Annotated in this window: 99 protein-coding genes and 5 pseudogenes (2 of these 104 only partly in view); 51 read left to right on the forward strand and 53 right to left on the reverse strand. The window is 70.4% G+C overall.

The window, feature by feature from the left end; genetic code table 11:
- Positions 1-328: the 3' portion of a DUF3800 domain-containing protein gene (locus IH09_RS10340; RefSeq protein WP_052855841.1), read on the forward strand. 413 nt of this gene lie to the left of the window's left edge; only the last 328 of its 741 coding nucleotides appear in the window; its start codon lies beyond the left edge, outside the window; the stop codon is at positions 326-328.
- Between the two features lie 401 nt (positions 329-729).
- Here the strand turns inward: IH09_RS10340 and ychF are convergent, their stop codons facing one another.
- Positions 730-1,818, reverse strand: coding sequence for a redox-regulated ATPase YchF (ychF, locus tag IH09_RS10345; protein ID WP_052855842.1), 1,089 nt, complete (start codon positions 1,816-1,818; stop codon positions 730-732).
- A gap of 638 nt (positions 1,819-2,456) precedes the next feature.
- Between ychF and IH09_RS39750 the strand changes: the two are divergent.
- Positions 2,457-2,747: pseudogene (locus IH09_RS39750) on the forward strand (DUF6542 domain-containing protein); the annotation flags it as partial.
- Between the two features lie 61 nt (positions 2,748-2,808).
- On the opposite strand, the gene ppgK reads toward IH09_RS39750, so the two are convergent.
- On the reverse strand, positions 2,809-3,711 hold the full coding sequence (ppgK, locus tag IH09_RS10350; RefSeq protein ID WP_052855843.1) for a polyphosphate--glucose phosphotransferase: 903 nt from the start codon (positions 3,709-3,711) through the stop codon (positions 2,809-2,811).
- Positions 3,712-3,808: 97 nt separating this feature from the next.
- Positions 3,809-4,831: a 4-hydroxy-3-methylbut-2-enyl diphosphate reductase gene (locus IH09_RS10355; RefSeq protein WP_052855844.1), complete on the reverse strand. Its 1,023-nt coding sequence runs from the start codon at positions 4,829-4,831 to the stop codon at positions 3,809-3,811.
- Between the two features lie 92 nt (positions 4,832-4,923).
- Here IH09_RS10355 and IH09_RS10360 point away from each other — a divergent pair, with 92 nt between their 5' ends.
- From IH09_RS10360 to IH09_RS10375, 4 genes are all read left to right on the forward strand, one after another.
- Positions 4,924-6,420 carry an APC family permease gene (locus tag IH09_RS10360; RefSeq protein WP_052855845.1) on the forward strand — a complete coding sequence of 499 codons (1,497 nt, stop codon included), beginning with the start codon at positions 4,924-4,926 and terminating at the stop codon, positions 6,418-6,420.
- Positions 6,421-6,548: 128 nt separating this feature from the next.
- Positions 6,549-7,784: an exodeoxyribonuclease VII large subunit gene (xseA, locus tag IH09_RS10365; RefSeq protein ID WP_052855846.1), complete on the forward strand. Its 1,236-nt coding sequence runs from the start codon at positions 6,549-6,551 to the stop codon at positions 7,782-7,784.
- Between the two features lie 10 nt (positions 7,785-7,794).
- Positions 7,795-8,097 carry an exodeoxyribonuclease VII small subunit gene (locus tag IH09_RS10370; protein WP_052855847.1) on the forward strand — a complete coding sequence of 101 codons (303 nt, stop codon included), beginning with the start codon at positions 7,795-7,797 and terminating at the stop codon, positions 8,095-8,097.
- A 363-nt stretch (positions 8,098-8,460) separates the two neighbouring features.
- The gene (locus IH09_RS10375; RefSeq protein WP_052855848.1) at positions 8,461-9,054 is read left to right on the forward strand and encodes a malonic semialdehyde reductase; all 594 of its coding nucleotides are present in this window, start codon (positions 8,461-8,463) and stop codon (positions 9,052-9,054) included.
- 166 nt (positions 9,055-9,220) lie between these two features.
- Here IH09_RS10375 and IH09_RS10380 read toward each other — a convergent pair whose 3' ends face one another.
- Positions 9,221-9,784: a DUF4245 domain-containing protein gene (locus IH09_RS10380; protein ID WP_094791635.1), complete on the reverse strand. Its 564-nt coding sequence runs from the start codon at positions 9,782-9,784 to the stop codon at positions 9,221-9,223.
- A 213-nt stretch (positions 9,785-9,997) separates the two neighbouring features.
- Between IH09_RS10380 and glpX the strand changes: the two genes are divergently transcribed.
- The gene (gene glpX, locus IH09_RS10385; protein ID WP_052855850.1) at positions 9,998-11,029 is read left to right on the forward strand and encodes a class II fructose-bisphosphatase; all 1,032 of its coding nucleotides are present in this window, start codon (positions 9,998-10,000) and stop codon (positions 11,027-11,029) included.
- A gap of 177 nt (positions 11,030-11,206) precedes the next feature.
- Here the strand turns inward: glpX and IH09_RS10390 are convergent, their stop codons facing one another.
- Both IH09_RS10390 and IH09_RS10395 read right to left on the reverse strand, forming a co-directional pair.
- The gene (locus tag IH09_RS10390) at positions 11,207-11,566 is read right to left on the reverse strand and encodes a WhiB family transcriptional regulator (protein ID WP_052855851.1); all 360 of its coding nucleotides are present in this window, start codon (positions 11,564-11,566) and stop codon (positions 11,207-11,209) included.
- Between the two features lie 172 nt (positions 11,567-11,738).
- Entirely contained in the window at positions 11,739-12,647 is a 909-nt protein-coding gene (locus IH09_RS10395) for a DUF1707 SHOCT-like domain-containing protein (protein ID WP_052855852.1), read from the reverse strand.
- A gap of 169 nt (positions 12,648-12,816) precedes the next feature.
- On the opposite strand from IH09_RS10395, the gene IH09_RS10400 reads away from it, so the two are divergent.
- From IH09_RS10400 to IH09_RS10425, 6 genes and pseudogenes are all read left to right on the forward strand, one after another.
- Entirely contained in the window at positions 12,817-14,505 is a 1,689-nt protein-coding gene (locus IH09_RS10400) for a fumarate hydratase (RefSeq protein ID WP_052855853.1), read from the forward strand.
- 286 nt (positions 14,506-14,791) lie between these two features.
- Positions 14,792-16,222 carry a class II fumarate hydratase gene (locus IH09_RS10405; protein ID WP_052855854.1) on the forward strand — a complete coding sequence of 477 codons (1,431 nt, stop codon included), beginning with the start codon at positions 14,792-14,794 and terminating at the stop codon, positions 16,220-16,222.
- Between the two features lie 56 nt (positions 16,223-16,278).
- The gene (fomD, locus tag IH09_RS10410; RefSeq protein WP_240150864.1) at positions 16,279-17,067 is read left to right on the forward strand and encodes a cytidylyl-2-hydroxypropylphosphonate hydrolase; all 789 of its coding nucleotides are present in this window, start codon (positions 16,279-16,281) and stop codon (positions 17,065-17,067) included.
- Positions 17,068-17,343: 276 nt separating this feature from the next.
- On the forward strand, positions 17,344-18,027 hold the full coding sequence (locus IH09_RS10415) for a class I SAM-dependent DNA methyltransferase (protein WP_052855855.1): 684 nt from the start codon (positions 17,344-17,346) through the stop codon (positions 18,025-18,027).
- Positions 18,028-18,833: 806 nt separating this feature from the next.
- Positions 18,834-20,986 (forward strand): annotated as a pseudogene (locus IH09_RS36910) (SpoIIE family protein phosphatase).
- A 149-nt stretch (positions 20,987-21,135) separates the two neighbouring features.
- Positions 21,136-22,599 carry a catalase gene (locus IH09_RS10425; protein ID WP_052855856.1) on the forward strand — a complete coding sequence of 488 codons (1,464 nt, stop codon included), beginning with the start codon at positions 21,136-21,138 and terminating at the stop codon, positions 22,597-22,599.
- Between the two features lie 65 nt (positions 22,600-22,664).
- On the opposite strand, the gene IH09_RS10430 is transcribed toward IH09_RS10425, so the two are convergent.
- Entirely contained in the window at positions 22,665-24,956 is a 2,292-nt protein-coding gene (locus tag IH09_RS10430; RefSeq protein ID WP_052855857.1) for a transglycosylase domain-containing protein, read from the reverse strand.
- Between the two features lie 281 nt (positions 24,957-25,237).
- Between IH09_RS10430 and IH09_RS10435 the strand changes: the two genes are divergently transcribed.
- The 7 genes from IH09_RS10435 to IH09_RS10465 all read left to right on the forward strand — a co-directional run bounded on the left by IH09_RS10435 (position 25,238) and on the right by IH09_RS10465 (position 33,509).
- Entirely contained in the window at positions 25,238-26,209 is a 972-nt protein-coding gene (locus IH09_RS10435; RefSeq protein ID WP_052855858.1) for an SPFH domain-containing protein, read from the forward strand.
- Complete coding sequence (locus tag IH09_RS10440; protein WP_052855859.1) at positions 26,206-26,505, forward strand: hypothetical protein; 300 nt, start codon at positions 26,206-26,208, stop codon at positions 26,503-26,505. The genes IH09_RS10435 and IH09_RS10440 overlap by 4 nt, the downstream gene beginning before the upstream one ends.
- A gap of 152 nt (positions 26,506-26,657) precedes the next feature.
- On the forward strand, positions 26,658-27,344 hold the full coding sequence (locus IH09_RS10445; RefSeq protein WP_052855860.1) for an ABC transporter ATP-binding protein: 687 nt from the start codon (positions 26,658-26,660) through the stop codon (positions 27,342-27,344).
- The gene (locus IH09_RS10450; RefSeq protein ID WP_052855861.1) at positions 27,341-29,755 is read left to right on the forward strand and encodes an FtsX-like permease family protein; all 2,415 of its coding nucleotides are present in this window, start codon (positions 27,341-27,343) and stop codon (positions 29,753-29,755) included. Before IH09_RS10445 ends, IH09_RS10450 begins: the two co-directional genes overlap by 4 nt.
- Before the next feature lie 108 nt (positions 29,756-29,863).
- Positions 29,864-30,388 (forward strand): PadR family transcriptional regulator, encoded by a 525-nt coding sequence (locus IH09_RS10455; RefSeq protein ID WP_052855862.1) that lies wholly within the window; start codon positions 29,864-29,866, stop codon positions 30,386-30,388.
- The gene (locus IH09_RS10460; RefSeq protein ID WP_052855863.1) at positions 30,385-31,074 is read left to right on the forward strand and encodes an ABC transporter ATP-binding protein; all 690 of its coding nucleotides are present in this window, start codon (positions 30,385-30,387) and stop codon (positions 31,072-31,074) included. Before IH09_RS10455 ends, IH09_RS10460 begins: the two co-directional genes overlap by 4 nt.
- Positions 31,071-33,509, forward strand: a complete 2,439-nt coding sequence (locus tag IH09_RS10465; RefSeq protein WP_052855864.1) for an FtsX-like permease family protein — start codon at positions 31,071-31,073, stop codon at positions 33,507-33,509. Before IH09_RS10460 ends, IH09_RS10465 begins: the two co-directional genes overlap by 4 nt.
- Here the strand turns inward: IH09_RS10465 and IH09_RS10470 are convergent.
- Positions 33,495-34,496, reverse strand: coding sequence for a hydrogen peroxide-inducible genes activator (locus IH09_RS10470; protein ID WP_242641023.1), 1,002 nt, complete (start codon positions 34,494-34,496; stop codon positions 33,495-33,497). The two genes, IH09_RS10465 and IH09_RS10470, sit on opposite strands and share 15 nt — an antisense overlap.
- 683 nt (positions 34,497-35,179) lie before the next feature.
- Between IH09_RS10470 and IH09_RS38920 the strand changes: the two genes are divergently transcribed.
- Positions 35,180-35,878, forward strand: a complete 699-nt coding sequence (locus IH09_RS38920; RefSeq protein ID WP_190233251.1) for a hypothetical protein — start codon at positions 35,180-35,182, stop codon at positions 35,876-35,878.
- A gap of 72 nt (positions 35,879-35,950) precedes the next feature.
- Here IH09_RS38920 and IH09_RS10475 read toward each other — a convergent pair whose 3' ends face one another.
- Positions 35,951-36,142, reverse strand: coding sequence for an Lsr2 dimerization domain-containing protein (locus IH09_RS10475; RefSeq protein ID WP_110952194.1), 192 nt, complete (start codon positions 36,140-36,142; stop codon positions 35,951-35,953).
- A gap of 51 nt (positions 36,143-36,193) precedes the next feature.
- On the reverse strand, positions 36,194-37,537 hold the full coding sequence (locus tag IH09_RS10480) for a hypothetical protein (RefSeq protein ID WP_052855866.1): 1,344 nt from the start codon (positions 37,535-37,537) through the stop codon (positions 36,194-36,196).
- Between the two features lie 447 nt (positions 37,538-37,984).
- Here IH09_RS10480 and IH09_RS40825 point away from each other — a divergent pair, with 447 nt between their 5' ends.
- Complete coding sequence (locus IH09_RS40825) at positions 37,985-38,296, forward strand: DUF7848 domain-containing protein (protein WP_052855868.1); 312 nt, start codon at positions 37,985-37,987, stop codon at positions 38,294-38,296.
- Positions 38,297-39,120: 824 nt separating this feature from the next.
- Positions 39,121-39,441: a hypothetical protein gene (locus IH09_RS10495; RefSeq protein ID WP_052855869.1), complete on the forward strand. Its 321-nt coding sequence runs from the start codon at positions 39,121-39,123 to the stop codon at positions 39,439-39,441.
- A 98-nt stretch (positions 39,442-39,539) separates the two neighbouring features.
- On the opposite strand, the gene IH09_RS10500 is transcribed toward IH09_RS10495, so the two are convergent.
- The 3 genes from IH09_RS10500 to IH09_RS10510 all read right to left on the reverse strand — a co-directional run bounded on the left by IH09_RS10500 (position 39,540) and on the right by IH09_RS10510 (position 41,044).
- Positions 39,540-39,863 carry a histone-like nucleoid-structuring protein Lsr2 gene (locus tag IH09_RS10500; RefSeq protein ID WP_052855870.1) on the reverse strand — a complete coding sequence of 108 codons (324 nt, stop codon included), beginning with the start codon at positions 39,861-39,863 and terminating at the stop codon, positions 39,540-39,542.
- Between the two features lie 90 nt (positions 39,864-39,953).
- Positions 39,954-40,157, reverse strand: coding sequence for a DUF397 domain-containing protein (locus IH09_RS10505; RefSeq protein ID WP_318279421.1), 204 nt, complete (start codon positions 40,155-40,157; stop codon positions 39,954-39,956).
- A gap of 17 nt (positions 40,158-40,174) precedes the next feature.
- On the reverse strand, positions 40,175-41,044 hold the full coding sequence (locus tag IH09_RS10510; protein ID WP_110952195.1) for a helix-turn-helix domain-containing protein: 870 nt from the start codon (positions 41,042-41,044) through the stop codon (positions 40,175-40,177).
- 211 nt (positions 41,045-41,255) lie between these two features.
- Here IH09_RS10510 and IH09_RS36915 point away from each other — a divergent pair, with 211 nt between their 5' ends.
- From IH09_RS36915 to IH09_RS10545, 8 genes are all read left to right on the forward strand, one after another.
- The gene (locus IH09_RS36915) at positions 41,256-41,495 is read left to right on the forward strand and encodes a hypothetical protein (protein WP_318279422.1); all 240 of its coding nucleotides are present in this window, start codon (positions 41,256-41,258) and stop codon (positions 41,493-41,495) included.
- Positions 41,496-42,490: 995 nt separating this feature from the next.
- A complete protein-coding gene (locus IH09_RS38925) occupies positions 42,491-42,853 on the forward strand; it encodes a helix-turn-helix domain-containing protein (protein WP_190233252.1) in 363 nt (120 codons plus the stop codon).
- Positions 42,854-43,384: 531 nt separating this feature from the next.
- Complete coding sequence (locus IH09_RS10520) at positions 43,385-43,786, forward strand: hypothetical protein (RefSeq protein ID WP_052855873.1); 402 nt, start codon at positions 43,385-43,387, stop codon at positions 43,784-43,786.
- Positions 43,787-43,896: 110 nt separating this feature from the next.
- Complete coding sequence (locus IH09_RS10525; protein ID WP_205379899.1) at positions 43,897-44,400, forward strand: hypothetical protein; 504 nt, start codon at positions 43,897-43,899, stop codon at positions 44,398-44,400.
- Positions 44,401-44,429: 29 nt separating this feature from the next.
- Complete coding sequence (locus IH09_RS10530) at positions 44,430-45,287, forward strand: protein kinase domain-containing protein (protein ID WP_240150865.1); 858 nt, start codon at positions 44,430-44,432, stop codon at positions 45,285-45,287.
- On the forward strand, positions 45,284-45,757 hold the full coding sequence (locus IH09_RS10535) for a GNAT family N-acetyltransferase (RefSeq protein ID WP_052855876.1): 474 nt from the start codon (positions 45,284-45,286) through the stop codon (positions 45,755-45,757). The genes IH09_RS10530 and IH09_RS10535 overlap by 4 nt, the downstream gene beginning before the upstream one ends.
- A gap of 404 nt (positions 45,758-46,161) precedes the next feature.
- Entirely contained in the window at positions 46,162-46,716 is a 555-nt protein-coding gene (locus IH09_RS10540) for a peroxiredoxin (protein ID WP_052855877.1), read from the forward strand.
- 6 nt (positions 46,717-46,722) lie between these two features.
- A complete protein-coding gene (locus IH09_RS10545; RefSeq protein ID WP_052855878.1) occupies positions 46,723-47,256 on the forward strand; it encodes an alkyl hydroperoxide reductase in 534 nt (177 codons plus the stop codon).
- A gap of 221 nt (positions 47,257-47,477) precedes the next feature.
- Here the strand turns inward: IH09_RS10545 and IH09_RS10550 are convergent, their stop codons facing one another.
- The 4 genes from IH09_RS10550 to IH09_RS10565 form a co-directional block, all read right to left on the reverse strand.
- Positions 47,478-48,965, reverse strand: coding sequence for an AI-2E family transporter (locus IH09_RS10550; RefSeq protein ID WP_052855879.1), 1,488 nt, complete (start codon positions 48,963-48,965; stop codon positions 47,478-47,480).
- Positions 48,966-49,101: 136 nt separating this feature from the next.
- Positions 49,102-49,818, reverse strand: coding sequence for an aggregation-promoting factor C-terminal-like domain-containing protein (locus tag IH09_RS10555; protein ID WP_052855880.1), 717 nt, complete (start codon positions 49,816-49,818; stop codon positions 49,102-49,104).
- Between the two features lie 430 nt (positions 49,819-50,248).
- A complete protein-coding gene (locus IH09_RS10560) occupies positions 50,249-51,571 on the reverse strand; it encodes a PhoH family protein (RefSeq protein WP_052855881.1) in 1,323 nt (440 codons plus the stop codon).
- A gap of 439 nt (positions 51,572-52,010) precedes the next feature.
- Positions 52,011-52,808 carry an isoprenyl transferase gene (locus tag IH09_RS10565; protein WP_052855882.1) on the reverse strand — a complete coding sequence of 266 codons (798 nt, stop codon included), beginning with the start codon at positions 52,806-52,808 and terminating at the stop codon, positions 52,011-52,013.
- 122 nt (positions 52,809-52,930) lie between these two features.
- Between IH09_RS10565 and mgrA the strand changes: the two genes are divergently transcribed.
- Complete coding sequence (mgrA, locus tag IH09_RS10570) at positions 52,931-53,968, forward strand: L-glyceraldehyde 3-phosphate reductase (protein WP_052855883.1); 1,038 nt, start codon at positions 52,931-52,933, stop codon at positions 53,966-53,968.
- A gap of 409 nt (positions 53,969-54,377) precedes the next feature.
- Here mgrA and IH09_RS10575 read toward each other — a convergent pair whose 3' ends face one another.
- On the reverse strand, positions 54,378-55,109 hold the full coding sequence (locus IH09_RS10575) for a prepilin peptidase (RefSeq protein ID WP_052855884.1): 732 nt from the start codon (positions 55,107-55,109) through the stop codon (positions 54,378-54,380).
- Between the two features lie 98 nt (positions 55,110-55,207).
- Between IH09_RS10575 and IH09_RS10580 the strand changes: the two genes are divergently transcribed.
- Positions 55,208-55,567 carry a DUF192 domain-containing protein gene (locus tag IH09_RS10580; protein WP_052855885.1) on the forward strand — a complete coding sequence of 120 codons (360 nt, stop codon included), beginning with the start codon at positions 55,208-55,210 and terminating at the stop codon, positions 55,565-55,567.
- Positions 55,568-55,717: 150 nt separating this feature from the next.
- Here IH09_RS10580 and IH09_RS10585 read toward each other — a convergent pair whose 3' ends face one another.
- Positions 55,718-56,134: an ArsR/SmtB family transcription factor gene (locus IH09_RS10585; protein ID WP_190233253.1), complete on the reverse strand. Its 417-nt coding sequence runs from the start codon at positions 56,132-56,134 to the stop codon at positions 55,718-55,720.
- 171 nt (positions 56,135-56,305) lie between these two features.
- Between IH09_RS10585 and IH09_RS10590 the strand changes: the two genes are divergently transcribed.
- Positions 56,306-57,640: an MFS transporter gene (locus IH09_RS10590; RefSeq protein WP_052855886.1), complete on the forward strand. Its 1,335-nt coding sequence runs from the start codon at positions 56,306-56,308 to the stop codon at positions 57,638-57,640.
- 31 nt (positions 57,641-57,671) lie between these two features.
- Here the strand turns inward: IH09_RS10590 and IH09_RS10595 are convergent, their stop codons facing one another.
- Together IH09_RS10595 and IH09_RS10600 are read right to left on the reverse strand one after the other, a co-directional pair.
- A complete protein-coding gene (locus tag IH09_RS10595) occupies positions 57,672-59,156 on the reverse strand; it encodes a Cmx/CmrA family chloramphenicol efflux MFS transporter (RefSeq protein WP_110952197.1) in 1,485 nt (494 codons plus the stop codon).
- Between the two features lie 275 nt (positions 59,157-59,431).
- Positions 59,432-60,016: a TetR/AcrR family transcriptional regulator gene (locus IH09_RS10600; protein ID WP_052855887.1), complete on the reverse strand. Its 585-nt coding sequence runs from the start codon at positions 60,014-60,016 to the stop codon at positions 59,432-59,434.
- 210 nt (positions 60,017-60,226) lie between these two features.
- Between IH09_RS10600 and IH09_RS10605 the strand changes: the two genes are divergently transcribed.
- Entirely contained in the window at positions 60,227-60,991 is a 765-nt protein-coding gene (locus IH09_RS10605) for an esterase/lipase family protein (protein ID WP_110952198.1), read from the forward strand.
- A gap of 28 nt (positions 60,992-61,019) precedes the next feature.
- Here IH09_RS10605 and IH09_RS10610 read toward each other — a convergent pair whose 3' ends face one another.
- The 12 genes from IH09_RS10610 to IH09_RS10660 all read right to left on the reverse strand — a co-directional run bounded on the left by IH09_RS10610 (position 61,020) and on the right by IH09_RS10660 (position 71,404).
- On the reverse strand, positions 61,020-61,571 hold the full coding sequence (locus tag IH09_RS10610) for an OmpA family protein (RefSeq protein ID WP_094793117.1): 552 nt from the start codon (positions 61,569-61,571) through the stop codon (positions 61,020-61,022).
- Positions 61,572-61,720: 149 nt separating this feature from the next.
- Complete coding sequence (locus IH09_RS10615) at positions 61,721-62,308, reverse strand: hypothetical protein (protein WP_052855889.1); 588 nt, start codon at positions 62,306-62,308, stop codon at positions 61,721-61,723.
- A 199-nt stretch (positions 62,309-62,507) separates the two neighbouring features.
- Complete coding sequence (locus IH09_RS10620) at positions 62,508-63,245, reverse strand: pilus assembly protein TadG-related protein (RefSeq protein WP_052855890.1); 738 nt, start codon at positions 63,243-63,245, stop codon at positions 62,508-62,510.
- 14 nt (positions 63,246-63,259) lie between these two features.
- Positions 63,260-63,424, reverse strand: a complete 165-nt coding sequence (locus IH09_RS38930) for a membrane protein (protein WP_018089307.1) — start codon at positions 63,422-63,424, stop codon at positions 63,260-63,262.
- 516 nt (positions 63,425-63,940) lie between these two features.
- Positions 63,941-64,834, reverse strand: coding sequence for a DUF5936 domain-containing protein (locus tag IH09_RS10625; RefSeq protein ID WP_052855891.1), 894 nt, complete (start codon positions 64,832-64,834; stop codon positions 63,941-63,943).
- A 12-nt stretch (positions 64,835-64,846) separates the two neighbouring features.
- On the reverse strand, positions 64,847-65,794 hold the full coding sequence (locus IH09_RS10630) for a type II secretion system F family protein (RefSeq protein ID WP_052855892.1): 948 nt from the start codon (positions 65,792-65,794) through the stop codon (positions 64,847-64,849).
- A 28-nt stretch (positions 65,795-65,822) separates the two neighbouring features.
- Positions 65,823-67,160 (reverse strand): CpaF family protein, encoded by a 1,338-nt coding sequence (locus IH09_RS10635; RefSeq protein ID WP_052855893.1) that lies wholly within the window; start codon positions 67,158-67,160, stop codon positions 65,823-65,825.
- Entirely contained in the window at positions 67,157-67,678 is a 522-nt protein-coding gene (locus IH09_RS10640) for a TadE/TadG family type IV pilus assembly protein (RefSeq protein WP_052855894.1), read from the reverse strand. Before IH09_RS10640 ends, IH09_RS10635 begins: the two co-directional genes overlap by 4 nt.
- A 32-nt stretch (positions 67,679-67,710) precedes the next feature.
- Positions 67,711-68,103 (reverse strand): TadE/TadG family type IV pilus assembly protein, encoded by a 393-nt coding sequence (locus tag IH09_RS39755; RefSeq protein WP_052855895.1) that lies wholly within the window; start codon positions 68,101-68,103, stop codon positions 67,711-67,713.
- A 3-nt stretch (positions 68,104-68,106) separates the two neighbouring features.
- Positions 68,107-69,498, reverse strand: a complete 1,392-nt coding sequence (locus IH09_RS10650) for an AAA family ATPase (RefSeq protein ID WP_052855896.1) — start codon at positions 69,496-69,498, stop codon at positions 68,107-68,109.
- Positions 69,499-69,511: 13 nt separating this feature from the next.
- The gene (gene cpaB, locus IH09_RS10655) at positions 69,512-70,228 is read right to left on the reverse strand and encodes a Flp pilus assembly protein CpaB (protein WP_172450509.1); all 717 of its coding nucleotides are present in this window, start codon (positions 70,226-70,228) and stop codon (positions 69,512-69,514) included.
- A 69-nt stretch (positions 70,229-70,297) separates the two neighbouring features.
- On the reverse strand, positions 70,298-71,404 hold the full coding sequence (locus IH09_RS10660) for a hypothetical protein (protein WP_318279423.1): 1,107 nt from the start codon (positions 71,402-71,404) through the stop codon (positions 70,298-70,300).
- 343 nt (positions 71,405-71,747) lie between these two features.
- Here IH09_RS10660 and IH09_RS10665 point away from each other — a divergent pair, with 343 nt between their 5' ends.
- Complete coding sequence (locus tag IH09_RS10665) at positions 71,748-72,779, forward strand: chitinase (protein WP_052855897.1); 1,032 nt, start codon at positions 71,748-71,750, stop codon at positions 72,777-72,779.
- 105 nt (positions 72,780-72,884) lie between these two features.
- Here the strand turns inward: IH09_RS10665 and IH09_RS10670 are convergent, their stop codons facing one another.
- Together IH09_RS10670 and IH09_RS10675 are read right to left on the reverse strand one after the other, a co-directional pair.
- Positions 72,885-73,847, reverse strand: coding sequence for a S1 family peptidase (locus IH09_RS10670; RefSeq protein ID WP_052855898.1), 963 nt, complete (start codon positions 73,845-73,847; stop codon positions 72,885-72,887).
- A gap of 351 nt (positions 73,848-74,198) precedes the next feature.
- A complete protein-coding gene (locus tag IH09_RS10675) occupies positions 74,199-74,411 on the reverse strand; it encodes a DUF397 domain-containing protein (RefSeq protein ID WP_052855899.1) in 213 nt (70 codons plus the stop codon).
- An 88-nt stretch (positions 74,412-74,499) separates the two neighbouring features.
- Here IH09_RS10675 and IH09_RS38935 point away from each other — a divergent pair, with 88 nt between their 5' ends.
- A complete protein-coding gene (locus IH09_RS38935) occupies positions 74,500-74,733 on the forward strand; it encodes a hypothetical protein (protein WP_190233254.1) in 234 nt (77 codons plus the stop codon).
- Here IH09_RS38935 and IH09_RS36920 read toward each other — a convergent pair.
- From IH09_RS36920 to IH09_RS10715, 8 genes are all read right to left on the reverse strand, one after another.
- Positions 74,721-74,936, reverse strand: coding sequence for a peptide deformylase (locus IH09_RS36920; RefSeq protein ID WP_240150866.1), 216 nt, complete (start codon positions 74,934-74,936; stop codon positions 74,721-74,723). The two genes, IH09_RS38935 and IH09_RS36920, sit on opposite strands and share 13 nt — an antisense overlap.
- A gap of 419 nt (positions 74,937-75,355) precedes the next feature.
- Complete coding sequence (locus IH09_RS10685) at positions 75,356-76,399, reverse strand: serine hydrolase domain-containing protein (RefSeq protein WP_052855900.1); 1,044 nt, start codon at positions 76,397-76,399, stop codon at positions 75,356-75,358.
- Between the two features lie 94 nt (positions 76,400-76,493).
- Entirely contained in the window at positions 76,494-77,615 is a 1,122-nt protein-coding gene (locus tag IH09_RS10690) for a glycosyltransferase (RefSeq protein WP_052855901.1), read from the reverse strand.
- Positions 77,612-78,148: a dCTP deaminase domain-containing protein gene (locus tag IH09_RS10695; RefSeq protein WP_052855902.1), complete on the reverse strand. Its 537-nt coding sequence runs from the start codon at positions 78,146-78,148 to the stop codon at positions 77,612-77,614. Before IH09_RS10695 ends, IH09_RS10690 begins: the two co-directional genes overlap by 4 nt.
- Positions 78,145-78,684: a dCTP deaminase gene (gene dcd, locus IH09_RS10700; protein ID WP_052855903.1), complete on the reverse strand. Its 540-nt coding sequence runs from the start codon at positions 78,682-78,684 to the stop codon at positions 78,145-78,147. Before dcd ends, IH09_RS10695 begins: the two co-directional genes overlap by 4 nt.
- The gene (locus IH09_RS10705) at positions 78,684-79,916 is read right to left on the reverse strand and encodes a metallophosphoesterase (RefSeq protein WP_052855904.1); all 1,233 of its coding nucleotides are present in this window, start codon (positions 79,914-79,916) and stop codon (positions 78,684-78,686) included. The genes dcd and IH09_RS10705 overlap by 1 nt, the downstream gene beginning before the upstream one ends.
- Positions 79,913-81,196: a UDP-N-acetylglucosamine 1-carboxyvinyltransferase gene (locus tag IH09_RS10710; RefSeq protein ID WP_052855905.1), complete on the reverse strand. Its 1,284-nt coding sequence runs from the start codon at positions 81,194-81,196 to the stop codon at positions 79,913-79,915. The genes IH09_RS10705 and IH09_RS10710 overlap by 4 nt, the downstream gene beginning before the upstream one ends.
- A 39-nt stretch (positions 81,197-81,235) precedes the next feature.
- Positions 81,236-81,670 (reverse strand): ATP-binding protein, encoded by a 435-nt coding sequence (locus tag IH09_RS10715; protein WP_052855906.1) that lies wholly within the window; start codon positions 81,668-81,670, stop codon positions 81,236-81,238.
- A gap of 176 nt (positions 81,671-81,846) precedes the next feature.
- Between IH09_RS10715 and IH09_RS10720 the strand changes: the two genes are divergently transcribed.
- Together IH09_RS10720 and IH09_RS10725 are read left to right on the forward strand one after the other, a co-directional pair.
- A complete protein-coding gene (locus tag IH09_RS10720; RefSeq protein WP_110952199.1) occupies positions 81,847-83,118 on the forward strand; it encodes a helix-turn-helix domain-containing protein in 1,272 nt (423 codons plus the stop codon).
- Positions 83,115-83,672, forward strand: coding sequence for a flavoprotein (locus IH09_RS10725; RefSeq protein ID WP_052855907.1), 558 nt, complete (start codon positions 83,115-83,117; stop codon positions 83,670-83,672). Before IH09_RS10720 ends, IH09_RS10725 begins: the two co-directional genes overlap by 4 nt.
- A gap of 219 nt (positions 83,673-83,891) precedes the next feature.
- Here the strand turns inward: IH09_RS10725 and IH09_RS10730 are convergent, their stop codons facing one another.
- The 4 genes from IH09_RS10730 to IH09_RS10745 form a co-directional block, all read right to left on the reverse strand.
- Complete coding sequence (locus IH09_RS10730) at positions 83,892-85,364, reverse strand: GntP family permease (protein WP_052855908.1); 1,473 nt, start codon at positions 85,362-85,364, stop codon at positions 83,892-83,894.
- 143 nt (positions 85,365-85,507) lie between these two features.
- Positions 85,508-85,918 carry a RidA family protein gene (locus IH09_RS10735; protein ID WP_052855909.1) on the reverse strand — a complete coding sequence of 137 codons (411 nt, stop codon included), beginning with the start codon at positions 85,916-85,918 and terminating at the stop codon, positions 85,508-85,510.
- 4 nt (positions 85,919-85,922) lie between these two features.
- A complete protein-coding gene (locus tag IH09_RS10740) occupies positions 85,923-86,702 on the reverse strand; it encodes an IclR family transcriptional regulator (RefSeq protein ID WP_052855910.1) in 780 nt (259 codons plus the stop codon).
- Between the two features lie 73 nt (positions 86,703-86,775).
- Entirely contained in the window at positions 86,776-87,798 is a 1,023-nt protein-coding gene (locus IH09_RS10745; protein ID WP_052855948.1) for a sugar kinase, read from the reverse strand.
- Between the two features lie 319 nt (positions 87,799-88,117).
- Here IH09_RS10745 and IH09_RS10750 point away from each other — a divergent pair, with 319 nt between their 5' ends.
- Complete coding sequence (locus tag IH09_RS10750; RefSeq protein ID WP_052855911.1) at positions 88,118-89,398, forward strand: alanine racemase; 1,281 nt, start codon at positions 88,118-88,120, stop codon at positions 89,396-89,398.
- A gap of 108 nt (positions 89,399-89,506) precedes the next feature.
- Complete coding sequence (locus IH09_RS10755) at positions 89,507-91,141, forward strand: N-acyl-D-amino-acid deacylase family protein (RefSeq protein ID WP_052855912.1); 1,635 nt, start codon at positions 89,507-89,509, stop codon at positions 91,139-91,141.
- Positions 91,142-91,166: 25 nt separating this feature from the next.
- Here the strand turns inward: IH09_RS10755 and IH09_RS10760 are convergent, their stop codons facing one another.
- On the reverse strand, positions 91,167-93,368 hold the full coding sequence (locus IH09_RS10760) for a P-loop NTPase fold protein (protein ID WP_318279424.1): 2,202 nt from the start codon (positions 93,366-93,368) through the stop codon (positions 91,167-91,169).
- Between the two features lie 264 nt (positions 93,369-93,632).
- On the opposite strand from IH09_RS10760, the gene IH09_RS10765 reads away from it, so the two are divergent.
- Complete coding sequence (locus IH09_RS10765; protein ID WP_052855949.1) at positions 93,633-94,844, forward strand: pyridoxal phosphate-dependent aminotransferase; 1,212 nt, start codon at positions 93,633-93,635, stop codon at positions 94,842-94,844.
- 131 nt (positions 94,845-94,975) lie between these two features.
- Positions 94,976-95,392, forward strand: a complete 417-nt coding sequence (locus IH09_RS10770; protein ID WP_052855913.1) for an SCO4983 family protein — start codon at positions 94,976-94,978, stop codon at positions 95,390-95,392.
- 140 nt (positions 95,393-95,532) lie between these two features.
- Here the strand turns inward: IH09_RS10770 and IH09_RS10775 are convergent, their stop codons facing one another.
- Positions 95,533-97,404, reverse strand: a complete 1,872-nt coding sequence (locus IH09_RS10775) for a phosphoenolpyruvate carboxykinase (GTP) (protein ID WP_052855914.1) — start codon at positions 97,402-97,404, stop codon at positions 95,533-95,535.
- Positions 97,405-97,644: 240 nt separating this feature from the next.
- On the opposite strand from IH09_RS10775, the gene trhA reads away from it, so the two are divergent.
- Both trhA and IH09_RS10785 read left to right on the forward strand, forming a co-directional pair.
- Positions 97,645-98,370: a PAQR family membrane homeostasis protein TrhA gene (trhA, locus tag IH09_RS10780; protein ID WP_110952201.1), complete on the forward strand. Its 726-nt coding sequence runs from the start codon at positions 97,645-97,647 to the stop codon at positions 98,368-98,370.
- A gap of 455 nt (positions 98,371-98,825) precedes the next feature.
- Positions 98,826-99,461, forward strand: a complete 636-nt coding sequence (locus IH09_RS10785) for a TetR/AcrR family transcriptional regulator (RefSeq protein ID WP_052855915.1) — start codon at positions 98,826-98,828, stop codon at positions 99,459-99,461.
- Positions 99,462-99,476: 15 nt separating this feature from the next.
- Here the strand turns inward: IH09_RS10785 and IH09_RS10790 are convergent, their stop codons facing one another.
- The 3 genes and pseudogenes from IH09_RS10790 to IH09_RS10800 form a co-directional block, all read right to left on the reverse strand.
- Entirely contained in the window at positions 99,477-100,829 is a 1,353-nt protein-coding gene (locus IH09_RS10790; protein ID WP_052855916.1) for an amidase, read from the reverse strand.
- A 41-nt stretch (positions 100,830-100,870) separates the two neighbouring features.
- Positions 100,871-101,874, reverse strand: a pseudogene (locus IH09_RS10795) (zinc-binding dehydrogenase).
- 237 nt (positions 101,875-102,111) lie between these two features.
- Positions 102,112-104,171 (reverse strand): annotated as a pseudogene (locus IH09_RS10800) (thioredoxin domain-containing protein).
- A gap of 233 nt (positions 104,172-104,404) precedes the next feature.
- On the opposite strand from IH09_RS10800, the pseudogene IH09_RS39760 reads away from it, so the two are divergent.
- Positions 104,405-104,719 (forward strand): annotated as a pseudogene (locus IH09_RS39760) (hypothetical protein).
- A gap of 146 nt (positions 104,720-104,865) precedes the next feature.
- On the opposite strand, the gene IH09_RS10805 reads toward IH09_RS39760, so the two are convergent.
- Positions 104,866-108,858, reverse strand: coding sequence for a hypothetical protein (locus IH09_RS10805; protein ID WP_052855917.1), 3,993 nt, complete (start codon positions 108,856-108,858; stop codon positions 104,866-104,868).
- Positions 108,859-109,082: 224 nt separating this feature from the next.
- Between IH09_RS10805 and IH09_RS38940 the strand changes: the two genes are divergently transcribed.
- The 5 genes from IH09_RS38940 to cas5e form a co-directional block, all read left to right on the forward strand.
- The gene (locus IH09_RS38940) at positions 109,083-109,259 is read left to right on the forward strand and encodes a hypothetical protein (protein WP_190233256.1); all 177 of its coding nucleotides are present in this window, start codon (positions 109,083-109,085) and stop codon (positions 109,257-109,259) included.
- Positions 109,260-110,084: 825 nt separating this feature from the next.
- Positions 110,085-111,713 carry a type I-E CRISPR-associated protein Cse1/CasA gene (locus IH09_RS10810; protein WP_205379901.1) on the forward strand — a complete coding sequence of 543 codons (1,629 nt, stop codon included), beginning with the start codon at positions 110,085-110,087 and terminating at the stop codon, positions 111,711-111,713.
- Positions 111,710-112,270: a type I-E CRISPR-associated protein Cse2/CasB gene (gene casB / locus IH09_RS10815; RefSeq protein ID WP_052855918.1), complete on the forward strand. Its 561-nt coding sequence runs from the start codon at positions 111,710-111,712 to the stop codon at positions 112,268-112,270. Before IH09_RS10810 ends, casB begins: the two co-directional genes overlap by 4 nt.
- A 43-nt stretch (positions 112,271-112,313) precedes the next feature.
- Complete coding sequence (locus IH09_RS10820) at positions 112,314-113,666, forward strand: type I-E CRISPR-associated protein Cas7/Cse4/CasC (RefSeq protein ID WP_052855919.1); 1,353 nt, start codon at positions 112,314-112,316, stop codon at positions 113,664-113,666.
- Positions 113,663-114,196, forward strand: the 5' portion of a protein-coding gene (gene cas5e / locus IH09_RS10825) for a type I-E CRISPR-associated protein Cas5/CasD (protein WP_052855920.1). 366 nt of this gene lie beyond the right edge of the window; only the first 534 of its 900 coding nucleotides appear in the window; the start codon lies at positions 113,663-113,665; the stop codon falls past the right edge of the window. Before IH09_RS10820 ends, cas5e begins: the two co-directional genes overlap by 4 nt.

The raw sequence follows: 114,196 nt of genomic DNA on the forward strand, positions 1-114,196 counted from the left end.
GTGGACGCTGATCATCGCCGACGAGGTTGACGGGGCGACCGAGCACCAGCAGCACTTCCGCCTCTACCAGCGCGACGGCATCGATGGGATAGGGGGCAACCGCCTCCCGGAGATCGTCGACACAATCCACTTCGCCCCGTCCCGCGCGAGCCGCCTGCTCCAGGCCGCGGACCTCGTCGCCTACCTGTACCGCAGGCTTGCCTCCGGCCAGGACTCCAGCCCGCGGGCGCGGCAGACGAGTGAGCGACTGTGGTCATACGTGGCCGGTCGGGTGGTGCACGAAGAGTGTGAGCAGCATGGTCCAGGGGATGACCAGCAGGGCTCGTGATGCACAAAGGCCCCGCATACGCGGGGCCTGAGGCGAACCGGGCGTCGCTACTTGAAGACGTCCCTGCTGCGCAGGCTAGCACGGTCCACGGTCCGGCGGCAGTGTGCGTCTCCTCGGCTCTCGGGGTGTGCGGATCGGGACATATCGCGGCGCCCAACGCTAAGCGGACCAGGGACGGGAAGGCAGACGAGGCAAGCGCTACGCCGGCTCAATCTCAGCACCCGGCAACCCATCCACGCCCCAGCACAATCCCAGCACGGTACGGATGACCAAGGATGACGACAGGTGACAAGCGGTCAGCTATCCCAGCACGGGAAAACACAAAGGGCCCGACCACGAAAGGTCGGACCCCACCTGACCTGCATGTTTGCCAGATCAGAGAAGTGGTGTTACGTCAGCCGCTACACGTTGAACCGAAACTCCACCACATCCCCATCCTGCATCACATACTCCTTGCCCTCCATGCGGGCCTTGCCGGCCGAGCGGGCTTCGGCTACGGAGCCGGTTTCGACGAGGTCGGCGAAGGAGATGACCTCGGCCTTGATGAAGCCCTTCTGGAAGTCGGTGTGGATGACACCGGCCGCCTCGGGGGCGGTGGCGCCCTTCTTGATGGTCCAGGCGCGGGTTTCCTTGGGGCCGGCCGTCAGGTACGTCTGGAGGCCGAGGGTGTTGAAGCCGACGTGGGCGAGGGTGGCGAGGCCGGGCTCCTGCTGGCCGACGGACTGGAGGAGTTCGAGGGCCTCGTCGTCGTCGAGCTCGACGAGCTCGGACTCCAGCTTGGCGTTGAGGAAGATCGCCTCGGCGGGGGCCACCAGCGCGCGCTGTTCGGTCTTGAAGTCCTCGTCGGCCAGCTCGTCCTCGTCGACGTTGAAGACGTAGAGGAACGGCTTGGTGGTGAGCAGGTGCAGGTCGTGGAGGAGTTCGCCCTGCTCGGTGTCCTTGGTGATACCGGCGGAGAACAGCGTGCGGCCCTCCTCCAGGATGGCCTTGACCGCCTCGACGGCCTTGACCTGGACCGCCTTGTCCTTCTGGATCCGGGACTCCTTGACCAGGCGCGGCAGCACCTTCTCGATGGTCTGGAGGTCGGCGAGGATCAGCTCGGTGTTGATGGTCTCGATGTCGTCCTTGGGCGAGACCTTGCCGTCGACGTGGACGACGTTCTCGTCCTTGAAGGCGCGGATGACCTGGCAGATCGCGTCCGACTCGCGGATGTTCGCGAGGAACTTGTTGCCCAGGCCCTCGCCCTCGGATGCGCCGCGGACGATGCCCGCGATGTCGACGAAGTCGACGGTCGCCGGGAGGAGCTTCTGCGAACCGAAGATCCCGGCGAGGGTGGCCAGACGCGGGTCCGGGACGCCGACGACGCCGACGTTCGGCTCGATGGTGGCGAACGGGTAGTTGGCCGCCAGCACGTCGTTCTTGGTCAGGGCATTGAACAGGGTCGACTTGCCGACATTGGGCAGACCGACGATTCCGATCGTGAGCGACACGGTGGCGACTTCCCGGAGCGAGGAGGTGGAGGGCGAAGGGTCGGCTCCCTGAGGGGCCGATCCACCAGTCTACGGGGCGGCCGGGTTCGGCCGCTCAGCCCGGGGCCGTACACCGAACGGAGGGCCCGGCTGGCGAAACCGCGTGTCTCATGACCTATTAATCCCACTTAGCGGCCTACCGTTGGCGAGTGGAGCAACACGAAGCGCGCACACATCAGCACAGCCCGCCGCGGCGCGACCGGCCGGGCGCGGGCCAGGAAGCCCGGCTGCCCCGCCCCGCGGAGGCCGCCGTCTCCGATCCCGACAGCGACTACTGGTCCGCGATGGAGGCCGCCGGGCTGACATCGGCCCCCGCCCCGGCGCGGGCCGCCACCCGCACGCCCGCCCGGCCGGCCCGTCCCGCCCGCCCCGCCGTACGCATCCCCGAGCGCCCCGCACCACCACCGGCGCGGGAGAAAGCGCCGGAGCGGGAGCGGGAACGGGAGGAGCCTGCGGACGGCCGGGCGGCGGAGGGACCGTACGTTCCCGGGCCGGAGCCGGACGAGGATCCGTACGCCGAGACCGACGGCGCCGAGACCTCGACCGTCTACGGGCGGCGGCGCGGCCTGCTGGCGCCGCTCGGTGCCCTGCTGCGCCGGATGCCCGCGCCGAAGCTCACCGGTTTCGGCTGCTGGCTGCTGGCCACCCTCGCGCTGTTCGCGTTCGGCTGTCTGGACACGCTGTTCCTCGGCGGCTCGCAGACCGCGTACGGCGTCTTCTTCATGCTGGTCGGCGTGGGCGCGGCGCTGTGGGTGCGGCCGTACGACCTGATCACCGCGCCGGTCTCGCTGCCCATCGCGTTCGCCGTGGGAACGCTGCCGATCCAGCGCGGTTCCGGCGGGTTCGGCGGGATGCTGATCGGGGTCTTCACCGTCCTCGCGCTGAACGCGGGCTGGCTCTACGCGGGCACGCTGGTCTGCGCGCTGCTGACGCTCGTCCGCAAGACGGTGCTCATCGTCCGGCGTCGGGCCAGCCGACCGGCGAGTCGACCGCAGGGCCGGCGCCCCGGGCAGGGCCGGAGCCGGCCGGGCGAGCGGACTGCGGACCGGGAGCCGCGGCAGGCGGAGCCGGGGAGCCGTCCGCGGCAGCCGGCCCGGCAGTCCGAGCGGCCTGCGCAGCCATCGCGGCGCCCACGATCCCCGCACTGTTCTGAAGCTGCGCCGGCACGATCTCGGCCCTGATGCCCTCCAACAGCGGGAGGAACTTCTCCGCCTTGCGGCTCACCCCGCCACCGATCACGAACAGTTCGGGCGAGAAGAGCATCTCCACATGGGCGAGGTATCTCTGGACGCGGTGCGCCCAGTGCTGCCAGTCCAGCTCCTCGTCCTCCTTGGCCTTGGTCGAGGCGCGCTTCTCGGCGTCGTGGCCGTGCAGCTCCAGGTGGCCCAGCTCGGTGTTGGGGACCAGCCGGCCGTCGCGGAAGACGGCGCTGCCGATGCCGGTGCCGAAGGTGAGGACGATGACCGTGCCGGTGCGGCCGCGGCCCGCGCCGAAGCTCATCTCGGCCAGGCCGGCCGCGTCCGCGTCGTTGAGCAGCGTCACCGGACAGCCGCCGGATTCGCCGCCCAGGCGGCCGGTGAGCAGGGCGGCGGCGTCCGTGCCGATCCAGCCGGGGTCGACGTTGGCGGCCGTACGGGTCGTGCCGCCGGTGACCACGCCGGGGAAGGTCGCGCCGACCGGCCCCGACCACTCGAAGTGGTCCACGACCTGCTTCACACAGTCCGCGACCGCCTCCGGGGTGGCCGGGTGCGGGGTCAGCACCTTGTAGCGGTCGTCGGCGAGATCGCCGCGCTCCAGATCCACCGGGGCACCCTTGATGCCCGATCCGCCGATGTCCACGCCGAAGACCCTCATGGGAAAAGGCTAGGCGCGGAGCGGGCCGATCGCCCCCGGGATCACCCCGACGCGCCCCTGGACCGACCCTGAGGCGGCCCGGGGACCGCCCGCCGGCTCAGCCCTCGACGGCCGACCTGGCCTCGGCGCGCAGGTCGCGGCGGAGCTCCTTGGGGAGCGAGAAGGTGATGGACTCCTCGGCGGCGGTGATGGTCTCGACGTCGTCGTAGCCGCGCTGGGCGAGCCAGTCCAGGACGCCGCTGACGAGGATCTCCGGGACCGAGGCGCCGGAGGTGACGCCGACCGTGGTCACGCCCGCCAGCCAGCTCTCGTCGATCTCCTCGGCGTAGTCGACCAAATGGGCGTCGCGCGCGCCCGCGCCGAGGGCGACCTCGACCAGCCGGACGGAGTTCGAGGAGTTCTTGGAGCCGACGACGATGACGAGGTCGGCCTCGGCGCCCATCTGCTTGACGGCCACCTGGCGGTTCTGGGTGGCGTAGCAGATGTCGTCGCTGGGCGGTGAGAGGAGATTGGGGAAGCGGCCCTTGAGGGCGTCGACGGTCTCCATGGTCTCGTCGACGGAGAGCGTGGTCTGGGAGAGCCAGACGACCTTGTCCGGGTCGCGGACCTCGACGTCCGCCACGTCCTTGGGACCGTCCACGATGGTGATGTGCTCGGGGGCCTCGCCGCTGGTGCCGACGACCTCTTCGTGGCCCTCGTGGCCGATGAGGAGGATGTCGTAGTCGTCCTTGGCGAACCGGACGGCTTCCTTGTGGACCTTGGTGACCAGCGGGCAGGTGGCGTCGATGGTGGCGAGCTTGCCGCGCTCGGCCTCGTCGTGGACGACCGGGGCGACGCCGTGTGCCGAGAAGATGACGATGTTGCCCTCGGGCACCTCCGCCGTCTCCTCGACGAAGATCGCGCCCTTCTTCTCCAGGGTCTTCACGACGTACTTGTTGTGCACGATTTCGTGGCGTACGTAGACCGGCGCGCCGTACTGCTCAAGGGCTTTCTCGACGGCGATCACGGCTCGGTCCACGCCCGCGCAGTAGCCACGAGGGGCGGCGAGCAGGACCCGGCGGGCGGCATCGCGGCGCGGCGCGTCCGCGCTCGGGGTGGCGGCGGGCGACGGGCTGGCCATAGCACTCATGCGCCCCATCGTACGGCCGTACACCGACAGCCGGAGCGCGCACCGGTGACCCAGACTGGGGGCGGACGCACCAAGGAGGCACGATGCCGGGCACGATCGGCGACAGCGGCGGCGACGAGACGGGCGGCGGGGGTGCGCGTACCGGCAGCAGCGGCGCCGGCGGCTCACTGCGGCGGACGCTGACCTTCCGGGATCTGATCGTCTACGGACTGCTGTTCATCGCCCCGATGGCACCGGTCGGTATTTTCGGCACGCTGCAAGCCAAGTCGCACGGCGCCATCGCCCTCGTCTACCTGATCGCGACGGTCGCGATGGCCTTCACCGCCTATTCGTACGCGCAGATGGTGCGGGTCGCCCCGCAGGCCGGGTCGGTCTACACCTACGCCCGGGTGGGGCTGGGCGAGGGCGCGGGGTTCGTCGCCGGCTGGATGGCGATGCTGGACTATCTGCTGATCGCGGCGGTGGCGTATCTGTTCTCCGGGATCGCCATGCACGCCCTGGTGCCGTCCGTGGACCAGTGGGTGTGGACGGCGATCGCAGTGGTCGTCACCACGCTGCTGAACCTGTGGGGCGTCCGGACCGCGGCGATCGTCGGGTTCGCGGTGCTGGCCATGGAGATCGCGGTACTGGCGGTGTTCGTGGTGGCGGCGGTCGTCGAACTGATCGCCCATGGTGCGCAGCGCGGCTGGGCCGTTCCGCTGACCGGCGAGGGCGGCTTCTCGGTCGACGCGGTGCTCGCCGCGGTGTCGGTGGCGGTGCTGTCGTATCTGGGTTTCGACGCGATCGCGTCGTTCGCGGAGGAGGCGAAGGGCGCGCCGGGCGACGGGGACGGCGCGGGCGAAAAAGGCGGGAAGGGCGATAAGAGGGGCAAGGGCACTGGGGGCCGCGGTCTGCGCGGGTCGGACCGGGTGGCCCGTGCGGTGCTCACGTGTCTGGCGGTGGCCGGTGTGCTGTTCGTCGTGCAGACCTATCTGGCGGCGCTGCTGGCACCGATGAGCGCGGCGGAGCTGGCGGCGCGGCCGGCGGAGCAGGGCGCCGCGTTCTACGCGACCGTCGACTCGGCCGTGGGCGGCTGGCTGCACGACCTGGTGGCGGTGAGCAAGGCGATCGGCGCGGCCTTCGCGGCGCTGGCTGGGCAGGCCGCGGCGGGCCGGCTGCTGTTCGCGATGGCGCGCGACCGGCGGCTGCCGGGGGCGATGTCGAAGGTGGACGCGGGGAGCGGGGTGCCGCGCCGGGCGCTGCTGGGCGCGGCCGTGGTGACGCTGGTGGCGGCGGTGTGGGCGGCCCGCAGGCCGGACGGTCTGGACCATCTGTCGTCGGTCGTCAACGTCGGGGCGCTGACCGCGTTCGGCCTGCTGCACGCGTCGGTGATCGGCTGGTTCCGCGTCCGCAAGCGGGCCGAGGTGCCGAGCGTGCTGCGGCATGTGGTGGTGCCGTTGCTGGGGCTCGCGGTGGTGATCGCGGTGATCGTCGAGGCGTCCGGGACGGCACAGGTCGTGGGTGGGATCTGGCTGGCGGTGGGGCTGGTGGTGCTCGCGGTGCAGTACGGGACGGGCCGGCGGGCGGCGGCGCGGGGCTGACGGCCGGGCGGCCGGGGGCGGCACAGGAGCCGGGCACAGGTACGGGGCCGGTACGGGGCGGGGCCGGGCGCGCCCCGTCGGCCGCGGGCGGCGGGGCGCTGTCGGTGCCCGCCGCTACGCTCCCTCGTATGGCTGTCACTACGTCCCCGCAGACGCCGATCCCGGTCGGCGAGGTGTCCCGGCTCATCGGCGGATGGATCGACCGGCTCGGCGCGGTATGGGTCGAGGGGCAGATCACCCAGCTCTCCCGGCGCCCCGGCGCGGGCGTGGTCTTCCTGACGCTGCGCGATCCGTCGCACGACATCTCGCTGAGCGTGACGTGCTACCGCCAGGTCTTCGACAAGGTCGCCGACGTGGTGAGCGAGGGCGCCCGGGTGGTGGTGCACGCCAAACCGGAGTGGTACGCCCCGCGCGGCCAGCTGTCGCTGCGGGCCGCCGAGATCAAACCGGTCGGGGTGGGTGAACTGCTCGCGCGGCTGGAGCAGTTGAAGAAGTCGCTGGCGGCCGAGGGGCTGTTCGCGGCGGACCGCAAGAAGCCGCTGCCGTTCCTGCCGCAGCTGATCGGGCTGGTCTGCGGCCGGGCCAGCGCCGCCGAGCGCGATGTGCTGGAGAACGCCCGGCTGCGCTGGCCCGCCGTCCGCTTCGCGGTGCGCAATGTGCCGGTGCAGGGGGTGCATGCGGTGCCGCAGGTGATCGAGGCGGTCAAGGAGCTGGACGGGCTGCCCGAGGTGGACGTGATCATCGTGGCGCGGGGCGGCGGCAGCGTGGAGGACCTGCTGCCGTTCTCCGACGAGCGGCTCGTCCGGACGGTGGCCGCGGCGCGTACACCCGTCGTCTCCGCGATCGGCCACGAACCGGACACCCCGCTGCTGGACCTCGTCGCCGACCTGCGCGCGTCCACGCCCACCGACGCGGCGAAGAAGACCGTCCCGGATGTCGGCGAGGAGCTGGCCCGCATCCAGCAGTTGCGGGAGCGGGCGCTGCGGGCGGTGACCGGGTTCCTGGAGCGCGAGGAGCGGGGGCTCGCGGCGGCGCTGCACCGCCCGTCGATGGAGCGGCCGCAGCGCATGGTGGAGGACCGCGAGGAGCAGGTCGCGGCGCTGCTGGCGCGCGGCCGGCGGACCCTGGGGCATCTGCTGGACCGGGCGGATTCGGAGCTTTCGCACACGCTGGCGCGGGTGGTCGCGCTCTCCCCCAAGGCGACCCTGGAGCGCGGCTACGCGGTGCTCCAGAAGCCGGACGGGACGGCGGTGCGCGCACCGTCGGAGGTCGGCGCGGACGAAGAATTGCGGGCCCGGGTGGCGGAGGGCGAGTTCCGGGTGCGGGTGGCCGGCGTCCCGGGCGCTGTCACACCCCCCGCATAGGGTGGGGGACATGGCGAAGGCGAAGACGGACGACGCGGCGAAGGCGGAGCAGGGGGCGGCGGCCGGCGCGCGGGCCGAGGCGGCATCCGCGGAATCCCCCCTCGGCTACGAGCAGGCGCGGGACGAGCTGATCGAGGTCGTCCGCAGCCTGGAGGCGGGCGGCACGACCCTGGAGGAGTCGCTCGCGCTGTGGGAGCGCGGCGAGGAGCTGGCGAAGGTCTGCCGGCGCTGGCTGGACGGCGCGCGGGCCCGGCTGGACGCGGCGCTGGCGGAGTCGACGGGCGCGGCGGGGGAGGGCGGGGAGCGCGCGTAACGGCGGGCAGGGCGCGGAGCGGTCCCCGGCCGGGGACCGCCGGAGCGGCGTACGCGACCCCGGCGCGGCGATGGTGCACCACCGGGCGGCCACCTCACGCACACCCCACACGGGCGCTTCACGCATGCGCCCCTCCCCTGCATGCGTCCACCTCCCGCACGCGGGCACCTCACCGCTCCCTCCGCGCGCCCCTCACCTCCACGGCCACCCAAAGATGAATGGCATGTGAACACACTCACAGCTGGCGCCGTTTTAGTTGAAAGTTAATACATCTCCGCTACAGTGGTCCCGTGACGCCCCCCCCAGGCGCCGCCCGCAGGACCGAAAAGCCCCCTGAAACCCAGTTGAACCCGAGGTGCCCCCATGTCTCTCACCCTTGACGCCGCCGCTCAGGACCTCCTGTTCCGCGAGGCCCAGACCGCGAACACGTTCACGGACGAGCCGGTGACGGATGAGCAGATCCAGGCCATCTACGACCTGGTGAAGTACGCACCGACCGCCTTCAACCAGTCGCCGCTGCGCATCACCCTGATCCGCTCCGAGCAGTCCCGTCAGCGCCTGGTCAACCACGCCATGGGCGCCAACGGCCCGAAGACGCTGAGCGCGCCGCTGACCGTGCTGCTCTCCGTGGACCTCGACTTCCACGAGAAGCTGCCGACGCTCTTCCCGCACGCCCCCGGCGTCAAGGACGCGTTCTTCTCCGAGCTCGCCACCCGCGAGGCGGCCGGTTCCCTGAACGCCACGCTCCAGGCCGGCTACCTCATCCTCGGCATCCGCGCCGCCGGTCTGGCCGCCGGCCCGATGACCGGCTTCGACTTCGGCGGCATCGACAAGGACTTCTTCGGCGACGGCAAGCAGAAGTCGTTCCTGGTCATCAACATCGGCAAGCCGGGCGCCGACGCCTTCTTCCCGCGCTCGCCGCGCCTGGCCTTCGACGAGGCCGTCGCCACCGTCTGAGCCCCGCCCACCGGCCGTGCCCACCGGCCATGCCGAGGGCACGGCCACGGGCACCACGGACGACGAGGCCGCCGCACCCCTCCCGGGTGCGGCGGCCTCGTCGCGTTGTCGTACGGGATCCCCGTTGTCGTACGGGACCGGCACCGGCCCGTACGCCCCTCCCCCGTCAGCCCTTCTTCGCCTCCAGGGAGGCGGCCAGTTCCGCGAGCCTGCCGTACGGTGCGGTGCCGGTGACGACCGTGGTGACGCCCGGCTCCTCGCGGACCAGGGCGTTGTACTTCTCGCCCTTGTAGCGGTCCCACTTCGCGCCGCCGACGGCCTGCTTGCCCTCGGCCTTCTCCGCGCCCAGCGTGACGTCCTTGATGAACTTCGCCGCGGGCGCGTCGCTCTGCTCGATCGCCGCGTACTCCTGCTCCGGGTCCAGCATGCCCAGGTGCCAGGCGCCGCCCTTGCCGTCGTTGCTCGCCTTGTACGAGACGGACGTGGCGCGCCAGCTCTCGGGCAGCCCCTTGGGCACGGCGACCGGGTACGGCGCCGCGCGCCGGGCCGTCGCCACCTCGACCCGGTAGTCGACCGTCTGCACCGCCTTCTGCTCGGCGGACGGACTGTCGTTGTGCGGGATGAAGAAATAGACCGCCGCGACGACGACACCGATCGCCGCCAGCGACAGGATCATGTCCCGCACCGTTTGCTTGCCTCGCGTACCTGCCACGCACCTATCGTCCCCCATGCCCCCCGCGCACCGGACGGACCCCCCGGGCAGGTCCCCCGACTGCCCGGCCGATCGCACGCACACGGCTCCCACCAGGCCGTACGGGCCGGGGGCGGGCGGCCTTGACGCCGCTCATGCGTAGGGCCCCCTGCTCATTTTCGCGCGGTACCGATAAAGTCAGAGACAAAACCTCACCATTTCCGGCCGTCGCCGTACAGAAAGGTGCGCTCGATGACCGAGCATCATCTCCCGTCCCCCCTCGAGGTCAGCCCCGAGGCCCCCGACCGCAACCTCGCCCTGGAACTGGTCCGGGTGACCGAGGCCGGCGCCATGGCGTCGGGCCGCTGGGTCGGCCGGGGCGACAAGAACGGCGCGGACGGTGCGGCGGTCAAGGCCATGCGGGCCCTGATCCACACCGTGTCGATGAACGGCGTCGTGGTCATCGGGGAGGGCGAGAAGGACAACGCCCCGATGCTCTACAACGGCGAGCGGGTCGGCGACGGGACCGGCGCGGAGTGCGACGTGGCCGTGGACCCGGTCGACGGTACGACGCTGACCGCCAAGGGCATGGCCAACGCGGTCTCCGTGATGGCCGTCGCCGAGCGCGGCTCGATGTTCGACCCGTCCGCCGTCTTCTACATGGACAAGCTCGCCACCGGCCCCGAGGCCGCCGACTTCGTCGACATCACCGCCCCGGTCGCGGTGAACATCCGCCGCATCGCCAAGGCCAAGCGGTCCGCCGTCGAGGACGTCACCGTCGTCATCCTGGACCGGCCCCGCCACGACGGCCTGGTCAAGGAGGTCCGGGAGGCCGGCGCCCGGATCAAGTTCATCTCCGACGGCGATGTCGCGGGCGCGATCATGGCGGCCCGCGAGGGCACCGGCGTCGACCTGCTGCTGGGCATCGGCGGCACCCCGGAGGGCATCATCGCGGCCTGTGCGCTCAAGTGCCTGGGCGGCACCCTCCAGGCCCGGCTGTGGCCCAAGGACGACGCGGAGCGCCGGCGCGCCCTCGACGCCGGCCACGACCTCGACCGGGTCCTCCAGATCGACGATCTGGTCAGCGGCGACAACGTCTTCTTCGTCGCCACCGGTATCACCGACGGCGATCTGCTGCGCGGGGTGCGCTACCGCGCCGAGACCGCCACCACCCAGTCCCTGGTGATGCGCTCCAAGTCCGGCACGATCCGCCAGATCGACTCCGAGCATCGCCTCTCCAAGCTCCGCGCGTACAGCTCGGTGGACTTCGAGCGCCCCAGCTAGCCGGTACGGGCGCCGGGCCGGTGCGGACACGCACTCGGTACTCCGGCAGCGGCCGTTGCGTACACACACTTCGCCCCCGTCGGAGGATCTCCGGCGGGGGCGAAGTGCCGTACCGACCTGTCCGGTCCGTACGGTCGGCGGAACGACAGCGCGGGCGGCGTGGCGGCGGAGCCGCGGTCAGCCCGCTGCGGGCATATGGGCCGCGCGCTGGAGCTCGGCCTCCCGCCGCCGGCGACGGGCCAGCACGACCCGGCGCTCGGCCGCGGTCAGCCCGCCCCAGACGCCGTACGGCTCCGGCTGGAGGAGTGCGTGCTCCCGGCACTCGACCATCACCGGACAGCGGGCACAGACCCGTTTGGCGGCTTCCTCCCTGGCCAGGCGGGCGGCGGTCGGCTCCTTGGACGGGGCGAAGAACAGCCCGGCTTCATCCCGACGGCACACCGCCTCCGAATGCCAGGGGCCGGCCTCGGCGCGAGCGGGAACTCGCTGAGGCGGAACGACAGTGGCGTCCTGCCGGGGCTGATGCGGTAGCAGCACGGTCTACTCCTGACGACGGCTTCGGCGAGAAAATCACCCTTGTCCGTCTCGCTGCGCACGACTTTTCGCACCCCGCAGCCGTACGAGAGACGATGCACCAGCCCTACCCGCTGTACGCACGCTTATGCATACGGTGGCGATCGGGCAGCCGCCGCGCCGGCCGCCGCACCCCTCAGCGGTAGCGGTCGCGGCGCTCGCGCCGGGCGTCCCGCAGCCGATCGCGGAGGTCCCGGTGGTCGTCCCACACGGCGTGCCGCTCGCGCCGGGCGTCCCGCATCTGGTCGCGCAACTCGTCGCGGAGCTCCCGCCGGTCGTCCCGCAGCTGAGTGTGCCGCTCGCGCCGCTCCTCGCGCCACCGGTCGCGCAGATCGCGGATCCAGGCGCCGCGCCGGGGCTTGGCCTCGACGCTGCCCAGCACGGCGAAACCGTTGACCATCACCAGCGGGGCGTCGTCGTCCCCCGCCTCGTGCGTCTCGACCTCGAAGGAGCCCAGCACACCGGAGCCGTTGCTGCGCAGCGTGACGTTCTCCGGCACCCGGATCTCCACGCTGCCGAAGATGGAGGTGGCGTTGATCTGTATCTGCTGCTGCGGGAAGAGCGCCTCGGTCAGATCGATCTCCACACTGCCGAAGATCGCGACGGCGTTGATCCGCGCGGGCACCTGCCAGCGGCCCTTACGGGTCGAGGCGCTGAAGACCGCCACCAGATTCTGGTCCGGGCCCGTGGCGCCGCCGCCGGACGGGGCCGCCACGGGGGCGGACTGCGGACGGCTCGCCGTACCCGCCGCGGGCAGGTCGCGCACGACGGGCTCAAGCTCGCCCAGGGTCTTGGCGCGGTAGACCACGTCGATCCGCTCGGCGTGCTCCTCCGGATCCAGCCGGCCCTCCGCCAGCGCCTCGCGCAGGATCTCGGCGATCCGGTCGCGGTCGGCGTCGGAGGCGCGGAGGTCTCCCCCGGCCGCCCCCGGGGGCGCCGCCGCCTCGGCCACGGGCCGGACCGGATTCACCGGCTGCCCGTCCCGCTTGTCGAGGGGTACGGCCGGGGATGAGGAGTTCGACTTCCGATTGTCTGCGCTGTCCACCACCCCAGCCTAGCGAAACGCGATAGATCGCGACTAGGGGAACGGGAAAGTCCGGCTGTCCGCGAACTGAGCCTTACCTCACAGCGGCGGCCGTCCGCCAGGGTTCTACGCTGTTCTGGCGCTGCCGCAGCTGCCAGCCGAAGCCCCCGTCGAGTGAGGAACGCCCGTCATGCCCCCCGCCTCCCGCACCGCATTCGCCTATACCGATCTGCTCCCGGTAGGCCAGGACAACACCCCGTACCGCCTGGTCACTTCGGAGGGTGTGAGCACCTTCGAGGCCGACGGCCGTACGTTCCTCAAGGTCGAACCGGCGGCGCTGCGCAAGCTGGCCGCCGAGGCGATGCACGACATCTCGCACTATCTGCGCCCGGCCCACCTCGCCCAGCTCCGCAAGATCCTGGACGACCCCGAGGCCAGTGCCAACGACCGCTTCGTCGCGCTCGACCTGCTCAAGAACGCCAATATCGCGGCGGCCGGGGTGCTGCCGATGTGCCAGGACACCGGCACCGCGATCGTGATGGGCAAGCGCGGTCAGCAGGTGCTGACCGAGGGCGGTGACGAGGCGGCCCTCTCGCACGGCATCTACGACGCCTACACCGAGCTGAATCTGCGCTACTCGCAGATGGCCCCGCTGACCATGTGGGACGAGAAGAACACCGGCTCCAACCTGCCCGCCCAGATCGAGCTGTACGCGACCGACGGCGACGCCTACAAGTTCCTCTTCATGGCCAAGGGCGGCGGCAGCGCCAACAAGTCGTTCCTCTACCAGGAGACCAAGGCGGTCCTCAACGAGGGCGCCATGATGAAGTTCCTGGAGCAGAAGATCCGTTCGCTCGGCACGGCCGCCTGCCCGCCGTACCACCTGGCGATCGTCGTCGGCGGCACCAGCGCCGAGTACGCGATGAAGACCGCCAAGTACGCCTCCGCGCACTACCTGGACGAGCTGCCGGGCGAGGGCTCCCCCACCGGCCACGGCTTCCGGGACAAGGACCTGGAGCAGAAGGTCTTCGAGCTGACGCAGAAGATCGGCATCGGGGCGCAGTTCGGCGGCAAGTACTTCTGCCACGACGTCCGGGTCGTCCGGCTGCCCCGGCACGGCGCGTCCTGCCCGGTCGCCATCGCCGTCTCCTGCTCCGCGGACCGCCAGGCCGTCGCGAAGATCACCGCCGAGGGCGTCTTCCTGGAGCAGCTGGAGACCGACCCGGCGCGCTTCCTCCCGGAGACCACCGCCGAGGAGCTCACCAAGGGCGCGGGCCCCGACCTCGACGCCGTACGCATCGACCTCAACCGGCCGATGGACGACATCCTGGCCGAGCTGACCAGGCACCCGGTCAAGACCCGGCTCTCGCTGACCGGCACGCTGGTCGTCGCCCGCGACATCGCGCACGCGAAGATCAAGGAGCGGCTGGACGCGGGCGACGAGATGCCGCAGTACCTCAAGGACCACCCGGTCTACTACGCGGGCCCCGCCAAGACGCCCGAGGGCTACGCCTCCGGGTCCTTCGGCCCGACGACCGCGGGCCGGATGGACGCGTACGTCGAGCAGTTCCAGGCGGCCGGCGGCTCGAAGATCATGCTCGCCAAGGGCAACCGCTCCCAGCAGGTCACCGACGCCTGCGCCGCACACGGCGGCTTCTACCTCGGCTCCATCGGCGGCCCGGCCGCCCGCCTCGCCCAGGACTGCATCAAGAAGGTCGAGGTCCTGGAGTACGAGGAGCTCGGCATGGAGGCGGTCTGGCGCATCGAGGTCGAGGACTTCCCCGCCTTCATCGTCGTCGACGACAAGGGCAACGACTTCTTCCAGGACCCGGCACCGGCACCGACGTTCACGAGCATTCCGGTGCGACGGGGGGCGTAGCCCGCACGCCACACCCGCACACCACGCACGGCCGTCACCCGCCTGACTCGCGGGTGACGGCCGTTGCGGGTTCGGCGACTCCGCGTACCCCGTACTTTCGGCGCGGCAAGGGCCGGCGGCCCCGGCCGTACCCGGCTGAGCCAAAGAGACAAAGAACGTCGCATACTCCCCCGACGCGGTGCCGCAGCTGCGGCCGGAGCTGTTCCACCCCTGCCCGCGGATACGCCACCCAGGTCATCCGGCCGCCCCCGGGAACAGATCCCCCCTCCCAGGCACTCTCATAGACATGAGCGAACACAGCGATTCCGGTGACTTCGGTGGCTCGGACGGTTCGGACAGGTTCCGGATCGAGCACGACTCGATGGGGGAAGTGCGGGTGCCCGCGCACGCGAAGTGGCGGGCGCAGACGCAGCGGGCGGTGGAGAACTTTCCGGTGTCCGGGCAGCGGCTGGAGCGGGCGCATATCGAGGCGCTGGCGCGGATCAAGGCGGCGGCGGCGAAGGTGAACGCCGGGCTGGGGGTGCTGGACGCGGAGGTCGCGGGGGCGATCCAGGAGGCGGCCGGGGAGGTCGCGGAGGGGCGCTGGGACGAGCACTTTCCCGTCGACGTGTTCCAGACCGGGTCCGGTACGTCGTCCAACATGAACACCAATGAGGTCGTCGCGACGCTGGCGAGCGAGCGGCTGGGGCGGGAGGTGCACCCCAACGACCACGTCAACGCCAGTCAGTCCTCCAACGACGTCTTCCCGTCCTCGATCCATATCGCGGCGACGGCGGCGGTCACCCGGGATCTGATCCCGGCGCTGGAGCATCTGGCGGCCTCGCTGGAGCGGAAGGCCGCGGAGTTCGCGGAGGTCGTGAAGTCGGGGCGGACGCACCTGATGGACGCGACGCCGGTCACGCTGGGCCAGGAGTTCGGGGGGTACGCGGCACAGGTCCGCTACGGCGTCGAGCGGCTGCGGGCCTCGCTGCCGCGGCTGGCCGAACTCCCGCTGGGCGGCACGGCGGTGGGGACCGGTATCAACACCCCGCCCGGTTTCTCGGCCGCGGTGATCGCGGAGGTGGCGCGGGCGACCGGGCTGCCGCTGACCGAGGCCCGCAACCACTTCGAGGCGCAGGGCGCGCGGGACGGCATCGTGGAGACCAGCGGTCAGCTGCGGACCATCGCGGTCGGGCTGACGAAGATCGCCAACGATCTGCGGTGGATGGCCTCCGGCCCGCGCACCGGCCTCGCCGAGATCAGCCTGCCCGACCTCCAGCCCGGCTCGTCGATCATGCCGGGGAAGGTCAACCCGGTGATCCCGGAGGCCGTGCTGATGGTCGCGGCCCAGGTCACCGGCAACGACGCGACGGTGGCGACGGCGGGCGCGGCCGGCAATTTCGAGCTGAACGTGATGCTCCCGGTCATCGCCAGGAACGTACTGGAATCCGTCCGACTGCTCGCCAACGTCTCGCGGCTGCTGGCGGACCGCACGGTCGACGGCATCACCGCGCACGCCGAACGGGCCCGCGAGTACGCCGAATCGTCGCCGTCGGTGGTCACCCCGCTCAACAAGTACCTCGGGTACGAGGAGGCGGCGAAGGTCGCCAAGCGGTCGCTGGCCGAGCGGAAGACCATCCGTCAGGTGGTCATCGAGGGCGGCTATGTCGAGCGCGGACTGCTCAGCGAGGAACAGCTGGACCAAGCGCTGGATGTGCTGAGCATGACGCGTCCGTAACGCCCGGTGCGGTTCAGGTCACGGCGCGCGTCACCCCGCGCCCCTAAGATCTGTGCATGACAGCGGACATGGTGGATACGGCGGACGGCGGGGCGGTCGGTCCCCGCGGCACGGCCGGTACCCCGCGGCACGCGGTGTCCGGCGCCGCGGGGCGGCCGCGCTGGGCACCCGGGGAGCACATCCTGTGGCGCTACCGCGACAACGCCGCGGGTGACCGGATCCATATCTGTCGTCCGGTGACCGTGGTCCAGGACACCGAGGAGCTGCTCGCGGTGTGGATGGCGCCCGGCACCAGCTGCGTCAAGCCGGTGATCGCCGACGGGACGCCCGTCCACCGCGAGCCGCTGGCCACCCGCTACACCAGACCGCGGCGGACCGTCCGCGACCACTGGTTCGGCACCGGGGTGCTGAAACTGGCCCGGCCCGGCGATCCGTGGTCGGTGTGGCTGTTCTGGGAGCGCGGCTGGCGCTTCAAGAACTGGTACGTCAACTTGGAGGAGCCGCACCGCCGTTGGGCGGGCGGTGTCGATTCGCAGGACCACTTCCTCGATATCTGCGTCTATCCGGACCGGCACTGGGAGTGGCGCGACGAGGACGAGTTCGCGCAGGCGCAGCGGGACGGGCTGATGACGGCCGGGCAGGCCGCCGGGGTCCGGGCGGCCGGCCGCGCCGCGCTCGCGCGTATCGCGGCGTGGGAGGGCCCGTTCGGCGACGGCTGGGAGGGCTGGCGGCCCGATCCGGCCTGGCCGGTGCCCCCGCTCCCGGAGCACTGGGACCGGTTCCCGGGGACCGGGGATCACGCCACGGGAACGCGGGCGGACCGCGCGCCGGAGGGTTTGCGGTAGTGAGCGAGTGAAGTGCGGCAAAGGACGGTGAGTGAACCGGCGAACCGTGGAAAGGTGCGCTATGGGCAAAGCTGGTTCTCGCGCCGTGCGGAGCGGGGCCGGGGATGTCTTGGGCCGGGTCGGACGGCGTACCGTCGCCCTGATCCACAAGACACTCCCGATCCCCCTTGCTGCGCCGGGGGGCTTCAAACGTAGGATCGTCCTCCACAAGACTGCACAGGCGCAACTCCAGAACTGGAAACCGAACTTGACCGCGGTCGCAGGAGGGGCGAGGTCGTGAGCGCTGCAAGCTACGACGGATACGAGGGCCTGAACCGGTTAGCACTCGACCGGGCCGGCCAGGCCGAGGCGTTCGACGCGATCGGTGACCGGTACGACGAGGCGTTCCCGCACAAGGAGGGTCAGCTCGCCTCGGGCGAGTGGCTGGCCGGCGCGCTGCCGGCCGGCTCGCGCGTGCTGGACCTCGGATGCGGTACGGGTCAGCCGACCTCCCGTCAGCTGTCCGACGCCGGGCACCGGGTGGTGGGGGTCGATCTCTCCCCCACCATGGTCAAGCTGGCCCGGGACAACGCCCCGGACGCCGAGTTCCACCGGCTGGACATCGCCGATCTGCGCAATGGCAGACTCGGCGGCGCCGGCTCCTTCGACGGCATCACCGCGTTCTTCTCCCTGCTGATGCTGCCGCGTGCGGAGATTCCGTGCGCGCTGCGGATGCTGCATGATCTGCTGCGACCGGGCGGGCTGCTGGCCCTGTCGATGGTCGAGGCGGACGTGGACGACTTCACCATCCCGTTCCTGGGCAACTCGATCCGGGTATCGGGTTACCTGCGGGACGACCTGCGCCGGGTCGTGCGCGACGCGGGTTTCGACGTCATCGGGGAGGACTCGTATGCGTATGCCCCGGCGAGTACGGACGTACCACCCGAGATCCAGCTCTTTGTGCACCTGCGACGCGCTTGACACGCAGCGCGTCAGGCGCGCAGCCCCGGACGGATGGAATCCCACGCGTGACGGAGCACCCGACCTCCCACGAATCGCGGCAGCCGGCCCCGCCTGCCGCGCCCTCGGCGTCCCCTGCGCGGGGGCCGGCCGGGACGGCGGCGCCGCCGGGCACGGTCCCGGACCCGCGCAGCGCCCTCCAGCAGCCGGCCGCGCCCGGGTGCGCGCCGCTGCCCGGCACGGGGTTCGCCGTGTCCATGGATGACGGCGGCACCGGCGGCGGCCCGGCGGGCGGCGTGCCCGGCGGCGGGTACGGTCCGCAGGGCGCCGGCCGCGCGGGTTCGTCCGGGTGTGCCGGGGCGGCGCTCGCGGCGTCGGCGGGACCGTCCGACGGGCGGGCGGAGGATGAGCCGGTCGTGGGTCACGGCCCGGCGGAGCCCGATGCGGCGGATCAGCACGCCGCGGTGGAGCGTGATGCGGTGGCAGAGGATGTGGCGGGCCGTGCTGCGGCAGCTCGCGAGGAAGCGGAGCACGCCGCGGCGGACGGCGGCGGGACGGATCACAGCGCCGCGGGGCACGCCGCCGTGCGGCACGAGCCGTCCGGGCAGCATCCCGTACCGGCCGACGGTCCGTACGGCGCCCCGTACGCCGGTGGTGCGTACGGCGGCGGCCCCGACGGCCCCGATGCCGGTGTGCACGGCGCGGTGGCCGGGCAGGACGGGCCCGGTGGTGCGCGGGAGGTGCCGGTGACCGGCCGGCCGTCCGGCGCGCCGGACCAGGACCGGGACGGCGCGCCGGGTACGGCGGGCCAGGAGCGGGAGAGCGGTGTGGTGGCGGCCACCCGGGCCATCCGGGCGGCGACCGGGGCGCCGAGCGGCGAGGGCCGGGCGGCGTCCGGCCGCCGTACCGCCCGGCCCGCCGCACCCGGCGCGGTGGGCCGGGCGGAGGCGCCCGAACCGGGTGAGAATCCGCGTCCGGATCAGGATCCGGCGCCCGGCCAGGGCCCGCGCCCGGTCGGTGAGGGCGTCGGCCGCCCGCGCGAGGGCGGCCGGGACCGGTCCCGGCCGCGCGGTGAGCAGCCGTCCGGCCCCCGCGGCGAGCCGGGCGGACGCGGCGGCGGCGCGGGCCGGTCGGCCGGGGAGCCCACCGGGGCGCCCGTGCCCCCGCAGGCGGCCGGGGAGCGGTCCCCGGCGGGCGGGCCGGCCCGGTCGGCGCATCCGCCGCAGCCGGGCGAGAGCGGCGAGCTGGCGGCGGCCCGGCAGGCGGGCGGTGACCGGCTGCGGTTCATCGGGGCGGCGACCCGGCGGATCGCGCGCGGGATAGACCTCGACGAGATCGTCCTCGGTCTGTGCCGGGCGACGGTGCCGACGTTCGCCGACGCGATCCTGGTGTATCTGCGCGACCCGCTGCCGGTGGGCGACGAGCGGCCGACCGGCCCGGTGGTGCTGCGGCTGCGCCGTACCGACCGGATCCCGGAGGAGCCGGACACCAACGGTGTGCGGATGCCGGTGCTGCCCGCCCAGCCGGACCTGGGTCCCGCGATGGGCGGCAGCGCGGCCGAGCTGGCCGAGGTGCGGCCCGGCGGCCCGCTGGCGGAGGTACTGCGCGGGGTGCGGCCGCTGTTCGGGGAGGCGCAGGCCGCGCGGACGGCGCTGCCCGAGCTGCTGGGCGCGGACACCCGGCTGCCCGGCGGCCACCGGGTGGTCCTGGCGCCGTTGCGCGGGCGCCGGCGGGTGATCGGCGCGGCGGTGTTCCTGCGCACACCGGACCGTCCGGCGTTCGAGCCGGACGATCTGCTGGTGGCGGCGCAGCTGGCGACCCACACCGCACTGGGGGTGGACAAGGCGGTGCTCTACGGCCGCGAGGCGTACATCGCGGACGCGCTGCAGCGCACGATGCTGCCGGACTCGCTGCCGCAGCCGACCGGGGTGCGGCTGGCCAGCCGCTATCTGCCGGCCGCCGAGACGGCGCGGGTGGGCGGTGACTGGTACGACGCGATCCCGCGCCCGGCAGCCGGGTGGCGCTGGTGGTCGGCGATGTCATGGGGCATTCGATGACCTCCGCCGCGATCATGGGGCAGCTGCGGACGACGGCGCAGACGCTGGCAGGGCTGGACCTGCCGCCGCAGGAGGTGCTGCACCACCTCGACGAGCAGGCGCAGCGGCTGGGCTCGGACCGGATGGCGACCTGCCTCTACGCGGTCTACGACCCGGTCGCGCACCGGATCGTCATCGCGAACGCGGGGCATCCGCCGCCCGTCATGCTGCATCGGGGCGGCCGGGCGGAGGTGCTGCGGGTACCGGCGGGCGCGCCGATCGGGGTCGGCGGGGTGGATTTCGAGGCGGTGGAGCTGGACGCCCCGGCGGGTGCCACGCTCGTGCTCTACACCGACGGTCTGGTGGAGTCGCGGATCCGGGACGTGTGGACCGGTATCGAGCAGCTGCGGGAGCGGCTGACGGAGACGGCCCGGCTGACCGGTCCCAATCCGCCGCCGCTGGAGCCGCTCTGCGACGAGGTGCTGGACATGCTGGGTCCCGGCGACCGCGATGACGACATCGCGCTGCTCGCCGCCCGGTTCGACGGGATCGCGCCCAGCGATGTCGCGTACTGGTATCTGGACCCGAAGGCGCAGACGGCCGGGCAGGCCCGCCGGCTGGCCCGCCGGGCGCTGTCGCGCTGGGGTCTGGAGGAGCTGACCGATCAGCTGGAGCTGCTGGTCAGCGAGGTGGTGACGAACGCGGTGCGGTATGCGGAGCGGCCGATCACGCTGCGGCTGCTGCGGACCGATGTGCTGCGCTGCGAGGTCGGGGACGATGTGCCGCAGCTGCCGCGGCTGCGCCAGGCCCGGCCGTCCGACGAGGGCGGGCGGGGGCTGTACCTGGTCAACCGCATGACGCGGCGCTGGGGCGCGACCCGGCTGAGCATGGGCAAGGTCGTCTGGTTCGAGCTGTCGATGCCGCCGGGAGCCGGTCGCGGCTGACCGCCGCACCGCCTCGTCGTATGGGCCCCGTCCGTCATCGGATGGGGCCCATGCTGTTGCCGACGGACGGTCGGCATAGTTGACTGCATCATGGATATAAGGGACATAACGACCCCCACTCCAGTCGACCGGACGGGAGGCATCTCACCATGACCAGCCCCGCGCAGAACGTCCCGCGCACGACGAACAACGCCGGTATCCCGGTGGCGAGCGACGAGAACTCGCTGACGGTCGGGCCCGACGGCCCCATCCTGCTCCAGGACCATTACCTGATCGAGAAGATGGCCCACTTCAACCGCGAGCGGGTCCCCGAGCGGGTGGTGCACGCCAAGGGCAGCGGCGCGTACGGCATCTTCCAGGTCACCAACGACGTCAGCCAGTTCACCAAGGCGGACCTCTTCCAGCCGGGCAAGACCACCGAGATGCTGGCCCGCTTCTCGACCGTCGCGGGCGAGCAGGGCTCCCCCGACACCTGGCGCGACCCGCGCGGCTTCGCCTTGAAGTTCTATACCGAGCACGGCAATTACGACCTGGTGGGCAACAACACCCCGGTCTTCTTCGTCCGTGACCCGAGCAAGTTCCAGGACTTCATCCGCTCGCAGAAGCGCCGCCCGGAGAGCGGGATCCGCGACCACGACATGCAGTGGGACTTCTGGACGCTGTCGCCGGAGTCGGCGCACATGGTCACCTGGCTGATGGGCGACCGCGGCATTCCCAAGTCCTACCGCACCATGAACGGCTACGGCTCCCACACCTACATGTGGGTCAACGCCGGCGGCGAGAAGTTCTGGATCAAGTACCACTTCAAGACCGATCAGGGCATCGACTTCCTCACCCAGGAGGACGCGGACCGGATCGCCGGCGAGGACGGCGACTACCACCGCCGTGATCTGTACGAGGCCATCGAGGGCGGCAACGAACCGTCGTGGACGCTGTATGTGCAGGTCATGCCGTTCGCGGACGCCCCGGACTACCGGTTCAACCCGTTCGATCTGACCAAGGTGTGGCCGCACGGCGACTACCCGCTGATCGAGGTCGGCCGGATGACCCTCAACAAGAACCCGGACAACTACTTCGTCCACATCGAGCAGGCGGCGTTCGAACCGTCCAACCTGGTGCCGGGCATCGGCCCGTCCCCGGACAAGATGCTGCTGGGGCGGCTGTTCTCCTACCCGGACACCCACCGGTACCGCATCGGCCCGAACTACGCGCAGCTCCCGCCCAACCGGGCGCACGTCCCCGTCCACTCGTACGCGAAGGACGGCCCGATGCGGTTCGACCCGGCGCGCACGGGTGCGGTGTACGCCCCGAACTCGTACGGCGGGCCGGCCGCGGACACCGAGCGCTTCGGGGAGGCGGCGGGCTGGGCGAGCAGCGGCGAGATGGTGCACGAGGCGTACACGCTGCGCCGCGATGACGACGACTGGGGCCAGCCGGGCACGATGGTGCGCCAGGTCCTGGACGACGCGGCCCGGGACCGGCTGGTCTCCAATGTGGCCGGCCATCTCCGAGACGGTGTGAGCCGTCCGGTGCTGGAGCGCGCGTTCCAGTACTGGCGCAATGTCGACAAGGATCTGGGCGACCGGATCACCAAGAGCGTCAACGGCGGCTGAGCCACCGCGCACAGCACCGCGGCCCCCGCCTGGTGGCGGGGGCCGCGGTGTGGTGCGACGGGCCGTCAGTTCTGGTTGTTGCCGGCTCCCTGGTTACCGCCGCCGTTGCCGTTGCCGCCGCCGTTGCCGTTGCCGTTGCCGCCCGTGGCGTTGCCCCCGCCGTCCGGCGGCGGGGTGCTGCTGGAGGGCGGCGGGCTGCTCGGCGTCTGCTGCGGCGGACTGCTCGGCGTCTGCTGCGGCGGCTGGCTCGGCGGCAGCGAGGAATGCGACGGGGTCTGGCTCGGCGTCTGCTGCGGCGGGGTCGGGGGCGGCGACGGGGTGTTCCGCGGCGGCGGGGTGTTGGCCGGGGGCGCCCCGGCGCCGATGGCGGTTTCGAGGTCGAAGTCGGCGCTGCTGTCGCCGGTCGCGGCCTCGGTGTAGTCGGCCCAGATCTTGGCCGGGTAACCACCACCGTTGACGCGGCCGCCACCGCCGGTGCCCTTGAGCGTCACCTGGGCGCCCTGGGCGATCTTCCCCTCCGTCTTGGCGGCCTCACCGAACATGCCGACCGCGGTGACCAGCTTGGGCGTGTAGCCCACGAACCACGCCGACTTGTTGTCGTCCGAGGTGCCGGTCTTGCCCGCCGCCTTGTAGTCGGCGTTCTCCACGGCCTCCTTGGCCGTACCGTCGTTGACCACGCCCTTGAGGACCGAGGTCAGGGTGTCGGCGGTCTTGCGGCTGAGCACCCGGTCGCCGACCGGGTCCTTGAGCTTGTGCTCCGCCTCGGTGCCGTGCACGGCCTTGGTGACCAGCGCCGGGGTGATCTTCTTGCCGTGCGCGTCGAGCGTGGCGTAGGCCCCGGCCATCTGGAGCGGGCTGGCGCCCATGGTGCCCAGGGTCATGGCGGGCTTGACTTCCATCCTGCTGCCGTCCAGGCCCAGGCTGACCGCGGTCTTCTTGACCTCGTCCAGTCCGACGTCCTGGCCCATCTGCGCGAAGACGGCGTTGACGGAGTTGTTCGTCGCCTCCTGGACGGTGATGTCCCCGTAGGTGCGCTCGTCCTCGTTGGGCGGTGCGAAGGGGATGGTCCCGCCGACGACCGGGCGGCGGTTGCGGCCCGAGTACATCGTGTTCGGCGTGATCGTCGCGCCGTCCTGCGTCTGGGCCTGCTTCTCCAGCGCCGCGGCGAGGATCAGCGGCTTGAAGGTGGAGGCGGGCTGGTAGTCGGCGCGCGTCGCGTTGTTCACGTAGTGCTTGGTGTAGCCCGCACCGCCGTACATCGCCACGACGTGGCCGGTCTCGGGGTCCACCGAGGCGGCGCCGACCTGGGCGTCGGCGTCGACACTGCGCTTGTCGGGGTTGAGGTCGTCGGAGAGCTTGGTCTTGACGGCCTTCTCCAACTCCTTCTGCTTGTCCTGCTGGATGCCGAGGGTGATCGTCCAGCCGCCGGCCGCCAGCTGCTTCTCGTCGACGCCGTCGGCGATCAGCTCGTTCTTGGCCGCCTCGACGAGATAGCCGGTCTGGCCGCCCATACCGGGGAGCGGCTTGGGGGCCTGCGGCTTCTGGAAGGTCTGCTTGGCGCGGTCGGCCGGGGAGAGCCACTTCATCTCGACCATGTTGTCGAGCGTGTAGGCCCAGCGCTCCTGGACCAGCTTCTTACCGGCGTCGGTGGCCTGCGCCCAGTCGTACTGGCTCGGCGCCTGGAGGAGCGAGGCGAGGTAGGCGCCCTGCGAGACGGTGAGCTTGTCGACGTCCACGCCGTAGTACGCCTGGGCGGCGGCCTGGATGCCGTATGCGCCGCGGCCGTAGTAGCTGGTGTTGATGTAGCCGAGGAGGATGTCGTTCTTGTCGTACTTGTTGTCCACCTTGAGCGAGATGACGATTTCCTTGAGCTTGCGGGAAACCGTCTGCTCCTGGCTCAGGAAGTAGTTCTTGACGTACTGCTGGGTGATCGTCGAGCCGCCCTGCTTGCCCTTGCCCTGAAGGGTGTTCAGGACGCCGCGCAGGGTGCCCTTGAGGTCGACGCCGGAGTCGTCGTAGAAGGTCTTGTTCTCGGCGGCGACGAAGGTGTGCTGGACGGGCACGGGGATCCGGTCGAGCGAGACCTTCTCACGGTTGACCGCGCCGACCCGGGCCAGGACCTTGCCGTCGGCGTACTTGTAGACGTTGCTCTGCGCCTCGGCCTCTTTGTTGAACGAGGGTATGTCCACGTAGAGGTACAGGCCGACGAAGGCCAGGATGCCCAGCAGGCACACCCCGAGGAAGGTTCCGAGGATCTTCTTCCAGGTGAAGAACCGGCGTATGCCGCGCTTCTTCTGCTTCGCTCTGCCACGGCGGGTGCTCGCCTGCCGCGCCCGCCTCGCGTCCGCTCGGCCCATCGCTCCAGTAACTCCAGTCGTTCCGCCCCCAATAACTCAGCGGTCGAAGCTAACACCGCATCTGACACCAAATGCTCATCGATCACGGCTTTTCCCTACGTGACAAACAGCACCCGCCACCAGGGAACCGTCGGGCAGGGATTGCGCATCCTGTCCGCCGAGGAGCTAAAGTGTTATCACTTAGATAGGTCGAAGCTAGTAGAGCGAGGCCGGTGCACCACCATGCACCGCCGCCACCAGTCATCGCGTCCCCGGACGCGACACGAGAAACGGGGATCCCCATGTCCGACCAGACATCACCCGGCCGCAGCACCGGCCCCGGCGGCGAGCCCGCCGCCGACGGTCCCGACATGCCGGAGCCGCAGGTCCGCGAGGTGCCCGCGCACAGCATCCCGGGCGGTCTGGCCCTGCTGCTGACCGTGCTCGGGGTGTTCCTCGGGATCGCCATGATCGCCGTCGGCGGCGCGATCGGCTCGGGCGGCAACAACGCGGTGGCCGTACCGCTGATCATCGTCGGCATCCTGCTGCTGCTCGGCTCCCTCTTCTGCATGACCGGGGTGAAGATGGTCGCGCCCGGCGAAGCCCGGGTCATCCAGCTCTTCGGGCGCTACGCCGGCACGATCCGCACGGACGGCCTGCGCTGGGTCAACCCGCTGACCACCGCCACCAAGGTCTCCACCCGGGTGCGCAACCACGAGACCGCGGTACTGAAGGTCAACGACGCCTACGGCAACCCGATCGAACTGGCCTCCATCGTCGTCTGGAAGGTGGAGGACACCGCGCAGGCCCTCTTCGAGGTCGACGACTTCCTGGAGTTCGTCGCCACCCAGACCGAGGCGGCCGTCCGGCACATCGCGATCGAGTACCCCTACGACGCCCACGACGAAGAGGCCCTGTCGCTGCGCGGCAACGCCGAGGAGATCACCGAGAAGCTCGGCGTCGAGCTGACCGCCCGGGTCCAGGCCGCCGGCGTACGGATCATCGAGTCCCGCTTCAGCCACCTCGCCTACGCGCCCGAGATCGCCTCCGCGATGCTCCAGCGGCAGCAGGCCGGTGCGGTCGTGGCGGCCCGTCAGCAGATCGTCGAGGGCGCGGTCGGCATGGTCGAGCAGGCACTGGTGCGCATCAGCGAGCAGGGCATCGTCGAGCTGGACGAGGAGCGCAAGGCGGCCATGGTCGGCAATCTGATGGTGGTGCTCTGCGGTGACCGGGCCGCCCAGCCCGTCCTGAACACGGGCTCGCTCTACCAGTGAGTGCCGACACCCCCGAGGGGTCCGGTGCCGACGGCGACCGGACGCCCGCGCGACGGCCGCAGCAGCGCAAGCAGGTGCTGCTGCGGCTCGACCCGCTGATCCACGACGCGCTCGCCCGCTGGGCGGGGGAGGAACTGCGCAGCACCAACGCGCAGATCGAGTTCCTGCTGCGCCGGGCGCTCACGGACGCGCGGCGGCTGCCCCGGGGCGCGGGCGCGATCCCGCGCCGGGGCCGGCCCCCCAAGGAACCGGAGCCGCCGGCCGCGCCGGGGGCACCCGACGACCGGCACCCCTGACCCCTTCCGGGCCCCGACCGCTCGGGCGGGGCCTGCGGGACGAGCGCCCACCGCACTAGACACCCCGTCTATACACCGAAGGTATACACCTCATGTAGAGTGCGCGACGCGTCCGTTGGACGTTCCCTGTCCACACTCCCGGAGGCTCCCGGATGACCCCGCCCGGTTCCCTGCTAGAAGCCCGTACGCTGCATAAGTCGTACGGACCCACGCCCGCGCTGGACGGCGCGGACTTCACCATCCACCCCGGGGAGGTCGTCGCCGTCATGGGTCCCTCCGGCTCCGGCAAATCGACCCTGCTGCACTGCCTCGCCGGAATCATCCGGCCGGACTCCGGCACCGTCCGCTACGGGGAGCACAACCTGACGACCATGAACGACGCCCGGCGCAGCGCGCTGCGCCGCAGCGATTTCGGCTTCGTCTTCCAGTTCGGCCAGCTGGTCCCCGAACTGACCTGTGTCGAGAACGTCGCGCTGCCGCTGCGGCTGGCCGGCGCCAAGCGCGCGGCGGCGGAGGCCCGGTCCCTGGAGTGGATGGAGCGCCTGGAGGTGGCCGAGATCGGGGCCAAGCGGCCCGGTGAGGTCTCCGGCGGCCAGGGCCAGCGGATCGCCGTCGCCCGCGCGCTGGCCGGCGCACCCCGCGTCATCTTCGCCGACGAACCCACCGGCGCCCTCGACTCCCTCAACGGCGAACGCGTCATGGCCCTGCTGACCGAAGCGGCCCGCGACACCAACGCCGCCGTCGTCCTGGTCACCCACGAAGCCCGGGTCGCCGCCTACTCCGACCGCGAGATCGTCGTCCGCGACGGCGTGGCCCGGGAAATGGCGGGCACCGTATGACCATCCCCGACAACCGGACCGGGCGGCGGAACCCGGGCCCCGGAGGTGCCCCGGCCCTCACGCCCCCCACCGGCGCAGCCGTCTGGGCCCGCGACCTCTCGATGGGTATCCGCTTCGCGGCCGGCGGCGGCCGCGAGGGCTGGACCCGTACGCTGCTGACCGCCGTCGGCGTCGCCCTGGGGGTGATGCTGCTGCTGGTCGCGGCGTCCGTCCCGCACCTCACGAACAGCCGCGCGGAACGCTCCGAGGCCCGTTACCTCGCGCCGACGTCGCACGACCTCAAGCCCTCCCCGGAGACGATGCTGGCCGCCGGCGCCGGGACCGAGTTCCGCGGGGACCCGGTGGGCGGCAAACTGCTGCGCCCCGACGGCGCCCGGCCGCCGCTCCCGCCGGGCGTCGCCGCGCTGCCCGGCTACGGGGAGATGGTGGTCTCCCCCGCGCTGCAGAAGCTGCTCGAATCGCCCGACGGCAAGCTGCTGCGCGAGCGGCTGCCCGGCAAGATAACCGGCACCATCGCCCAGGCGGGCCTGCGGGGCCCCGGCGATCTCTACTACTACGCGGGCAGCGACACCCTGCGCGTATCGGACCCCGGTGTCCAGCGCATCGAGGGCTTCGGCGACCACCGGATCCCCGCGACGATGCCGCCCATCCTCCTCGCCATCGTCATCCTGGCCTGCGTTGTGCTGCTGATGCCGGTGGCCATCTTCATCGCCACCGCGGTCCGCTTCGGCAGTGAGAGCCGCGACCGGCGGCTGGCCGCACTGCGGCTGGTGGGCGCCGATATCCGGATGACCCACCGGATGGCGGCCGGGGAGGCGCTGTTCGGCTCGCTCTTCGGGCTGGTCCTGGGCGCCGTGCTGTACTTCGTCGCCCGGCAGGCCGCCGCCTCGGTCACCGTCTGGGACGTCAACGTCTTCGCCTCCGACATCACCCCGTCCCCGGCGCTCGCCGCGCTGGTCGTCGTCGCGGTGCCGCTCTCCGCCGTGGGCGTCACCCTCCTCGCGCTGCGCAGCGTGACCATCGAACCGCTCGGCGTCGTACGGCACAGCACCGCTCGCCGCCGGCGGGTGTGGTGGCGGGTGCCGCTGCCGATCGCCGGGGTGCTCGTACTGCTGCTGAACGGCAAGATCATGGGAGGACGGGGCACCGTCAATCCCGTCCTGCTCGCCGGTGGCGCGGCGCTGGTGCTGGTGGGCATCACCGTGCTGCTGCCGTGGCTGGTCGAAGCGGTCGTCGGACGGCTGCGCGGCGGCCCGGTCCCCTGGCAGCTCGCCACCCGCCGCCTCCAGCTGAACAGCGGCTCGGCCAGCCGCGCGGTCAGCGGCATCACCGTCGCGGTGGCCGGCGCCATCGCCCTGCAGCTCGCCTTCGCCGCCATTCAGGGCGACTACACGAAGGAGACCGGCCAGGACACCGAACGAGCCCAGATGAGTGTCGCGCTGCCCAGCCGGGACATCGCGACGACCCGGAAGATGATCGAGGACTTCCGGGCCACCACGGGCGTCCTCGGTGTCATCGCCGCCACCGAAACGTCGGTGGTGCGCCCCGGCCCGCCGCCCAACGGCGAGGAGTCCGTGCCGAACGCCAACCTGACCGTCGGCGACTGCCCGAGCCTGCGGGAGATGGCACAGCTGCCCTCGTGCAAGGACGGCGATGTCTTCATCGTCCGGGACGGCACCGACGACTCGTACCTGAAGCAGACCGCGCGGCCGGGTGCCAAGGTGCTCCTCAACTACGACTATTCGATCCAGAAGCCCTCGGGTCCGGCGCGGCTGTGGACCATCCCGAAGTCGGCCCGCGACGTCGCAGCGCGCAAGAACGCCATGGGCAGGGAGACCACCGGGATCTTCGCCACGCCCTCGTCGATCGACATGGCGCAGCTGACCGAGCCCGTCGCCCAAGCCTTCCTGCGGATCGATCCGGCGGTACCGGACGGCATCGAGCACGTCCGCAACACGGCAGCCCGCGTGGATCCGCTGATGCAGGTCGTGACGCTGCGGACCACCGAGCGCGACAAGACGTTCGCCAGCGTGCAGACGGGGCTGCTGGTCGCGTCCACGGCGACCCTGGTGCTGATCGCGGCCAGCCTGCTGGTCGCCACCCTGGAGCAGCTGCGCGAGCGCCGCCGGCTGCTGTCCGTACTGGTCGCCTTCGGCACCCGGCGCGCGACCCTGGGCTGGTCGGTCCTGTGGCAGACCGCGGTCCCGGTCTTCCTCGGGCTGGCGCTCGCGGTCGCCGGCGGCTGCGGGCTCGGGTTCGCGCTGCTGAAACTGATCGGCAAGTCCGCGATGGACTGGTCGGCGGTCTGGCCGCTGCCCGCGGCCGGCGCCGCGCTCGTCCTGCTGGTCACGCTGCTGAGCCTGCCGCCCCTGTGGCGCCTGATGCGGCCGGACGGGCTGCGGACGGAGTGACCCCGCCGCCCCGGGGACCGGTACCCACCGGTCCCCGGGGCCTCCTCTTGCACAGCTATACAGCGTGCGTATACACCAGGGATACACCCACGACGTAAGGTGGTCGTCATGTCAATCGGTCATACGCTGCTGGGCCTCCTGGAGTCCGGTCCCCGCCATGGCTACGACCTCAAGCGGGCCTTCGACGAGCACTTCGGCCACGACCGCCCGCTGCACTACGGCCAGGTCTACTCCACGATGTCCCGGCTGCTGAAGCACGGTCTGGTCGAGGTGGACGGCGTGGAGGCCGGTGCGGGCCCGGAGCGCAAGCGGTACGCCATCACCGACGCCGGTGTCACCGATGTCGCGCAGTGGCTGGCCCGTCCCGAGAAGCCCGAGCCCTACCTCCAGTCGACGCTCTACACCAAGGTCGTCCTCGCCCTGCTGACCGGCCGGAACGCCGCCGAACTGCTGGACACCCAGCGCACCGAGCATCTGCGGCTGATGCGCGGGCTGACCGAACGCAAGCGCGGCGGCGACCTCGCCGACCAGCTGATCTGCGACCACGCGCTGTTCCACCTCGAAGCGGATCTGCGCTGGCTCGAACTGACCGCGGCCCGGCTGGACCGGCTCGCGGAGGCGGTCCGTACATGACCCCGGACGGATCCCTGCTCTCCGCCGAGGGACTGCACAAGACCTACGGGGCCACGCCCGCGCTGGACGGCGCCGACTTCTCCATCCACCCCGGGGAGGTCGTCGCCGTCATGGGCCCCTCCGGCTCCGGCAAATCGACCCTGCTGCACTGCCTCGCCGGAATCATCCAGCCGGACTCGGGGACCGTCCGCTACGGCCCCCACACGCTCACCGGCCTCACCGACGTCCAGCGCAGCGCCCTGCGCCGCAGCGACTTCGGCTTCGTCTTCCAGTTCGGCCAGCTGGTCCCCGAACTGACCTGCCTGGAGAACGTCGCGCTGCCGCTGCGGCTGAACGGCGTCAAGCGCAAGGACGCCGAGCGGCAGGCCCGCACCTGGCTGGAGCGGCTGGAGGTCGAGACCGTGGGGGGCCAGCGGCCCGGTGAGGTCTCCGGCGGCCAGGGCCAGCGGGTCGCCGTCGCCCGCGCACTGGCCACCGCGCCCCGGGTCGTCTTCGCCGACGAACCCACCGGCGCCCTCGACTCCCTCAACGGCGAACGCGTCATGAGCCTGCTGACCGACGCCGCCCGCGACACCAACGCCGCCGTCGTCCTGGTCACCCACGAAGCCCGGGTCGCCGCCTACTCCGACCGCGAGATCGTCGTCCGCGACGGCAGAGTGAAGGACATGCTGGCGGGCTTGATATGAGCCTGCTCCGCTCGCCGGCCGGCCGGGCCGGGCGGCGCAGCGGCGACCGTGGGCACACCCCGCCCGCCCGCCGGGACCCGCCCGCGCCGCTGCCCGCGACCGCGCGCACCGGCCCCGTCGGCTGGGCCCACGACCTCCTCCTGGGGATGCGGTTCGCGGCCGGCGGCGGCCGCGAGGGCTGGATCCGTACGGCGCTGACCGCCGTCGGCGTCGCCCTGGGCGTGGCCGTCCTGTTGCTCGGCACGTCCGTGCCGACCCTGATGGACTCCTGGCACGGCCGGGAGAAGGCGCGGGAGAACCTCGGCCAGCTCCACCCGCCGGCCCCCGCCGACGACACCATCCTCTACGCCTCGACCAACACCGTCTTCCACGGCGAGCAGATCCGCGGCCGCCTGATACGGCCGGACGGCGCACATCCCCCCGTACCCCCCGGTATCGACCGGCTTCCCGGCCCCGGCCGGATGATGGTCTCCCCCGCCCTCAAGGAACTGCTGGACGCCCCCGGGAGCGCGCTGCTGCGCGCGCGGCTGGACTACGAGGTGGCCGGCGTCATCCGCGCCGAGGGCCTGCGCGGTCCGGCCGAACTCACCTACTACGCGGGCAGCGCCACCCTCAACTCGCCCCGCGCCTACCGCATCGACCACTTCGGCAAGGAGTACGAGCCGCGGCCGATGCAGGCGCCCACCGTGCTCCTCGTGGTGATGACGTGTGTGGCGCTGCTGATGCCCGTCATGGTCTTCCTCGGCACCTCCGTGCGGTACGGCAACGAGCGCCGCGAACGCCGGCTGGCCGCGCTCCGGCTGGTCGGCGCCGATGTCCCCACCACCCGCCGGATCGCCTCCGGCGAGGCGCTGTTCGGTTCGCTGCTGGGGCTGGCCGGGGGCGCCGGGCTGTTCCTGGGCGGCCGGCAGTTCGCGTCGGTGGTCACCCTCTGGGATGTGAACGTCTTTCCCGCGGACATCGCCCCGAGCCCGCTCGCCGCGGCACTGATCGCCGTACTGGTGCCCGCGGTCTCCGTTGTCGTCACGCTCTTCGCGCAGCGCGGTATCACGGTCGAACCGCTGGGCGTGGTCCGCCACCGGCCGCCCGTCCGGCGGCGGCTGTGGTGGCGGGTGCTGCTGCCCCTCGTGGGCGCGCTGCTGCTCGTCCCGATGTCCGCCGAGCAGGCGTGGACCGACACCCCGCTGAACACCCTCCGGCTCACGGCCGGCTCGGTACTGCTGCTGTTCGGTGTCACCGCGCTGCTGCCGTGGCTGGTCGACGCGGTGGTCGGGCGGCTGCGCGGCGGCCCGGTGCCCTGGCAGCTGGCCACCCGCCGCCTCCAGTTGAACAGCGGTTCGGCCACCCGTGCGGTCAGCGGCATCACCGTCGCACTGGCCGGCGCCATCGCGATACAGATGCTGCTGACCGGCATGAAGACCGGTTACGCCGACGCCTACGCCCAGTCGGCGCGGGAGCGGCCGGACGCCGGCATCATGGGCTCGGTCGACAGCTGGCAGCAGGCCGAGCGGGCGCTCACCGCGCTGCGGGCCACGCCCGGGGTGACGGACGTCCGCGGCACGGTCGACGCGTCCTTCGGCGAACTGGGCCACGCCCGGCCCGACGACCGCTTCGGGTCACTCGCCATCGGCAGCTGTGCCGAACTGCGCAAGCTGGCCGCACTGCCCTCCTGCCGGGACGGCGATGTCTTCCGCACCGGCTTCGACGCCAAGGGCAAGAACTTCACGCCCGGTATGGCCATCGATCTGAACCCCCAGTTCATGGCGGACCTCCCGGCGTCCCCGCGCCCCTGGAAGATCCCCCCGGACATCCCCACCGCCCGGCTGCTGTCACCCGGATTCGGTCCGGGCAACCACTCGTACGACCTCCTGGCCACCCCGTCCGCCATCGATCTGGCCCGGTTCGACCACCCCTTCATGGATCTTGAGGTCAACTACGACCACGCCGACCCGGACACCGTGGAGCGCATCCGCAACAGCGCGGCGCGGGTCGATCCGACGATGTACGAGCACTCCGAGGTCGACAATCCGCACGACGCGCAGATCTCCGGCGTCCGCGACGGCCTGTTCTTCGGCTCGGTGGTCGTCCTGCTGCTGATCGGCGCGGGCCTGGTCATCTCCACCGTCGAGCAGCTCCACGAGCGCCGTCGGCTGCTCTCCGCCCTCGACGCGATCGGCACCCGTCGGGCGACGCTCGGCTGGTCCGTGCTGTGGCAGACGGCGATCCCCGTCGCGCTCGGCCTGGGCCTGGCGCTGGGCTGCGGTCTCGCGCTGGGGTCGCTGCTGCTGGCGATGATCGACAGCGCGGTCATGGTGGACTGGGCGGTGGTGGTGGGGATGACCGGCGTCGGCGGCGTGGTGATCCTCTTCGTCACCGCCCTCTCGCTGCCGCCCCTGTGGCGCATGATGCGGCCGGAGGGCCTACGGACCGAGTAGCCGCCGGCGGCACGAGACGGCGGCGGACGGTCCGTCCACGATCCGCACGGGCAGATGCCGCAGCGCCACCCGCAGCGCGGCCGCGAACTCCTCGAACTCGCGCTGCCGCGCCGACCCGCCGCGCATCGCCAGCGCGATCCGCCGGGAGGGCACCGGATCCGCGAAGTACCCCGTCGTCAGCTGGTCGTTACGGCCGGTCTCCACCCGCAGCGCGGTGCACGGCAGCAGCGTCACCCCCAGCCCGCCGGCCACCAGCTGCACCAGCGTCGACAGCCCCGCCGCGCTGGTCGTCACCGGGGCACCCACCTCCCGCCCGGCCTCGCGGCAGATGTCCAGCGCCTGGTCGCGCAGGCAGTGCCCCTCGTCGAGCAGCAGCAGATCCAGCTCCTTGAGCGCCTGCCGCGGGATGTCGTCGCGCCCGCCCAGCCAGTGGTCCTTGGGCGCGACCAGCACGAAGTCCTCGTCGAAGAGCGGGAGTTCGGTGATCTGCGGTACGCCGAGCGGCACCGCGAGCAGCAGCAGATCGAGCCGCCCGTGCGCCAGCCCGTCCAGCAGCGACGGGGTCTGCTCCTCATGGACCTGGAGGTCCAGCTCCGGATAGGTCTCCTGCACCAGCCGCAGCACGGTCGGCAGCAGATACGGCGCCACGGTCGGTATCACCCCGAACCGCAGCACCCCGGTGAACGGCGCCCGCGCCGCCTCCGCCTCCTCCATCAGCTCGCCGACCGCCTCCAGCACCGTACGGGCCCGCGCCGCCACCCGCTCCCCGGCCGGCGAGAGCAGCACCTTGCGCGTCGTACGCTCCAGCAGCTGCACACCGAGCGCCTCCTCCAGCGCCGAGACCGCCCCCGACAACGCGGGCTGACTCATCCCGATCTCGGCCGCCGCCTCCCGGAAATGCAACTGCTCCGCCACCGCGACGAACGCCCGCAACTGCGCCAGACTCGGCTGCCGCGCCCGCCCTCCGGACCCCACTGGAGAAGCCACTGATAACCACCTTCGATCAACTTCCCCCAGTCTAGCGGGTTCCGCTATCAATAGGCCGGGGAGCCGCCGGTGGCGGAACTTGATCAACTTCCGACTGTTCGGCGATTTCGATATGGACAATTCCATGCGACCGTCCGATGCGGCCGTCCGATGCGGTCATTTCGATGCGACCATTTCGGCGTCTCCACCCCGATACGGCCATCCCGATGCCGCTATCTCAATGCGGCCCTTCGAGCGCACAGCAAGAAATTCCGGACGGCACAGAAATACGGCCATCACCCGCCGCGCACCACTGGAGCAGCGGGCCCCCTCCCGCCCCACGCCGCCATCACGCCATGAGCGGCATGAACGCCATGAACTGCACGAACGCCGGCCCGCACACGATCGGGTGAACCACCCTCCCACGGCCGGACCGCCGGCAATTCCGGCCCCTAGCGTGCCGACATGGCCTCCATCTGCCCCAATTGCCACACCGCGGAAGCGATCGCCGTCCTCGAAAACGGCGACGGGATCAGCCTGTTCCCCTGCCTCTTCTGCACCCGCTACCCCCGCCAGACACCCCACGGCGGCACACGGGAATGCAGCGCGCCGTGCGCCACATCCCATTGCACGGGCTGGATCACGGACGTCTACTACTTCCGGACCGAAATCGCCGAACACGTCGAACGGCACCCGTGCAAGGCGTGCGGCAGCCCGAAAACAAAAGAGCCAGAAAGCACCTCGCCGAGGCGGCGGCAATTCACACCCGACCCTCGAAGGTGACGGACCGCGGAGTGACGCGCGGCGCAAGCGATCATAAAGAAATCAAGGGGAGCACCCTGTCTCCTCAGTCGCAGGCGCGAGCCTCCATGCCGAGTGTGACTCTGCGGAACACCAGCGGCGACCCGGTTCTGGTCACTGATGCCGGCTTCCAATTCAGTTCAGCGGAAGAGCTGACGTGCACCTCCGGAGCGGGGGGTGCCCAGCTCAGGGCACAGTACAACATCAAGGTCCCCATCCAGCACAGCAAATCCTTCACCGTTAAACGGAAGATGAAATACACCGTGCCGCCGCATCGTCAAGAGCGTGTGGCTTTCAGTGTCGACCCCGAATACGAATGGGAGGGGCAGCTACCGTATATCTATACGTTCACTGTCGTGCTACACGCTGACAACGAGGTCCGCCTCGACGTGCCAGAATCGACCGTGATCATTACACCTGATGGACTCAAGGCATACCTCGAAAATGCGCGCACCGCAACAGAGGGATCAGGAATTACGGACCCCGGCTGCATCCGGAAAGAGGCAAAAGCTGTCCAGAAAGTTGTGGCCGAGGCGAAACGGCCGTCGCCAGAGCTTCGAGAATTCAGCGCCGAACTCACCCGCATCGCGCAACGGCTCTGATCTCGGCTGGATGGGCCGGCACGAGCAACTGACTACCAGTCATCGGGGCCTCCGCCCTGCCATTCGAAGTAGTCACTGGGCCTTCCCGGACTTGCGGTCGGCCTTCGTGAAGGGCGCCATGGCTTCAAGCAGCTGGTCGTAGCTGTCCGGGCCGAGGTCGATCTCGTAATTCACGCCGTCAAGCGCAATCGTGTGGGTGGCGGCCTCCGAGGACTCTTCACCCGTGAGGTCATCGGTGTAGATGGTGACGATCTTCTGTGCCATGCCAGGAATGGTATGCATCCCTGGCAGCACTAATTCCTTGATCGATTATGGCTATACCGCAACAGGTGACGGCAGGGCCTTGACTCGCTCTCGGAACTCACGCACCGCTGGCTCGCTCTTAAACTTCCCGAGCTTGCCGGAGAACTCAGTCAGGCGCTCCAGCGCCCGCCCGGACGTGACTCGCTGTTCGAGGAGTTCGGCCCCTTCGTTGGCCGCGGCGAGGGCCCCGTCCAAGTTCTTATCCTCCAGGTATGCCTCGGCCAACCGGCCGGCCCGGACTGCCCGGTCACGGGGAACCGAGGCGTCGACCGAGGCGACGAGGAAGTCCGCTGCCTGGTCCGCGTGGCCGGCCCAAAGCATGATCTTTCCCCGGGTGGAGTTGATTTGCGACTCCTCAAACCACGCTAGCCAGTCGGGGAGTTCCCCACTGGAGCGGTCCCAGAGCTGCGTGGAGCGGTGAAGAGCGGACGCCGCCTGGCGGTGGTTTCCCTGTTGCGCCAGCGCGGCGGCCAGGTGCAGGTGGAGGTACGCCCTGCTGTGCGTGGGGATCGTCGTTCCACTGCTGTCGATGGCGGTGTTGAGGAGCTGCGCCCGTTCCTTGTTGTAGCCGCCGTCCGAAGCATGCACGCCCATCTCGGCGAGGACGAAGGCGCCGAGATCGCTATCCCCTGCCGTCCGTGCGGCTCGGAGTGCCGCCACGTAGTACTGCTGGCCTTGGGAGTGAAGGCCCGAGTCGTAGGCCATCCAGCCGGTCAGGTAGGAGACCTGGGCGGCGAGTGAGTGCAGTTGCTCCCCGACGGCATCGGTATAGCGCGCCTGTTTGATCACGGTCGTGATGAGGGCGAGGTCGCTGCGCGCGTGGTCGAGAAGGCGCGCCCCGCCCATCTGGGCGTCCAGGCTTCGCAACGTGGTGACGCGCTGTTCGAGAGTCGAGACCATTTCGTCCGTGACGCGATCCCCATCCGCTGCTGCGGCGAAGGCCGATGGGGCGGTGGCCCAGCTCGCTGCAAGCGTGGAGAGTGCGGCACCCGTGATCGTGAGAAATCCCCTGCGGTCCATGTATGCACTCCTGACCAGATCATCCAGTGCATCAACGGTACCGGCCAGCGTCCACGGACGTCGGAGGCCGACTACCTCCCAGACTGGCAACCAGGTCGGCCACAGCTCCGGCCGCGCGAGTTCCTGGGGCACCCCGAGCAGGTCAGCCAGGACGTACTGCGCATCGTCGTCCGGCCTCTGCCCCTGCTCCCACTTCCACACTGTTGTGCGATTCGTGGCCAGCGGAACGCCGAGCGCACCCCCATGAGTCTGCATCAGGTCTGCGAACTCGACCTTGCCCCAGCCGCGAAGCTCAATAAGGTAAGTGAGCGGATGTGTCAACGGGATGTCAAGCACGGCTGTCCTCCGGTCCCCTGACAGGTGTTCGAAACCCTACTTGCGTACCCAGGTCCAACGACCGGTCAGTACGAAGAGAAACCCCCTAGAAACCTTCCGTGACAGCGGTGTTCGCCGCAACCCTCTTGCTGTGTCGGTTCGCGGCCTCGCTACAGGTGCGGGCCGCCCTTCGCCGGCATCCGCCACCTGAGCAAGGAGGAGGTCACCGTGAGCGCTAAGGCGTCGATCCAGCCGTCACGGGGTGACTACGTGCGGGACGCCGAGACGGGCATGGTCGGCGTAGTCATGGACTTCACGATGGGCCAGTACTGGGTGCGTCCGATCGGGGGCGGCCGAGAGTGGACCGCCCGCCCGGCGGATCTTTGCGAGATCACTCAGGCCGAACTACTGAGTGCACGGGTCGCTGCCGCCAACAGACAGCGGAAAGCGTGCGGGAGGGCTTGAACTGTGACTCGCGTATTCCGATTCGCCACGTGGACCATCAAGCCGGACCCGCTGGTTCGAGCCTCCTGGGAAGCTGAGTGCATCTCCGGCGAGAGCGAGGTCTGCGGAGCGGAGTCCAGGGCGCTCGAAACTCCGGAGGCCGTGGACAAGTGGATGTGCGCGCACACCGCGGCGACCGGACACACTCGGTTCATCCGCATGTCCACCGACTACCTCCTCACCGAGCCTCCGGAAGGGAGCCTGGCGGCCGACCGCACCGCCCTCTTCCGAAAGCCTCAGCTTGAAGTCGTTGGGGGTGACGACGATGCAGGGTGACGGCTTCTGGTGCGAGGTCTCAGCCACCCCCGGAGACCACACTTAGGCAGCCTCGTACGATGGAGTCACACAAACACAGCTTGCCTAGAACTGTGCCAGCCATCGCGTCGCGAGCCGATCCACGCCCCTCCGGGCATTCAATTATTCATCAAGCCAATCCACCATCAAGGAATTCACCCTTACGGGATTTCCCTTTCCGGCTTCATCAGCCTATCACCTCTCGGGTCATTCGAATCCCTCCACCTTCCGGCTTCGAATTTCGCCTTTCCCGCTTGACGATGACCTAACTATAACGCACCCCGGTCACACTTGACAAACCCCAAAGCGAAACAGCGGAAAGCCCAGAAGCAGGCACCAGGGGGGCCTGAAATTGCGGCCTAGACAATGACCCCAGCCAGCATTCAAAAGCCGTCGGAAGGGCACACAAACCCCTTCAACGCCCCATCTCCATAGACACCAAAAGGGGCGTACTCTGAATCAACACACCCCGGCCATCTACCCCACAACCCAACCCCATCTATTTATCTAACATCACTTACTAACGCCCACTAAAAGCCCATGCAATTAGACCAGGTAATTAGATAACACAACAATGAGCAAAAGCAGGAATTAAATAGGTGAAACGTTAGCGGGGTAATGGTTATCTATCTCAGTCGGAACCGCCAGCCGAGGCCCGTCCTCGCCCTATGTACGCATCTGGTGATCAGCAGTGACGGCGCATTTACTCAATTTCGCGACTGATCTTACTGATTTAGGCGGCAGATTGAGTTAAGTCGGGGGCCGCCGATCAGCCAACTCCTGAGCTTCAATGGGATGATGCCGCCATGGCTTACAAGGATCGGCAAGGGCTTCCCATCGATGTGGCAGAGTGGGCGAGGCTTCGGCGGGACACGGCGTACTGCGTTGTCGACCAGGACAAGGTCGACAACGTCATGGTCCGGACAGTGTGGGAGGGGATTGAGGACGTAGTCGGAGGAGCGATGTTCGCTACCGGAATTTCTCGTGACGCCGGGAAGACCTGGCGTACGCTGCGTGAGGACGCGTTGGCGGAAGACGGGGCCCTGGTGCAGCACAGCGAGGTAGTTCAGATGGTCCGTAGAGGCGAAGCGTCTGGTATCTCGGCTCCTGCGACTGGTGCTGAGTAGGAAGTCGCTCCCACTGTCTTTCGTGCGGATTCTTCTCCCCTATCGCTGAGAGGGCCCCTCGCAGGAAGGGCCCTCTCTTTTGCTGCCTGCTGACTTCCTCAGTGCGCCTTGGCGTATGCCTCACGGATGTCGGCAGGGACGCGACCGCGGTCGTTGACCTCGTAGCCGGCCTGCTTCGCCCAGGCCCTGATGGCTGCCGTGTCCTCACTGCTCGCCGAAGCGCTGCGCGGCTTGCGACCCTTGCCCTTCTTGCGGCCGGCCTTTGTGAAGGGCGCCACGGCTTCGAGCAGCTGATCGTAGCTGTCCGGGCCGAGGTCGATCTCGTACGTCACACCGTCGAGGGAGAGGGTGTGTGTTGCGGCCTCCGAGGTCTCTTCGCCTGTGAGGTCGTCTGTGTAGATGGTGATTACCTTCTGTGCCATGCGAGAAGTGTACGTACGCGCTTGAGCCCGTTTGCGCCTAGAACAAGGCCCCGTAGCCCGAGGGACTACGGGACCCTCGACGTTTGGCGATCAGGGGTGCAGCTCTCCGCCCTTGACGCTGGACATGAACGCGGACCAGGCGGCCGGGGCGATCACGATCACCGGCCCTTCCGGGTCCTTGCTGTCACGGACTGGGACACCGATGGATGCTTGGGCGACTTCGACGCAATTTCCGCCGCCATTGCTGTAGCTGCTCTTGCGCCAGGCGGCGCCCTCCAGCTCCGACGCGGACACGCGGGGAGGGTGAATCTTCATGCGGTGATCTCTCTCGATAGTTGGTGCAGGACCGCCGGGGTTTCGTGAGGTGGCAAAGCCGCCGCCACCATGGCATCAAACATCCGTGAGAACCGGCCCACTTCTTTGGGCTTGTCCGTTACGGCGACGGTGAACCACGCGGTATCTGTCTGGACTGTGGCGGGCAGGCCGTCACCAAGGATCATGATCTGAACGTCATGGAACGCAACGTAACTGTGTATCTGCGGAAGAACTTGCAGCGTCACGTTCTCCAAGGCAGCGAACTCAGTCAGTGCCGCATACTGTTCACGCATGACGTCCGGACCCCCGACCGGGTAGCGCAGGGCAGGCTGATACAGGACCGCCCAGAACTTAACCGGCTCGTCATCACGCGTCAGTGCCTCCTTTCGCTTCACGCGAAGTTGAACACTCTGATCCACAAACTCCGTCGTTGTCTCGTCGATGGGCTTGTGTAGTTCGTGTACTGCCTGTGCGTACGCCTTCGTCTGGAGCAGGCCCGGCACAGCCGTGGGGTGAAAGGCCCTGATCTCCCGTGCTGCTGACTCAACGCCGAGGAACCTCGGCATGCCTGACAGCAGGTTGGTTCCGGTACCGGTCCACCATTCGCGGCTTGACGCCTCTCGCTGAAGTGCGACCCATCGGCCGACCTGCTCTGCATCAGTGACGCCGTAGCGCTTCAACAGGTCTCGCAGGTGTCCAGCCTGGCGGAAGGACTTCCATCCGGTCTCGACGCGCTGAAGCGTGCTCTCGTCGAAGGGCAGGCCCTTCACCGCCTCTGCGATGGTCAGTCCTGCCTCCCTACGTAGCTGCCGAAGCTCGTGACCGAGGCTGATGCGCCTAGCAGTTGGCTGCGGTCTTGCGGCCATGTGCCCTCCATTCTGGCGTACGTGCGCGCCGTTGCCTGCCTTGTGTTCAGACTTGCATGCGTTGGGCGTGCTTCGGGAGCCATGTGCGTGCCCTGGCATGTGCCGTTTTTCCTGCTGAGGCAGATTCTCAGCAGATTCTGTTGCGCTCAACTCTGCCACGAGCCACGGTTGTTGCACCCGGTTAACGACCGAAGGGCGAAGGAGGCGTTCAGTGCCGGAAGACAGCCAGCTGCGCAGCTGTGAGGCGCCGGCCAAGGAGGCTGAAGCAGCGCGTGCCCAGTTGGAAGCGGCGCTTCGGAGCGTCGGCATCATTCTGCCGTCGCTCAGCACCGACACGGGAGAATGTGTCGGCCGAACGATTGCGCTTGTGGACCTCGGCCGATGCAACGTCGCAACCGCGCGCCGCCTGGTGAGTGCCTTGAGTGAGGTGTCGCAACATGGTGCCTCCTAAAGATCCGACGCCCGGCGGAGGTACGGCACGCATCCGAGCGCGTAGTCCCATGGCAGCGCCCCAACGGGAAACCACCTACGCTTCCGTGTTCTACAAAGCGGAGGACGTTCCCATCCGGTCCGTCGTCTTTGACCAGGACTTCAGCGTGCCCGCGGTCGCTATCGCCGTGCAGGGATCGCACATTCTTCTTGGGCGTCCCTCCGGATGGCGGTGGCGCCGAAAGTACGTGCGTCTCAGGCCGGCGACCGACCACGAAAAGCGGCAGTTCGCCGCGATACAGAAACTGCACAAACAGGCAAGCGCGCACGCAGAGCCGCGCTAGCCCTTAGTCACCTCACGGTCGGTCGATCGGAATCCTGGCTGTGAGGTCCCCTTCCCCGGGGAGAGGTATAGGGGAAGGGAGGCCGTTCGGCTGGCGGTCCGAAGATTGTCCAGCCGAACGGCACCGGAAAAAGAAGTGTCTATGGGGGGGGACAACGGGGAGAGCCGGAAACCCACATAGCGTTAGGCACTGCAATGGCAGGAAAACAGGAAAAAGAAAAGGGAAGCGCCAAAGACCTGAGCGACAAGCTGAAGGAAGAGAAACGAAGGACGGACCACAAGATCCGCACCGGGGACTGCAAATGGGGGTAGCGGGAAAGCGGCGACGCGCACGACCCCGTCCCACGGGATGGAAATTCACCAGCGATGACGCATTCTGGGGCGGTATTTTGCTCCTCATCTCATGGGGCAGTGTCATCCTCCTGGCCATATCGATCGTCACAGGCCGCCTCCATCGGTAGTCAAAGAAGTACCCCTCTGTTTCTCATCATCTCCCGCCCCGTGTGTTCAGCCCATGAAGCTGGGGCGGGCCGGTCGCCCCAGCCACATTCACTCCTAATACCCCACGGATGATGAAGGCGCGGCTGGGGCGGCCACCACCCCGGCCCCGCCTCCCCGGATTGGGCAGCCGGTCGGGTCGGGGCCGACCGACCATGCACAGAAATGACCGGCACATGAGTAAATATCGAACTCGGGCAGTGCATGCAGCGGCCAAAGAAGCTGCACTCGTCGATAAAGAAGACATCTTTAAGCGCTTCAGTAATGGCGAGTCGATAGGAGATCTTGAACACAGCCTGGGAGTAACCTATGCGTGGATCCGGAAATTACTGACTGACTACGGTTTCACCCTTCGAGGCGGAAGCAATCAGGCCGCAGGCGCCATATCCCGTGCGACCTGCTTGGATTGCTTCACGCTCTGGAAAAGGCTAGACGAAGCTGTGCAGGCCGTTGATATGGAAGCCATGCTGCGGGCATCTGAGGTGCTGTACCTGCACGCCAATACGCAACACCGTTCACCGCCCGACTTCCGGAAGTGACCGTGTGGGCAAGAAAGGCGCGACCGTGCGCCATCTGACACGAATTGCTGTCTTCACGTTCGCCGTTGCTCTGATCTTCATCGCAGCACGTACCCGCTAACGCACTACGAAAGGCGGCGGGAAAGGTCGCCCGGATGCATGAACGCATTAACGGAAAGCTGACGCACGGTTAACTCACATTCTCCGCCCCCTTGTCGGATGCCCTTTCGGTCATCGCTGCTGAGAGATCCCGCCAAGGGGGCGGGCACCACCCGGCCGGCTGTCGGTTGTGACGGTCAGCGGCCGACCGGACATTACCCAGCTATTATCGAAAGGAGGTACCCGATGGAAGAGGACATCGCAATCCCGACCTAGCGCACCATTGACCGGCCGCCCGAACCAGGCAAAGAATGGGGCAGGGAACGACACTTCGATCCCTAGCGGCGGGCCCAAGCCCTTTGTGGGGTAAATATCCGGCACGCTTTCCCCTGAGTGGCGTCAAAGCACTACCGCAATTTCGCGCCAGCACTCGAAACGATCGAGAGGAGCACGATGAGCACCATCGAGCGAGCAGAACTGGGGAAGTTCTTCGCGGTGAGCATCCGGCAGTTCAATGCCGGGCACAGCGCACCGGAGATGTTCTCCACCGCCATCGACGCCGAATGGCACCGGCTGATGGAGACTCCCGAGTACGCCGAGTTCAGCGACCGGCACGCCGGGCAGATTCTCGGCCACACGAGCAACTGCGGTGCCGGCCGCATCTCCTGGATCAGCGCGTACGAGGAGATGTACGGCAGCCTCCCGGAGATCTGGTTCACCGACACGGATGGCAAGGTCGACGAGCAGGCGCTCGCCCGCTACCGGGAGACCGGCGTCGTGGTCGCCGAATGGGACTGCTCCCCTGCCCCTGACGGTGACGCCGTACCGGAGCCGAAGACGGCCACCATCCGGTGACCAGCCCACGCACAAACGGAGCGTCCCGGCCCACCGCCGGGGCGCTCCGCCTCGTTGAGGGACGGACGACCGACCCGAAGAGCACGGACATCAGCGGCTACCTCCAGCTCATGACGACCCACTGCCCCTACCTTGCGCCATCGATGAAGCACGGGCTGACGGGGTGGACCGTCTACAAGGCAGTGGGTGATGTGGAAGCCGTGGAGGCCGAGGTGTTCCATGCCGGGGTGCAAGCAGCCGAATGGGTACGCCCGCTGGCAGCCCGTCCCCACGGCGCGCTCGTGTGCGAGAACATCGTCATCCTGGGCGCGGCCTCGCTGGCATGGCCGCACTGGGCGCTGAAGAACCTGTACGGGCCGGTGGGCCTGATGGTCGGAAAATTCACTGCCGGAGAGGAGAGAACGGACGGGGACGGCCGCAGTATTTTCGCGCCGCCCGTCTCGTTCCTCCCGGTACGCGTCGCCGTGCGGCCCCGCGATCCGCGGTTCCTCACCGCGACACCGGATCTGGCTGCCGCCGTGGCGGTCGCGGTCGACGATGGGCGGGATGTCTTCGGACAGCTCCCGCACGAGTGGAAGGCAGTGCGCGCATGGGCGCAGGAACTCCTGAAATGACGGCACCTCCCCAGGAAGCGACAGCCCACTTGGAGGAGCGCTTCGGCACCCCCCTCACCACTGACCTGATCAGCGACCGGCGCGGCTCCCTCGCCTGGAAGGTGACCACCCCGAGCATCTGCATGGCACTGAAAACCAACGCTCCGGATAGCGGCACCGCGCAGGACAAGGCCGCAGAAATCGCGCGGGAGGATGCCGTCCTCACGTGCCTCACCGAGCAGGGCGCCATCGCCCCCTCCTACAGGGTCGACGCAGGTCCGTGGGACAACGGATGGTGGCTTACCGTGCAGTGGGTCGATGGCAAACCCCTCTGGCGCGCTCTCACACAGGCCCGCCAGCACGACACTCCGCACGCTCGACGACTCCTGCTGAACGTGGCCCGTACGTGGGCTCAGCGTCTTGTTCCTCTCCACCAGGCCGGATGGGCACACGCAGACGTGCAACCCACCAACACCCTCATCGCAGAAGATCGAACGCACCTCATCGACTTCGCCCTGGCGTGTGGCCCGGACCAGGAGGCCGCACGTCCGCCCTACCGGGGAGCCCTCACCCACACCACCGCACCGGAAGTTGCGGATGCCCTTCTGTCCACCCCCGACGACACCCACGTTCAAGCACAGCCGCCGGCCGACATCTGGGGTCTGGCCGCGTCGCTCTTCTGGTGCTGGACCGGCCGCCGTCCAGTGGCATACGAAGACGAATCCGACAGGACGTCCAAACTCCAGGCCATCGCCAAAGGCCGGACACTCCCTCTCACCGCCCTTCGCCCCTGGCTCTTTCCCGCGCTTGAAGAACTGATCAACGCATCCATGGCTCCCGAACCGCAAGCACGCCCCTCCGCCGCCGAACTGGTCGCCGCGCTCACTCCCGCCGGGATCGCACGATGATCTCGATCCGTGAACTCACGATGGACGACGCCCCCGCCGTACAACGTATCTACAGCGGCGCATCAGTCCGCTTCACCCGCCAACTGGACCAGGCCGGCGCCACAGCTTGGATAGCCGAAGCTCTCGCCGCCGCCCATGCCGTGCCACGTGACCGCTGGTGCTTCGGCATCACAGTCACAGATGACCTGATCGGCGTGATCAAGATCCGATGCCGCACCAGGAAATACGCCACCGTCAGCTACATCCTCAGAGAAGACTCATGGGGCCGCGGCTACGCCACTCACGCCGTGGCCGAAGTCCTGCGATTTGCCTTCACCACCGCCGGCCTGGACGCCGTCGGCGCCCGGCATCACCCCGACAACCCCGCCTCCGGACGAGTCCTGCTCAAAAACGGCTTCGACTACAGGGGCAACACCCCCAACGGATACGCCCTGTACGAGATCCACAAGCCGTTTGGCGGAGGCTCCTGACCCTCTGACGAATAATCGAATGGTGCCGGTGTTTCCCCGTCTTCACCTTCTTTTACTCGGCGGTCCTGGGCAGGGGCAGACGGCCTGGCCCCGAACGCTACGGCCTGACGATCGACACCGAGGGGACTCACACCCTGTGGTTCGGCTCCCCCACAGGAACGTCCTGGCCTCTCGCCGCCCCCACTGACCATTCCCCGCAGGGCTAACGTTGCAAATGACCAGTGCGACGGCCCCGCAGACTCCGCCCGATTTTACTGATCTTAAGGCGCGACTGATAGCCATAACCAATCAACCCCAGCCCATCTGGCTATTTCCGTGATCAATGACTCCTGTGGCACTGTGTGAATCGTCCAACCCCCAAGGAAAGACCCCAAAAGGGACTTTCTGTGTCGCAAGGAGAGCACGTGCTCACTGTCGGTGACAAGTTCCCCGAGTTCGACCTGACCGCCTGCGTCTCGCTCGACTCCGGCAAGGAGTTCGAGCAGATCAACCACAAGACCTACGAGGGCAAGTGGAAGATCGTCTTCGCGTGGCCCAAGGACTTCACCTTCGTGTGCCCGACGGAGATCGCCGCCTTCGGCAAGCTGAACGAGGAGTTCGCCGACCGCGACGCGCAGATCCTCGGCTTCTCCGGTGACTCCGAGTTCGTGCACCACGCCTGGCGCAAGGACCACCCGGACCTGACCGACCTGCCCTTCCCGATGCTCGCCGACTCGAAGCACGAGCTCATGCGCGCCCTGGGCATCGAGGGCGAGGACGGCTTCGCGCAGCGCGCCGTCTTCATCGTCGACCAGAACAACGAGATCCAGTTCACCATGGTGACCGCCGGCTCCGTCGGCCGTAACCCCAAGGAGGTCCTGCGGGTGCTGGACGCCCTCCAGACCGACGAGCTGTGCCCCTGCAACTGGTCCAAGGGTGACGAGACCCTCGACCCGGTTGCGCTCCTGTCGGGCGAGTGACCCGGTATGGCTCTCGATGAACTGAAGTCCTCGATACCGGACTTCGCCAAGGACCTGAAGCTGAACCTCGGTTCGGTGATCGGCAACAGCGAGCTGCCCCAGCAGCAGCTCTGGGGCACCGTCCTGGCCTGCGCGATCGCCTCGCGCTCGCCGCGCGTCCTCAAGGAGCTGGAGCCGCAGGCCAAGGAGAACCTCTCCGCCGAGGCGTACGCAGCCGCCAAGTCGGCCGCCGCCATCATGGCGATGAACAACGTCTTCTACCGGACCCGCCATCTCCTCTCCGACCCGGAGTACGGGACGCTCCGTGCCGGTCTGCGGATGAACGTCATCGGCAACCCGGGCGTGGCGAAGGTCGACTTCGAGCTGTGGTCGCTGGCCGTCTCGGCCATCAACGGCTGCGGCCGGTGCCTGGACTCGCACGAGCAGGTGCTGCGCGCCGCCGGTGTGGACCGCGAGACGATCCAGGAGGCCGTCAAGATCGCGGCCGTCCTGGAGGCCGTCGGCGCCACCCTCGACGCCGAGGCCACGCTCGCCGAGTAGTCCGGACGGACCGAGCGGCCCGCACCGTTCGAGCGGCTCGCCCCGTGCCGGCGGCCCGAACGGTACAAGCGGCCCCGTCGATCCGGGGCAGGACCCAGAAAAAGCAGAACCCCGCAGACATCCCGTCTGCGGGGTTCTGTGCGTTTCCGGTGGCCACTTGACGGGGCGTACCGACGAGGCAACGGGCCGGCGGGGTCGCTCGCCCGCCGGCCCCGCCGCCTCTACTCCGGCGGTCGTTCTCCCCGTGTCGGACCCGTCCCGGGGCTCGGCGTGGGGGCGACCCCGATCGCCGTGGCACCGTGCGGCGCCGGCGTCATCCGCAGCGCCTGTTCCCGGGAGTAGGCGCGGAGGTAGCCGACGACGGTGTTGGTGACCGCCACCAGCGGCACCGCGACCACGGCGCCGCCGATCCCCGCCACCAGGCCGCCGGCCGCGACCGACAGGATGACCGCGAGCGGGTGGACGCGGACCGCGCGGCCCAGGATGAACGGTTGCAGCACGTGGCCTTCGAGCTGCTGGACCGCCAGAACGACCGCCAGCACCAGCAGCGCCGTGAACACGCCCTGGGTGACCAGCGAGACGACGCACGCCAGCGCGCCCGAGATCACCGCGCCGACCAGGGGGATGAAGGCGAACAGGAAGATGAAGACGGCGAGCGGGACGGCCAGCGGCACATCGAGGAAGTACAGCCCGATGCCGATGAAGATCGCGTCGATCATCGCCACTATCACCGTGCCGCGCACATAGGCGGTCAGCGTCCGCCACGCCCGCGGGCCCGCGCCCGCCAGGCCCTCGCGGGCCGCGCCCGGTACGAGCTTGAGCAGCCAGGTCCAGATGCGGCGGCCGTCGTAGAGCAGGAAGAGCGTGGTGAACATCGCGAGCAGGATGCCGGCGAGCACCTCGAAGACGACGGTGACGCCCTCCAGTCCGGCCGAGGTGATCGCCTCGGTATTGGCGCCGACCGCGTCCTGGAGGTTCTTGGCGATCCGGTTGATCTGATCCTCGGTCACATGGAACGGGCTGTCCAGCAGCCAGCCCTTCAGCTCGGTGATGCCCTCCTGGATACGGCTGGAGACCGAGTCGATGTTGTCCTGGACCTGCCACACCACGAACCAGCCGACCAGGCCCATGACGACGAACCCGGAGATGAACGTCAGCGCGGTGGCCAGTCCGCGCGGCACTCTGCGGCGCCGCAGCCAGGCCACGGTGGGCTGGAGCAGCGCGGTGATCAGCAGCGCCGCCACGAAGGCCAGCACGACGAGTTCGATACTGGTGATGACCTGCGCCAGCACCCACAGCGCCGCGGCCAGGACGAGCAGCCGCCAGCCGATCTCGGCGGCGACCCGTACGCCCCACGGCACCGCAGCGACCGGATCCGGGCGGGCCGACACGGCCGGCGCGTACGCGGGCGGCGCGGGCACCGACTCCGGCGGGCGCGCCTCCGCCGGCCCCTCCCCCGTCCCGGCCTCCTCAGCCGGATCCGGCCGGGCCTCGCCGGCCGGTCCGGCCGGCCGCTCCGCCCCGGAACCGCCGGGCACCGCCGGGCCACCGGTACCACCTGCGGCGTCCGCGTGCTCGGCACGCCTCAGCTCGTCCGGGTCTCCGGCCGCCGCCGCGGCTTCCGCACGGCGGCGCTGGTCCTCCAGCCGCTGCGCGAACCGCGTCAGACCGGCGCCGAGGCCACCGACCCACTGAGGCAATCTGGACATGTCTCTTCCTCTTCCCCTCCCGCATCACACAACTGTCGACACGACGTTACCCGTGCCGGATGCACGAAACCCCCGCCGCGGTCGCGGTCGGGGGTTTCGGAGGTGCGGTGGTCGCCGCGGTACTGGCCGGGCGGGCCTAGTACCAGTGGTTGGCCTGCCAGAACGACCAGGCGCCACAGGGGCTCTTGTACGACGAGTTCATGTAGTTCAGGCCCCACTTGATCTGCGTGGCCGGGTTCGTCTGCCAGTCCGCGCCCGCCGAGGACATCTTGTGGCCGGGCAGCGCCTGGACGAGGCCGTAGGCGCCCGAGGAGGCGTTGACGGCCTTGTAGTTCCAGGTCGACTCGTGGTTCACGATGTTGCTGAAGCACTGGAACTGGTCGGCCGGGACGATCTGGCGCGCCATGGCCTGCACCTCGGCGACGCTGTACGAGCCCTTGACGGTGAAGTCGCTCGCGCTCTGCGAGTCGGAGCTGGAGGCGGCGAGCTCCTTCTCCTTGCGCTCCTTGGCGTCCTTGGCGTCCTTCTCGGCCTTGGCCGCCTTCTCGTCCGCCGCGTCCTTCTTGTCCTGCGCGGTCTGGGCGGCGGCCTTGCGGGCCGACTCCTGCGCGGACTTGAGGGCGGCCGCGTCGGCCTGGGTGAACTGGACGTCCGCCTGCTGCGTCAGGGACGCCGTCTGTACCTGGGCCTGCTGGCCCGCGGGGATATCGGCGATGGTCGCATCGGCGGCGGTGGCCTCGGTGTTGGTGACCGAGCCCTGGGTGCCGCCTGCAGCGACGCCGACGACGGCGCCGACGGTGGTGACCGCGGTGGCGGAGGCCACGGCGAATCCCCGGACCGAGATCCGGCTCACACGTTTTCCTTCCAGCAACGGCCGCATAGGTGACCTCGCGGACGCAATCGTGCCCCTGGCGCTGGTCTCCCCTTGTTCCGGCCCCTGTTGAACAACAGGGAACGGCTGGTCACGGGAGGCACTGACCCGGTACGTCCCCCTCGGGGTCCGCGTGGTGCTCGGGCGGCATACGGCGACGCGCTATGAAGTTCGGGGTGTTCCTCACCCCCCGGAGTTCTCTCCGGGGGCCCCAGGAGTGCTGGGGATGCCGTATGCGGGGCCTGACAGGACCCAGACTCTGCCCGAACGAGACGCCGGGAATCAATTCTCCGTTGCGTGTGAAAGCTCACACCTCGCTTGTTCCCCTGGATTTTCGGATATCCGCGCACAGCACGGCGCCGCCCGGCTAGGCTGCTGCGCTTCGCCGGGCGGCGCGGTGTTCCACACGTGGTCAGATCCTGCCGTCCTCCAGCATTTCGGTCACCAGCGCCGCGATCGGCGACCGCTCCGAGCGGTTGAGCGTGACGTGGGCGAAGAGCGGATGGCCCTTGAGCTTCTCGACGACCGCGACCACGCCGTCGTACCGCCCGACCCGGAGGTTGTCGCGCTGCGCGACGTCATGCGTCAGCACGACCCGGGAGTTGGCGCCGATCCGGGACAGCACCGTGAGCAAAACGTTCCGCTCCAGCGACTGGGCCTCGTCCACGATGACGAACGCGTCGTGCAGCGAACGCCCCCGGATGTGGGTGAGCGGCAGCACCTCCAGCATGCCGCGCCCGACCACCTCCTCGATGACGTCCTTGGTGGTCACCGCGGACAGCGTGTCGAAGACGGCCTGCGCCCAGGGGCTCATCTTCTCCGCCTCGCTGCCCGGCAGATAGCCCAGCTCCTGCCCGCCGACGGCGTACAGCGGCCGGAAGACCATCACCTTGCGGTGCTGCTGACGCTCCAGTACCGCTTCCAGGCCCGCGCAGAGCGCCAGCGCCGACTTGCCCGTACCGGCCCGGCCGCCCATCGAGACGATCCCGACCTCCGGGTCGAGCAGCAGATCCAGCGCGATCCGCTGTTCGGCGCTGCGGCCGTGGATCCCGAACGCCTCCCGGTCGCCCCGCACCAGCCGCACCGCGCCCTCCGCGGTGATCCGGCCGAGCGCCTTGCCGCGCTCGGACTGGAGCACGAGTCCGGTGTGCACCGGGAGTTCGGCGGCCTCCGGTACGTGGGTGCTCTCGGCGGCGAAGAGATCGTCCACCTGCTCGGCGGTGACGGTCAGCTCGGCCATCCCCGTCCAGCCGGAGTCGGTGATGGCGAGTTCGGCGCGGTACTCCTCGGCCAGCAGCCCGACCGAGGACGCCTTGATGCGCAGCGGCAGATCCTTGGAGACGACCGTGACGTCATACCCCTCGGCCTGGAGGTTGCGGGCCACCGCGAGGATGCGTGAGTCGTTGTCACCGAGCCGGTAGCCGGCCGGCAGGATCACCGGGTCGGAGTGGTTCAGCTCCACTCTGAGCGTCCCGCCGAGCCCCCCGATGGGGATGGGGGCGTCCAGCCGCCCGAACTGCACCCGGTACTCGTCCAGAAGGCGCAGCGCCTGCCGCGCGAAGTAGCCGAGCTCGGGATGGTGCCTCTTCGCCTCCAGTTCCGTGACCACGACGACCGGCAGCACGACCTCGTGCTCGTCGAAGCGGGACATGGCGCCTGGATCCGCCAGCAGGACGCTGGTGTCGAGGACATAAGTGCGCCGGCCGTTCTCACGGCGCTTCTTGCTGTTCACCACGGGTGGACGAACCCCCTCGGATGAGGTCGGGGTGCGACGGCGTCGCGGGGGATGGGACCGGGTTCTGGCCACGCTGCACGGGCCGAACACCGGCCCTCCGCGTCGTCCGTGCGCTGCGCACGATCGTCCGAGATATGCAAAGGGCCTCCCGGGCGGACGACCCCGTGCCGTCCGCTGAGATACGGCGCCCGATGTCTTGTTTCCGGACGCCGACCTGCAAGGGATATTCCCGCGAAAGGCCGTACCCATGCCATGGCATATGACGCACGGCCGGTGAACCTTTGGTTACCGGTGATCTTCACGTGGGGCAACGCGCCCCGGAAGAAGGCCCGTCGGTACGGTTCGGGCGGCCGGCGGGGCGCCCGGATGGCGCCCGCACGCCGTGCGCGCGCTCCGGAGAACGGCCAAAAACGGCTGTCCGGAAAGTGCGGTCCGTCCGTCAGAAGCCGTAACGGCGGTGCCGGGCGGCGTAGTCGCGCAGTGCGCGCAGGAAGTCGACCTTCCGGAACGCCGGCCAGAAGACCTCGCAGAAGTAGTACTCCGAATGGGCGCTCTGCCAGAGCATGAAGCCCGACAGCCGCTGCTCGCCGCTCGTACGGATCACCAGGTCCGGGTCCGGCTGGCCGCGCGTGTAGAGGTGCTCGGAGATGTGCTCGATGTCGACGATCTCGGCGAGCTCCTCGAAGGAGGTGCCGCGCTCGGCGTGCTCCAGCAGCAGCGAACGGACCGCGTCCGCGATCTCCTGCCGGCCGCCGTAGCCGACCGCGACGTTCACCAGGATGCCGGTGTTGTCGAGGGTCTCCTGCTCGGCCTCCTTGAGCACCTGCTGGGTGCGCGAGGGCAGCAGATCGGCGTTGCCGACGTGGTGCACCCGCCAGCGGCCGTCGGCCGCCAGATTGCGCACGGTGTTCTCGATGATGCCCAGCAGCGGGGTCAGCTCCACCTCGGGCCGGTCGAGGTTGTCCGTCGAGAGCATCCAGAGGGTGACCACCTCGACGTCGGTCTCCTCGCACCAGCCGAGCAGCTCGCCGATCTTGACCGCGCCCGCCTGGTGGCCCTGCTCGGGGGTCCGTCCGTCGGCCCGCGCCCAGCGGCGGTTGCCGTCGAGGATGACGCCGATGTGCTTGGGCACCTGGCTGTGGTCCAGCCGGCCCTCGACCCGGCGCGCGTACAGCCGGTAGACCAGATTGCGCAGTGCAGGCGGATACGGGATGCGCACCCCGGAAGATCGCAGCATGTGTGGTCCAGCCCCTCCGTGCCAATGGCGGTCGCCCCGTCGCCTCAAGTGGGCAACTTTACGTCTCGGGCGACTCGACAGCCCAATCAGGTATGTCAGAGGTACGTGATAGGGAGGTGACCATGACTGATACCTCGCCCTACCGCGCCGCGGATTCGCGCTATGACTCGATGGAGTACCGGCGCGCGGGCCGCAGCGGCCTCAAACTCCCCGCTATCTCCCTCGGACTGTGGCACAACTTCGGCGACGACCGCACGCTGAGTTCCCAGCGGGACATCCTCCGCCACGCCTTCGATCTCGGCATCACCCACTTCGACCTGGCCAACAACTACGGCCCGCCGGCCGGCTCCGCCGAGCTGAACTTCGGGAAGCTCTTCGCGCAGGACTTCCGCCCTTACCGCGACGAGCTCCTCCTCTCGACGAAGGCCGGATATCTGATGCACCCCGGCCCCTACGGCGAATGGGGTTCGCGGAAATATCTGCTGTCCTCGCTGGACGCCTCGCTGAAGCGGATGGGCGTCGATTACGTCGATATCTTCTACTCGCACCGCTTCGACCCGAAGACCCCGCTGGAGGAGACGATGGGCGCCCTGGCGTCCGCCGTCCAGCAGGGCAAGGCGCTGTACGTCGGCGTCTCCTCCTACAACGCCGAGCAGACGGCCGAGGCCGCCCGCATCCTGCGCGAGATGGGCGTCCCGGCGCTGATCCACCAGCCCTCGTACTCGATGATCAACCGCTGGACCGAGGACGACGGGCTGCTGGACACCCTCGAAGCGGAGGGCATGGGCTGCATCTCCTTCGTGCCGCTGGCGCAGGGCCTGCTCACCGACAAGTACCTGCACGGCATTCCCGAGGGCTCGCGCGCCACGCAGGGCAAGTCCCTGGACCCGGACCTGCTCTCGGACGACGTCGTACGGCGGCTCCGCGGCCTCAACGACATCGCCGCCCGCCGCGGCCAGTCGCTGGCCCAGCTGGCGCTGGCCTGGGTGCTGCGCGACGAGCGGATGACCTCCGCGCTGATCGGCGCCAGCAGCGTCGCCCAGCTGGACGCGAATGTCGCGGCGGTCAGCGCCCCCAAGATCACGGATGCCGAGCTGGCCGAGATCGACGAGTTCGCGACGTCCACGGACGGCGTGGACATCTGGTCGGGCCGGGGCTGAGCGAATGCCCGGCGTGCGCCGGGCGGGCGCGGGACGCCGGCGGCGGAGCGGGGCCGCCCGCCGGTCCGCCCCGGCGGGGCCCGGCCCGTGGGCGGCGGGCGTGGGTCCCGCCGCGTACGGGCCGGACCCCGGACAACAAAAAGCGGGCCGGTCCGTGGGGGGATACGGACCGGCCCGAGGGGGGGTTTCCACCATAACCCCGCGAGCGGCGTGCTCCGTGCACCGACGGAAACCACGGCGTGGCCCGGCCGGTCGCGGGGAGCGCCGCCGGGCGCATACGGGACGGCTCCGGGGAGCACCGGGGCCGGTGCCGGAGCCCTGCGGGGACGGGGCGGGCGCCGTACGCCATCGGTGCGCCCCCGGCCGGGACGGGGCGCGGATACCGGGCGCGGCGCCGCCCGGACGCCGGTCAGTGCCTGGCCGCGGCGCCCAGGAGCAGCCCGCAGAAGGCCCCGAAGATCATGAAAGGCCCGAGCGGCATGGTGGTCCCCCGGCCGCGCCCGGCCAGCATCAGCCCGGCGCCGTAGGCCGCGCCGGCCAGCACCCCCGCCGCGCCGCCGGTGACGACGGTGCGCCAGCCGTACCACCCAAGGGCGACCCCGAGCCCGATCGCCAGCTTGACGTCCCCCAGGCCGAGCCCCGCCGGGTTGGCGACGAACAGCAGGAGGTAGCAGGCGCCGAGGGCCACTCCGCCCAGCAGCGCCCCCAGCCACGATCCGCCCGCGCCCGTCAGCAGGCCGACGAGGCCCAGCACCCCCGCCGCCGTCAGCGCGAGCGGCAGCGTCAGCACGTCCGGGAGGCGGTGCACCCGGCGGTCGACGGCGGCCAGCAGTACCGCTACCGGCGCCATCAGCAGCCAGGCGGCGAGTTCGGGCCGGGCGCCGGTGGCCGCGGCCAGGGCCGCGCAGACCAGTGCGGTGACCGCGGCCGTCGGCAGCGCACCGGGCCCGTACGCCCCGCAGTCCGGGCAGCGTCCCCGCCCGAGCCAGCCCCGCGCCACCCCGGTGATCGGGTGTCCGCCGGGACAGGTCCCGCGCCATTCCTCGTCCGGCCCGACGGCCATCCGGTGGACGGGGCGCGGTATGAGCAGCCCGGACGCGGCCCCGTAGGCGGCGGCGAGCACCAGCAGCGTCACAGACACCCGTCGACCTTAGGGTCTGTCGTCACCTTCCCGGCGTCGCAGGACAGACGGGATGTGACGGCAGGCCCTGAGGCGCGCGAGCTGATAGAACGACGGGCATGGCGCGCTGGCGGAACGGTCCCGGAACCCTGTACGGCGCGGACGCCGGCATCCCGGTGGAGATCGCGGGGTCCTACCGTGCCCGTACCCGCGGTCTGCTGGGCCGCGACGGTATCGAGGGGGCGCTGCTGCTGACCCCGGCGAGCGGTGTGCACACCTTCCGGATGCGGTTCGCCCTCGATGTCGCGTATCTGAGCCGGGACTTCACCGTGCTGGCCGTGCGCACCATGCGTCCGGGACGGCTGGGGCTCCCCCGGCCGCGGGCCCGGCACGTCCTGGAGGCGGAGGCGGGAGCCATGGCGCGCTGGGGTCTGCGCCCCGGTCTGCGGGTCACGGTGGTCCCGGCCGACGCCGCCTGACCGTACGCCGTCCGGTCGCGGGGCGTTGCCCTTCGGCGGGCGCGGTATCGGTGGGCGGTGCGGCTCTCTGCCGCGGACCCGCCTCCGCCCCGGGCGCCGGTCGCCCGCCCGGTGGCGCGCCCTCGGTCCCGGTCGGCCGCCGCTCCCCCGCTACCCGTCCCAGTCGGCGACCAGCGCGAGCAGCCCCGGGAACCGCGCCTCCAGATCGTCGGCCCGGACATGGCTGCGCCGCTCCAGGCCGTACTGCCGCTGGCGGATCAGCCCGGCGTCCCGCAGCGTGCGGAAGTGGTGCGTGAGCGAGGACTTGGGCCGGTCGAACCCGAACCAGCCACAGGTGTGGTCGAACGCCTCGGACTCCAGCAGCAGGGTGCGCACGATGCGCATCCGCAGCGGGTCGCTCAGTGCGCCCATGACGGTCTCCAGCCGCAGGTCGGCGCGGTCCGGCTCGGCCAGCGGCGCGGGCGCCCCCGCCGGTACGGGCCACACGGGCGTCCCGTATCCGGGCCGCTCCGCACCGCCTTCCGCGGCGGATTCCCGTACCGCCCGTACGCCTGCCCTGGACGCCATGACGACCACTCCTCCCGACACTCCCGACGGCGCCCGCCCGGTCCGCTCCGACGGCGCGGACCGGATCGGCGACACCCAGTACGACTTGCATCGTACTGCGAGTGCTTGTACGAATCTTCTCGTACTGACTGTACGAGGTATCTCGTACAGCTGGATTCGGAGGGGACACCCATGTCTGGAACCCGGACCGCGCCGGCCAGCAGCCGGACCGCACCGCAGCCCGCCCCGCCCGCGGGGGCGGCCGGAGCGCCGCCGGCGCCGCCCGTCCGGGAGGTCTGGTTCGCCGCCTGGCCCATCGCGGCGATCTTCATCCTGTCGAACGCGGCGATGCCGCTGTACGCGATATGGCAGCGCCAACTCGGCTTCAGCTCCGGCACGTTGACCCTGATCTACGCCGCGTATATCGCCGGACTGCTCGGCGCGCCGGCGGTGGCGGGCGTGGCGTCGGACCGCATCGGCCGCAAACCCGTGCTGATCCCGGCGCTGTTGCTGGGAATCGTCGCCTGCCTCGGGTACGCGACGGCGCCCTCGGTGGCCGCCCTGGCCGCCGCCCGCTTCCTGACCGGCCTGGCCACCGGCGCCGCCGTCTCGGCGGGCATGGCCGCCGTCACCGACCTCGCGGCCGGGCGGCGGATCGGCCCGCTGCCGGCCTCCACCGCGGTGGTCCTTGGCGCCGGGATCGGGCCGCTGCTGGCCGGGGTCCTGTCGGAGACCGCCCCCGCGCCGACCGTCACGGTCTTCGCGGTGGAAGCCGTGCTGCTGGCCACGGCGCTGGGGGCCACCGCCAGGATGCCGCTGCCACGCACCCGCCGCCGGGCGGCGGGCACGGGCTCCGGGGGCTCCGGGGGCTCCGGGGGTGAAACGGCGACGGACGCGGATACCGGCGGTGTCGCGGGCGCGTCCGCCGGGGCGTGGGTGCGGCTGCCGTCCGTCCCCCGGGCGAACCGGCGCCATCTCGCCCTCGGTCTGGCCGCGTTCGCCCCCGGCATCAGCGCCACCGGTTTCGTCCTCTCGCTCGGGCCGTCGCTGCTGACGGGACTGCTCGGCACCACGAACCGCGCGGTGACCGGCGCGATGGCCCTGACGATGTTCCTCGCCGCGGCCGGGGTGCAGTTCGCCTGGCAGCGGACAGCGGTCCGTACGACCTTGCTCCTCTCCGGCGCCGCCACCGTCGCGAGCACGCTGGCCCTGATCACCGCCGTCCATACCGCCGCTCTCGCCCCGCTGGCCGCCGCGGTCGTCCTGGCCGGCGCGGGCCAGGGCGCCGGCCTGCTGGGCGGCCTGACACTGCTGAGCCGTGAGATCCCGGCCGCCCGCCACGCGGAGGCCAACGCCGCCCTGAACGCCGGCGGCTATCTGCTCGCCGGCGCCCTGCCGGTCGCGGACGGCTACCTCAGCGACGCGATCGGCCTCTCGGCAGGCACCACCGCCTTCGGCCTCACCGTGGCCGTCCTCGCGGCGGCGGGCGCGATCCTGGTGGCGACACGGGGCGGCGATGCGCGCTGAGGCAGCTGCCGGGGCTGTTGCTGACCTGGCATCAGCACGCTGGATGGCAGGCGGGGTCGGAGGGGGTGGCGTGGGCGGAGGGGGCGGGCGAGGTGACGGATGAGGTGGACGAGGTGGACGCCGCGGACGAGGCGCACGGAGCGGCAGTTGCCGCGGGTCGCGCGGGCGGTACAACCGCCCGGGAGGTGACGGTTCGAGGGGCGACGGACGAGGAGCCGGAGTCACGGGGAACGGAGGCCCGGGAGGCAGCAGCCCGGGAGACAGCCGACCGAGAGGCGGTGGACCGGACGTGCGGCGCCGACGAGTCGGCCACACCCGCCTCCCCCGACGAACCGGCCGCCCCCGCGTCCCCCGCCGGGCCCCGCACCCCGCGCCGCTGGAGTACCGCCGCCCACGCCGTCACGGCCAGGGCGAGGGCGCCGGTCGCGGCGCCGACCCAGGCGACCGAGGCGAAGCCGAAGCCCGCGTCGATGGTGAGGCCGCCCAGCATCGGCGTGAGCATGATGCCGACGTTGAAGGCCGAGGTGTTCACCGCTGGCACCAGCGTCGGCGCATCGGGCGCGAGGAGGAACACCCGTGACTGCACAACCGGATTGACCGCATAACCGGTCAGCCCGAGGACGAAGACCAGCGCGACGGTGATACCGAGGTTCCCGGCCGTCAGCGCGAGCAGCGCGGAGGCGAGGGTGAGCGCACCGCCGCCGAGGGCCAGCGTGCGCAGCGGCGCGGCGTCGGCGAACCGTCCGCCGAGCGTCACACCGACCAGCCCGCCCACCCCGTAGAGCGAGAGCACCACCGGCACCCACCCCTCGGGCAGCCCGCTCACCTCGGTCAGCAGCGGCGCGAGGTAGCTGAAGGTGACCACCGCCGCGCCGAAGGTCAGCAGCGTGACGAGGTAGGAGACCCAGAGCGCGGGCCGGGCGAGACCGGCCACCTCCCGTCGCACCGACGGCAGTTCCGTACCGGTCGCGCGCCCCGCGGGCAGTACCGCCAGCAAGGAGAGCGCGCTGAGCACGGTGAGTCCGGCCACGCCCCAGAACGCCGTGCGCCAGCCCGCGTGCTGGCTGAGGACCGTACCGGCCGGCACCCCCACGACCGTGGCGAGGGTGAGCCCCGTACCGACCACGGACAACACCTTGCCCTTGGCGCCCGGCGGCACCAGGCTCACCGCCGTCGCGGCGGCCACCGCCCAGAATCCGGCGTACGCGAGGGCGCTGACGACGCGGCTCGCGAACAGCAACCCGTACCCCGGCGCGAGCGCCCCGGCCACATGTCCGGCGACGAAGACCAGTTGGAAGGCGACCAGCGCGGTCCGGCGCGGCACCCGCAGTGTGGCCACGGCCAGCGCGGGCGCGCCGATGACCATGCCGAGGGCGAAGGCGGAGATCAGCAGACCCGCGTCCGGGATGGAGACGCCGAGGTCGGCGGCGATCTGGGGCAGCAGCCCGGAGAGCATGAACTCGGACGTGCCCTGGGCGAAGATGCCCAGGCCGAGGAGGTAGACCGCAAGTGGCATGAGAAGACGCTCCGTTGGAAGCGGACGGGATGCACCGTGAGATGCAGCCGCGTGGTGGACAGAGAAAATGAGCAGAGAAGCTGAGCAGGGAAACTCGGCAGAGGAACTCGGCAGACGTTTCAGGCAGACGCTTCAGAGGGAAGTTTTGGATGGATCAGTACAAAATGAGCCCAGAGAACACCCAAGGAACACCCAGGCCAGAGGTCGGACCGACTCAAACGGCCCAGGACAATCGAGCGATCAGGGACAGGACCGGAACCCTGCGGCCCCGCGGCTCAGAAGGCGGCGAGCGCGGCGTCCGCGATGGCCTCCAGCTCCGCCCGGCCGACGCCCGCCCGCGCGGCGACGCGCAGGCCGCTGACGGATGCGATGGCGAGATGGGCGAGGGTGCGGGCGTCCTTGCCGGCCGCGATCTCACCGGCCCGCCGGCCTGATTCGAGGACGTCGCGGATCGCCGCCAGCCGCTTGTCGTAGTCCCGGGCGAGCGCCGCCGCGACGGCATCGTCCCGGGCCGACACCTCGACATAGGTGTTGACGACCAGACAGCCCCGGCCGTCCGCGCCGCGAGCTGCGGACTCCTCGTCGATCACCCGCTGCAGCAGCGCGCGGATCTTGTCCCGCGCGGGCAGCTCACTCTCCAGCAGCTCCGTCAGCTCGGCGGACTTGCACTCCATATAGCGCGCGAGCGCCCGCTCGAAGAGATCGTGCTTGCTCTTGAAGGTGTTGTAGATGCTGCTGCGGCCCAGGCCCGTGGCCTCGCACAGGTCCTGGGTGGACGTCGCTTCGTAACCGGCGGCCCAGAACGCCTCCATCGCGGCGTCGACCGCCCGCTCCTCATCGAACTTCCTGGGTCGGGCCATGACCGGAACGCTACCTGTATTGGATCGACCAGTCCAATACCCGCCGCCCCCTTATCCGCGGTCACACCGAACCGCTACGGTCCCCCCACCCGAACCCGCACCCGTATCCGCGCCCGTATTCACGTCCACACGGACACCCCGGATCCACGTGCACGTCCACGTCCACGTCCGCATCAGCCTCCGCACGGACACCGCGACCAAGGGGCACCCATGGCACGTACCACGCGTCGCGCACCTGCGTCACCGGCCGTTCGCCGGGCAGCCCGTACCGCGCTCGCCCTCGCGGCGGTGGTCGCCGCGGCCCTCACCACCGTCGCCCCGCCGGCCGCGGCCGCCGCTCCGGGCACCGCGGTCTCCTCCGTCACTCCCGCCCCGAGGGCCGCCCGTAACCCGGTGATCTTTGTGCACGGCTACAACGCCGACCCCGGTGTCTGGGGCCGCATGACCGGGGACTTCAAGGCCGCCGGATACACCGACGCCGAGCTGTTCACCTGGTCCTACGACACCCACGCCTCGGTGAACGAGGTGCTCTCCGGCCGGTTCGCGGCATATGTGGACGAAGTGCGGCAGCGGACCGGTGCGCGGCGCGTCGACATCGTGGCCCACTCCTACGGAAGCCTGCCGACGCGCTGGTACCTCAAGAACGGCGGCGGCACCGCGGCCGTCGGCCACTGGGTGTCGCTGGGCGGCCCCAACCACGGCACCGGCCTCGCCTGGCTGTGCGCCGCCTGGGACCAGGCGTGCCGCGATATGACCCCCGGCTCCTACGTCCAGAAGGGCCTGGCGGCGGGCGACGAGACACCGGGGGACGTCAAGTACGCGACGTTCTGGTCCAGTTGCGACGAATTCATCAACCCCCATGACAGCGTGCCGCTCACCGGTGCGGTCAACACCCCGGCGGGCTGCCTCAAGCACAACGAGCTGCTGACCGACGGCGGGGTCTCGGCGGGCGTGCGGGCGTTCCTCGGCCGCTGAACCGGTCCCGTCCGGGGCACGGTCCGGATCACGATCCGGTGCGCGGGAAGCTGACCTCGACGCGGCGGTTCTTCCTGCGCCCCTCCTCGGTGCTGTTGTCGGCGATCGGGTACTGCTCGCCGTAGCCGCGGATCTGGAACGTGACCGAGGAGTCGAGGTGCTTGGCCAGCTCGCGCTGGACGGCGTTGGCGCGGTCCTTGGAGAGGGTGAGGCCGTGCGCGGTCGAACCGAGGTTGTCGGTGAAGCCGAAGACCCGCAGACCGGTGGCGTGCTGTTTCTTGATCTCCGCGGCGATGGTGTCGATCCGCGACAGCGCGTCCGGGCTCAGCCCGGCGCTGTCCTTGGTGAACAGGACCTCTGCCTGGAGCGCGAAGGTGACGTTGTCGTTGGTGTCCTGGCGGCGCTCGGCACCGTCGTCGGTCTCCACGATGGACTTGATGTTGAGCACCTTGGACGGGGCGAGGGTGGCGCCCTGGACCATCCGGAGCCCGGGGTTGTGCGGGTCGATGGTGACCGGCGGGCTGGAGTCCTCGGTGATACCGGGCGGGTCGGCATGGGCCGCGGGGACCGTCAGCGCCATGGCCAGCAGCAGCGCGACGGTGGTGGTGACCACCGTGCGGGCCAGGTGTGCCGGGCAGGTCGTACGGGCCACTCCTGCCGGGTGGATCGCGTGGATGAGGTGGTTCGGGCTGGTCGTGTGGGTCGTCTCCGTCATGGTCATCGGCCCGCTCAGTCCGTGATCTGCACGCTGGCCGGCGGCATGGTCGGCAGCTGGAAGTCGACCTCGGTCACCTTGGCCGGCGGCGCCGGGAACTGGGCGAAGATCGGCCGGCTCGCACCCGGCTGAAGCCCGCTGAGTCCGGTGGTGCACAGGCATTCGCCGTTGGTGTCCCGCAGCACCAGGTACCGCTTCTTGCCCGCCTTGTCTACGAGGGTGGCCCCGGAGATGGAGGACCGGGACCGCAGCTCCGACTCGTGGGAGCGCCAGTCGACGGCGTTGAAGGCGCGGGTGCCGTGGTTGGCGACCGTACCGTTGACCGTGACGAACCCGCCCGCGTCGCGGATGACGGAGTGGAGGGTGACGACGATCCCGTCCGCCCCTTTCATCTCGCCGATCACCTTGTCGGCGTCGTCCGCCGGGGCGCCCGGATCGCTCTTCTTCGGCGCGGCGCTGCTGTGGGCCACCGGTTTCTTGCCGTCCGCCGCCGGCGCTCCGCCGTCGCCGCCACCGCAGCCGGCCACGACGAGGGCCAGGCCGACCGCGCTCGCCGTGGCGACCGCTCCCCTGGCGGCCTTCGTGGTGCGCCGAATGCTCATGGCTGCGATTCCTTTGATCGTCGAGTGATCGTGCTCGGGGTGGACCGGCGGTCGGACGGTTCCGCGGTCCGGGTGGTGAACGTGGTGCAGGTAGTGAACGTGGTGCGGGTGATTCGCATGGTGTGGAAGTCAACTCGGTGCGGAAATCCGGGCAGTTCGGAGGTCCACCAAGGGTCCGACGGTTCGGAGGTCCGGTTGCTCATTGTGCGAGACGTACGGCGAAAAGGTCGGAGGCTTGCGGGAGAACACGAAGGTTCCCGGGATCGAGGACCCAGGTCTTGCCGTCGCAGACGATCCCGAGGGGCGGACCCGGCTGCCCGGTGCCGTCGGCCGCGCCGCCGTCGCCGCCCTTGTCTCCTGTGCCGCCCTTGTCGCCCTCGCCCGTGCCGCCCGTGCCGCCCGTACCGTCCTCGGCGAGGGTGCAGCGGGGCACGACGACGGCCTTGGCCTCGGCCGACGCGTAGGTACTCCCGGTCGACGGGATGATCGAACGGCCCACCGGTTTACGGGATTTCACGGTGACGGCGAACGAGGTCGCCGGTTCCGAGCCGGGCCGGCACGCGGAGACGACGGCGTCGTTCTGCGCCGCGAACCAGTCCGCGTTCTCGCACGCCGGACCGGAGGGCACACCGCGGCCGCGCAACTGCTCCGCCCACCGCGCGCGGCCGTCACCGCCGCCGCCCGCACCGCTGCGGATCGGGTCCAGCAGGCCCCTGGTCAGCTGATCGCGGTACTGCTGACCCGCGGCGAGCGCCGCGGCGTCGGCCGCCGTCTGCGCGCCGTTGCGGGAGGCCGCCGCCTGTCCGACGGCGAAGAACGCGAGCGCGAGGAAGAGCAGGGCGGCGACGGCCACGAGGTAGAGCGGAAACGCCTGTCCGGCGTCGCGCCCTCCTCGGCGGCGCGCGCCGCCGGCCGTCCGGCCCGTGGTGGCCGCCATGACCGTGCGGTCGGCTAGATGCCGACGACGTCGGAGATCTTGTTCGCGATGGCGTTCGCGATCTGACTGCCGAAGTCCGTGGTCGACAGGACCAGGACGATCGCCACGACCACCGCGATGATGCCGAGGTACTCGATCGAGGTCTGTCCCCGGTCGTTCCCCAAAATCCGCTTCGCCATCGTCTTTCCCTCCGTGGGCGGCCGTCCCGGTCCGGTCCGGCTGGACTGTCCCCGTGGTGCCGGCGCGCTCGTCCGCGCCCATGACACGAGAAACGTACGCCGGAACGGCGCTACCGGGACAGGGAATCCGTACCCAATCCTCCGGTGGGAACACGACCCGGCGGCACACCGTCGCTTTTCGGCCACTGCGCCGCACCCCGACCACCCCCGATCCTCCTCCGGGACCCTCCGGCGCCCGGCGCCGTCGCGGACCGGCCGGCCCGCCCCGGAGCGGTGCGGTACGGGGGGAGCCGCCGGGTCCCCACTGTGGCACAACTCGTTGCTCGGGCAAAGGAGTTGAGGCACAACGCCCGGTGCACCGCACTCTTCCGGCCGGATCCGGCGGGCCCGGCGGCGAGGCATCCGCCGGGCCCGGCCGCCCGCTCCCGCCACTGGGACCTCGCCCGGCCGTCGCCGCATGCCGGCCACCCTCACCCCCACACGGGCGACGGCTGCCGGGTGGCGTCGCCGGGGCCCTCACCGCCCCATGAGTGACCCGAAGTTCGTCCCCGACCCCAGGAAGAAACCGGCGATCAGCAGGATCATGGTGCCCGGCACCATGAAGGTGGTGATGACCATGGTGGCCTTGGGGACCGCGCGGGCGGCGCGGCGGCGGGCGTTCTGGGCGTCGGTGCGGCGCATGTCGTTGGCGATCTGGATGAGCGTCTCGACGATCGGCGCCCCCAGCTCCTCGCCCTGCTGAAGGGCGGTGACGAACTGGGCGACCTGTTCGGAGTCATTGCGTTTGCGCAGCTCCTCGAACGCCTCCCGGCGGCTGACGCCCATGTCCATCTGGCGCAGGGTGATGCGGAGTTCGTCGGCCCAGGGGCCCTCGTACTTCTCCGCGACCCGGTCCAGCGCCTGGCGGAACCCCAGCCCCGCGCTGACGACGACGGCGAGCACGTCCAGGAAGTCCGGCAGGGTCCGTTCGATGGTGTCCTTGCGCTGGCGGATCGCGGCCCAGATGCCGACCTCGTTCCAGAACAGCCCGAACAGGACCATGAGGACGCCGAGCAGCGGCTGGCCGCGCAGGAACATCACCAGCGCGCCGCCGAAGCCGAGGGCGCCGTAGACGGCGCGGCGGGCGGCGTAGCGGTCGACGGTCAGGCCGCCCGGGTTGCCCGCGAGGTCGATGCGCCGGCGGATCCGGGCGACCCGCTTGGGGCCCATCAGCCGCAGTACGAACGGTGCGTAGCGCATACCGGCGCGGTCCACCGCCGAACCGACGGCCGTCGTCCGCGTCGCGCCGATCTCCAGGGACAGTGCGAGGTCCGGGGGGAGCCTGGCCTCGCGGCGGTAGAGCGCGATACCGCAGCAGACGCCGACGACCGAGAGGGCGGCGGCGAGCGCCAGCAGGGTGCCGATGAGCATGTCCGTACCGCCCTAGACGTCGATCTTGGCGAAGCGGCGGATGACGAAGAAGCCCAGCGCGTAGAGGGTGAAGGCCACGACGACCGCGAGCTGGCCGAGGAAGGACGAGGTCATCCGGTCGATGGCGCCCGGTGCGATGCGGTTCATCAGCAGCAGCGTGCCGATGCCGAGCAGCGGGACGACATACGCGGTGACCACGACCTGGGAGAGCTGGGTGCGTACCTCGCGGCGGGTCTCCTTGCGCTCCTCCAGGGTCTTGGTGAGATTGCGCAGCGAGCCGACGACGGTGCCGCCGGCGCGGTTGGCGAGGACCAGCGTGGTGACCAGGACGACGAGTTCGCGGGAGGGCAGCCGTTCGGCGAGTTCGCCGAGGGCGTCGTCGACGGAGTGGCCGACGGCGAGTTTGTCGGAGACCTTGGTCAGCTCCTCGCCGGCCGGGGCCTCCAGTTCCTCGGCCGCCATGCCCAGGGCGGTGCGCAGTGCCAGCCCGGCCTGGGTGGCGTTGGCGAGGATCCGGGAGAGTTCGGGGAGCTGGTTGATGAACCGCTCGATGCGCTTCTGGCGCTGCCAGTTGAGGAACGCGAAGGCGGCCCAGACGGCGGCCAGCGCGGCGATCGGGCCGAAGAACGCGGCGAGGGTGGCCTGTGCGACCAGCCAGAGGGCGAGCGCCGTCCCGCAGGTGTAGACGGTGAATTCGCCCGGGGTGAGGTCCAGGCCGGTGGCGGCGAGCCGGAGTTCGAGGCGGCGGCCGGGGCGGGTGCGGCGCAGCGCGCGGTCGGCGGCCGGGAAGCGGCGGCGCCGGCCGGCCGGCGGCAGCCCGCGCTCGTCGGCGAGCCGGTCGACGACGGCCTGCCGCTGGGCGCGGCCGGCCGCGTACATCCGTATGCCGACGACCGCCAGCGCCCCGCACAGCAGGGTGGCGCCGAGGGCCCAGAGAGCGGGATCGTTCGGGCCGGTCATGGGGTGTGCGTCCTCCTGGGGCGGGTGGTCATCGGGCCTCCCGGGTGGCGAGGTCGTCGTCGGTGGCCGCGACGCCGAAGGCGGGCGGGGCGGGCTCGCCGGCCATGAAGAGGCGTTCGGCGACCCGGCGCGGCAGCGGGAAGTAGCGGAAGCGGCCGTGCACGATCCGGTCGGCGCCCATCGGCTCGGCGTCGAAGCGGCAGACCGTCGCGAGCCGGTAGTCCTCGTGGCCGCGCGAGTCGAGGAGGGCGATCTCGGTGATCCGGCGGGAGCCGTCGGCGTGCCGGCCGAGCTGGACGAGGCAGTCCACGGCGCTGTTGATCTGGTCCCGCAGCGCCTCGAAGGGGATCTTGACGTCCGACATGGAGGCCAGGGTCTGGAGCCGCATCAGGGCGTCCTCGGCGCTGTTGGCGTGGACGGTGGCCAGCGATCCGTCGTGGCCGGTCGACATCGCCTGGAGCATGTCGAGGGTCTCGCCGCCGCGCACCTCGCCGACGATGATGCGGTCGGGGCGCATGCGCAGCGAGTTGCGTACCAGGTCGCGGATGGTGATCCGGCCCTTGCCCTCCACGTTGGGCGGCCGCGATTCCAGCCGGATGACATGGGTCTGCTGGAGCTGGAGTTCGGCGGCGTCCTCGACGGTGATGATCCGCTCGCCATCGGGGATCAGTCCCGACAGGGCGTTGAGCAGCGTGGTCTTGCCCGCGCCGGTGGCGCCGGAGACGACGACGTTGAACTTGGCGCGCACCAGTCCGGCCAGCAGCACCAGCATCTGGTCGTCGAGGGTGCCCATACCGATGAGTTCGGCGAGGGTGTAGGCGCGCGGGAAGCGGCGGATGGTGAGGGTGGCGCCGTTCAGGGCGAGCGGCGGGATGATGACGTTGACGCGTTCGCCGGACGGAAGCCGGGCGTCGACCATCGGATTCGACTCGTCCACCCGCCGGTTGACGGTGGAGACGATGCGCTCGATGGTCTGCATCAGCTGCTCGTGCGAGGCGAACCGGACGGGGACCAGCTCGACCCGGCCGGACCGCTCGACATACACCTGGTCCGGGCCGTTGACCATGATCTCGGTGATGGAGGCGTCTTCGAGGAGGGGTTCCAGGACGCCCAGGCCGAGCGCCTCGTCCACCACCCGGCGGATCAGCTGGGCGCGCTCGGCGGTGGAGAGCACCGGGCCCTCGCGGCTGATGATGTGGCCCAGTACGCGCTCCAGCCGCGAGCGGCGTTCGGCGGCGGCCAGCGCGGACATCTCGGCGAGGTCGATCTCTTCGAGCAGCTTGGCGCGGTAGACGGCGACCAGATGGCTGTCCTGGCGCGCCGCCGGGGGCACTTCGGGTACGACGATCCGGGCTTTGAGGCTCATCGCGGGGCCGCTCCTTCGTCGCCGGGCACGGTGTGTTCCTGGCCGCCGAGGGCGTGCGGGGCGGCCGGGCGGGCCATGGTGGCGCTGCGGCTGGCGGTCCCGAAGTCGATGCCGGGGAGGACGGAGGGGATCCGTACGGTCGCCGTGGCGTGCACCGCGTCGCCCCCGCCGCCCACCGAGACCGTGGCGCCGTCGCCGAGCCAGCCGCTCACCGCGGCCCGGCCGGCGGCTTCACCGGCGGCCGACGGATCGCCGCCGACGTCGGTCGCGTCCATCGAGGCGGTACGGGCCGCGGCGCGCGCCGCCGTACCGGCCTGCTGGACGGCGTACGCGCCCAGGCCCAGTTGGATCACGGCCAGCGCGATGACGAGCAGGATCGGCAGGAAGCCGAGGAACTCGATGGCGACCTGGCCCCGGTCCCGGCCACGGCCGCGCAGCCGGGCGGGCAGCCGCGCCGGAAGGCCACCGCGCGCCCGGGTCACCGGCCGTCGGCCACGCGCCGCCCGTGCCGTCGCCATGACGGCCCTCCCCTCTCGCTCCGTCTCCGGCCTCATCCCGCGCCTCCCCCGCCGTCCTCCCGCGCCGCGCCCGCCGTGCCGGTGACGTGCCAGGGGAAGCTCCCCACGCCGGGGAAGAGCACCGGGACCTCAAGCCCGACGACCGCCTTCCACAGCCCGGCCTCGGGGTGGCAGTCGGTCGTGGCGCCGCCTCGCCAGGCGGCGGGCAGGTCCCGGACGGCGGACGCGTGGCAGGCGCCGGTGCCGCCCTCCGTGGCGGTGGCGGCCCGCGCGCCCCGGTCGGCCGCGTCGGCGGCCAGCGAGTAGGTGTAGCCGACCAGGACGAACTGCCAGAGCAGGGCGAGGACCAGCAGGATCAGCGGGAGCAGGCCGAGGAACTCGACGGAGACCTGGCCCCGGTCGCTGCCGCCCAGCGGGCGCCGCACCGCTCAGCCCTCCTCGTACGGACCGGCCGGATCGAACGGCCCCGCACTCCGGGCCGCCGGTCCGCCCCGCCCGCCGGAGTGCGGACCGGCGCCGGGCGCGGGCACCGGCCCGGGGACCGGCCCCGCCGTGAGGGCCCTGCGCTTGCGCCCGGTCAGTGCCGCCCGCGGGCGCCGGCCGCCCCGCCCCTGGTGCGCCACGGCGGACGGGCCGGCCAGGCCCAGTTCCCCGGCCAGCGCCCACAGCGCCTGGCGGACCGTCGACCGGTCGTCGAGGTCCTGCATCCGGCCCGCGTCGACGCACGGCTGGAGTTCCTTGTAGGCGGCCGGTACGGGGGTCCGGGCGACCTGGGTGCCGGTGGCCCTGGCGACCAGTGAGGGCTGGATCTCGGTGTGGCGGGTGAGGCGGTTGACGACCGTGGTGGTGTCCGCCGCCTTGCGGATCTGGAGCCGGTCCCAGAGCCGCACCTGCCGTTTGGCGGCCCGTACGGACACCACGTCGGGGGTGGTCACCAGCAGGGCCACATCGGCGAGTTCGACGGCGGCGGCGTTCGCGGACTGCATCTGCGAGCCGCAGTCGACGATCACCACGTCGTAGCGGGCGCGCAGCGCGGTGACGATCTGGCGGGCCGCCCGGTCGTCCACCTCCTCGCCGCGCTCGCCCTCCTCCGGCGCGAGCAGCAGGCCGAGGCCGGTGTGGTGGTCGTGCACGGCGTCCTGGAGGACCCGTGCGGAGATGTCCGAGATCCCCGCCAGGTCGACGATCGAGCGGCGGAACTGCACGTCCAGATAGGAGGCGACATCGCCGGACTGGAGGTCCAGGTCCACCAGCGCCACGCCGCGGCCCGCGGACCGCGCGGCCAGCGCCAGTTGGACGGCGGCGACGGTGGTGCCGACACCGCCCTTGGCGCCGGTGACGGTCACCAGCGTGCCGCTCGGCCCGGGGAGCGCGTCCGGGCTGCCCCCGAGGTGGACCCGGACCCCGGCCGACCACTGGGCGGCGGCCCGGACCCGGGCGGCCAGTTCGTCGTAGCCGAGCGGCAGTCCGACGACGCCGCGGGCGCCCGCGTCCATCGCGGCGGCGAAGAGGGCCGGGCCCGCGTCGGTGGTGATCAGGACGACGCCGACGGCGGGGAAGCGCAGCGCCACCTCGCGGATCAGCTCCAGCGCCGGGAGCGGGCCGATCCGCTCGTGGACGAGGACGACCTCCGGCAGCCCCTCGACGCCGGTGGACGGCGCGGCGCCGCCCGGGGCGGTGGCCGCGGCCAGGGCGTCGAGCAGGGCGGCGGAGTCGGCGACCGGGGGTGCGGGTTCGGCGTCCGGCAACTGGCTGAGCAGCGAGGACACGGCTCGCGCGGCGTCGGGGTCGCCGACCGCCGGGAGGATGCGGATGGTCACCTGGGCCTCCGGGTCATTTGTCGCCGTCGAGGGTGTAGGTGCGCTGGCCGGGCGGGACGGGGGTCTCGCCGCCGGGTCCGAGGAGGGCGAGCCGTACGTGGGTGGCGAAGGACTCGGCGTACGCGACCCGTTGGGCGTCCTGGGTATCGAGGGCGAAGGTGATCGGGACGGCCTCGCCGGCCCGGCGCGTGGTGGTGGTGTCGCCGGGGTCCCTGGCCGCCAGCGGGGTCAGCCGGCCGACGTCGATGACCTCGGCCGCGGCGACGATGACCTTGGAGACCGGCTTGTCCTCGGGACGCTTGCCCTCGAAGGTGGCGTAGATGTTGACCCGGGCGCCGGGGGTGATCTTGCCGGCCACACCGGTGGCGGCGTCGATCATGATGGCGATCTCCTGCTGCCCGGCCTTCAGCGCGGGCCGCTCGACGATCATGTCGTCCTGGAGCAGCGATCCCTTGTGCAGCGGGGTGACCGCTATCTTGCCGCTGACCGTGCCGAGGTCGGTCACGGCGGTGGCCGGCAGCCACCGCTCCGGCATCGTCACCTTCTCGAACTGCCCCGGCTCCAGCGCCTTGTACGCGGGCACGTCCGCCTTCAGCCGGTATGCCGTCTTCTCCGGGCCGACCTTGGACTCGACGTTCCTGATCACCGACAGCACGCCGGCGAACGCGCCGAGCGCGCACAGGACCGACAGGAGCAGCAGGACCAGTCCGCGGCGCTGGCGTGAGTTCATGGGCGAGGGACCTCGATCGGGGTGGGACGGGGGCGGAACGGCGTGGGTGCGGAGCGGGGGCGGTCGGGGTCAGCGCACGCGGGCCACCGCCCGCGGACCGCCCGGGGAGCCGGGGGCATCGGGGCCGGCGTACCCGCCGTACCCGCCCGGTCCGCCGTACGCGCCCCGGACGCCCGGCGGCGCCACCGGTGACAGACCGCGCTGCCGCAGCGACGACGGCGGCGCGACGGCCGGTAACACCCCGGCGGCCGCCCCGGACGTACCGGCCGCCCCGGCGGAACCCGCCGCCCCGCCCGGCACCGCCGGTCTCCCTACCGGTCGCCGTGCCGCGCCGCCGGTGCCCGTCCCGGCCGTCGTCAGCGGTGCCGCGCAGAACGCGCAGCGGTCGCCGATGACGTCCTGCCCGCACCAGCGGCACTCCGCGCGCCGTACGGAGGCGACCAGTTGGTGGAGGACCGGCAGATCCGGTATGGCCGCCGCGAACTCGATCAGCTTCCCGGTGCCCCACCACCGGGCGGACTCGGCGGGCAGCGGCACCTCGTACACCCCCTGCACCTGCCAGGCCCGGGCGAGCACCTCGTCCACCCAGCCGTCGGTGAGCCGGCCGCGGGCGACGGCGAGCCGGGTGGCGAACGCGGGGCCCGGCAGTCCGGCCCCGGAGGCGTGCCGGGGCACATGGTGCAGTCGCGGCTCGGGGTGGGCGAGCACCGCGAGATGCGCGCCGGGCAGCCAGGACTTCAGATGGGCGCGCAGATCCACCTCGACCCGCTCCAGGCCGGTGACGCTGTCCAGCAGGGCGCCCGCGTGGACGTAATGCGCCAGCAGCCGCACCGCGCAGGCCAGCACCCCCGGGCTGAAGTCGCAGAGCGACAACTGCCGCAGTTGGCGGGCGAGTACGGCCACCCCCAGCGGCGGCAGGGGCAACGGCAGGATGGCGATCCGGTCGCTCTCCAGCACGGCCCGCAGGGTGTGCAGCCGGCGTACGTGCTCCGGCGGGCAGGCGGCGGAGTAGAGGACGACGAGCCGGCCGTGCTGCTCCAGTACGGCCGCGGTCTGGGTCAACGCCTCGCCCAGCGGCTGGAGATGCGGCGCCGGGAGGACGACGGCGGCCGGGGTCTGCCGGTCGGTGGCGGGCAGCGCGAGGTCCGGGCTGGTGACGGCAATCGCGGTCGGCACGTCGCTCCCCCACTCCCTTTGGCCACCGGACGCTCCGGGACCGCGGATCGGCACAGCTCTGCGCCAACGGCGCCATACGCCCAGCACTTTAGCTACGAGACGCGTTCCGGAGAACACGTTCCGGGAACAGTTCGGGACCGCTCCCCACACCCCTACCCCGCGGGGAAATCGCACAGTCCTCCGGGGGAATCCACCACCACCGCCGGGTGACGAACACGCGAACGGCGGGTTCCGGCGGGAGCCTTGACAGGAGCAATGGTCTGGACCACTTTGGACGGGAAGCCCAGGGGCCCCTGAGCGCGCATCCGCACCACCCGTCCAACTCCCCCCCACGGAGGCAGTAGTGGTTCGCGCACGATCAGGAAGAGTGACGAGCAGGCTGGCGGCCGCACTGGCCGCCGCGGTGCTGGCGTCGGCCGGCATCCTCGCGGCGGGCACCGCCCCCGCGGCCGCGGCGCCCCCGGCCGCGCACACCCCCACCGCACACACGTCCGCCGTCCCCGGGCACGCCGTCACCGGCTACTGGCAGAACTTCGACAACGGCGCCACGGTGCAGAAGCTCAGGGACGTCAACGACGCGTACGACATCATCGCGGTCGCGTTCGCCGACGCGACCGACCGGCCCGGCGCCGTCACCTTCAACCTGGACCCGGCCGTCGGCTACGCCTCCGTCGACGATTTCAAGGCCGACATCAAGGCGAAGCAGGCGGCCGGCAAGTCCGTCGTCCTCTCGGTCGGCGGCGAGAAGGGCGCGGTGTCCGTCAACGACGGCGCCTCGGCCCAGAACTTCGCCGACTCCGTCAACGGCCTGATGGACGAGTACGGCTTCGACGGCGTCGACATCGACCTGGAGAACGGCCTCAGCGCCACCTATATGACCCAGGCGCTGCGGGCGGTGCACGCCGCGCACAGCGGGGTGGTGGTGACCATGGCGCCGCAGACCATCGACATGCAGTCACCGCAGACCGAGTACTTCAAGACGGCGCTCGGCATCAAGGACTTCCTGACCGCCGTCAACATGCAGTACTACAACAGCGGTTCGATGAACGGCTGCGACGGCAACGTCTACGCCCAGGGCACGGTCGACTTCCTGACCTCGCTCGCCTGTATCCAGCTGACGGGCGGCCTCGACCCGTCCCAGGTCGGCCTCGGCGTACCGGCCTCGCCCCGGGCGGCCGGCGGCGGCTATGTCGATCCGTCCGTCGTCAACGCGGCGCTGGACTGCCTGACCCGGGGTACGAGTTGCGGCTCGTTCACCCCGTCCACGACCTATCCGGGCCTGCGCGGCGCGATGACCTGGTCGACGAACTGGGACGCCGCGGGCGGCGACGCGTTCGCGAACCAGGTGGGCGCGCACGTCCACAGCCTCCCGTAGCACCCGGCGCCGCCCCGCAACCGGCCAGGTCCCGTGCACGAGCCCGTGCACGGGACCTGGTGTCCGCCCGGCGGCCGGATCTGCGCGGCGGCCGCCGGTCCGGGCTCAGCGGCGGAGCGCCCCCGACTTGGGCAGTTCACAGCCGGCCTGGCTCAGGTCCAGCTTGTTGCCGGCGACGAAGCACTGCGGGATGCCGTAGGTCTCCTCGGCGTAGTTGGTGCCCTGGTGCACGGTGACGTTGCCGCTCTCGTCCACCTCGCACGGGTTGTTGACGGTGCACTGCTCGCCGTCCTCGTTGCCCGTGTTGTTGATGGCCGCGACCTTGCCGGTGGCGTTGTCGATCACCGGCGAGCCGGAGGTGCCGCCGATGGTCTGGCACTCCGGGGTGTAGCGGACCGAGTCCTTCCAGGTCCAGTCACCCTCCTTGAGGTTGTGCACGAACCCGTCGATGTTGCAGGAGTAGGTCTTCTTCCAGTAACCGGAGACGACCGTGATCGCGTTCCCCTGCACAGGGTGACTGGTGGCCAGCTCCAGCGGCTTGATGTTGAACTTCTGCTGGATCTGGGCGTAGGTGGAGCTGGTCTGGTAGAGCGTGACGTCGGTGTCGGTCATCGTCGAGTACGCGACCTTGGTGGCCTTGATCGTGCCCAGCTGATTGGCCGACGCGCCGAGCACGGTGAAGCTGCGACTGGACGGCTGGTCGACGATGACCTCACCCGGTCCGGGCATCCCGGTCTCCAGGCAGTGACCGTTGGTCATCACCAGGGCCGGGTCGTTCGCCTGCGAGGTGGGCATCCGGACGATCGAGCCCGAGCAGTTGCTCAGCGCGACCGTACCGGCGAAGTTCACCGCCTTGGCTTTGCTCTTCGCCTTCGACTGGAGCTGTACCTCGGCGCCCGTACCGTGCGCCGCCGCGCCTCTCTGTGCCGACGGGGCCGCCGTTATGACGCGGTCCGGGTGCGCCGACTTCCCGGGAAGGGGGGCGGCGCCGGCGCTTCCGGCGGTGCCCACCAGGGCTGCGGCGCCCAGCACGGCCGTGGCCAGGGTGCCGACGAGAGGTCGATTCATGTGGGGGTCCTCTCACGCTTCCGTCACCGAAGATCCTTGATGTTCCTTCGGTTTTGTCGTGCGCATTGTTGGTGCCGGAGCGCCGCGAGGCAATGAAGTTACCCGAATCGGCAGTAACTTGACGGATTCATGACCATCGCCGATGACCCGTTCGGCGGCTTGCGGCCGATTCCGTACGGCTGTACGAGTGACGGTCTGGCCCCGGCACGCGGTCCACCCGCCGGTCCGCCCGCCGTACGGCAACGGGCACGGCGATGTCGTAGGCGCGTGCCGCGCGTCCTCCGGTTTCTCCACGGCGATGCCCCGCCGTCCTGACGGATGACGGGGCATCGCCGATAAGCGGAAGCGGGGTCAGACGCCGGTGAACCCGTCACGCCGGACAGCCGAGACGAACGCGGCCCAGACACCGGGCCCGAAGCGGAGCGCGGGGCCGTCCGGGTGCTTCGAGTCACGGACGGGGACGGCGCCGGCAGTCGCCACTGAGGCGGGGGACCACTCGACGCAGTTGCCGCCGTCTTGGTTGATGCGCTTCTGCACAGGTGGGAGGCGATGGGAAGAGACCATCGGGGACAGCCTGACAGCCAGGACAACAGACCGTGTGTAGCCCCGTTCGTGCTTCGTGAGGCAGACCGAACGGTAGCTACGGTCCGCGATGAACGATGTCTGGTTATGGCGAGAACTGACGTCAGGCTTCGCGATTGTCGCGGCCTTTGACGGTGAGGGTGCCGCCGACGCGGACGGCACCGTACTGGTCGCTGTGGCAGTGCCCGGCGCAGATCACGAGGCGTCGAACGACCTTTGCGCGAGGTTGAATACAACCCAAACTGCGAACCTCTCCGAGGTCAGCCAGGTGCCAGACTTTGGCGACGCCTGCTACTGCTCGTAGGTCCAGGCGCGGCCGGTCTGGCGGTACTGCTCGACGGGGATGGGGTCGGTTCCGGGCCGCATCCGCGCGGTGTAGAGCATGCCGTCGAGGTGGTCGATCTCGTGGTGGACCAGGCGGGCGAGGCCGCGCTGGTAGGTGGTGGTCAGGGTTTGACCGTCCAGCGTGGTGGTCTCCACGGTGATCCGCAGCGGCCGGGGGACCATGCCACGGACGTCGAAGAGGGACAGTCAGCCCTCGAACTGTTCGTCCGCTTCATCCGAGCGCTCGGTGATGCGGGGGGTTGAGCAGAATGACCGGGGGAGCGGCGGCGTCGGCGGGCCGGACGACGGCAGCGGCCCAGGTCCGGGTCGAAGACGCTAATACCCTTCTGCACGGGTGCGGCTTTCAGCAACATCTCGAAGGAGTGCTGAAGGTGCAGAAGTACCTTCGTCTCTCGCCAACGGTCGTGCGGCGAGTTGAATGCCTCGGCCGCCGCGACCGTCGAAGAGACGGCCTTCTCCTTGAGGACGCGAGCTTCTTGCCTCAGTCTCACTCGCAGCCCCCACGTTCCAGAAGCACCAGACAGTTGATGTCGTGATATTCCCTTCCTGGGCGTCGAGCATCGGGCGTCCTTGATGGCCGCTCAGCTGTAAGCGAGCGCCCGGAAGGCGTTGCGCACTTCAGTCAGGGGCTGTCGGTCGCGGGTGAAGTAGAGCTTGTTGGTCAGCAGTACGGCCCACCGGCTTTGACGGGGTGAGATCCACATGCCGGTTCCAGTGAATCCGTAGTGGACCCATACATCGTCGGACTGGACGGTTCCGGGCGCGGTGTGCCAGAACAGGCCGCGCACAGGTGTCAAGTTGCCGGTTTGCACGGTCAGTGACGTTGCGGTCCAGCAGCGGCCGAAGCCGGGGGGCTCCGGTGCGGTACTCGTGTCCAGCATGTACCGCAGGAGGGCGGCGAGATCGTCGAGCACGGTGAAGGTTCCGGCGATACCGCAGATGCCGCCCAGCAGGCGTGCGGAGAAGTCGTGGGCGGTTCCCTTGAGGTGAGTGTCGGTATCTCGATCAAGTTCGGTCGGGGCACAGCGGGCCGCGATGCTGTCCGGTAGTGGGCCGAATCGAGTGGTGTGCATGCCCAGGGGCCGCCAGACGCGCACGGTGGCCAGATCGTCGAGGGTTCGGCCAGAGAGGTGTTCGGCAAGGTAGCCAAGAATAAGGGCGGCCCGGTCGGTGTACTCGACGGCCTCGGCTGGTGGCCGGTGGAGTTGCTCGTGCAGGACGCCTCGACGGATGTCCTCCTTGTTGGTGCCGTAAAGGTTCTTCAGCTGGGCCCTCAGGGGAAGGCCAGCTGTGTGCGTCAACAGCTGCCGGGCGGTAGCGGTGCCGATGGGGTGGCCGGAGACCTCCGGCCAGAAGCTGCCCAGTGGCTGGTCCAGGTCGAGGACACCGTCTTCCCACAGAGCGCCGATGGTTGACCAAACGGCGAGGATCTTGGTGAGGCTGGCGGCATCGAAGACGGTGTCGGCGCGCATCGGCACGTCCGGCTCGTCGGGATCGAGGACACCAGTGGTGCCTTGGGCGCGGATGCCATTGGCGTCGCCGACGGCCCACACGGCGCCGGGGTACACCTTGTCGCGGACGCCCTCGTCGAGCAGGGCTTTGATGCGGTCGATGTCGTACGTCATGGTCTCCTTCTTCGCCGGGGCGTCCCGCCGGCCAGCGTAGTGACGTTCACGGAGAGGGCCGGGAAGCGGCGTGGCGGACCGCTTGAAGGGCTGTTCAGGCGAGTTGGCGGCCGAGCTCGGTTAGAGACCGAGCGGTCGCCGAGAGCGGATAGCGCGCGGCGTTCGCGTAGCCCGCCTGCCGTAGGGCGGGCAACAAGCCGGGGAAGGTACGCAGCCGGTCGAGGTCACGGGCCAGGGCGGCAGAGTGGGTGAAGTCGGTGGCAACGCCAGAGGCGGCCAGGGCTTCGCTGAGGCCAGGAACGGGTTGGTAGAGGACGGGCAGCCCGCAGGCTTGGGCCTCCAGCGCGACCAGGCCCATGGCCTCCAGGGTGGTGGACGGCAGGGCCAGTACGTCGTGCTCGGTGAAGGCTCTCCACAGCTGTGGACGGCGGAGCCAGCCGAGATAGCGGGCCCGCACGCCGGCCCGCTGGAGCAGCGGGGGCAGGGCGCGGAACTGGTCTCTGGGGGCGGCGACGCTCAGCTCGACGCCCGGAATGGGCGCCAGGCCGGTGATGAGACGCTCGACCCCCTTCTCGGATGTCAGCCGTCCTGCGTACAGGACTCGCAGATGGCTGGTTGACGTGCGGGCGGGCCGGGCCGGTGGATCAGTGAGCAGATGGTCGGGGATGCCCCACGGGATGTGGATGACCTTGCGGCGATCTGTTTGCGGGGCGAGTTTGAGCAGGTGATCGGCCATGGCGCCGGTGGATACCACGATTGCGTCGGCGGCCCTCGCTGTCTCGCGCAGCACCTGGAGCTGGTCGCGGTGGGCTTCGGCAAACAGCAGGTCGGTACCGTGAACCATCGCGATCCTCGGGTGTGCCGGAAGTGCCCGGAGTAGCGCGGGGGTGGCGCCGAACGCGAGATGGTGCAAGTGCAGAACGCCGATCTGCGCCGGATCGATCGCTGTCACCAGGGCCCGGCGCAGGGTTGCCACGTAGCGACTGAAGCCGGCGCCTTCCAGGCACTTCCCGGACACGGCGAGCAGGTCGAGGCCCGATGGGAGGCGTGGTCTGGGGCCTGCGGGCGCCAGCATGAAGGCCCGCGCCGGGATGAGTGGATCGTCGCCGGTATAGAGATCGAGGAAGAGCTCGACGCTGCCGCCGGGGCTACCGGCCGGAAGGTCCAGGAAGGTAGCGGTCAGAGGGCCCGCAGTTGGGCGAACGACGGACTTCACAAAGCTCCTTGGGGGATCTCTTCGTACAGGCGGGAGATGTCGATGCCGTTCGTCGCCGCGTACTTGGCGCGTTGTTCTTGGTAACTGGCCGGGCTGCCGGCAGTGGTGAGGAAGACGAGCTTGCCGAAGGTCATCCCCGGATAGACACGGGCGGGCTTGGCGACACGAATCTCCAAGGTCCAGCGGATCGCGTGACCCTGGTGGCCGAGCGGGGCGGAGACGTGGACCCAGATGCCCAGCGCGCCGGTGGTGCGGTTCCCGTTGAGTAGCTGTGCGTACGTTTCCGAGCCGGTCTTCTCCAGAGTGATGCCGAGGTAGAGCACTCCGGGCTTCAGAACCAAGCCGGAACTGGGGATGGGGTGTTCGGTGAAGGCGGTGCGGGTGGCGGCGTCCAGGTCGCCGTCACAGATGCGGATCGTGTCGCCCAGCCGCCAGTCGTAGGCGTTGGGTGAGATCCGCGCGGGCTCGTAGGGGGAGATGGTGATCTCTCCCGTGCTGACGGCAGCGACGATGGCTGGACCCGTGAGAATCACGAGGCCACTGCCTGGATGCGTGCAGCGTCCTGCCAGTAGCGGGAGGACTGGGGGCCATCGGCTCCCTGGTACTTGCCGCGATACAGGTCGACGTCACCGGTGGAGACGAAGAACATGATCTGCCCGATCTTCATGCCCGCGTACACCCGTAGCGGGCGGATGGGCGAGAGCATCAAGGTCCACTGACCGTGGAAGCCGATATCGCCGATCGGCGCGGTGATCTCGACGAACAGGCCGAGGCGTCCGACCGAGGAGCGGCCGAAGAGCAGGGGAACGAAGATGTCCGAGCCGACCTCCTCCACGGTGTGGCCGAGGTACAGCTCGCCGGGCTGCAGGACGAATCCGTCCTCGCCGATCAGGATCGAGCGCGTGGGATTCGTCTGGTGGGCGTCGATCACCTTGGCGGCATACGTCAGCAAGGTCGGACCGAGGCGGACGTTGTAGCTGTTGGGGTTCGTCTGGTCCGGGGTGAAGGGAGTGATCCGTAAGCGCCCGTTTGCCACGGCAGCCTTGATCTCAGGTCCGGTGAGGATCATTACTGGCCTCCTTCTTGGGAGTCGGCGGAGCTGGGAAGCGAGGTGGTCAGGACATGGCTTACGGCTTGACGAAGGTGTACGCCTGCTTGATGAGTTCGCCCGCCGAGGTAGCTGTCGGCGAGGTAGTCGGTGGTCAGCACGGTTCGGATCGCCGGGGGAAGAGGCGCAGGGGCGACGACCAGGGGGCCGACGAGTTCGGTGAGATGGTCGAGCAGCTTGCCGTGGCCCTGGACGTGCTGCTCGGGGAGGAAGGCATGCACGAGCTGGTTGCCGAAGGGCTCGATGGCCAGCAGGTCGCCGAGGGTCAGCGTGGCGCCGAGTGACACGGGACGCAGGGCGGTCTCGTTGAGGATGACCGCGTCAGCGCCGAGGCCGGAGTGCAGTCGGCCGGCGATCTCTTCGAGAAGTCTGCGGCGATCCAAGGGCGCATCGCGGAGGCGCTCGTCCACAGCGCCGATGGGGCTTCTCAGCCGCAGTCCGATGGCTGAGATCTTCTCCATCAGCGAGGTGAGTTCGTGAGGAACGGAATGGGCATCGGGAAAGGACCCGATGCGGGCGCCCCACCCACTGCCGACAGGCTCGGCGGCGGCGTATCCGACACCGAGTTCGCGGCCCTTGACCACGAGGGTGTCGCCGACGTGCACGGGGCCGAAGCTGTCGCTGTGGCAGTGCCCGGCGAAGATGACATCGGCGCGCGGGCAGGCTGCGGCCAGCTTCAGGTCCTCCTCGAAGCCGGAGTGGGACAGCACCATCCACGCGTCGGCGCGGTGGTGGTTCTCCTGCATCACTTCGTGCAGAGCCTGGGCCGGGTTGCTGATGCGGTGGTCGGCGCGCTGGTCGGCAGGGATGGCGTTGAACGCCTGCGGGCCCATCATCGCGGTGACAGCGACCCGCCGTCCGCCGACGTGCTGGATGCGTACGCGGTCGAAGAGTGGCGTGCCACTGTCATCGGTCGTGTTCGCGCACACCGTCATCCGGTGCAGCTGCGGCTCGAAGTAGTGCGGCCACCCGTGGTTTCCGGGCGCGAGCAGGTCGTACAGGGTGGTGAGGACTTCGCACTCGATGCGTCCCTCGCCGAGGTGGTAGTAGCCGCTCCCCTCGAAGAAGTCTCCGCAGTCCACGATCAGGCTGTCGGGCCTCGCAGCGTGGAGGTGGGCGAGCATCGGAGCGGCCGAGTCGAAGGCGGAGTGGACGTCGGTCGTCGCGATGATCTGCCGCAGTTGCCGGTTCACGGGATCACCTCGCAGATGTCGGCTCCGAGGGCGTGCAGCTTGACGGGCAGGTCGGCGTGGCCGCGCCGGAGCTGTTCGAGGCCGCCGAGGGTGGTCACGCCGCGAGCGGTGAGGCCGGCGATGAGCAGGGCGGAACCCGTGCGGATGTCGGTGGCCTCCACTCCGGCACCGGTCAGCTGCTGCGGTCCGGCGAAGCGGCACTGTGTGGGCGACAACTCGTCGATCGTGGCTCCGAGGCGGCCCAGCTGGGGCAGCAGGTTGCGGTGGCGACCGGGGTTGATGTCGTCGGCGAACAGGTGTGTGCCGGGCAAGGTGAGGGCCAGGGCCAGCAGCGCGGGCTCGAAGTCCGCGTCCAGGCCGCCGGGGGACAGAGAGGCAATGGCTCGCAGCGGTCGGCCGGTGGGCTGAGCGTCCTGGGCCTGCACGGTGAGGGTGCCGTCCTCGGCGTCGGCGGGAATGCCGAGCCGGCGCAGCGCGGTGATCAGGGGGGTGATGTCGTCGCGGTGTACGCCGAGGATGTGCGCGTTGCCGCCTGTTACCGCGACTGCGCAGGCCAGGGTGCCCGCTTCGATCTTGTCGCCAGGCACCCGCCACGCGATCTCCTCGCCGGAATCGGATCGAGGCGGCTGAAGGGTAAGGACAGCCTCGCTGACCCGACACTCCCACCCGGAGTTCCTCAACGCCTCTACGACACTGAGCACTTCGGGCGACAGATTCGGTTGGCCCAGTCGCAGCGGCCGTCGGGCGACGACCGTACGCAGGACAGCGGCGATGCTCGCTCCGCGAGACCGGAAGGGGAGCATGATCGATACCGTCCCGCGTCCGCCAGTGGCTGCTTCCACGAGGTAGCCGCGGTCGTCGACGGTCGAGCGGTCACCGAACCGCTCGTACACCTTGAAGTGCTGCTCCATCCCACGTTCCCCGATGGCGCAGCCGCCCGGCCACGGCAAACGGGCCCTTCCGTAGGCGCCGAGAAGTGCCGGGACCAGGTAGTACGAGGCCCTGATACGCGCAGCGACCTCGGGTTCGGGATCCGGCCGTTGCTTGTCGCTCGGCAGGATCACCGTGGTGTGTGGATCGCTGACCGGGCGGGCCGCGTGCCAGCCGGACTGCTGGAGGAGGGTGAGCATCGTTCCGACATCCGTGTTGGCCGGGACGTTGCTCAGGTGCACCGGGCGGTGCATGGCTGCGGCGGCGGCCAGCAGGGGCAGGGCCGCGTTCTTCGACCCGTCGACGGTCACGGCCCCGGCGAGCGGAACGCTCGGGCGCACGGCGACCACTTCTGCGGCGACTGGGGGAACTCGTACGGCTGGCAACAGTCAGCTCCTCATCTGGGGCATGTGTGTTGCGACGGTTGGAAGCGGAGCGCTGAGATCGAGCTCGGCCCAGCAGCGCTTACCGGAAGGCAGCGGGTCGAATCCGTGGCGGTCGGCGAGCGCGGCGACGAGAAACAGGCCGCGTCCGTTTTCCTCTTCCGCGTCCGGCAGGCCGACTTCCGGGATGTCGAAGCTGGTATCGATCACGGCGATCCGTAGCGCCTCGTCGCTGAGGTAGGCGCCGGCTGTGATCGGTCCTTTGTGTGCGTGCCGTACCGCGTTGGTGATCAGCTCCGAGGCCACCGACACAGCCGCATCCAGGAGTGCAGGTCCGAAAGCGGCACCCCATTCCCGTATCTCCTCGGCAATTTGCCGGCGCGCCGACGCGGCGCCGGCAGGCGTGCCGGGGACGGGAATCCGGATGTGGTGCGCTTCCATGAGCGGCCTCCTGATTGGTTCGGCCACTCCACGTAACCGCCGGACGGACCTCGCGAACCAGGGCGTGTGCGGGTGCTGCATCGTCTATGCAGGAGCTGCATCACGGTGCACTGCCAGTCCCCTTACGCTCGGTTGGGAAGGCAGGATCGGCGACGGCGGGAGGAGCCGTGGCACAGATGGCCGAAGAGCACAGCGAAGCGAGACGGTTCGGTGAAGTGATCCGTCAGGCCCGCGTATTACAGCGACGTTCGCAGAGGGAAGTCGCCTCCGCCCTGGGCTATCACCAGTCCAAGGTGAGCCGCCTGGAAGGCGGCAGGGGCACGGACGACATCCGTATGCTGCGCGAGGTCTCGCGCGTGCTGGCGATTCCGCCCCACCGCCTCGGCCTCGCCGCCACCTCGGACATCAGCCACTCCGAACCCGAGACAGAGGACATGCACCGCCGTACCGTTCTCGCCGCCGGCATCGCCGCGCTCGCGGCACCGACCCTCCCCAGCAGCACCCATCAGGACCTGGTCCAGTCCCTGCTGCCTGGAACAGCCCGTGTGACCGCCGAACAGGTGCCGGATCTCCAGAGCATGCGAGACCAAGTCGCGGGTGTACGACGTCTCTTCTGCACCTGCGATTACACGAAGCTGGAAGGCACGCTGCCCGTCCTGATCGGGCAGTTACGGCAGGCCATCAGCGACAGTCCCGGATCGAGCGACCTGTCCGGGCTCCTCGCCACGGCGTACCAGACCTCGGCGAGCCTGCTGCTCAAGCAGAGCGACCAGGGCAATGCCTGGCTCGCGGTCGGACGCGCCATGGCCGAGGCCGAACGCTCCGGCGATCCCGTCGTCCTCGCCTCCAGCGTCCGGGTTCACGCCCACGCCCTGGCACGTGACAGCCACACCGCTCAGGCCGTCGCCCTCGTCCGGCACACCGCCGACCAGCTCACGGGCTCGTACGACCAGCGCTCCCCGAAGTACCTAGCGGCACTCGGACTGCTGCTTCTGCGCGGGGTCACCGCCGCCAGCAGCGGCGGCGACCGCTCCGCCACCCGGGACTTCCTCACCGAGGCGAAGGAAGTCGCCCGCTACGTGGCACTCGACAGTCCCGACGCCTGGGCCAACTTCAGTCCGACCAACGTCGCCTTGCACGGACTCAGCGCGGCCGTCGTGTTCGGTGACGCGGGCGTCGCCCTGGACACCGCCCGGCCTCTCATGCGCCGCCACATCCCCGTCCCCGAGCGTCGTGCCGCCCTGTGGATCGAGGTCGGCCGCGCCTACAGCCAGCAGGGCCGCCTGGAGGACGGCTACCAAGCCCTTCGCATCGCAGAAAGCTGCGCGGCCCAGGATATCCGCCGACCGGCCGTCCGTGAGCTGGTGGCCGACATGGCCGCCCGCGACCGCCGACGTACGCTGCCTGAACTGCACCGCTTCAGCCGTCAACTGGGAGTCCCCGCGTGAGTGATCAGCCGGTCCGGCAGACCAAGAAGCCCTTCCTCTACGTCGTCGTGTGCGCCTCCGGCATCGCCGGCGAAGTCGGCATCCTGATCACCGCGGCCCAGGAGGCGAACTGGGATGTGGGCGTCGTCGCCACCCCGCAGGCCCTCGGCTTCATAGACGCCGAGGCGGTCGAGGCACAGACCGGCTACCCGATCCGCTCGGGCTGGCGCTCGCCCGGCGACCCACGCCCGCTGCCGCCCGCCGACGCCATCGCGGTGGCCCCGGCCACCTTCAACACGATCAACAAATGGGCCGCCGGGATCTCGGACACTCTGGCGCTGGGCATCCTGTGCGAGGCGTACGGCTTCGGCATCCCTACCGCAGTCATGCCCTACCTGAACTCGGCACAGGCCGCCCACCCCGCATACAGCCAGAGCCTGGAGCGGCTGCGCGAGATGGGCGTCCTGATCGGTTCGTACGAGCTTCACAAGCCGAAGGCCGGCGGTGGGGCGGCCCAGTACCGCTGGGAAGAGGCGCTGGAGCTGCTTACTCCCAAGCTGTCCGCACCGGCCTGATCAGCGTCGCCGTGCTGGCGGGGCCTGCGGCGGCGGAGGGGCTGCTGCTCGGTGGATAGGGGCGGCACCACGTTGCGTGGTGCTGCGCGCCTTGGCCGTCTGAGCGCGGATGAGCCCGCCGTACCCGTACCGCCCCGCGGTCCGTCCGTACGCGCGAAGGTGCCCGGTCCAGGGGAGAGGACCGGGCACCACCCGCTGCCCGAAAGGCCGGCCGTGCGGCTAGACGACCAGGCTCACCAGTGCCGCCACCGCGAACCCGGCGACCGAGAGGACCGACTCCAGTACGGTCCAGGACTTCAGGGTGTCGCGTTCCGAGATGCCGAAGTACTTCGACACCATCCAGAAGCCGCCGTCGTTCACGTGCGAGGCGAAGATCGAGCCGGCCGAGATCGCCATGATGATCAGCGCCAGATGGGGCTGGGACATGCCCTGGCCCTCGACGAGCGGCAGGACGATACCGGCCGTGGTGACGATGGCGACGGTGGCCGAGCCCTGGGCGACGCGCAGGACGACGGAGAGCAGCCAGGCCAGGACGATGACCGGGAGGCCGACGTTGTGGAAGGTGTCGGAGAGGGCGCCGGCGACGCCGCTGCCCTTGAGGACCGCGCCGAAGATCCCGCCGGCGCCGACGACCAGGAGGATGTTGCCGACCGGCTTGAGCGAGGAGGTGGAGACCGTCTCCAGGGACTTGCGGGACCAGCCGCGGCGGATGCCCAGCAGGTAGTACGAGAGCAGCAGGGCGATCGTCAGGGCGACGAAGGGGTTGCCGAAGAACTCGACCACCGAGCGGAAGGTGGAGGGGTCCAGGGCGATGGAGGAGAACGTCGCCAGCAGGATGAGCACCAGCGGTGTGCCGATGATGGCGAGGACGGTGCCCAGCGGGACCGGCTTCTCATGCGGCTTGACGCCGGCCGCGGCCTGTTCGGCGGCGACCGCGGCGCGGGCCTCCTCGGCGGCCTCGACCATGTCCTGCGGGACCTCGACGAAGATCCGCTTGCCGATCCAGGCGGCGTACCCCCAGGCCGCGAGGACGGCCGGGATACCGCAGATGATGCCCATCAGGATGACCCAGCCGAGGTCCACCTTGAAGAGACCGGCGGCGGCGACCGGGCCGGGGTGCGGCGGCAGGAAGGCGTGGGTCATGGACAGACCCGCCAGCAGCGGCATGCAGTAGAGGATGATCGACTTGCCGGACCGCTTGGCCGCGGCGTAGACGATCGGCGCGAGGACGAAGATGCCGACGTCGAAGAAGACCGGGATACCGAAGATCAGGCCGGTCAGGCCCATCGCGAGCGGGGCGCGCTTCTCCCCGAAGAGGTTCAGGAGCCGGGCGGAGAGCACCTCCGCGCCGCCGGAGACCTCCAGGATCGCGCCGAGCATGGTGCCCAGGCCGATGATGATCGCGACGTGTCCGAGGATGCCGCCCATCCCGGACTCGATCATCGAGACGACGTCGGACTTCTGGACGGTGCCGAAGAGTTCGGTGACCGACAGCCCGGCGCCGAGGCCGACGACGATGGAGACGCCGAGCAGCGCCACGAAGGGCTGGAGCCTGACCTTGATGATCAGGAAGAGCAGGAGGGCGATGCCCAGGGCGGCGACGGTGAGCAGTCCGGCCGTGCCCGGTATCAGGGCGAGCAGTCCGCCGGTGTGCGGTGGCGGGGCGGTGGGGGCCGCGGCAGCGAGGAACACGAGGTGACTCCGTTGTCAGTCAGAGAATTTCCAGGCAGGGGGGACCGCGGCACGGCGCCCCGTCGGTACGGGGCGCCGCGCCGTGCGGCATTCGGTGCGCTTGCGGTGGCGCTAACGGCAGGCGGGGCAAGGGGGCCGGAGCCTCAGCTCAGGACCGCGAGGGCGTCGATCTCGATGAGCAGGCCCTTGGGCAGGCCGACGTAGACGGTCGTCCGGGCGGCGGGCGCCTCCTTGAGGCCCGCGGCCTCGAAGTAGGCGTTGTAGATCTCGTTCATCTCGGCGAAGTGGTCGACGTCGGTGAGGTAGACGCGCATCATCATCACGTCGTCCCAGCTCGCGCCGCCCTCTTCGAGGATGGCCTGGACGTTGGCGAAGGTCTGGAGGGTCTGCTCGCGCAGCGTGGGTCCGGCCGGGGTGGGGGCCTGGCCCTCGACGGCGGGGAGGAAGCCGACCTGCCCGGCGACCTGAAGGATGTTGCCCTTCTTGACGCCGTGCGAGAACTTCGCGGGCGGGGTGGTGTGGGTGGCCGGGGTGAGCGCGGTCTTCTCGGTCATGGGTTCAGGCTTCCTGTGCGGGACCAGCGGAGGGCTGGGGGATGGCGGTACCGGAGTATTCCCGGCTGATGGTGTCGGCGGTGCGGCGTACCAGCGGGAGCAGGGTGAGGAGTTCATCGGCGGTGACCACGACGTTCGGTGCGGAGACCGACATGGCGGCGACCAGGCGTCCGTCCGCGCCCCGGATGGGGGCCCCGATGCAGTTGATGGACTCCTCGTGGCCACCGAGGTCGGTGGCCCAGCCCTGTTCGCGGACCTTGGCGAGTTCGGCCAGGAAGGCCGCGGCGCTGGGGGTCGAACGGGGCGTGTAGAGGGGGTAGTCGAGCCTCTCCGCGAGGGCGCGGCGCTCGGGTTCCGACAGGTCGGCGAGGAGCAGCTTGGCGACCGCGGCGACCGTGATGGCGACGGGTTTGCCGATCCGGGAGTACATCCGGACGGGATAGCGGCTCTCCACCTTGTCGATGTAGAGGACCTCGTTCTCCTCGTAGACCGCGAGATGGACGGTGTGTCCGCACTTCTCGTTGAGGGCGACGAGGTGGGGGTGGGCGATCTCGCGGACGTCGAGGTTCTCGACGGCTTCCTGGGCGAGCGCGAACAGCCGGGCGCCGAGGCGGTAGCGCTGGTCGGGCTGGCGGTAGACGATGCCGTGCTCGTGCAGCGTGCGCAGCAGGCGCAGGGCGGTGGACTTGTGCACGCCGAGCCGGACCGAGACCTGTTCGAGGTTGGCCGGTCCCTCCGCGAGCAGCGGCAGGATGCTCAGTGCCCGGTCGACTGTCTGGCTCATGACCGGACCTCGCCGTGCTCGGCCGGGCGCGCCGCGGCGGCGCGCCTGTTCCTGGTTCGTTCGCTTCGCTCGTTCACTGTGCCGGTACCTCCACCCGTGCGGTGCGCACCCCGTCGGTCGTCCAGCCGGGGCCGAGTCGCAGTGTGCCCCAGTCCGCGGAATCGAGGGCGGCCAGGCCGTCGGCCAGGGCGCGGGAGGGTGGGGTGCCGAGGTCGCCGGGGACGGTGAGGGAGGCGGCGGCCATCAGGTGGCCGTGCCGGATCCGGGCGAAGACGGGCAGCGCGCGGAGGGTGGCGGAGAGGAAGCCGGCGGCGAAGGCGTCACCGGCGCCGACCGGGGCGACGACCTCGACGGCCAGGGCGGGGGCGGTGGTGACGGTGTCGGTGCCGTCCTCCTGGCGGGCGTAGACGGTGGCGCCCTCGGCACCCTGCTTGATGACGAGGGTGGCCGGTTCGGGCAGCGCGGCGCGGACGGCGGCCGGGCCGTGCAGGTCCCAGGCGGCCGCGGCCTCGTCCTCGCCGACGAAGACCAGATCGCAGCCGCGGGCGAGGTCCAGCAGGACGCCGGGGCCCTGGGCCGGGTCGCGCCAGAGGCTGACGCGGTAGTTGACGTCGAAGGAGACGAGGGGGCGGCCCGGGGTGCGCCGGGTGAGGGTGCGCAGGACGTCGAGGCAGCCGTCGGAGAGGGCCGCGGTGATGCCGGTGAGGTGCACGATGCGGGTGCCGCGCAGGGCGTCGGCGTCGAGCAGGCCGGGGGTCATGGCGGAGGCGGCGGATCCGGCGCGGTAGTAGACGACTTCGGCGCGGCCGGGCTCCTCGCCCGCGACACCGGTGGCGCGCTCGCCCGCGGTGCGGAAGTAGATGCCGGTGGGGCGCCGGGGGTCGCGCTGGACGTGCGAGACATCGACGCCGTGGCCGGCGATGGTGGCCAGGAGGTGGTCGCCGAAGCCGTCGGTGCCGACGCGGGAGACCCAGCGGGCGGTGTGGCCGGTGCGGGCCAGCGCGCAGGCGACGTTGGACTCGGCGCCGCCGATGTCGCGATCGAAGGAGGGGACGTCCGCGAGGCGGCCGGGCCGGGAGGGCAGGAAGGTGACCATGGACTCGCCGAGACAGACGACGTCGACGTCCGGGCCGACGGTGTCGCTGACGTTCGAGGACCTGGTCACGATCTGTTGCGCTCCTTTGCTGTGCCGCCGTTGTACCGGCGGGCGGGTTCGCACGATGCTTGCCGCGGGGTGCCGCGCCCGGCCCGTCGCCGGGTCCGGGCCGGTTTCCACGATGTTCGTCCGATGTTCGGCGCCTGGTCCGACGGTTTTCTCACCATTGACCCGGTGCTGGCTCGGATGTTAGACAGCTATAAGCGATATACGCAATGGGCGTTGCACAGAATGCAACAAGATCTTTGAGGAGGCCCCCATGGCCGTCGAGCGGCTCGCGGACGGACTCGCCAGCGAACGGGTCGATCACCGCTTCAAGGCCCTCCCCCCGGACGCCGAGGGCCGGACCGTCGGCGAACTGGCCGCCGAGCGCCGCAACCTCTTCCGGGACGGGTTCACCACCCCCGTCCTGGCCCTCTCCGCCGAGTCGGTCGAGCACAACCTCGCCCTCATGGAGAGCTACTCGGCCCACCACCGCCTGGCCTTCGCCCCGCACGGCAAGACCTCCATGGCACCACAGCTCTTCGACCGCCAGCTGGCGCACGGCGCCTGGGGCATCACCGCCGCCGTCCCCACCCACGTCCGCGTCTACCGCGCCTACGGCATCCAGCGGATCTTCCTGGCCAACGAGGTGGTGGACGCCGCCGCGCTGCGCTGGCTCGCCGCCGAACTCGACGCCGACCCGGACTTCCGCTTCATCTGCTACGTCGACTCGCTGCGCGGTATCGAGCTGATGGACGCGGCCCTGCGCGCGGCCGGGGCCCGCCGCCCGGTGGACGTCGTGATCGAACTGGGCGCGGGCGACGGCGCCCGCACCGGCGCCCGTACCGAGGCCGAATGCCGCGCACTCGCCGACGCCCTCGCGGAGACGGACACCCTGCGGCTGGTCGGCGTCGCCGGCTACGAGGGCGAAGTGCCCGACGCCACACCCGAGCGGGTGCTGGCCTGGCTGCGCCGACTGCTCGCGCTGGCCGTGGAGTTCGACGGCGCGGGCCGGTTCGCCGGGATCGACGAGATCGTGCTCAGCGCCGGCGGCAGCGCCTGGTTCGACGCGGTCGCCGACGTCTTCGCCGAGGTTCCGGAGCTGTCCACGCCGGTTCTCAAGCTGCTGCGCTCGGGCGCGTACATCTCGCACGACGACGGCCACTACCGCCACCTCACCCCCTTCAACCGGGTACCGGAGGAGGGCGCCCTCCAGCCCGCCTTCCGCCTCTGGGCGCAGGTCGTCTCCCGGCCCTCCCCCGGGCAGGCGTTCCTCAACGCGGGCAAGCGCGACGCGGCGTACGACCTCGATCTGCCCACCGCCCAGGTCGTCCGCTCCGGCCGGGACGGCACCGTGCGCCCCGCGGCCGGTATCACCGTCACCGGCCTGTCCGACCAGCACACCTGGATCGCGACCGAGGCCGCCGGGGATCTGGAGGTCGGCGACTGGGTCGGCATGGGCCTGTCGCACCCCTGCACGTCCTTCGACAAATGGCAGCTGATCCCGCTGGTCGAGGCCGACGGCACGGTCACGGACTACCTCCGCACGTTCTTCTAGGCGCACGGGCGTCCCGGGGCGGGGGCCCCGTCCCGGGACGCCGGACGCCCCGCCCCGCCGCGTGCGCGCGGCCACCCCGCACCGGCCCCACGAAAGGCAGCCCCAGCCATGGACACCGTGTTCCGCGACGTACGCGTCATCGACGGATCCGGCGGTCCGTCCTACCGCGCCGATGTCGCACTCGCCGACGGCCGGATAGCCGAGATCCACCGCGAGACGGACGGCGGCCCGCGCCCGAGCGCCGCCCGCGTGGTGGCGGCGGACGGCCTCGCCCTCTCCCCCGGCTTCATCGATATGCACGCGCACAGCGATCTCGCGCTGCTCCGCGACCCGTCGCACGAGGCGAAGGCCGCCCAGGGCGTCACCCTCGAAGTCATCGGCCAGGACGGCCTGTCGTACGCGCCCGTCGACGACACCACCCTCGCCGAGGTCCGCGCGCAGATCACCGGCTGGAACGGCAGCGGACCCGGCAGCACCGACATCGACTTCGACTGGCGCACCGTCGGCGAGTACCTGGACCGCCTCGACCACGGCTTCGACGGCGACGGCATCGCCGTCAACGCCGCCTACCTCATCCCGCAGGGCACCGTCCGGATGCTCACCGTGGGCTGGGACGACCGCCCCGCCACCGCCGACGAGATCGCCCGGATGCGGCGGCTCGTCGCCGAGGGCCTGGAGCAGGGCGCCGTCGGCCTCTCCTCCGGCCTGACCTACACCCCCGGCATGTACGCCTCCGACGCCGAACTGACCGAACTCTGCCGGGAAGTGGCCCGCTACGACGGCTACTACTGCCCGCACCACCGCTCCTACGGGGCCGGCGCCCTCCAGGCGTACGAAGAGATGGTCGCCCTCACCCGCGAGGCCGGCTGCGCCCTGCACCTCGCGCACGCCACCATGAACTTCGGCGTCAACAAGGGCCGCGCGCCCGAACTGCTCGCGCTGCTGGACCGGGCACTGGACACCGGCGCCGACATCTCCCTCGACACCTACCCGTACACCCCCGGCTGTACGACCCTGGTCGCCATGCTGCCGAGCTGGGCGAGCGAGGGCGGCCCGGAGGCGATCCTGGCGCGGCTCAAGGACGACGCGACGGCGGAACGCATCCGGCACGTCATGGAGGTCGAGGGCGCCGACGGCTGCCACGGCGTGCCGATCGAATGGGACACCATCGAGATCTCCGGCGTCAGCGACCCGGGTCTGGCGGGCTGCGTCGGCAAGACGATCGCGCGCAGCGCCGCCGAGCGCGGCGAGCGGCCGTGGGTCACCGCCCGGCGGCTGCTCGTCAACGACCGGCTGGGCTCGACGATCCTCCAGCACGTCGGCCACGAGGAGAACGTCCGGGAGATCATGCGCCACCGGGTGCACACCGGCGGCAGCGACGGCATCCTCCAGGGCTACAAACCGCACCCCCGCGCGTACGGCACCTTCCCCCAGTACCTCGGGAAGTACGTCCGCGAGCTGGGCGTCCTCACCCTTGAGGACTGCGTCGCGCACCTCACCTCCCGCCCGGCGGCCCGCCTGCGCCTGCCCGACCGCGGCCTGGTCCGCGAGGGCTACCGCGCCGACCTGGTCCTCTTCGACCCGGCGACGGTCACCGCGGAGTCGACCTTCGACGCCCCGCGCACCCTGCCGTCCGGCATCCCGCACGTCCTGATCGACGGCCGCTTCGTGATCGAGGACGGGCGCCGCACGGCGGTGCTCGCCGGCCGGTCGGTGCGCCGGACGCCGGCGCGGCGGGGCTGAGTCCCGGCGGCACCGGGCGGGGCGGTCAGTCCGCGGGCGGCGGGGCCGGCGGCGCGCCTCCGGCCCGCGGCGGCCGGGCGCGCAGCACCAGCTCGCGCAGCTGCCGGGCGTCGTTGGTCAGCGCGGCCCCCAGCTCGGCGGCCCGCTCCTCGCGTTCGGGACTCCGGCGGAAGGTGTAGAAGATCACCGGCCCGTCGTAGAGCCCTTCCGCCGCGAGCTCCGCCACCATGGTGAACCCCGCGGTGTGGTCCCGGCCCCGGCTGATGTCGGAGATCAGCAGATCGGGAGCGCGGCCGCGGAGCGCGGTCCGCGCGGCAGCGGTCTTGGACACCTGCCGCACCCGCGCGCCGAGCTCCGCCAGCATCTCCCGCTCCATGGCGTTGTTCTCCGGCCGGTCGTCCACCCACAGGATTTCCAACGTGCGCTGCGTGTACGGCAGTTGCGGGACGGACCCGGTCTGCGGCGACTGCTGTCCGTACAGGGCGGCCTGCGACTGCTGCTGTCCGTACGGCCCGGCCTGCCCGTACTGCGCAGCCTGCGGCGAGCCGCCCGGCAGGGGGTACCCGGCGGGCGGCGCCGAAGGCTCGTACTCCGGGAGCGGGAGGTCCGCCGGCCCCGGCGTCCGGGGCCGGTCCGGGGCCGGCGGTGGCGCGTACCAGGGCGCCGGGAGTTCCGGCACCTGCCACGGCCCCGGCTGCTGCGGCACGTCCGGGGGCAGGGCCGGTGACGGCCGGTACTCCCCGGGCGGCCGGGCGCCCGGCCAGGCCAGCGGCGGTCCGAACCCGGCGCCGAGGCCGTAGCCGTCCACCACCGGCGCCGGCAGCTCGCGCCAGAGCGGCTCCCACTCCGGTGACATCCGGGTCGGCGCGGCCGCGGAGCCCCGCGGGCCCTCGCGCAGCCGCAGCAGCAACTGGCCCGCGTCCGGGCGGGCGACCAGTTCGTCGACCAGCGAGGTGAACGCCGGATTGACCACCAGGTCCGGGAACTCGCGGGGTAACTGGCGCTCCAGTGCGGCCAGCACCGCGTCACCGGCCGGTCCGGGCGGCCCCGGCGGCAGCAGGTCGTAGCGCGCGAGGAAGCCCCGCACCACCTCCAGCTCCTCGGCCGGGACGCCGCCCGGCGCCGCGAGCAGCGTCCGGCGGACGGCGCGGTAGATACGGAACTCGGCCACCACATCGCCGTCCACCGTGCCGGACGGGCCGGTCATCATCCGGTAGAAGTCGGGATAGAAGTACTGGAGCAGCAGCGTGCGGATCACCGCGCCGGGTCCGAAGTCGCGCCAGACCGGGTTCAGCGTCGCCTCCAGCACGAAGCCGTTCATGAGGCGCTTGATACGCCGCGGGTTGCGCGCCGAACGCGCCACCAGCAGCTCCACCAGCGCGTCGTCCAGCAGCGGCGCCACCCCGGCGGTCCGCGCGCACCACCGGATGTAGTCCTTGACCCCCTGGCCGTCCGGCGCCGGGATCCGGTAACTGGTCTGGAAGATCTTCTCCATGAACGCCGAACCGGCCGGCGACAGGTCCCGCAGCAGCCCGTTCGGTCCCATCGCCGACCGGTCGCAGCCGATGACGAACGCCAGCCCCGGCACGTCCAGATAGACCTTCACCGCCTCGCAGACCGCCAGCACCGTCTCCTCCGAACAGCGGTCCAGGTCGTCGATGAAGACCACCAGCAGCCGGCCCGGCCGGAAGTCGTCGGTCTGCGCCCATTCCTGGACGAGGTCGCCGAGCGCGCCGCGCATCTCGTTGCGGGCCTGGGAGTCGACGGACATGCTCTTCCACAGTTCGTCGACCAGGCTCGCCACGCCCAGCGGCCCGGCGGCGACCGTGGTCAGCGCGCGGACGGCCCGCAGCAGGGCGCGCCGCTCGGTGACCCGCCGCAGACCGCGCCGGAGCACCCGCCGGTCGAAGCGCATCAGGACGGACTTGATCAGCCCCTCCAGCGCGTCGGCGCCGGTGGAGGTCCAGGCGTTGTACCAGACGGTGTGCACCGCGGGCGCCTGCCTCAGCTCCGCGTCGACCAGCCGCATCAGGCTGCTCTTGCCCATGCCCCAGCCGGCGTCGACGGCGAGGGTGAAGGGGGTGGAGGGGCGGGAGGCGGCCAGCAGCCCGGCGAGCTGGCGGGCGGCCCGGCCCGCGCCGAGCAGATCCGCCCCGGTCTCGGCCACCGGCTCGTCGTTGAGCAGGGCGAACGGCCCGTGCGGCGCGTGGCCCGCGGAAGAAGTCACTGTGTCGGCCCCCCGGTGCCGGATCGTGGGCACAAGCCGGTCGCGGCGCCCCGGCCGCCCGGAGCGTACCGCCGGAGCGGCCGGGCCCGAAGGGACTTGGGCCGACCCGCTGCGGGCCCCCGGACGCCTGGCGCGCCCACCACCCGCCCGTCCCGCCACTCACCCACCGGCCATCACACCCCGTGACGCACCACACACCATCTGCGGTCCGACGTGGGGAAGAACACCGGGCGGGTGCCGATATGCGCCCGTAAAGTGGCGGACATGCAGGTGATCCAGTCAACCAAGCTCGCCAATGTCTGTTACGAGATCCGTGGCCCGGTGCTGGAGGAGGCCATGCGGCTGGAGGCGGCGGGTCACCGCATCCTCAAGCTCAACACGGGCAACCCGGCGGCCTTCGGCTTCGACTGCCCGCCCGAGATCCTGGAGGACATCCTCCGCTCGGTCGCCACGGCCCACGGTTACGGCGATGCGAAGGGCCTGCTGTCCGCCCGCCGCGCGGTGATGCAGCACTACCAGACCAAGGGCATCGATCTCTCGGTCGACGACATCTACCTCGGCAACGGCGTCTCCGAGCTGATCCAGATGTCGATGCAGGCGCTGCTGGACAACGGCGACGAGGTGCTCGTCCCGGCCCCGGACTACCCGCTGTGGACGGCCTCGGTCTCGCTCTCCGGCGGTACGGCCGTGCACTACCGCTGCGACGAGCAGGCCGACTGGATGCCCGATCTCGCCGACATCGAGAGCAAGGTCACCGACCGCACCAAGGCCATCGTCGTCATCAACCCCAACAACCCCACGGGTGCCGTCTACGACGACGAACTGCTGCGCGGCATCGCGGAGATCGCCCGCCGCCACCAGCTGATCGTCTGCGCCGACGAGATCTACGACAAGATCCTCTACGACGGCGCCACCCACACCCCGTTCGCCTCACTCGCCCCCGATCTGCTGACGCTGACCTTCAACGGGCTGTCGAAGGCGTACCGGGTGGCGGGCTACCGCAGCGGCTGGCTGGCGGTCTGCGGCCCGAAGGCGCACGCCACCTCGTACATCGAGGGCCTGACGATCCTCGCCAATATGCGGCTGTGCGCCAACATGCCGGCCCAGCACGCCGTCGCCACCGCCCTCGGCGGCCGTCAGTCGATCAACGATCTGGTGCTCCCCGGCGGCCGGCTGCTCCAGCAGCGCGATACGGCGTACGAGCTGCTCACCCAGATCCCGGGCGTCAGCTGCGTCAAGCCGAAGGGCGCGCTGTACGCCTTCCCGCGGCTCGACCCGAAGGTCTACAAGATCAAGGACGACCGGCAGATGGTGCTGGACCTGCTGCGCGCCGAGAAGATCATGATCGTGCACGGCACCGGCTTCAACTGGCCCGAGCCCGACCACTTCCGCCTGGTCACCCTCCCCAGCAAGGACGATCTGACCGAGGCCGTCACCCGCATCGGCACCTTCCTCGACGGCTACGGCCAGCACTGACCGGCCGGCAACGGCGGTCCGGGACGGCCCCGGCCGGACGACACCGGCCCGGAAAGAGTTCTACACCCAACACAACTTTAGACAGTGTCTAAGCTAGGATGGCTTCCTAGACGTTTTCAGGAGGCCGTCCCATGTACGAACCGATCCGCACCAAGTCGGTCCACACCATGGCCGCCGCCCCGGAGATCCCGCACCGCTCCCGCGAGGAGGAGCTGGACATCCGGCTCGCCGGCCACCTCACCGCACTGCTGACCGTCACCGACGAACTGCGCGCCCTGACGCCTCACGCCGGTGCCGAGCTGACCGCTGCCGCCGACCGCATCGCCGGGCAGGTCGCGCGGCTGTCCGGCGGCCGCTCCCCGCTGCGCGCCGAACCGACCGCCGGCGGCGACCCGTCCCGCATCCCGGCCCTGCACCACCGCGCCCGCACCCTCGCCGGAAACGCCCTGGTGGTCGCCACGTCCCGGGGGAACACGGCGGCGATGACCCTGGCGGCCGAGCGCCTGGAGGCGCACAGCGCGAACCAGCCGGATCTCGCCTCGGCCTGAGGCACGGCGCCCGGCCCCTCGCTTCCGCCCCGGACGCCGACGCCGCACGGTCGGGACATACGTCCGGGGCCCCGCACTCGGTGCGGGGCCCCGGACGCAGGGTGCGCGGTGGCCGCCGGGCGGCAGCCACCGTCCACCGGTCAGCCGAGCCGCTGGACCAGCGTGCGGTACTCGTCCCACAGCTCCTTCGGCGTGTGGTCACCGAAGGTGTTGAGGTGCTCGGGGATCAGCGCCGCCTCGTCGCGCCAGATGTCCTTGTCCACGGAGAGCAGGAAGTCGAGGTCCGCGTCGGCCAGGTCGAGGCCCTCGGTGTCCAGCGAGCCCTTCGCGGGCAGGACGCCGATGGGGGTCTCGACGCCCTCGGCCGTACCCTCCAGCCGCCCGACGATCCACTTGAGCACCCGGCTGTTCTCGCCGAAGCCCGGCCATACGAAGCGGCCCGAGTCGTCCTTGCGGAACCAGTTGACGTAGTAGATCTTCGGCAGCTTGGCCTCGTCGCCCCGGGCCGCGGCGGTCTTGCCGACGTTGATCCAGTGGCCCATGTAGTCGCCCATGTTGTAGCCGCAGAACGGCAGCATGGCGAACGGGTCGCGGCGCAGCTCGCCGACCTTGCCCTCGGCCGCCGCGGTCTTCTCGCTGGCGACGTTGGCGCCGAGGAAGACGCCGTGCTGCCAGTCCCGCGACTCGGTCACCAGCGGTACGGCGCTGGCGCGGCGCCCGCCGAAGAGGATCGCCGAGATCGGCACGCCCTTGGGGTCCTCCCACTCGGGCGCGATGATCGGGCACTGGCCGGCCGGGACGGTGAAGCGGGCGTTGGGGTGCGCCGCCGGGGTCTCGGACGCGGGGGTCCAGTCGTTGCCCTTCCAGTCCGTGAGGTGGGCGGGCAGTTCCTCGGTCATGCCCTCCCACCACACGTCGCCGTCGTCGGTGAGCGCGACGTTGGTGAAGACGGAGTTGCCCCACATCGTCTTCATGGCGTTGGCGTTGGTGTGCTCGCCGGTGCCGGGCGCGACACCGAAGAAACCGGCCTCGGGGTTGATCGCGTAGAGGCGGCCGTCCTCGCCGAAGCGCATCCAGGCGATGTCGTCGCCGATCGTCTCGACCGTCCAGCCGGAGATCGTGGGCTCCAGCATCGCGAGGTTGGTCTTGCCGCAGGCGCTGGGGAACGCGGCGGCGACGTACTTGGACTCACCCTGCGGCGGGGTGAGCTTGAGGATCAGCATGTGCTCGGCGAGCCAGCCCTCGTCGCGCGCCATCACGGAGGCGATGCGCAGCGCGTAGCACTTCTTGCCCAGCAGGGCATTGCCGCCGTAGCCGGAGCCGTAGGACCAGATCTCGCGGTCCTCGGGGAAGTGCGAGATGTACTTGGTGGTGTTGCAGGGCCACGGCACATCGGCCTGGCCGTCCGCCAGGGGGGCGCCGAGGGTGTGCACCGCCTTGACGAAGAAGCCGTCGTCGCCCAGCTCGTCGAGGACCGCCTGGCCCATCCGCGTCATGGTGCGCATCGAGACGGCGACATAGGCCGAGTCGGTGATCTCCACGCCGATGGCGGAGAGCGGGGAGCCCAGCGGGCCCATACAGAACGGGACGACGTACATCGTCCGGCCGCGCATCGCGCCGCGGAAGATGCCGTCCGAGCCGGCGAAGATCTCCCGCATCTCGGCGGGGGCCTTCCAGTGGTTGGTCGGGCCCGCGTCCTCCTCCTTCTGCGAGCAGATGAAGGTACGGTCCTCCACTCGCGCGACGTCCTGGGGGTCGGAGGCGGCGTAGTACGAGTTGGGACGCTTGATGGGGTCGAGCTTCTTGAAGGTGCCCTTGTCGACGAGCTCTTCGCACAGTCGCTCGTACTCCGCCTCCGAGCCGTCACACCAGACGACCCGGTCGGGCTGGGTGATCGCCGCGATCTCATCGACCCAGGAGAGGAGGTCCTGGTGACGGGTCGGGACGGGGTTGCCCCCGGCACGGAGCCCGTCTGAGTGCTGAGGGGAGGGAGCCGCGTTGTCGCGCGCCACGATCGCTCCTAGATGAGGGTGTGGACGGATCCATGCCCGCTTTACCGGGAAAAATCCGCTTCTTTTGGACGTCGACCCCTTGGGGGCTGCGACCCGGATGCTTCGTGACCGCTCATCCGGTGCCGACCGCACTCATTTGATCATCCGACTGTGGCCGTCTTCTGTCCAGGGGGTGTTCTCGTGACCGTCACCACTTCCCGGTGAATCCGTAACTTACGGTGGCGTAGGTAACATTGCGCCATGACTTCCGCGTCCGACGCCGCCGAGAGCCACCTTCCCCCCGCGCCTCCCGCGGCCGGCACAGTCTCCGCGGTCGCCGCGGCGGCCGCGCCGCTCAAGCCGAAACTGCGGGGGTGGCTGCACGCCGGGATGTTCCCCGCCGTCCTCTTCTCCGGCGTCATACTGACCGCGCTCGCGGACAGCACCCGCGGCCGCGTGGCCTGCGGCATCTACACGCTCACCGCCTGCCTGCTCTTCGGGGTCAGCGCGCTCTACCACCGCGGGAACTGGGGGCCGCGGGCCGACGGCATCCTGCGCCGGCTCGACCACGCCAACATCTTCCTGATCATCGCGGGCACCTATACGCCGCTGACGATGCTGCTCGTGCCCGGCTCCCGCGGCCAGACGCTGCTCTGGGCCGTCTGGGCGGCCGCACTGGCCGGAATCGTCTTCCGCGTCTTCTGGGTCGGCGCGCCACGCTGGCTCTACACCCCCTGCTACATCGCCATGGGCTGGGCCGCCGTCTTCTTCCTCCCCGACTTCCTGCGCGCAGGCGGTATCGCCGTACTGGTGCTGGTGATCGTCGGCGGACTGCTCTACAGCGCGGGCGGCGTGATCTACGGGATCAAGCGCCCCAACCCGTCACCGCGGTGGTTCGGCTTCCACGAGGTCTTCCACTCCCTCACGCTGGCGGCCTTCGTGGTGCACTACGTCGGCATCTCACTGGTGGCGTATTCGCACGCCTGAGGCGGCCCGCCGCCGCGCCGGCACGCCCGGTCTTCCGCGCCATCGTGGCCGCGGCCGCGAGGCCGCGGCCACTCGCCATGTCAGGACCGCCACCCCGGCCGGCACCAGGGCGAAGACCAGCGCGCTGCCCCCCAGGAGAAAACCGCCGACACAGAGCGCGGCCGCGAGCGCGGCGTACAGATGAATTGCGGGTCGCATCCCCAGCACCCCCTCGATCGTCACTGACAGTAACCATTCCCCGGCCGGAGCGTGACACACACCATCGGCAGCCAGGGTTTCATTAATATTTGACAGTCAGCGTCTTTTGAGAGTCACTCCCCGTTCAAGCCAACTCCCGGCGGCGCACCGGACGTCACGACTCCTCGTGACGGTGCGGCACCCACCTCCGGCCGGGGTGGCGGGAACGGATCCGCGCACGGCACGACCGTGGCCACTGGGACACCTGGTACCCGACAATGACCTTCATGGTCACCGCACGTACCTCCACCGCCACCCCGCCCAAGGCGCCGAAGACCGGGCTGCGCGAGCGGAAGAAGATGCAGACCCGGCAGGCCATCCGCCGGGCCGCCTACCGGCTCTTCGAGAAGCAGGGCTACGACGCGACCCCCGTCGACCAGATCGCCGAGGCCGCGGACGTCTCACCCAGCACCGTCTTCCGCTACTTCCCCACCAAGGAGGACATCGTGCTGACGGACGAGTACGACACCGTGCTGGAGGCCGCCATCCGCGACCGGCCCGCGACCGAGCCGGTGGTCGAATCGCTGCGGCGGATCGCCGTCGAGACACTGGGCCGGAGCAACGCCCGGGACCGCGCCGAACTCGTCCAGCGCACCCGGCTGGTACGCGACGTACCCGCCCTCCGGGGCCGGGCCGCGGAGCACACCGCACGGGACGCCCGGATGATCAGCGCCGTGGTGGCCGAACGCTCCGGACGCCCGACGGGCGACCTGGCCGTGCGGGTCATCAGCGCGGCCGTCCTGGCGGCCCTTCAGGAGGCGCTGCTGCGCTGGGCCGAGGACGGCCACTCCGACGACCTGGAGACGCTGATCAACGAGACCTTCGACGTCCTCACCCACGGACTCACCCTCTGACGGCGGGCGCGCCCCCTACCGCCCGCCCTCGCGCAGCGCGCCTTCGATCCCCGCCGCGGCGTCCAGCAGCGCCTCGTCCGCACCGGCGCCGCCGACGAGCTGGAGTCCGAGCGGCAGACCGCTCGAAGCCCGGCCGGCGGGCAGGCTGACGGACGGCAGCCCGGCGTTGCTCCACGGCAGGCACATGACCGACGCTCCCGTGGTGGTGAGGTCGGCGGGCGCGGGCCCGGTGGCCGACGGGGAGATCCACAGGTCGATACCGGCCGCTTCGGCGTCCGCCGCGAGTCGCGCGCGGAACGCGGCGCGCCGGATCCGGGCCGCCTCGTAGCCGGCGTCCCCGATCGGCTGACCCTCGCGGACGGCCGCGGCCGTCTCCGGCCGGTAGCGGTCGCCGAAGCGCGCGAACCACTCGGCGTGGGCGCGCGCGACCTCGTAGCGGTTCATCGTGAACAGCTGCTCGACGATCTCCGCGAAGTCGTCCATCACGGGCACCTCGCGCACGGCGTACCCGGCCGCGCGCAACAGTTCCCGCTGCTCCGCGAAGGCGCGCAGGGCGACGGCGTCGGCGCGCTCCAGATAGGGACCCACCGGCACGCCCAGCACCGGGCGGCCCGCCGCACCCGGGGCCGCGCCCTCACCCGCGTCCGCCCCGGTGCCCGCCGCCGCGCCCCGCCATCCGTCGCACAGCACCGAAGCGGCGAGGGCGACACCGGCGACGTCCGTGGCATAGCACCCGAGGGTGTCGAAACTGACGGCATTGGGGATCACCCCGTCGATGGGGATCCGCCCGTACGTCGGTTTGAAACCGACCACACCGCAGTACGCGGCGGGGCGGATCACCGAGCCGATGGTCTGCGTCCCGATGGCCAGCGGCACCATACCGGCGGCGACCGCGGCCGCCGAGCCGCTGCTCGAACCGCCGGGGGTATGCGCCAGGTTGTGCGGATTGCGGGTCGGTCCGGGCGCCGTGACGGCGAACTCCGCGGTCACGGTCTTGCCCGCGATCAGCGCCCCGGCGGCGCGCAGCCGGTCCACCACGGTGGCCTGCGCACCGCCGAGCACCTCGGGCGGCAGCGTGGCGCCCGCACGGGTGGGCAGCCCGTCGACGTGCACGATGTCCTTGACGCCGACGGGGATGCCGTACAGGGCGGGCCGACCGGCCACGTCCCGCGGGCCAGCCGCCAACTCCCGCGCCGCCGCCAGCAGTCGGGCGCGCCGCTCCGGTTCCGGCACGAAGGCGCGCACCCGGGAGTCGATGGCGTCGATACGGTCGCAGCAGCGGCGCACCGCGTCGGCGGGGCCGGCCGTGCCGTCCCGTAGCGAGGCGGCTTCCTGGACGAGGGACAGGTGCCCGAGCAAAGTCTGCATCCTGGCACGCTACAACCGCGGCCCGCCGGTGCCCCGCCCGCTCACAACTCGACGAGTACCGCGCCCAGATGGCGCCCGCCGATCAGCTCACGCAGTGCGCGCGGCGCCTGGTCGATGCCCCGCAGACGGGTGTGCGGGAAGGTGAGTGTGCCGTCACGCAGGCCCCGTCCGAACTGCGTGAGCCACTCCGGGATCAGATCCCGGTGGTCGTACAGCGCGACGCCGCGCAACGTGATGCCACGGGAGATCACCGCTAGCGTGTCGATCTCGGTGGTGCGCGGACCGGCACCGGCGAGCTGGCCGGCCAGCGCGCCGACGAGCGCGAAGCGGGCGCCCCGTACGGCGACCGCGATGGCGGCCTGCAGCTGCTCGCCGCCGACGTTGTCGAAGAGCGCGTCGATGCCCTCCGGGGCGGCCGCGCGCAGCTGCTCCTCGACGGGACCGGCGCCGCGGATCACCACGGCGTCGTAGCCCAGTTCCGCGCGGAGCCGGTCGGCCTTCTCCGGTGAGCCCGTGCTGCCGATGATCCGGGTCGCGCCCCGCAGCCGGGCGATCTGGCCGGCGAGCGAGCCCACGCCGCCGCCGCCCCGGTGACGAACACCGTGTCCCCGGGGCGCACTTCGGCGCCCCGCACCACGCCCATCCAGGCGGTGGGGCCCTGCGAGAGATAACCCGCCGGGTCGGGCAGCAGGCCGGGGTCGAGCCGCTGCGCCGCGGCGGCGTCCAGCACGGCGTACTCACGCCAGCCGGAGTTGTGCTGCACCAGGTCACCGGGGACGAGGCCGGTCCCGTTGGCGGTGACCACCTCGCCGACGGCCGGCCCGTACAGCGGCTCGCCGAGCCCGAAACCGGGCACCGGCACCTCGCTGATCTCGTCCATCTGGGTGCGCATCACGGCGGCGACGCCCATGAGCGTGTTGCGTACGAGCACCTGACCGGGCCCCGGTTCCGGGACCGGCACCGTCACGATCTCGAAGAGGTCATCGGTGACCGGCCCCTGCGGGCGGGCGGCCAGGCGGACTTCACGATGCGTACGATTCGTCATCGCCCGAGGCTAGGGCCTGTCGTCACCTTCCGGTCTGCCTCGCTACGCCGGGCACGCACTCTCGCCGCACCGAGCGAAAGCCCCGGTACTCCGGTACAAGGACTTCCGCCCGGCACACCGAGAGCACGCACCGGACGCCGCGGGGCCGTCCTACGGGCGACGACGGGAAGATGCCGACCGGCCGTGGATTGCGACACGCACACCCACCATGGGTTTTCGGAGCTCTCCCGCCCGTCCTCACCCCCGCAGCCGCTCCGCCAGCTCCTCCGGGTCCGTCGTCGGCCGGTCGCAGGTGAAGTTACGGCAGACGTACGCGGCCGGCCGTCCGTCGACCAGCGGGCGGTCCTGGAGCAGCACCACCTCGCGGGCGTCGTCGGACCCCGGCGCGCCGAGCGCGACGACCGCCCCCGGGGCGGTGCCGAGCAGCGCGGCGCGGTGCAGGGCCCGGGTGGCCGGGTCGTCCGGGGGGCCGACGACCGCGACCTCGCGCGGCCCGTCGAGTGCGGCCTCGGCGACCGCGAGCCCCCATCCGATGAAGCGCGGGGCCCGCCCGCCGAGCGCCGTGACGACCCCCAGGGCGCGTTCCGCGGCGTCCCGGTGGAGGGCGCTGCCGGTCAGCGCCGCGTACGAGAGCAGCGCCCCGGCGGCGGCCGTCCAGCCGGAGGGCGTGGCGTTGTCGGTCGGGTCCTGGGGGCGGCGGATCAGCGGCTCCGCGTCGGCGGCGGTGTCGTAGAGCGAACCGTCCTCGGCGCTGAACTGGACCAGCACGGTGTCCAGGAAGAAGCCCGCGAACTCCGCCCAGACCCCCTCCCCCGTGACCGAGCCCAGCGTCAGGAGGCCCTCGGCGACGTTCGCGTAATCCTCCAGGACACCGGAGTTGGCCCCGGCCACGCCGTCGCGCGAGGTGCGGTGCAACCGGGCCTGCCAGTCCATGTGGACGCGGATCAGGAGGTCGGCGGCGTCGGTGGCGGCCTGGATCAGGTCGGGGCGGTCGAAGTACGCACCGGTCTCGGCGAGCGCGGCGACGGCCAGCCCGTTCCAGGAGGCGACGATCTTGTCGTCCCGTGCGGGACGCGGCCGCCGCGCACGGGCCGCGAGCAGCCGCCGCGTGACGGAGACGACCCGCTCGGCGTCCACCAGACCCTCCGTGTCCGGGAGCTGGAGGACCGAGGCGCCCTCCTCGAACGTGCCCTCGGGGGTCACCCCGAAGTACCCCGCGGCGAACTCGGCATCCTCCGCACCGAGCACCGCCCGCAGCTGCTCGGGCGTCCACACGTAGTACGCGCCCTCGGTGTGCGCGCCCGTACCGTCGTCGCTGTCCGCATCGAGCGCAGAGGCGAAGCCGCCCTGTTCCGTACGGAGCTCGCGCACCATGAAGTCGGCGGTCTCGACGGCGATCCGGCGGGCCAGATCCGAGCCGGTGGCCCGCCACAGGTGCGCGTAGGTCCGGCAGAGGAGAGCGTTGTCGTAGAGCATTTTCTCGAAGTGGGGCACGGTCCAGGTGGCGTCCACCGCATAGCGCGCGAAACCGCCGCCGAGCTGGTCGTAGATACCGCCGCGGGCCATCGCCGCACAGGTCGCCTGCACCATCTCCAGCGCCGCCGCCGAACCGGTGCGCGCGTGGTGGCGGAGCAGGAACTCCAGCACCATGGACGGCGGGAACTTGGGCGCACCGCCGAATCCGCCGTGCACCGCGTCGAACTCCCGGGTCAGGCCCATCAGCGCCGTATGCAGCTCCTCCGGGCCCGGCGGCCGCCGGTCCGGTGACAACGCCCCGGACATCGAGCGCCCCGCCAGATCGGCGGCGATCCGCCCGGCGACCTCACCGACCTCCTCGCGGCGGTCGGCCCAGGCACTCCGCACACCCTCCAGAACCTGCGGGAAGGACGGCATGCCATGACGCGGCGCGGGCGGGAAGTACGTGCCGAAGTAGAAGGGCTCGGCGTCGGGCGTGAGAAAAACCGTCATGGGCCAGCCGCCCTGCCCGGTGGCGGCCTGGACGGCCTCCATATAGACGGCGTCGACATCCGGCCGCTCCTCCCGGTCGACCTTCACGGCCACGAAGTGGTCGTTGAGCAGCGCGGCGGTGCCGGGGTCCTCGAAACTTTCGTGGGCCATGACGTGGCACCAGTGGTCAGCGGACCTAAGTGGCACGACGAATATCCCACCGAGAGAAGGATGGGTACGTCGCGCCGCTTGGCCTCTTGCATCGCCTCCTCTCCCCATGGCCACCAGTCCACAGGATTGGAGGCGTGCTGGAGGAGATAGGGCGACTGGGATTTTGCCAGTCGGTTCATACCTCCATCGTTGCACGACGAGGATCGTGCACGCGTGATCACGCGTGCACGAAGCACGGCCGCCACAGACCGCCCTGCGGGCGGGCCGCCTCACTTCGGTGATTGTGACCTGGTTGACGCGAGGTCAGTGGGCCCCGCCGGAGCCGCTACACCGGCTCTCAAGCGCTCTCGGCGCCCTCGCACGTCCCAGCAGCTGGCTGGCTCGCTGATGCCGGAAGGCGCTCTCCCTCCTCCTGCGCAACGACCGCAGGATGGCGGATCGCATCGAACCATCCCGGTACGTCGGAACTCCTGTCCTTGTCTCCGCACTCACTGTCGTCGAAGCAGCACAGGGGAATGACGGACCTGGCACGATTACGATGGGCCCTCTCCCGACTGCGGGTGGAATCGGTCAGCCCGGAGGACTCGATGGTCCGGGTTCCGGCCCCGTGGTCGTCCTGATCTCCGACCGCGACGACTGGTCGAAGCTCTGCGGAAGCCATGTGATCATCGCAGGGCGGGTAGCGCGCCGCTCCGCCTCGCCGAACGCCACCTGTTTCCAAGGCTGACAGTCAACCCGGTTGTCGGCGTGCTGAAGTAGACAGGGCGAGGTCACACCAGCCGACTCATGCGCCCCGGACTCTCACAGCGCCCGATCCGTTCGAGGAAGCCCGCATAGGCTCCGTCGAAGCAAGCGCCCCGAGACGACCGAGCCTCAGGGCTCTCCCCCCTCAAGTCGACGTGCCTCCATCAGCGGATGCTTCCGTAGGACGGTCATGTCCCTCGCCATGGCGCCCAGATACCCCAGCGCCCCAGGGGCGAGTGAGGGGAGCAGCGGGATCGTGCGAGTCCACGCGTCGGATCGCAAGAGCTCCAGCACGATGTCCCGGGCCGTCTCCTCAGCGGGAGGACTGCCGTGGTCGGCGGCTCGGGCCAGTGCCAGGCAGGTCCGGATCACCCGGTCGTGGGCACCGCTGTCTGCGGCCGGCGCCACCTGGGTGCCCGCCAGGTGCGTGGCGGCGGTACCAAGCGCCGTCGCCCGGCCGTCCGGCGTCCGCGCCGCGTCGGCGTGCCGCAACACAGCGGCGGTGTCGCCGTTCACCGCTGCCAGGAGTGCCAGTTCCGCAGGGGGCTGCGGTCCCGAGTGACGGGCGCGCCGCCATCTGCCGACCGAACTTTCGACGGCGCTCACGGCTTCGTCCGGAAGGCAACGGAGCCGTTCCAGCAGGGCAAGGACGGCCATCGACCATGCCGGCGCCGCCATGGAGGGCGCAGCCACGCGGTGCGCAGCCCGGCCAAGCACGTCGCTCAGCCGGGGGGCTGGGTTCCGGACATCCGGGAAGGCAAGAAGCAGCGCCGCCAGCTCGGGGAGAGGAACATGTGGGCTACCCGTCCCCATCCGCCGTGCGAGGACCTCCACCAGCGGCTCGGCGACGCGTGCCGCCGCCTCCGGGCAGTGTCGTACGAGCCCGGCGGCGACGGCCGTCAGCGCCTGCAGCCGTTGCGCGGTATCTCCCGTTGCCATCGCCGTGGCCGCGGCCTCGTCCCCGGCATGGGCGAGAGCCTGGGCCACGGCGTTAGCCAGATCGGGGGCGGTTCCGGCGAGTACCAGCCTGGCCGCCGCTCGGGCGTAGCGGGTGCCCGGATCATCGTGTCCGGCGAGGGAACAACCGAGGGAGAAAGCCGCCAGGTGCCGCGCGCGGGCATGTGTGTCAGGCAGGTGCTGCACGAGTGCTTCGGCCTCGTCCGATGCGCCTGCCGCGCCCATGGCCTGGCAGAGTTCTACAGTCCAGCCTTCGGGGAGATACGAGGAGCTTGCGGGCTGTGCTGCAGGGCGGCTTCGCAGGGCCGCCTCCAGAAGTTCCCGGGCGCGGAGGAGATGACCCGCGCTCACCTGGTCGTCCGCCTCTAGAAGCAGGGGAAGAAGAGGCTGCTCCGGGCGATCGGGGTACGGGCCGTCGCCGGGGCGCAGCAGGCCGGTCGATCGCCGGTGCGGGTTAGGGCGGCGGGGCGGGGAGGAAGACCGTGTGTCCTCGGGTTCTGTCTGTGTGGGCTGTGGCGTCTGGGTGACTTGTGCACTGTGGGCCATCCGCGCCTTTCTCAACACCGCCCGTTCGGCATCATCTTTCCTGCGCTTTGCCTTGCGCTCCATCTCGCTCTTCTCGGCAGCCGCCTGCGCTGTCTTGTCGGCCCGTCGCGCCCTCTCGATCTCAGCTGCATCAAGGATCGATTGCGCCCGTTCCAGCAGGGGGTCACCGAGCATCCCGACGCGATGGTCTTCCGGTACTGCCTCCATCTGATGCCTGATGCCGTCAGGGTCGCCCATCGCCTCCATGGCCACTGTGGCCATGGCCAGGCGCTCCAGTGTCCCAGCGAGTTCGCGTCGCAGGTGGGCGCGATCAGCTTCGGACAAGGCATCGGACGGGGAATCGGAGTCCCTCAGCGCCTCGATCGCCTGATGCATCCGGGCTCGGGCCTTCCGCAGCTGTTCGGCGGCCCGGCGGTGTCGCTTGGCGGGCAGAGCGACGAGCACAGACGCCGCGGTGGCCAGGACGTCGACCGATCTCAGTCCTTCCGTGTCGCCGAGCTCCTCGCAGACGGCCTCGATGCGATTACCGGCGTAGCGGCCGAGGTAGGGCGCTACCTGCGCCAACGCGCCGTAGAGTTCCACTGCCGCGGTCCGGGCGCGCAGGTCACCCGCGCTGAGCGTCTCCGCCCGGGAGTACAGCGTCATGACGGCATCCAGTTTCCCCGCCGCCTCGGTGATCGCTGCTGTCCCAGCCGCTGGGCCCTGGAGCACTGCGCGGAATATGGGCCGGGCGGCGCCGGGACCGTTCAGACGGGCGAGCGTCCCGGCGGCGCAGAGGAGTCGTACGTACGGCTCGGGGTCTCGGAAGGCACCGGTATAACCCTGATGCGCACGGTCCCGGGCCAGCCACTCCGCTGTCTCCCGCACGAGGGCATCGGCATTCAGGTTGGCCCGTCCCACGGAGGGCTGTCCCGCGTACGCCAGTTCCACCGCCATGTCCGCCAGGTGTACGGCCCTGTCGACGGCCGTGGGCGCGGAGCGGGCCAAGCCACGTGCGCGCTCGGCATCCCCGAGCCTGACGTAAAGAGCCGGGGCTCCGTCGGGCACGTACGTGTCGTGCGCCCGGCGCAGCAGGGACCGCGCACCGTATAGGGAGGTGAGTGTCGCCAGACGGTCGGCGTCGGATGTGATGTCCGCCGTCGCACTGATCTCCCTCTCGAAGGAGTCCAGCTGGGCGAGCGGGATGTCCGGCCCGACTGTGCGGGCGAGCTGACGCAGACGGAGCAAGTCGAGGATGTACGCCGCGCGTTCGGCGGTACCGGTCAGCAGGCGGAGCTGATGTCTCAAAGGGTACGGAGGAGTGTCGTCCGGCCATCCGGCCGCGTGCCACCTCCGCGACCAGATCAGCAGTTCCTCGGTGTACCGCAGGACCGTGGCCTCTCCCAAGTCCTCGCGCACCGCGCGCACGAGGTGAGAGTCCGCCAAGGCATACGTCCCGAGCAGTGGATCCTCGGTCACGAGGGCGCGCCCCGCCGGGCCCTGCACCAAGCGGTCAAGATGGTCTGCGGAGAGCCCGGTCAGCTCCGCCAGATCCGTGGTCCGTAGGCCGCCGTCCGCCACAGCCAGCAGCGCCGCGACCGGTTCGCCCAGCGCAGCGGCGTCGGGTGGTGGCTGCCGGCGCTTCGGTACCCCGACGATGGGCAGGAGCGTTCGCAGATGACGGCTCTGACGCAGCGGATGCCGCTTCTCGGAAACGTCGCGGGGAAGGGGGGCACAGCGCCGGAGAGAGACGATGACGCGCATATTGGGCGGGGGGAGGGAGGGCAGAAGCGCGGCGATGCTCTTGCTCGCTGGTCTCCGTACGACTCGGGCCGGGCTCTCGGGTTTGCCCCCGAAGTGGGCCCTGGGCTTCGGAGTCCCGCCCTTGCCTGCCAGGCCCGGCCCGGACACGTGGCCCGACCAGGCCACATCGTCGTCAAGTCCGTCGACCACGAGCAGAAGGTTCCGTCCGCACCTCGCGCTCTTGGCGGCCGCTTCGGCGAAGAGGGCGTTCCACGCCCGGGCACCCTTTGGGACCGGGCTCCCTGACCTGCCGAGAAAACGGTCGATCTGGCCGGCGATCTCGTTCTCGAACTCGGCTCGCGTGTCCGTGCCATGGGCCGCTGAGACGAAGAAGGTCAGGATGTCGCTACCGATGGGGGGTTTCTGACGGACGTAACCGGCGAGCAGCGTCGTCTTGCCCACGGGGCCGTCGGCGTGCCAGCACAGGTAGGACGGTGCCCCGGGACGGGATTCCTGGACAAACACCTTCATCTCCGTACGTTCGTTCGCCCGCGCGCGGATCTCGGTCACGGAAACCTCGGGGGCCGAACCGTGCAACCCGATGAAGCGAAGGCCGGGGTCCGCCTGCCGCCGGTTCACAGAGATCTGCTCGTGCTGCGCGCCTCTTGCCTCCTCCTTCGCGGCCCGCAAGGTGGCTTCCCACTCGGCGTCCGAGTACGTCGGGGTGCTGTGCGCGCTCTGCGACCTGGCCACTACGGCCAAGAAGTCACGCACTCGATCCGGCGAGGGGACCGTCTTCCCCCCGATCCAGCTCTGCAGCGTCGAGCGAGGGACATCCAACTCCTTGGCCACGCCGTCATAAGTGAGCCTCTCGGAGTTCCACGTCTCCTGCAGCATTCTGTGCAGCTTGTTCCTCGCACGTCTGGCTGAACCCTTCACCAGCCCGCTCCCGTCCGTGTTCGCTGCGCGGAAAACTCGGCCTCCGTTGTACGACCTCAGGCGCTTGACCTGCGGAAACCGTGGCGCAATGGTCGGCGCAACTTCACGGCACAAGGCCGCCGCCGTCAGTCTGGAGCCCTCACCACAGCAGCCGAAACCAGCTCCCGCCAGAAGGATGGCCCATGTCCCAGCTCCCCCAACTTCTGCCTTACACCCTGCTGTTGAGTGGGATTGCCGGCCTACTCTATGCGGTCGCCCTGCTCACCGTTGCCCTCGTATCCGTCCTCGCCTCCGCACAGGATCGCCGCAAGGACGCGCGGACGACGCTCAGCATCCTTGTGCGTCGACGACCGCGTTGAGCGCGGGGAAGGCATCCGATGCCGCACGCACCGACCGCACCGGCGCTTGTCGCGGGCCTTGATCAAGCGAATCGAGTGCACGGCCTTGCACTGGAACTCGGGGGCCTGTAGTGCGCTTGATGGGTGTGTGACATTCGCTACCGAAGCATCGATGTCTTGAAATCTGCCCTCAAGAGCGGGCGTTGCTGTAGAACATTCCTGTGTTGCCACCCGCTCAAGCCGCAGCGTTGCCTGCAGCTCTGCGGTCGCAGAGCTGCAGACCCCGAAGCGGAAGGAGTGGCATGGGAAAAGCAGCACGTAAGTGGCTGGGGCGCCGCAGGGAGGAGCTGTTCCTCATCCTGGTGGCCGGAGTGGTCAGCGCAGTAATGGCCAAGGTGGTCGACTACCTCTGGTAAATGACCGTTCTCGACGCAACCTAGGCGTCGAGAACGGCCGACCCCAGCAGTGAGTGGTTCCCGTTCCGCGCTCACGGGACGGGAACCACGCGCATCCCGCCGGTCTCCCGGTGGGGTACTGCCAGGGGTGCCGAGACATCGGCAATCCCTGATTTTAGACCTTTACGTAGGTGCCATCGGGCCGAGTGATCGAGTACTTGAACCAACAAGGACCATCAAGGCCGGCGAAGCGCTTCCCGCTCACTGCGGGAGTGGCCCGTCGGGAGCCTGCAGAGCCCTGGAATGGGCTCTTCCCCGCGTGGGCGGGGGCGTCCCGCACTTCCGGTCTCCACGGACCGACCGGAGTACGACTCGATGCGGGGACACCGCCCTCGTCGGAGCCACCACCTGTTGGTTTTCAGGCGATTGAACAGAAGGAGGTGGCACGGACTTGCCCGAGGCCCGACCGCCGATTCCCGCCGGACAGCGCGCCAGCTGGGATCCTCGCTTCCAGCCGTGTATCCCCGCCGTCGACCTCGACGGTGCGACCGCGCACCACTCCCTGAGCTCGCTTCTCACCCGGGCCGACGAACTGGCCGCCCTCGACTGCACCTCGCCGGGCGAGACCGTCGCCATCATCGAGTACTTGCTGGCCATCTGCTTCGCCTCCGGCACCTGTCCGTCCTCCGACGAGGACTGGAACGCCTGGATCCTTGGCCAAAGGCCCCTCGCGCCGGCCGCCGAGTGGCTGTTGAAGCAACCGGCGGGCTCCTGGGACTTGTTCCATCCCACGAATCCCCTGGCACAGAATTCCGACCTGTCGGAGGATCTCCGCAAGAGCGGCACCGGAACCGCTCAGCTGATCATCGAGCACTCCGGTGACTACAACCAGCACTTCGACCACCATCATCTCGAACGCGACAACCCTCTCCCGGCAGCGGACGCTTTCCGCGCCACCCTCACACAACACGTCTACGGCCCTTATGGACGGGCACGCATGTCCGGGGGCGAGCTCGGCGCCAGGGTCACCAATCTCGCGGCGGGCCGTCTGACGGGTCGGATCCGGGTCGTCGCCCTGGGAGGAACGCTCGGCGAGACGCTGCGCCTGAACCTCTATCCGCCCGACGGGCCGGGGAAGCCACTCAACACCTCCTGGACCACGTCCGTCTTCGAGCAGCGCAGGTTCGAAGAGAAACGGAAGCCCCGGGCACCACGGAGCTCGGCGGATCTGCACAGCGCCCTGGGACGTTCCGTACTGCTGCGTCCAGTACGCGGTCCACACGGGCAGCTTATGGTCGACCGGGTTCTGATCGGAGCCGGTGAGGTACTGGATCTCGACCCGGCGCGTCATCTTCAGGACGCCGTGTACAGCACGACGACAAACGGTGTGTCCAAGCCCCTGTGGCCCTCGCCCAGCCGAGCCCTCTGGCAACAGGCCCATGCTCTGTACGGCGCCGTCAACGAGGGCCAGGGCGGGATGTACGCGCGGCTGCGGTCCCTTCTCCCGTACCGGCGACCAGAGCCGGAGGGGCCGGGCCCGGAAACGCAGCAGGGTGCCCCGTACCATCTCTGGGCTGTCGGCCTTCTGACCAACAAGACGCTCCCCGTCATCTGGACCCACGGCGCCTACCCCTACGCCCCGGGCATGGCCGCACATCTCTACCGCGCGTCCCACCGCGGCTCGGACATTGCCGAATACATAGCGCGGACTCTCAAGAACGCGGCGATCGTAGCCGCGGAGACCGCGTTCCCCGCCATGAAGACCGCGGACGAGGCCGGTCAGGTGGCACGTCTCGATGCCCGGTACGACTTCTGGCCCGCAGCCGAGGACCCGTTTCACAAACTGCTGGACGAGGTGATCGACCGGGGGCTCGAGGACGACGACCCGGTGTCCGCTCCCTTGGTCGCCTACGCACTGAAGTTGATGATCACGGCTCGCACCCGGTTGCTCCAGCTCCTCGACACCCTGCCGCCCGGCGACCGCTATAACCGAGCGCGGACTCGGGCCGTGCGACTTTTCGAGGAGGCCGTGTCCGGCGACCGAGCCCCGGCCGAACTCCGAGGGGGAGACAGCACTTGACCGAGCAGGATTCGTCGGCCGGCACGGAGACGGGGACGCCCCGCTTCCCGCACGACAGCGCGGCACTCACCACTTGGCTCACCGCCCTCGTCCGCAACCGCGAGTACGGGACGCTCGCCGAACTCCGCCGGTCCCGGGTTCGTACCAACGCGCACATCCGCGCGGGCTGGTACGGGGGCGACGACCACCGCGACCTCTTCGAGCGGATGGCCTTCCTGTTCGCGGTCTACCACCAGGGGCGCCCCACACCTTCGTACGGCCACGGCAGTCTGGGGGCCGCAGCCCGCAGGATCGGGGACGGGTCGGGGCGCGGGCCGGACAATCCCGGCGCTCAGCGGCTTCTGGACCGTGTCGTCGCGAGCCGACGTGTTCCCTGGCGGCACCTCCAGCACGCGATCACTCGGCTCCGGTCCTGTGAACAGCCGCCACCGTCCTGGACCACCCTGACCGAAGACCTCATCCAGTGGAACGACCGCAAGGCGCGCATCGCTTACGAGTGGTCGGTCCATTTCCACACCCCTCCGGGAATAGTCGGGAAGCATGAAACGAACCCATGACGCGAGCGACTCCTGCACCGACGACTCGAAAGGACACCACCTCGTGGCCGAGCCACCTCGGGGCCAGTTCCTCTCCTTGCATCTCATCGAGACCCTGGCTGCCGTCCTTCCGGTACGCGACGAGAATGGACAGCCCAAGTCCCTGGTCTTCGGCGGTGTGGAACGCCACATGATCACGAGCCAGGCCCGCAGGCGCGCCGAGCGGGTCCACACCCGCAACCGGGCCAACGCCGGCTTGGGGGAGCTCAAGGGACGAAGCATGGGCGTCCGCACCCGGGAGTGGGCCCTTCTGGCCGGACGTGAACTCGAGTCCGCCCATGGCTGGGACCGGGAGAGGGCTCTGATCACGGCCCGTGCGGTGATGGAAGCCAGCGGTCTCAAATTCGGCGATCCGAAGAAGAAGACCGTGGCCAATCTGACCAAGGTGCTCATCTTCGCGCCGTCCGACGCCGGAGCGAAGATCGCGCGACACATCGTCAGCCAGGCAGCGGAGGTCGAGGAGTGGCGCGACACCTATCTTGAAGCTCAGGCTCGCACCGAGGCGGCGAAGAAGACACGCCGCGGGGCCAGGAAGAAGGACGCGACAGTACTGGATACGGAGGAGACCACCGCGGAGGCCGCTACGGCCGTCGCCCTGCCTCCGCTGCCCAAGGCCACCCGCGACGCCGTTCTGCTGGCCCTCGCTCCTCGGGACGCCGTGGACATCGCTCTCTACGGTCGATTCCTCGCCGAGATTCCCGACTCGCCCAACGTCGACGGCGCCGTCCAGACAGGGCATGCCTTCACCGTGCACGAAGCAGAACAGATCGAGGACTTCTATGCGGCCGCCGATGATGCGAAGCTCGATCGCAAACGCAACGCTCTCGATTTCCTCGATGCCGCGGACGACGCCGGCGCGGGGATGACCGGGTACCAGTCCCTGATCTCCGGCACCTTTTACCGACACGCAGTCCTCGATCGAACGCAGCTTCGCATCAATCTGAGGGTATCCGGAATGGACGAGGCCGAGGCCGAACAGGTGGCGTCCGAGGCCGAGAAAGAGTTCGTGAACTCCTTCGTAGAAGCATTTCCGGAAGCGAAGAAGAACTCCACCGCGTCCACTGGATCGCTGCCGTCGCTCGTCCTCGCCTTCGAAGGGGAACGCCCCTACAACTACGCGTCCGCCTTTCAGAGGCCGGTCGACGAGGGGCCCCTGTCGGCTGGTGGAGAAGGGCCGGCGGGACCCGCCGCCGTACGCAGACTGCTGCGCCACCACACTTTCGTCAGCCGTCGTCGCGGCGATCTGCGTACCACACGGTTGCTCACGTACGACCCTGAGATCGATCTCCTCCTGGGAGAGCTGGAACTGCCGGAGTCGCTGTCTGTGGTGGAGCGAGCCGAGGACCTCACATCGTGAGCGACACGAACGACTCGCATGTCCTCCTCATCCGGTTGGCCGGCCCCCTGCAGTCCTGGGGCATCGCCGGCAGATTCGCCCGTCGCGACACACACAGCCGCCCGACGAAATCGGGCGTGATCGGTCTATGCGCCGCAGCCCTCGGGCTGCCCCGGGAAGAACTTCTTGGGGAACTCGCCGAGGTGCGCTTCGGAGTGCGGGCCGACCGGCCCGGCACGTCGCTTCGCGATTACCACACGGTTGGCGGTGGAAAGTATCCGCTGCGCCCGCGGGACCTGATCACCGACCACCAGCGAGCTGCCAAAGCGACCACGGACCCATTGCCGGTGCCGTCGCCGGACGACGCCCTGGAGCCCGGTCCGTTCGGACGTGCCGAGCTGCATGCCTGGTATGGCTCACCGAAGTACGTCGTCGCCGACCCGAGGTCAGGAGTGCTCGTCTCCGGAGAGGTTCGCCGCCACAGCCTGATCACAGAGCGCTGGTATCTCGCCGACGCCGCCTTCCTTGTCGGTCTGGAACACCAGGACAGA

This window comes from Streptomyces celluloflavus (assembly GCA_000720995.1).
Classification (GTDB): domain Bacteria; phylum Actinomycetota; class Actinomycetes; order Streptomycetales; family Streptomycetaceae; genus Streptomyces; species Streptomyces celluloflavus.

What these genes read in the sequence shown, in the direction of transcription:
- ppgK (WP_052855843.1), bottom strand. Translation starts at nt 3,711, where the DNA reads ATGAGGGTCTTCGGCGTGGACATCGGCGGATCGGGCATCAAGGGTGCC.
- IH09_RS10355 (WP_052855844.1), bottom strand. Translation starts at nt 4,831, where the DNA reads ATGGCCAGCCCGTCGCCCGCCGCCACCCCGAGCGCGGACGCGCCGCGC.
- IH09_RS10360 (WP_052855845.1), top strand. Translation starts at nt 4,924, where the DNA reads ATGCCGGGCACGATCGGCGACAGCGGCGGCGACGAGACGGGCGGCGGG.
- xseA (WP_052855846.1), top strand. Translation starts at nt 6,549, where the DNA reads ATGGCTGTCACTACGTCCCCGCAGACGCCGATCCCGGTCGGCGAGGTG.
- IH09_RS10370 (WP_052855847.1), top strand. Translation starts at nt 7,795, where the DNA reads ATGGCGAAGGCGAAGACGGACGACGCGGCGAAGGCGGAGCAGGGGGCG.
- IH09_RS10375 (WP_052855848.1), top strand. Translation starts at nt 8,461, where the DNA reads ATGTCTCTCACCCTTGACGCCGCCGCTCAGGACCTCCTGTTCCGCGAG.
- IH09_RS10380 (WP_094791635.1), bottom strand. Translation starts at nt 9,784, where the DNA reads ATGGGGGACGATAGGTGCGTGGCAGGTACGCGAGGCAAGCAAACGGTG.
- glpX (WP_052855850.1), top strand. Translation starts at nt 9,998, where the DNA reads ATGACCGAGCATCATCTCCCGTCCCCCCTCGAGGTCAGCCCCGAGGCC.
- IH09_RS10400 (WP_052855853.1), top strand. Translation starts at nt 12,817, where the DNA reads ATGCCCCCCGCCTCCCGCACCGCATTCGCCTATACCGATCTGCTCCCG.
- IH09_RS10405 (WP_052855854.1), top strand. Translation starts at nt 14,792, where the DNA reads ATGAGCGAACACAGCGATTCCGGTGACTTCGGTGGCTCGGACGGTTCG.
- fomD (WP_240150864.1), top strand. Translation starts at nt 16,279, where the DNA reads ATGACAGCGGACATGGTGGATACGGCGGACGGCGGGGCGGTCGGTCCC.
- IH09_RS10425 (WP_052855856.1), top strand. Translation starts at nt 21,136, where the DNA reads ATGACCAGCCCCGCGCAGAACGTCCCGCGCACGACGAACAACGCCGGT.
- IH09_RS10430 (WP_052855857.1), bottom strand. Translation starts at nt 24,956, where the DNA reads ATGGGCCGAGCGGACGCGAGGCGGGCGCGGCAGGCGAGCACCCGCCGT.
- IH09_RS10435 (WP_052855858.1), top strand. Translation starts at nt 25,238, where the DNA reads ATGTCCGACCAGACATCACCCGGCCGCAGCACCGGCCCCGGCGGCGAG.
- IH09_RS10445 (WP_052855860.1), top strand. Translation starts at nt 26,658, where the DNA reads ATGACCCCGCCCGGTTCCCTGCTAGAAGCCCGTACGCTGCATAAGTCG.
- IH09_RS10450 (WP_052855861.1), top strand. Translation starts at nt 27,341, where the DNA reads ATGACCATCCCCGACAACCGGACCGGGCGGCGGAACCCGGGCCCCGGA.
- IH09_RS10455 (WP_052855862.1), top strand. Translation starts at nt 29,864, where the DNA reads ATGTCAATCGGTCATACGCTGCTGGGCCTCCTGGAGTCCGGTCCCCGC.
- IH09_RS10460 (WP_052855863.1), top strand. Translation starts at nt 30,385, where the DNA reads ATGACCCCGGACGGATCCCTGCTCTCCGCCGAGGGACTGCACAAGACC.
- IH09_RS10465 (WP_052855864.1), top strand. Translation starts at nt 31,071, where the DNA reads ATGAGCCTGCTCCGCTCGCCGGCCGGCCGGGCCGGGCGGCGCAGCGGC.
- IH09_RS10475 (WP_110952194.1), bottom strand. Translation starts at nt 36,142, where the DNA reads ATGGCACAGAAGATCGTCACCATCTACACCGATGACCTCACGGGTGAA.
- IH09_RS10495 (WP_052855869.1), top strand. Translation starts at nt 39,121, where the DNA reads ATGGCTTACAAGGATCGGCAAGGGCTTCCCATCGATGTGGCAGAGTGG.
- IH09_RS10500 (WP_052855870.1), bottom strand. Translation starts at nt 39,863, where the DNA reads ATGGCACAGAAGGTAATCACCATCTACACAGACGACCTCACAGGCGAA.
- IH09_RS10510 (WP_110952195.1), bottom strand. Translation starts at nt 41,044, where the DNA reads ATGGCCGCAAGACCGCAGCCAACTGCTAGGCGCATCAGCCTCGGTCAC.
- IH09_RS38925 (WP_190233252.1), top strand. Translation starts at nt 42,491, where the DNA reads ATGAGTAAATATCGAACTCGGGCAGTGCATGCAGCGGCCAAAGAAGCT.
- IH09_RS10520 (WP_052855873.1), top strand. Translation starts at nt 43,385, where the DNA reads ATGAGCACCATCGAGCGAGCAGAACTGGGGAAGTTCTTCGCGGTGAGC.
- IH09_RS10525 (WP_205379899.1), top strand. Translation starts at nt 43,897, where the DNA reads ATGACGACCCACTGCCCCTACCTTGCGCCATCGATGAAGCACGGGCTG.
- IH09_RS10535 (WP_052855876.1), top strand. Translation starts at nt 45,284, where the DNA reads ATGATCTCGATCCGTGAACTCACGATGGACGACGCCCCCGCCGTACAA.
- IH09_RS10545 (WP_052855878.1), top strand. Translation starts at nt 46,723, where the DNA reads ATGGCTCTCGATGAACTGAAGTCCTCGATACCGGACTTCGCCAAGGAC.
- IH09_RS10550 (WP_052855879.1), bottom strand. Translation starts at nt 48,965, where the DNA reads ATGTCCAGATTGCCTCAGTGGGTCGGTGGCCTCGGCGCCGGTCTGACG.
- IH09_RS10565 (WP_052855882.1), bottom strand. Translation starts at nt 52,808, where the DNA reads ATGCTGCGATCTTCCGGGGTGCGCATCCCGTATCCGCCTGCACTGCGC.
- mgrA (WP_052855883.1), top strand. Translation starts at nt 52,931, where the DNA reads ATGACTGATACCTCGCCCTACCGCGCCGCGGATTCGCGCTATGACTCG.
- IH09_RS10580 (WP_052855885.1), top strand. Translation starts at nt 55,208, where the DNA reads ATGGCGCGCTGGCGGAACGGTCCCGGAACCCTGTACGGCGCGGACGCC.
- IH09_RS10585 (WP_190233253.1), bottom strand. Translation starts at nt 56,134, where the DNA reads ATGGCGTCCAGGGCAGGCGTACGGGCGGTACGGGAATCCGCCGCGGAA.
- IH09_RS10590 (WP_052855886.1), top strand. Translation starts at nt 56,306, where the DNA reads ATGTCTGGAACCCGGACCGCGCCGGCCAGCAGCCGGACCGCACCGCAG.
- IH09_RS10595 (WP_110952197.1), bottom strand. Translation starts at nt 59,156, where the DNA reads ATGCCACTTGCGGTCTACCTCCTCGGCCTGGGCATCTTCGCCCAGGGC.
- IH09_RS10600 (WP_052855887.1), bottom strand. Translation starts at nt 60,016, where the DNA reads ATGGCCCGACCCAGGAAGTTCGATGAGGAGCGGGCGGTCGACGCCGCG.
- IH09_RS10605 (WP_110952198.1), top strand. Translation starts at nt 60,227, where the DNA reads ATGGCACGTACCACGCGTCGCGCACCTGCGTCACCGGCCGTTCGCCGG.
- IH09_RS10610 (WP_094793117.1), bottom strand. Translation starts at nt 61,571, where the DNA reads ATGGCGCTGACGGTCCCCGCGGCCCATGCCGACCCGCCCGGTATCACC.
- IH09_RS10615 (WP_052855889.1), bottom strand. Translation starts at nt 62,308, where the DNA reads ATGAGCATTCGGCGCACCACGAAGGCCGCCAGGGGAGCGGTCGCCACG.
- IH09_RS10620 (WP_052855890.1), bottom strand. Translation starts at nt 63,245, where the DNA reads ATGGCGGCCACCACGGGCCGGACGGCCGGCGGCGCGCGCCGCCGAGGA.
- IH09_RS38930 (WP_018089307.1), bottom strand. Translation starts at nt 63,424, where the DNA reads ATGGCGAAGCGGATTTTGGGGAACGACCGGGGACAGACCTCGATCGAG.
- IH09_RS10625 (WP_052855891.1), bottom strand. Translation starts at nt 64,834, where the DNA reads ATGCTCATCGGCACCCTGCTGGCGCTCGCCGCCGCCCTCTCGGTCGTC.
- IH09_RS10630 (WP_052855892.1), bottom strand. Translation starts at nt 65,794, where the DNA reads ATGACCGGCCCGAACGATCCCGCTCTCTGGGCCCTCGGCGCCACCCTG.
- IH09_RS10635 (WP_052855893.1), bottom strand. Translation starts at nt 67,160, where the DNA reads ATGAGCCTCAAAGCCCGGATCGTCGTACCCGAAGTGCCCCCGGCGGCG.
- IH09_RS10640 (WP_052855894.1), bottom strand. Translation starts at nt 67,678, where the DNA reads ATGGCGACGGCACGGGCGGCGCGTGGCCGACGGCCGGTGACCCGGGCG.
- cpaB (WP_172450509.1), bottom strand. Translation starts at nt 70,228, where the DNA reads ATGAACTCACGCCAGCGCCGCGGACTGGTCCTGCTGCTCCTGTCGGTC.
- IH09_RS10670 (WP_052855898.1), bottom strand. Translation starts at nt 73,847, where the DNA reads ATGAATCGACCTCTCGTCGGCACCCTGGCCACGGCCGTGCTGGGCGCC.
- IH09_RS10675 (WP_052855899.1), bottom strand. Translation starts at nt 74,411, where the DNA reads ATGGTCTCTTCCCATCGCCTCCCACCTGTGCAGAAGCGCATCAACCAA.
- IH09_RS38935 (WP_190233254.1), top strand. Translation starts at nt 74,500, where the DNA reads ATGAACGATGTCTGGTTATGGCGAGAACTGACGTCAGGCTTCGCGATT.
- IH09_RS36920 (WP_240150866.1), bottom strand. Translation starts at nt 74,936, where the DNA reads ATGGTCCCCCGGCCGCTGCGGATCACCGTGGAGACCACCACGCTGGAC.
- IH09_RS10685 (WP_052855900.1), bottom strand. Translation starts at nt 76,399, where the DNA reads ATGACGTACGACATCGACCGCATCAAAGCCCTGCTCGACGAGGGCGTC.
- dcd (WP_052855903.1), bottom strand. Translation starts at nt 78,684, where the DNA reads ATGATCCTCACCGGACCTGAGATCAAGGCTGCCGTGGCAAACGGGCGC.
- IH09_RS10715 (WP_052855906.1), bottom strand. Translation starts at nt 81,670, where the DNA reads ATGGAAGCGCACCACATCCGGATTCCCGTCCCCGGCACGCCTGCCGGC.
- IH09_RS10720 (WP_110952199.1), top strand. Translation starts at nt 81,847, where the DNA reads ATGGCCGAAGAGCACAGCGAAGCGAGACGGTTCGGTGAAGTGATCCGT.
- IH09_RS10735 (WP_052855909.1), bottom strand. Translation starts at nt 85,918, where the DNA reads ATGACCGAGAAGACCGCGCTCACCCCGGCCACCCACACCACCCCGCCC.
- IH09_RS10740 (WP_052855910.1), bottom strand. Translation starts at nt 86,702, where the DNA reads ATGAGCCAGACAGTCGACCGGGCACTGAGCATCCTGCCGCTGCTCGCG.
- IH09_RS10745 (WP_052855948.1), bottom strand. Translation starts at nt 87,798, where the DNA reads ATGGTCACCTTCCTGCCCTCCCGGCCCGGCCGCCTCGCGGACGTCCCC.
- IH09_RS10750 (WP_052855911.1), top strand. Translation starts at nt 88,118, where the DNA reads ATGGCCGTCGAGCGGCTCGCGGACGGACTCGCCAGCGAACGGGTCGAT.
- IH09_RS10755 (WP_052855912.1), top strand. Translation starts at nt 89,507, where the DNA reads ATGGACACCGTGTTCCGCGACGTACGCGTCATCGACGGATCCGGCGGT.
- IH09_RS10765 (WP_052855949.1), top strand. Translation starts at nt 93,633, where the DNA reads ATGCAGGTGATCCAGTCAACCAAGCTCGCCAATGTCTGTTACGAGATC.
- IH09_RS10770 (WP_052855913.1), top strand. Translation starts at nt 94,976, where the DNA reads ATGTACGAACCGATCCGCACCAAGTCGGTCCACACCATGGCCGCCGCC.
- trhA (WP_110952201.1), top strand. Translation starts at nt 97,645, where the DNA reads ATGACTTCCGCGTCCGACGCCGCCGAGAGCCACCTTCCCCCCGCGCCT.
- IH09_RS10785 (WP_052855915.1), top strand. Translation starts at nt 98,826, where the DNA reads ATGACCTTCATGGTCACCGCACGTACCTCCACCGCCACCCCGCCCAAG.
- IH09_RS10790 (WP_052855916.1), bottom strand. Translation starts at nt 100,829, where the DNA reads ATGCAGACTTTGCTCGGGCACCTGTCCCTCGTCCAGGAAGCCGCCTCG.
- IH09_RS10805 (WP_052855917.1), bottom strand. Translation starts at nt 108,858, where the DNA reads ATGCTGCAGGAGACGTGGAACTCCGAGAGGCTCACTTATGACGGCGTG.
- IH09_RS38940 (WP_190233256.1), top strand. Translation starts at nt 109,083, where the DNA reads ATGTCCCAGCTCCCCCAACTTCTGCCTTACACCCTGCTGTTGAGTGGG.